Here is a 115343-nt window from a genome sequence, read left to right as displayed (position 1 = left end):
GATATGACCGTGGCTGCGGTGCGCAATCGTGCCCACACCCTTGGTCAGCGATGCAAACGCCAAGTCGGTGCCCACGGCCGTGGCCGGCGAGAAGCCGAACATCAGCGTCAGCAGCGGCGTCATCAGCGAACCGCCGCCAACGCCCGTCAGGCCGACCAACAGGCCGACCAGCAAACCGGAAACCGTATAGGCGAGCGTCATGGGGGACAGTGAGGGCGTGTTATCACGGAGTTCGAGCATCGTAATGACGCCGCCTCATATCCCAAACCAATAAAAAATTGTTTGTTTATATGGCCTCGGTTATAAGTAGCGATCTGATCGCTCACCTTTGTCCATAAGCCCGCGCAGTCATGAACCTTCATCAATTCCGCTTCGTGCGCGAAGCCGTGCGGCAGAAATTCAACCTGACCGAGGCAGCAAAAGCGCTCTATACGTCACAACCAGGTGTCTCCAAGGCCATCATCGAGCTGGAAGAAGAACTGGGTGTCGATATCTTCACGCGCCACGGCAAGCGCATCCGGGGTCTCACGGAGCCGGGCCGGCGCATTCTGGCCTCGGTCGAACGCGTGCTGGAAGAGGTCGAAACCCTCAAGCGCGTCGGCAAGGACTACGCCGCGCAGGACCAGGGCAACTTCACCATCGCCACCACGCACACGCAGGCGCGCTATGCCCTGCCGAAGGCGATTGCCGAGTTCACCCGCAAGTACCCCAAGGTGCGCCTTTCCATTCAGCAGGGCACGCCCGCGCAGATTGCCGAGATGGTGCTGCACGACCAGGCCGACATCGCCATCGCCACCGAGGGCATGTCACATGTGAAAGACCTGATCTCGATCCCGGGCTACCAGTGGCAGCACGTGGTGGTGACGCCCGCAGATCACCCGCTGCTCTCGCGCCAGCACCTGACGCTGGAAGACCTGAAAGCCTATCCGCTCATCACCTACGACCAGCACTTTGCCGGCCGCCCCAAGATCGACCACGCGTTCGAACTGCGCCAGATCAAGCCCGACATCGTGCTGGAGGCCATCGACGCCGACGTCATCAAGACCTACGTGGAAGTGGGCCTGGGCGTGGGCATCGTGGCCGGCGTCGCCTTTGACCCCGACCGCGACCGCAACCTGCGTGCGATTCCCGCCGGCCACCTGTTCGGCACCAACGTCACGCACCTGGGTATCAAACAGGGCGCGTACTTGCGCGGTTTCGTCTACACCTTCATCGAACTGTTTGCGCCAACGCTCACACGCAAGCTGGTCGAACAACTCATGTCTGGCGATCACGAAGCGTACGAGCTCTGATTCGCCCGCAATTTGGCCTGAACTTCCCGGAGATTTCATGACGACCCGACGTCGCCGCTTTTTCGATGGTGTATGCGGCTTGGCGCTCTTCGCCTGCGCCGCCGCCCTCGCCCTGCCCGCCCAAGCCGACATTCGCGTGGGCGTGGTGCTGTCGACCACCGGCCCCGCCGCCGCCATCGGCATCCCCAGCAAGAACACGGTGCAGATGTGGCCCACCACGATTGGTGGCCAGCGCGCGCAGGTCATCATCCTCGATGACGCATCCGACCCGTCGGTGGCCGTGCGTAACGTGCGCAAGCTGATCGCCGAAGACAAGGTGGACGTGATCGTCGGCCCGACGATTGTGCCGACGGCGCTGGCCTCGCTCGATGCCGTGGCTGAGGGGCAAACGCCGATGATTACGCTGGCGGCTTCGGCCTCCATCGTCGAGCCGCAGGACGCCAAGCGCCGCTGGGCCTTCAAGATGCCGCAGAACGATTCGCAGATGGCCACGCTCGTCACGCAGCACATGGCGGACAACGGCGTGCACACCGTCGGCTTTATCGGCTTTACCGATGCGTATGGCGAGAGCTGGTGGCGTGAATTCTCGAAGCTGGCCGACGTGCGCAAGCTGCGGGTGGTGGCCAACGAGCGCTTTGCGCGCACCGATACCAGCGTGACCGGCCAGATCCTCAAGCTGATGGCCGCCAAACCCGACGCCATCCTGATTGCCGGGGCCGGCACGCCTGCCGCATTGCCCCAACGCACGCTGGTCGAGCGCGGCTACAAGGGCCGCATCTATCAGACACACGGCATCGCCAGCACCGAATTCCTGAAGGTGGGCGGCAAGGATGTGGAAGGCACGCTCTTCCCGACCGGCCCGGTGGTGGTGGCGCGCGAATTGCCGGCCACCCACCCCGTGCGCAAGGTCGCGGTGGAATTTGCCGACCGCTACGAAGCCAAGTACGGCCCGAACACCGTCACGCAATTCGCCGGCGACGCCTGGGGCGCGTGGCAGTTGCTCGACAACGCCACGGCCCGTGCTCTGAAGACCAAGGCACAGCCCGGCACCCCCGCCTTCCGCGCCGCACTGCGCGACGCACTCGAAACCACACAAAACCTGACCGTGCCCAACGGCGTGCTGAATCTGAATGCCCAGGATCACCAAGGCTTCGACCAGCGCTCGCGCGTGATGGGCATCATCAAGAACGGCCGCTTCGCTTACGCCGGCCCAAAATAACCAGAGACACGCTATGACACGTATCGCCTTCATCGGCCTCGGCAACATGGGCGCGCCGATGGTCCAGCACCTGATTGCCGCCGGCCACACCGTGCGCGCCTACGTGCGCCGCCCGGAAGCCGCTGACAACGCCCGCGCCATCGGCGCCGAGCCGTGCAACACCCCCGCCGAAGCCGCACGTGACGCCGAGGTCATCTTCACCAACGTCACCTCCACCGCTGATGTGGAAGGCGTGTTGCTGGGGCCGGATGGCGTCATCCACGGGGCACCGCGCGGTGCGATCTGTATCGACCACAGCACGATCTCTGCTGTGGCGACGCGCCGTATCGCGGCCGAGTTGGAAGCGGCCGGCCTGGAGTTTCTGGATGCGCCGGTTTCGGGCGGCACGGCGGGTGCGCAGAAGGCCACGCTGTCGATCATGGTGGGCGGCAAGGCGGAGGTGCTCGAACGCGTGCGCCCGCTGCTGCAACTGCTGGGCACGACCATCACCCACATCGGCGGCCATGGCGCGGGCCAGGTGGCCAAGGCGTGCAACCAGATCGTGCAGGTCATCAACATCCAGGGCATTGCTGAAGCCATGTTGTTTGCGCGCGCCCAGGGCACCGACCCGTCGCGCGTGCTGGCCGCCATCGGCCCGGGCTTTGCGGGCAGCAAGATGCTCGACCTGGAAGGGCCGAAGATGGCCGAGCGCAACTTTGCGGCCGGCATTGAGGCACGTCTGCACGACAAGGATTTCGGCCTGGTGCGCGAGATCGCCCAGGAACTCGGCCTGCAGATGCCGGCGATGAAACTGGTGGCCTCGCAGCTCAATACGCTGGTCGCCAACGGCTGGGGGTATGACGATACGGCGTCGCTGCTGCGCGTGCTGGAGCTGCAGAACGAGGCCAAAGCCGGTTGATTACGCCCTTTGCGGCCAGCCTTGTTTGGCTGGCCGGACTTCTGGCATAATGATTGGCTCAGTTGTACCTGCCCGAGTGGTGAAATTGGTAGACGCAGGGGACTCAAAATCCCCCGCCGCAAGGCGTGCCGGTTCGATTCCGGCCTCGGGCACCATCTTTTGACTCATCCCACCGAGTCCGTCGAACCCCGCTAGAGCTTGAGCCAGCGGGGTTTGTTGTTTCTGGGCGTCCGTCCCCGTCAATCTCAAATGCCACCCGTGGGCGCGCATGAGGGCGCCCCAACACTCCAAGCCTCCCTACTCCCGGACCGCAACGCAGTCGATCTCAAGCATGAAGTCGGGGTTCGGCAACGGCGTGATGGCAGTGGTCCGGGCCGGAAACTTCCCGTCGGGGAAGTAGCTGGCGTAGATGCGGTTCATCTCTTTGAAGTCTTCGCGGCGCGTGATGTAGACGTTGACCTTGACGACGCGATTCCAGCCGACGCCTGCCGCCTTGAGAATGCCCGTGATGCTCTCCATCACCTGCTTCATCTGGGTCGGAAAGTCATTGACGGCCAGCTTGCCATTCTTGTCGTAGGCCGGAATGCCCGACACGAAGATCAGGTTGCCGGCTCGCACAGCGGGAGAGAGCGGCACGGGAATCGCAAACTGGCCTTCCGCGTGGATGAATTCGAGCGAGGTGGCTGCGGGCCTCGCACCCTGTGCCGGGCTCGAAGCCGGGGCGATCAGGCCCAGGCAAACAAGCGCTCCGAGTATCCAACGTCCGAGCATGATTGTCTCCTTTCATGATGTGGCTGCCTACCGTCTGGCGCCACCACGGCTGAGCCGCCGAGCGACGCGTGCAGGCGTTCATCAAAATGCTAGGAAGCCATGCTGGGCAAAGCCATCGGCGAAAGGAACGATACGGTTGTGGATGCCAAATATCAGCCGTCCAAGGCGCCGCTCGGGTTCAACTCCAGCACCCAATTCCAAGCCGTTTCTGCTCCGGCAGAGGCGACATCTTCCAATACTCGGCAACCAACGCAACGACACCGGACAACGTGCACCGCGCGGCGTGGGATAATGCGCGTTTTGCCCCGGGCGTGGCTCAAGAGGTTGTTCGCACGGGCGCGCGAGGGCCTTTATCCGCGTGGCCCGCTCCCACAATCGACCTTCTTCAGTACCCACAATGCCCGCATACCGTTCCAAAACCTCCACCGCCGGCCGCAACATGGCAGGTGCGCGCTCGCTGTGGCGCGCCACCGGCATGAAAGATGAAGACTTCCAGAAGCCGATCATCGCGGTGGTCAACTCGTTCACCCAGTTCGTGCCCGGCCACGTGCACCTGAAGGATCTCGGCCAACTCGTTGCGCGCGAGATCGAAGCCGCGGGCGGTGTGGCCAAGGAATTCAACACCATCGCCGTAGATGACGGCATCGCGATGGGCCACGACGGCATGCTGTATTCGCTGCCGAGCCGCGAGATCATTGCCGACTCCGTCGAATACATGGTCAACGCACACTGTGCGGATGCGATGGTCTGCATCTCGAACTGCGACAAGATCACCCCGGGCATGCTGATGGCCGCGATGCGCCTGAACATCCCGGTGGTCTTCGTGTCGGGCGGCCCGATGGAAGCGGGCAAGACACGCCTGGCCAACCCGGTCACCAAGACCATCGAAGTCAAGAAGCTCGATCTGATCGACGCAATGGTGATCGCCGCGGACACCAAGTATTCCGACGAAGAAGTGGCGGAAGTCGAACGCTCGGCCTGCCCGACGTGTGGTTCGTGCTCGGGAATGTTCACGGCCAACTCGATGAACTGCCTGACCGAGGCACTGGGCCTCTCGCTGCCGGGCAACGGCACCGTGGTGGCCACGCACGCAGACCGCGAACAGCTCTTCAAGCGCGCCGGCCACCGCATCGTTGAACTGGCCCGCCAGTACTACGAGCAGGAAGATGAGCGCGTGCTGCCGCGTTCGGTCGGCTTCAAGGCGTTCGAGAACGCGATGACGCTGGACATCGCCATGGGCGGCTCGACCAACACGATCCTGCACCTGCTGGCCATCGCACAGGAAGCCGAGATCGACTTCACGATGGCCGACATCGACCGCCTGTCGCGCGTCGTGCCGCAGCTGTGCAAGGTCGCGCCGAACACGAACAAGTACCACATCGAAGACGTGCACCGCGCGGGCGGCATCATGGCCATCCTGGGCGAGCTGGACCGCGCCGGCAAGCTGCACACCGACACGCCCACAGTGCACGCCCCCACGATGAAGGACGCGCTGGACCAGTGGGACATCGTCCGCACGTCGGACGAAGCCGTGCAGACGTTCTACCGCGCTGGCCCCGCAGGCATTCCGACGCAAGTGGCATTCAGCCAAAGCACGCGCTGGCCGAGCCTGGACCTGGACCGCGCTGAGGGCTGCATCCGCTCAAACGAGCACGCGTTCTCGAAGGAAGGCGGCCTGGCCGTGCTGACGGGCAACATCGCGCTCGACGGCTGCGTGGTGAAGACCGCCGGCGTGGACGACAGCATCCTCGTGTTCGAAGGCACGGCGCACGTGACCGAGTCGCAGGATGAAGCGGTCGAGAACATCCTCGCCGACAAGGTCAAGGCCGGCGACGTGGTGATCGTGCGCTATGAAGGCCCCAAGGGCGGCCCCGGCATGCAGGAGATGCTGTATCCGACGAGCTACATCAAATCCAAGGGTCTGGGCAAAGCCTGTGCGCTGCTGACGGACGGCCGCTTCTCGGGCGGCACCTCGGGCCTGTCGATCGGTCACTGCTCGCCGGAAGCGGCTGCGGGCGGCGCGATTGGCCTCGTGCGCGATGGCGACAAGATCCGTATCGACATCCCCAACCGCACGATCAACGTGCTGGTCTCGGATGAAGAACTCGCGCGTCGCCGCGAAGAGCAGAACGCCAAGGGTTGGAAGCCGGCAAAGGCGCGTCCGCGCAAGGTGTCGGCTGCGCTCAAGGCGTATGCCAAGCTGGTCATGTCGGCCGACAAGGGCGCCGTGCGCGACCTATCGCTGCTGGACGACTGATGTTGCGGCGGGCCGCGTGCCCATCGCTGCCGAAGCCGCTCTCCGGAGCGGCTTTTTCTTTCTGGGCGCCTCCCGCCGAACTCCCCGTAGCGGTGGCTGTCTAGCGTCTCGTTCCTACCTTGACTGCAGGTTCCCCATGATGAGTGTTGGCCCAATCTCGGTACGCGTGATTGTCGTGGCGCTGGCAGCCCTGATCGCGTGGCTCGTTGCGCGATCGATGCAGCGCACCAAGCCAGACGCGTCACCCAAGACGGCAGCCAACCTGTTGCTGGACGCACTGTTTGTCGGCCTGATTGCTGCGCGCATCGGCTATGTCGCGCGCTGGTGGCCGGAGTATCTTGCTGCGCCCAGGTCCATCATCGCGATCGGTGACGGCGGTTTCGACTGGTGGATCGGGCTGCCGGCCGCCGTTGCGTTCGTGCTCTGGAAATCGCGCCAGGCGCGCGCACTACGCCGGCCGGTCTTGATGGGCGTTGCCGCTGGCATGCTGGCGTGGGCGGCAGCACAGGGCACCTTGGCGACGCTACAACGTGCTACGCCGTCGCTGTCCGCATTGCAACTCGAAGGCATGGACGGCGCCGCCGTATCGTTTGACAAACCCATCGGCAAACCCGTGGTCCTGAACCTGTGGGCCACTTGGTGCCCGCCCTGCCGGCGCGAGATGCCGATCCTCGCCCAGGCGCAATCCGACTACCCCAGCGTTGTCTTCCTGATGGTCAATCAGGGCGAGCAGGCACCCACAGTGCAACAGTTCCTCGCACAGCAAGGGCTGACGTTCAACCACGTGCTGCTGGACCCGCTCTCGGAAGCCATGCAGACCTTCGGCTCGCGCGGGCTACCGACCACGCTGTTCTTCGATGCGCAGGGCAAGCTGGTCGACTCGCACATGGGTGAGATCACCGCCGCGCGCCTCAAGGACATGGTGCAAGGTCACTTCAACCCGTGATGTGGGCGCAGTCCGATGCGCGCGTGCACCCGAATCGGACAGGTCCCATAGGATTCGATAACCGCGCCTCCTAGACTCGGGCGCATGAAGACATCGATCCGAAAACTCGTGAGCATCGTGCGCCACGCCGCCAGCGATGCCGTCAGCCCGGCGCGGTTCCAGCGCAACCTCGATATCGTGGTGCTGGGGCTGATCGTGGCGAGCGTGCTCGTCGTCATGGCCGACAGCGTGAAGGAGCTGCATGCGCAGTACGGCGAGGCGCTGTACATCACCGAATGGGCATTCACGCTGCTGTTTACGGCCGAATATCTGTTCCGCCTGCTCACGGCGCCCAAGCCCATCGCCTATGCGCGCAGCTTCTTCGGCATCGTGGATCTCGTCTCCGTACTGCCGACCTATCTCGCGTTCTTCTTCCCCAGCCTGCACGCGCTGATTGACGTGCGCCTGCTGCGGCTGCTGCGCGTGTTCCGCATTCTCGGGTTGTCGATCTATCAGGAAGAAGGGCAGGCGCTGATGCGCGCCCTCACCCGTGCACGCCGCAAGATCTTCGTCTTCATCGGCGGCATGTTCGTGCTCACCGTCATCCTGGGCACGGTGATCTACCTGGTGGAAGGGCCGGAGAACGGCATCACGAGCATTCCCGTGGGCGTGTACTGGGCGGCGGTCACGATGAGCACCACCGGCTACGGCGACCTCACGCCGCAAACGCCGCTGGGCCGGCTGATCACGTCGTGCGCGATCCTGCTCGGCTACGGCATCATCGCGTTCCCGACCGGCATCATGGGTGCCGAACTCGTGGCGACAGCGCTGGAACGCTACCGCCCCCAACAACCGGCCGAACCTTTGACCGACCCTGATGCGCCGCAATGTCCGTGCTGCGGCCGTGCGTTGCCCGTTGCGGACGCGCCCACCACAAGCGAAGCAGCAGACTCCCCTACCCGGAAGTCTGGCCAGTTACCCTAGGAACATCTCTAGGGGTCCTGGACAAAAGAAAAGGCCAAGCTATTGCTCGGCCTTTTTTTGCTACCTCAGCGCGGCGAGGTTCAGTCCCACTGCCCCGCCAGACCATCCGGCGAGACTTCTCGACCGTTGCGCTCAAGCGCGGCAATCTGCGCCATGTCGTCGGCCGTCAGACGCAGCGTTTGTGCACGCAGGTTGCTGGCGAGGTTCTCGCGCTTGGTCGACGACGGGATCACCGAGTAGCCGAGCTGCATCGCCCACGCGAGCACAACCTGCGCCGGTGTCGCGTGATGCCGCTGCGCAATCGCGCCGATCACCGGATCGCCCAGCACCTTGCCGTAGGCCAGCGTCATGTACGACGTGACGTGAATGCCTTCGCGCTGCATGAAATCCACCAGCTTGCGGTTCTGCAGATACGGGCTCAGCTCGATCTGGTTGGTGGCAATGGCGTCTTTGCCGACAGCGGCAATCGCCTGCTGCGTCAGGTCGATGTTGAAGTTCGAGACGCCGATCTGCCGGGTCAGCCCCTTGGCCTTGGCGTCGGCCAGCGCGGTCATGAATTCGTCGAGCGACACACCGTTGCCGGGGGCTGGCCAGTGGATCAGCGTCAGGTCGACGTAGTCCGTGTGCAGCTTGGCGAGGCTGTCTTCGAGGCTCGGCACGAGCTTGCCCTTTGCGTAGTTGTCGACCCAGATCTTGGTGGTCAGGAACAGGTCTTCACGGCGGACGCCCGAGCCGGCAATCGCCGTGCCCACGTCGGCTTCATTGCCGTAGATCTGCGCGGTGTCGACCGCACGGTAACCAAGTTCGAGGCCATTGCGGACCGAGTCGATGACAACCTCGCCCTGCAGGCGGAAGGTGCCGAGGCCGAAAGCGGGAATCTTGCTCATCATGTTCTCCAATGGAGGGGGATCGAGGATGGAAAGGGTTGAATCAAATTACGGGTTCAGGGCCACGCGCGTCCGGCGCTGTGCGACCTGCAAGCCGACAAGCGCCAGGCCTGCCGCTGCAATCACCGCACCGACAATCGGCACAGCCGCGTAACCGAAACCTGCGGAGATGGCCGCACCGCCGGCTGCCGCGCCCAGCGCATTGCCGAGGTTAAACGCGCCAACGTTGACCGATGAGGCCAGCCCAGGCGCCTCGGCTGCGGCGCGCATCACGCGCATCTGCAGCGGCGGCACGACGGCGAAGGTGGCAATGCCCCACACCAGCAGCGCTATCGCTGCACCCGCATGCGTCTTGGCAAGCATGGGGAAGGCGAGCATCGTCACGATCAGCAGCAGCAGGAAACCGATCAGGCTGCCGTCCAGCGAGCGGTCCGCCAGGCGGCCACCGGCGATGTTGCCGATCGAGAAGCCGATGCCGATCAGCACCAGCATCGCCGTCACGAACGCGGGTGAGGCACCGGTCAGTTGTGCAAGCGTCGGGGCGACGTACGTATAGAGCGTGAACATGGCACCGGCACCGAGCACCGTGGTAGCGAGCGCACCGAGCACGACAGGTCGTGTCAGCACGGCGAGTTCGGCCCGCAGGTTGGGCATCTTGCCGGCCTCGCCCTTGGGCAACGCGGCAAACAAGCCCGCGATGGCGATCAGGCCCAGGCTGGCCGTGGCGGCAAACGACATGCGCCAGCCGATCATCTGGCCGAGCCAGGTGGCGGCCGGTACGCCGCCCACGTTGGCGATCGTCAGCCCCATGAACATGGTCGCCACTGCACTCGCCTGCTTCTCGCGCGGCACGAGGCTTGCCGCCACCACCGAACCCAGCCCGAAGAACGCACCGTGGTTGAGGCTGGTGACGAGCCGCGCAAGCAGCAGCGTCGTGTAGTCAGGGGCAACCGCCGACAGCAGGTTGCCGATCGTGAAGATGCTCATGAGCGCGATCAGCGCCTTGCGGCGGGGCCAGCGCGCGAGCAGCAGCGTCATGATCGGCGCACCGACCATCACACCGATGGCATAGGCGCTGATCAGCATGCCGGCCTGGGGAATCGACACATGCACGCCGTCGGCAATCACCGGCAACAGGCCCATCGGCGAGAACTCGGTGGTGCCGATGCCAAAGGCACCAGCGGCAAGCGCGAGCAGCGGCAGCGTTGCGCCGCTGCGTGTCTGCTCGGTGGAAGGGGTGGTGGGGTTCATGCTGCGTGCTCCAGTACAGGGGGATGGAAGATCGGCAGAACTTCTGCTGCGATTTCCGCAAACGTTTCAGCAAGCGGGCGACGATTACGGCGGAAATGCAGCCCGATATGCTGCACACCCGCTTCGCGCATCGCCGCCAGTTCTTCAGCCAGGGCGATGCGGCCAGCGCGCGCGCCAAAGCGATGGCGCTCCAGCGGCGCGTGCGGATCGTCGGCAAGGTCGAGGTGGATGAAGCTCACGTACGGCTTGTCACCAGCCACGGCACGCCACGCGGCGGTGCGCTGCGCGTGGTCTGCCGGCGTGCCCGGATAGGCAAGGCAGCCATCCATGTGCGAGCCGATCCAGGTCGGTGTCTGCTGCGCAAGGCCCGCGACCAGCAACGGCAGCGGCGTGCGCAGGGCCGGCAGGACTTCCACGCCGGCCGGCAGGTTGCCTCGGGCGCCATCGCGCAGCATCGCGATCTGGTCGCGGAAGCGTGCGCCGCGCGATTCGAAGTCGCGGTTGAACAGCGGATATTCCACCGGCCGATCACCGCTTGCCACGCCCAGCAACAGACGGCCTTGGCTGAGTGCTTGCACCGTCGCAGCGGACTTCAGCGTCAGCAGTGGCTCACGCAGCGGCAGCACGACAGCCGCCGTACCGAGCAGGATGTCGCGGGTGATACCGGCGAGGTAGCCGAGATACGAGAACGCCTCGAACACCTGCGCAGCATCGCCAAACGTGGGGTCGTACACCGGCACGTCCCGCACCCACAGGGCACGGAAGCCGAGTGTATCCGCCAGTTGCACGAGGGTTGCGTGGTGTTCCATGTCGGGCACGCCGGGGCGGCGTCCATCCTGCTGGCGTTTGGCTTCGCCCGCGGGGGACCAATCGTTGTCGAGCGGCAGCTCGATACCGATGCTGAAGCCGCCGTGTGCCAGTTTGTCGAGTGAAGTGGACATGATCGTGACCGGTTCAGCGCGCGCGCAGGCTGCCTTCCAGGCGGTGCAGCTCCAGTGACGCTGTCGTAAAGAACGAGCGCGAGGTGCCCGCGCCAAAATCGTCGATGTGGACCACCGTCGAGCGATCGGCCTCCTGCCATGAGATCGCGTAGATGCCGTCGGCCACCGGCTGCCACGTATAGGCGACCTCGCCGCGGGCGCCGGCAAACGGCCCTTCGGTGATCTCGTAACGCATGTGGATGCCGTCCTCGGCATACGCGTTGGTGGCGGTGAGGCCGTCGTAACGGACTTCGAACGTCTTGCCGGCAAATGGTGGCAAAAGCGGTGGGCGGGTCGATGCGTGCATGTTGGTGATCTCCTGATGCCACCGCGCTAACGGCATGACCGTTCAGCGCAGCGGGAATGGAGCGCAGTGTGCTTGCTTTACCTTTGCGCATAAACCCGGTTTGACAAGAAAGACTCTTGATTCCTAATCAACAATCCAGGGCCGCCGGCAGCCACGGCAAGTGGCATCGCCTTGATCAGCGCGTTGCAATTCGGCCATCGATCACTTCTTTCATATATGTCACGTTGTGATATATTTCGCCCGAAACGTACCGCCATACCATGTCGTCCTCCGCCCCACGCCCACTGTCCAAACAGGATTTCGAGACGCTGTCCGATTTCCGCTATCACCTGCGCCGCTTCCTGCGTGCGTCCGAAGACCTGATCCAGTCCGAAGGGATCACGCCGCTGCAATACCAGTTGTTGCTGCACATCAAGGGCTATGCCGGGCGCGAATGGGCGACCGTGGGCGAGCTGGCTGAACGCCTGCAGGCTTCGCCGCACGGCACGGTGGCGCTGGTCACCCGCTGTGAAGAAGCGGGCCTGGTCGAACGCCGCCCGAGCGAAGCCGACGCCCGTCAGGTGGAAGTTCACCTCAGCAAGAAGGGCGACCACCTGGTCGCGCTGCTGGCGGCGCTGCACCAGAGCGAGCTGTCCACCTTCAGCCGCGCCTTCAAGATTCCCCACACTGAACAACCCGCCGAGCAGTAACGTCATGCACACCATCGACCATCGGCGCGATTTCGCGACCGACACGACGCTCTTTCGCACCACCACGCTGGCAGTCGTCATTGCCGCCTTCGCTACGCTGGCGGCGGTGGCGTTGCTCAACCTGATCCGCTTCTTCACCAACCTGTTCTTCTTCCAGACGCTGTCGCTGGCGGATCATTCACCGGCGGCCAACACGCTGGGGCTATGGGTGATCGTGGTGCCGGTCATCGGCGGACTGATCGTTGGGCTGATGGCGCGCTTCGGCTCAGAAAAGATCCGTGGCCACGGCATTCCCGAGGCCATCGAGGCCATCCTGTTCGGCAAGAGCAAGATGTCGCCCAAGGTGGCGGTGCTCAAGCCGCTGTCGTCGGGCATCGTGATCGGTAGCGGCGGGCCGTTCGGTGCGGAAGGCCCGATCATCATGACCGGCGGCGCGCTGGGCTCGCTGTTCGCGCAATTCTTCAAGCTAACCGCTGCCGAGCGCAAGACGCTGCTGGTGGCCGGTGCCACTGCGGGCATGACGGCCGTGTTCGGCACGCCGGTGGCCGCGTTGCTGCTGGCGGTGGAACTGCTACTGTTCGAATGGCGCCCGCGCAGCATGCTGCCGGTGGCGGTGGCATGCGCAGTGGCGGGTTTCCTACGCGTGCTGGTGCTGGAGCCGGGCCCCCTCTTCCCGCTGGAGACAGCTCCGGCGACCTTGCCGGCACTGGGCTCGTGCGTGGTCGCGGGCGTGCTGTGCGGTGCGCTGGCCCGTTCGCTGTCGATGGCGCTGTACAAAACGGAAGACCTGTTCGGCCGCTTGCCGATCCACTGGATGTGGTGGCCGGCCATCGGCGGGCTGGCCGTCGGCATTGGCGGGTACTTCGAGCCGCGCGCGCTGGGTGTCGGCTACGACGTCATTGGTGACCTGCTGCACAACCATCTGGCCATTCGCGTGGCGCTGGCGCTGCTGGTGGTCAAGGCCATCATCTGGGTGATCGCGCTGGGCTCGGGCACCTCGGGCGGTGTGCTCGCCCCGCTGCTGATGATGGGTGCGGGACTGGGTGTGCTGATCGGCCCCGTGCTGCCGGGCGGTGATCCGGGCCTGTGGCCACTGGTGTGCATGGCCGCCATGCTGGCTGGTGTGCTGGGCGCCCCGCTTACGGCCATCGTGTTCGCTTTCGGGCTCACGCACGACGTCAACGCCTTGCTACCGATCCTGCTGGCGGTGGCGGTGTCCTACGGCTTTGTCGTGCTGACCATGCCGCGCTCGATCATGACCGAGAAGATCGCGCGCCGCGGCTTCCATATCTACCGGGAGTACGCCGTCGACCCGCTCGAGCGCCACGCCGTGGGCGAGGTGATGACACAGTCGGTGCAAACCATTGAGGCAACGGCGTCCATCACGGACGTGCTGACCGCGCGCTTTGGCGCAACGCAGGCACATCGCGCATTTCCTGTCGTGCACGACGGCGCGCTGGTCGGCACGCTCGACCGAGATGCCCTGCTGGCCGGCCAGAAACGCGGCGCCACCACGATTGCCGAACTGTTCGGCGCCAACGCCCCCGTGATGGCACTGCCCGATGAAACCTGCCGCATCGTCGCCACGCGCTTGGCCGTGCATGGCCTGGAGCGGTTGCCCGTGGTGACCGACTCGCAATCGCGCAAGCTGGTGGGCATCGTGTCGCGCAGCGACCTGGTCAAACCATCGCTGGCGTTCTTTGACGAGGAACAGCGCCGTGAGCGCTTCCGCCGTGTGCCGCTGTCGGGCACGCGCGCGCATCTGGAGCTGCGGCGCCGGCGCGCTGGCCGGGCGCCGCGCTAACACGCTTACTGCAGAACGAGTTCGACGCGGCGGTTCTTGGCGCGTCCGGGCTCGGCATCGTTGCTGGCGATAGGCGCCAGCGACGCCACACCCTTGCCCGACAGCCGCCCCGCCGCAATCCCATACTGCGACGACAGCGCCTTCGCCACTGCATCCGCACGCTGCTGCGACAGCTCCTGGTTGCGCGCAAACTGCCCCTGGTTGTCGGTGTGCCCGACGATGAACACCTTGAGCGCGGGCGCCGTCTTCAGCAACTGCGCCATCTGGTCGAGCTGCGCTTTCGACTCCGGCTTGAGCGTTGCCTTGTCGGTGTCGAAGTAGACGCCGTACAACGCAACCTTGCCGTCGCTCTGCAGAGCCTTCTGCAAGGCTGGTGCATCCAGCAATTGCACCTGCCCCGTCTGCATAGCCTGCCCGTCAACCACCTGTTCGTAGACATACGCACCGCCGTTGCCCGAGGTGCTGGCTTCCATCACATGCAGGAACACCGTGGTCGTGCCCTGCGCGTTGGTACGCTGCGCCAGAATCGCCCGGTGCGGCGGGCCGAACGATGCATCGCCAAACCCGGTTGGGGCGACCTTGTTCATGTTGTGCACGTAGCCGGCAAAGCGGTTGCCGCAAGCGTCATTCGCGCACTGGAACAGCACCTTGAACTCCGATTTGGCCAATGCCTGCTCGTAGTTGCGCGTAATCTCCAGCGCGCTCTTGTCGCCAGGAATGCGGTAGCTGATGTAGGTGATCTTGCCCTCGGTCTTGAGCACCTTCGGGTTGTGGTCATCCTCGATGGGGGCGTTGGGCAAGATGGCCTCGTCGAAACTCGTCACCTTGTAGGCGGCGATCGTCGCGCCGGCAAAGCGCCCCAGCGCCGGGTGGTCCTTGGACCCTTTGATATCGGCGGCATGCGCCAGCGCGGTGGCACCCAACAGCGGCAGCACCGCCAGTACGGACAGACGATTCGACAAGATTTTCTCCCAGGCACGATCGACAAGCGCCATCTGGCGCGTCGGCCGAGTATAGGAAGCTGCCCGCCGCGTTGTGTTACGCCGTCTTAACCTGCAACGTGCCGGTTGCGACCGCTTTCCTTGGCGCGGTACAGCGCCAAATCGGCACGCTTGAGCATCTCCGATGCGGTGTCGCTGGCACGGTGGCTCGTCATGCCCATGCTGACGGTCATGGTCAGGCCGGTAGGGAAGTTCTCGTCGGGCTCGGCCACGGCAGTACGCAGGCGTTCGGCCACCTCGGTGGCCTCCTCCAGCGTGGTACGGCCCATCACGATGGCGAACTCTTCGCCCCCGAGACGGCCGACAAGATCGCTGCTGCGCAGGACACCCGTCGCCAGTGAGGCAAAGCGCTGCAGCGCCATGTCACCCACCGCGTGGCCCCACGTGTCGTTGATGCGTTTGAAATGGTCCAGATCGGCCAACACCAGCACGAGCGGCTCGCCTCGGTTGTGGGCCCGCGTCAGCACCGTATCGAACAGCGCAAGGAAGCGGCGCCGCGTCAGCACACCGGTCAGGTGATCAAAATGCGCCTCATTGGCGAGCGCGCTGTTGGTGCGCTGCAGCCGCTGGTTCAAGTGACGCGTCAGGCGGTGGTGCTGCCGCTCGCGCACCAATGACCACGCCACCAGCACGAAGCTCAGCAACACGCTCACGAACAGCACGAAACCGATCACGCGGTTGCGGTCATGGTTGGCCATCTGCTGAGACCACGCCAGCAGCGGCTCGGCCACCATGATCGTAAGGTCGGCGCTGGCGTTGCGCGAGACGGTCAGCGACGGCGTGGCAACGCCATCGCGCCAGGTCAGCGCATTGCGTACCTCCGCCGGCACCCAGTTGGGCACGTCACGATGCGCCTGCGCCATCGATCGATAAGGCCACGCGTCGAAATCGACACGCTGATACGCGTTGTAGCGCTCGCTGGCGCTCATGTGCTGCAGGCGCGAGTCCGGCAGGATCTTGCCCACCAGCGATGCATCGGTCGACAAAATGATGAGCCCGTTCGGATCGGTCAGCAGCGAGGTCGGATGCGACACCCAGTGCTGCAGGCGCGTGAGGCTCACCTTGGTGGCCATCGCCGCCACGAGATAACCCGCGTCGTCATACACCGGTGCCGCGAAGAACAGGCCCGGCACGGCAGTCACCATGCCCACGGTGAACTGCTCGCCCAGTCCGCCCAGCATCGCCTCTTTCATGTACGGCTGCATGGCCGACTGCACGCCGAGGAACGTTTCAGCATGGCTCGCATTGCTGGCCAGCACTACGTAGCCGCGCTGGTTGACGACCCACACGTAGTCCAGCCCGAGGTCGCCGGCGGCGGTGTTCAGAAACGCGCTGGTGTCTGCAACCTCGGGATGGGTCAGCGCCTCCTTCGCACGCGAGCCCTGGTCCATCAGGTTCCAGCGCCGCGTGTCGACGCGGTCCACGGCGCGCGGGATGGCTTCGATCTGCGCGAGTGTCTGCGGAACGGCGCGCAGCAGCGCCACGTCGGCGGTGATCTGGTTCGACATGCCCTCGGCCACCTGCGCAGCCAACTGGCGGCGCACATCCACCATCTGCTGCACGTCACGCGCGCCCATTGCATCGGCCACCATGTTGGCGGCAAACCAGCACAACACCACGCCCACAGCCAAGCCCGCCAGCACGAGTGCAACGCGCACCATGCGCTTGCGCTCGGTGGGCGAAACCGGTGCGGGCGTTGGTGCAGGCGCGGGCTCAGCCATGTCAGGCCTCAGCTTGCAGGAAGTCGGCCACGGTCGGATAGCGCAGTGCCACACGCAGTTCGTGCGTCAAGCGTGCATTGCGCAGCCGCCGCGATTCGCTCATGAATGACAGCAGCGACGGCTCGATCTGCCGGACGGCATCCGCGCGTGTAATGCGCGGCGGACGCGGCAGGCCACGCGCATCGGCCACGGCATCGAAGTAATCACCCATGCGCAACTCGGAGGCATCGCTGGCGTGCACGACACGCTGCGCACGGCCGCGCACTAACGCCGCGATCAGTGCGCGCGCCAGATCGTCAGCATGGATGTGATTGGTGTAGACATCGTCTTCTGCGCGCAAGGCAGGGGTCCCACGTTGCAGACGCGCCACCGGCAGGCGGTCGGCGGCATAAATGCCGGGAATGCGCAGAATCGACGTGCGCCAGCCGCCGCCCACGCCAAACCAGCGCACCCGGCGCTCCGCCGCCACACGGCGCTGGGCGCGTGCGGTGGTCGGGTTGACCGGGCGGGATTCGTCGACCCACGCGCCGGCCGCATCACCATAGACACCGCTGGTGCTGGCGTACACGAACGACCGCGCTTGGAGGCGGGTTTTCAAGCGGCCCGTCAAGCCACCAAACCGGCGCGCCCGGTCGGGTAAAATGCGTTGTTTTGTGCCTTGGGGCAGTTGGCCCGGACGGGCCAGTGCATGCAGCAGCGCGGCGGTACGCGGGTCGTCGTCACCAGTGGACGGTGGTGGCGCCAGGTGCAGCACGCGGGGGCTCAAGCCGCGCAAGCGGCGCAGCGATGCGGCATCGTCCAGGTTGGCTAGGACCGGCACGGCGCCGGCTTCGCGCAACGGTGCGCAGCCATCCTGGCGTGAGGTGACGGCAAAGACGCGAAAACGCGTGCGCAGCATCGTCAGGCAACGCTGGCCAACATCGCCGCAGCCGACAATGAGCACGCGTGGAAGCCCCAGGCGGGACATGGATTTCGGTGGCCGGGCTCTTGCCGGGGTCATGATTGGATGTGCCGCGTTTGTGCGACCGGACGGGCGACCAGACACTCTTTTCAACATATTCGGATTGTAGTATGGCTTACCAGATCAACGTGCTGCCCAGCGGCCGCCAGTTCCAGGCCGAAGACGGCGAGACCATCCTTGCAGCAGCGCTGCGCCAGGGCATCGGCCTGCCGTATGGCTGCAAGAACGGTGCATGTGGCTCGTGCAAGGGCCACGTGCGTGAAGGCTCCATCGTCCAGGGCAACCACTCGGCCAACGCGCTCTCCGCCCAGGAAGCCACGGAAGGCCGCGCACTGTTCTGCTGCGCCACGCCCGCGACTGACGTCACCATTGAAGTGCGCGAAGTGCAAGGCGCGGGCGATGTGCCCATCAAGAAGATCCCGTGCCGCGTGGCCTCGCTGGAGAAAGCCGCGCCGGACGTCTCCATCGTCAAGCTGCAACTGCCTGCCACCGAGCGTATGCAATTTCTCGCCGGGCAGTACGTGGAATTCATCCTCCGCGACGGCAAGCGCCGCAGCTACTCGATCGCCAACCCGCCGCACGAAGAGGGGCCGATCGAGCTGCACATCCGCCACATGCCGGGCGGTGCCTTTACCGATTACGTCTTCGGCGCCAAGGAAGGCGCGCCGGCCATGAAGGAGCGCGACATCCTGCGCTTTGAAGGGCCGCTCGGCAGCTTCTTCCTGCGTGAAGAATCCGACAAGCCGATCATCCTGCTGGCCTCGGGCACCGGTTTCGCGCCCATCAAGGCCATCGTCGAGCATGCGCAGTTCATCGGCAGCAAGCGCCCGATGACGCTGTACTGGGGCGGCCGCCGCCCGCAAGACCTGTACATGCACGCCAAGGCGGAAGAATGGGCGCGCACGATTCCAGGCTTCACCTACGTGCCGGTCGTCTCCAACGCCCTGCCCGAAGACGCCTGGGCCGGCCGCACCGGCTTCGTCCATCAAGCCGTGATGGCCGACCACCCCGATCTGTCGAACCATGAGGTCTACGCTTGTGGCGCGCCGGTAGTGATCAACTCAGCCCGCGCGGACTTTGCCGCCCAGTGCCAGATGCACCCGGACGCGTTCTTCGCCGACTCGTTCACCTCGGAGGCGGACCTGCACCCAGCTGCGGGTTGACCCTCGGGCCAACCGTTGCACAAATCCAAACCGGGTCGAAATTTCGTTTTGACTTGACTTGGCATCCGTCTTATTCTTGCGCCTTATGAACCAAGCCCTGCACCTCCGACGCCGCCGTACGTTGCTCCCTCCGGGAAGCCGCGCGGCTGTCTGCTGATTGCATATCGGGTTCACAGGATTCGACGATCACAAGGCCACGGGGCAACCCCCGTGGCCTTTGTCTTTTTCCAACTCGCATTTGTTCGCTTTTTCATCTTCCTGCCGCCTTTTTCTGGAGCTTTGCCATGGCGTTTGCTGACTACCCCGTCCAGTCCCTGATGTACATCACCAACCGGCCCGAAATCGTCTTCACCGAAGGCAAGGGCTCCTGGCTGACGGATCACAACGGCAAGCGATACCTGGACTTCGTGCAAGGCTGGGCCGTCAACTGCCTTGGCCACTCCAACGACGGCATGATCGAAGCGCTCAACGCGCAAGCGAAGAAGCTGATCAACCCGAGCCCGGCCTTCTACAACGAGCCGATGGCGAAACTGGCCGGCCTGCTGACCGCGCACAGCTGCTTCGACAAGGTGTTCTTCGCCAACAGCGGCGCCGAGGCCAACGAAGGCGCCATCAAGCTCGCCCGCAAGTGGGGCAAGAAGCACAAGAACGGCGCGTTCCAGATCATCACCTTCGACCACAGCTTCCACGGCCGCACGCTCGCCACCATGAGCGCATCGGGCAAAGCCGGCTGGGACACCATCTTCGCGCCGCAGGTGCCGGGCTTCCCGAAGGCGATCCTGAACGACATCGCCTCGGTGGAAGCGCTGATCACCGATGAGACCGTCGGCGTGATGCTCGAGCCGGTGCAAGGCGAAGGCGGCGTGCTGCCGGCCACGCCGGAGTTCATGCAGCAACTGCGCGCGCTGACCAAGAAGCACAAGATCCTGCTGATCGTCGATGAAGTGCAAGCCGGTTGCGGCCGCTGCGGCACCCTCTTCGCCTACCAGCTCTCGAACATCGAGCCGGACATCATGACGCTGGGCAAGGGCATCGGCGGCGGCGTGCCGCTGTCGGCCCTCCTGTGCACGGATGAAGTCGCCAGCTTCGAAGCCGGCGACCAGGGCGGCACCTATAACGGCAACCCGCTGATGACGGCGGTCGGCTGCTCGGTGATCGAGCAATTGCTGGCCCCGGGCTTCCTGGCCGGCGTGCAGGAACGCGGCGCCTACCTGCGCAAGCAATTGCTGCAACTGTCGGAAGAGTTCGGTCTGGCCGGCGAGCGTGGTGATGGCCTGCTGCGCGCCCTGCTGCTCGGCAAGGACATCGGCGGCCAACTGGTCGAAGCCGCACGCGAGATGAACCCAACGGGCCTGCTGCTGAACGCCCCGCGCCCGAGCATCCTGCGCTTCATGCCCGCACTGAACGTGACGACCGAAGAGATCGACACGATGATCGACATGCTCCGCACGCTGCTCAAGGCACACGCCTAAGCTTCAACGCTTCACCCAGGGCGGCGCGCGCAGCGCCGCCCTTCAACGCTACTCCCACCCCGAGGTTTGCCATGGCCCTAACGCGTGTCCTGCACGTTGTTCCGGCCACGGGGATCGTTTTATCTGACGATCCTGCGTGGCTTCCGCTGGACCAGATCTACAACTTCCTCTCGCGAGAAACGCATTGGGCTCGCGGCCTGCCGCGTGAGGTGTTCGACCGATCGATCGCCAACTCGCTGTGCTTCGCGGCCTATCGCCAGAACGACGACGGCGTGCGCGAAGACCTCGTGGGCTTCGCGCGCTTCATCACCGATCGCGCGACGTTTGGCTATCTGTGCGACGTGTTCGTGTTGCCCGAATGGCGCGGCAAAGGCGTCTCGCATGCGCTGATGGATTTCCTGCGCGAGCATCCGGAGCTGCAAAGCCTGCGCCGCACGGTGCTGGTCACCACGGGCGCGGACTGGCTCTATCGCAAGCACGGCTTTACCGATGTGCCTGAGGGGATCGGCTTCATGCAACTGCACCGGCCGAACATCTACAAGGCAACCTCGGCCTGAAACGTTCGCCATGCGCAAAGAAAAAAGCCTCGCAACTGCGAGGCTTTTTCCATGGTACTGCGGGGTGCTTATTCGCCCAGGTAGGCGGCGCGCACCTTCGGGTCGTCCAGCATCTGCTTGGCCTCGCCGCTCATGGTGATGAGACCGGAGTCCATCACGTAGCCGCGGTGCGCTGCTTGCAGCGCCAGGCGCGCGTTCTGCTCAACGAGCAGCACAGTCACGCCTTGCGCCGAGATGTCGCGCACGACCTCGAAGATCTTCTCCACCATGATCGGCGAGAGACCCATCGACGGCTCGTCCAGCAGCAGCAGCTTCGGTTGGCTCATCAGCGCGCGCGCCATGGCCAGCATCTGCTGCTCACCGCCCGACATCGTGCCGGCCAGCTGGTTTGCACGCTCCTTCAAGCGCGGGAAGATGCCGAACATGCGGTCGATGTCCGCCTTGATCTGGGCATCGTCGTTGCGCGTGAAGGCGCCCATCTGCAGGTTCTCGACGATGGTCATGCGCGCGAACACGCCGCGGCCTTCCGGCACCATCGCCAGGCCCTGCTTGAGCAGGTTGTAGCTCGGCACGCCCTTGATGGACTTGCCCAGATACTGCACGTCACCAGCGGCCCAACCCTGCAGGCCAGTGATGGCCTTCATGGTGGTCGTCTTGCCGGCACCATTGGCACCGATCAGCGTGACCAGCTCACCTTCGCGAATCTCCAGATCCACGCCCTTGACCGCCTGGATGCCGCCGTAGGCAACCTTCAGGCCGTCGATCTTCAACATAACTGGTTTCATCCGTAATCCTTTTGCCAACAGGCCCAATCAATGCGCCGCGGCGCCCAGGTAGGCCTCGATCACGGCCGGGTTGCTCTGCACTTCGTGCGGCAGACCCTGCGCGATCACCTTGCCGTAGTCCAGCACGGTCAGGCGGTTGCACAGGCCCATCACCAGCTTCACGTCGTGTTCGATCAGCAGAATGGTCTTGCCGTCGGACCGGATCTTGTCGAGCAGACCCCGGAGTTCCACCTTTTCAGTAGCGTTCATGCCGGCGGCCGGTTCGTCCAGGGCCAGCAGCTTGGGCTGCGTGGCCAGGGCGCGCGCAATCTCCAGACGACGCTGGTGACCGTACGACAGGTTGCGCGCCGTGTAGTTGGCGTACTTGCCAATGCCGACGTACTCCAGCAGGTCGTGCGCCCAATCTTCGATGGACTGCTCTTCCTCACGCGCGAACTTGGTGCGGAACACCGCGCCGATCAGACCGGACTTGGTGCGCACGTGGCGGCCGACCATGACGTTTTCCGCCGCGGTCATGTCACCGAACAGGCGGATGTTCTGGAACGTACGCGCAATGCCGGCCTTGGCCACTTCGTGCACGGCCGTCGGCTGATAAGGCGTACCGCCCAGCACGAACTCACCGGCGTCCGGCGTGTACAGGCCGGTGATGACGTTGAAGAACGTGGTCTTGCCGGCGCCGTTCGGGCCGATCAGACCGTAGATCTCGCCTTCGCGGATTTCCAGGTTCACATCGGACAGCGCTTGCAGGCCGCCGAAACGCTTCTGCACTCCTCGGATCGAGAGGAGGACGTTGTTGTTGCTCATGTGCGTGCCTCCATCAGATACGGGACAGTCCACCGACCCGCGCCTTCTGCGGACGGTCTTCCTTGCGCGGCGAGGGCCACAGGCCCGCGGGGCGATACAGCATCACCACCACCATCGCCAGGCCGAACAGCAACTGACGCAGCACTTCCGCTTCCACGATCACATGGCCGAACAGCTTGTTCTGGATCGGCTCGGCGAGGGCACGCAGCAGCTCCTGGAAGCCCACCAGCAGGATGCCGCCCAGGATCACGCCCGGGATGTGGCCCATGCCGCCCAGCACAACGATGGCCAGCACGTAGATCGACTCCCACAGCACGAACGATTCCGGCGACACGAAGCCCTGGAACGATGCGAACATCGCACCCGACACACCACCGAACGACGCGCCCATGGCAAATGCCAGCAGCTTGACGTTGCGGGTGTTGATACCCATCGCCTTGGCAGCGATTTCGTCTTCACGGATGGCAACCCAGGCACGGCCGATACGCGAGTTCTGCAGTCGCAGGCACACGATGATGATGATCGCGGCCAGCGCTACGAACAGGTAGTAGTACATGTGTACCGACTCGAAGCGGATGCCAAAGAATTCATGGCGCTTCGAGAAGTCGAACCCGAAGATCTTGACCGACTCGATCAGGTTGATGCCCTTCGGACCGTTGGTGATGTTCACCGGGCGGTCGAGGTTGTTCATGAAGATCCGGATGATTTCACCAAAGCCCAGCGTCACGATGGCGAGGTAGTCACCACGCAGCTTCAGCGTCGGCGCGCCCAGCAGGATGCCGAACAACGCCGCCAGCCCCGCGCCCAGCGGAATCACCCACCAGACGATGAGATGTAGCCCGTTGGGGAACAGCTGGTGAATCCACTCGAACTGGTTGGACAGATGCGGCGAGCCCAGCAGCCCCATCATGTACGCCCCCACCGCGTAGAACGCGATGTATCCCAGATCGAGCAGGCCGGCAAAGCCCACCACGATGTTCAGGCCCAGGGCCAGCATGATGTAGAGCAGCGCGAAGTCCAGCACGCGCACCCAGTAGTTACCACCTGCAGCACCGACAATGAACGGTGCGAACAGGGCCAGGATCAGGAAGCCGTAGAGCGCGGCGCGCGTCTTCTTCGGTGCCTTGAAATCGGTTGCAGTTTCAGTCATGGCGCTCCCCTTCTTATGCACGGTCCGCAACGCGTTCGCCCATGATGCCGGACGGGCGGAACAGCAGTACGCCAATCAGCACGATGAACGCGAAGACATCCTGGTAGTTCGAACCGAACACACCGCCAGTCAGATCGCCGATATAGCCGGCACCCAATGCCTCAATCAGGCCCAGCAGCATGCCGCCCACCATGGCGCCTGCCAGGTTGCCGATGCCACCAAGCACTGCGGCGGTGAACGCCTTCAGGCCAGGGATGAAGCCCATGTAGAAGTGGGCATTGCCGTAGTTGGTCGCCATCATCACACCTGCGATCGCTGCCATGGCAGCACCGATCATGAAGGTGGCAGAGATCACGAAGTTCGGGTTGACGCCCATCAGGCCTGCCACACGCTGGTTCTCGGCGGTGGCGCGCATAGCGCGGCCGAGCTTGGTGCGGTTGACCAGCAGGATCAGCCCGACCATGGTCAGGATCGACACTAGGATGATGACGATTTCCTTGCCGGTGATGGTTGCGCCCGTGGAGCCGATATCAATCGGGCTCGAAGGCAGCAGTTGCGGGAAGGTCAGCGGGTTACGCGACCAGATCATCATCGCCAGGGTCTGCAGCACGATCGACACGCCGATGGCGGTGATCAGCGGCGCCAGACGCGGCGCATTGCGCAGCGGCCGGTAGGCAACCCGTTCGATGGTGTACGCCACGATGGCGCAAACCGGCATCGCAAACAGCAACGCGAACACCAGCGTGAGCCAGTCAGGCAGATTGGGGAAGTACTTCTGGAGGAAGTTGATGGCAGTCAGTGCTGACATTGCACCGACCATCAGGACATCGCCGTGGGCGAAGTTGATGATGCCGAGAATACCGTAGACCATGGTGTAGCCAAGTGCGATCAGCGCGTAAATGCTGCCGAGCACCAGACCGTTCACGATCTGCTGGATAAAGATATCCATGAGAACAGCTCCTGCTATGCCTTGCTTTGTTGTAGGCGACGGGATGGCGCGCCCGCAAGGTATGCGATCAATCGGATGGGTAAGGTGAGGTTGCTGGTAAGCGGCCTGCCGAACGCGCCCATGGTGAGGGCCTTGTATGACTGGCTAGGCTATAAAAAACGGCACCGCAAGGGTATGCGCGGTGCCGTTTTTAAGGGCAAATCGTAATAAGAATCGCCCTTCGATTACATCTTCACAACGTCAAGGACGGTCTTCTTCTTGTCCTTGTAGTTGTACAGGGTGATGGAGCCTTGCTTCAGGTCACCCTTCTCGTCGAACGAGATGTTGCCGATCACGCCGTTGTAGTTGGTTGCCGGCATGGCAGCCAGGATCTTGGCCGGATCGGTCGAGTTGGCACGCTTCATCGCATCGATGATCACGTTGACAGCGTCATACGTGAACGGTGCGTAGATCTGTACCGGCGTGTGGAAACGGTCTTGGTACTTCTTGTCGAAGTCCGCGCCCTTCTCCATCTTCGACAGCGCCAGGCCTGCTTCCGAGCAGATGATGTTGTCGATTGCGTCGCCGGCCAGTTCGGCCACCTTGTCGGTACACACGCCGTCGCCGCCAACGATCTTGGCCGAGATGCCCAGTTCCTTGGCTTGCTTGGCGAACGGACCGCCGGTGGCGTCCATGCCGCCGTACATGATCACGTCCGGCTTCTTGCCCTTGATCTTGGTCAGAATGGCCTTGAAGTCGGTGGCCTTGTCGTTGGTGGCTTCACGTGCCACAACGTTCATGCCGTCAGCCTTCGCGGTCTTCTCGAACTCGTCAGCCAGGCCCTTGCCGTAGGCGGTGGCATCGTCAACGATTGCCACGCTCTTGGCGTTCAGGCTCTTGGCAGCGTAGTTCGCCAGTGCCGGACCTTGCTGCGCGTCGGTTGCAACCACGCGGTAGGTCGTCTTGAAGCCTTGCTTGGTGTAGTCGGGGTTGGTCGACGACGGCGAGATCTGCGTGATGCCAGCATCGCTGTAGATCTTCGAGGCCGGGATCGAAACGCCCGAGTTCAGGTGGCCGACAACGGCAACAACCTTCTCGTCAACCAGCTTCTGCGCGACGGCGGTGCCGGTCTTCGGGTCAGCCGCATCGTCTTCACCGACCAGTTCCAGCTTGATCTTCTTGCCGTCGATGGTCAGGCCTTCCTTGTTGGCTTCTTCAACGGCCAGACGTGCGCCGTTTTCGTTGTCTTTGCCAAGGTGAGCAATACCGCCCGTGAGCGGAGCTGCGTGACCGATCTTGACGACGGTCTCGCCGCCGCCAGCAGCAGCGGCCGGAGCCGACGTTGCTGCAGGTGCAGCAGCTTGGTCTGCGGGCTTTTCCTCGTTCTTACCGCAAGCTGCTACGAGTGCCACGGCAGCCGCAAGCGGCAGAACTTTGGCAAACTTGATTTGCATGAGTGATCTCCTAGATCTCGCAAGAGCAAGAAGAGCGTCCTGCCTCCCGGCCGCTCCCCCTGCGCCGATTGTTTCAATTTGAAACGCGCGAATTGTATCCCCTTTTTTTGCGGATGCAATACGCGTCGCAACAACGATTTTTACAGTAACTACGCCGCTTTACGGGCTTTCCCCAATGCCCAAACAGGCGTCATTTCGCGCAGGCATTCGCGAATGGCAGACAGGCTTATCAAGAAGCATGCCAGAGTAGGGGAAACCCTGTGTTTACGCGGCTTGGCGGGCGATCCGCACAGTAAATCAAGGCTTTGCGGGCATTGAAGCGATTTTTGCGACGCACAAAACAAAACGGCCACTCCAGTTAGAAGTGGCCGTCGGCATGTCGAAAGCGCTTTATGCACCGCATTAGGGCGCACTATTTTCGTGCGCTTTTAAGTGGGCATTTACATAATCGACTTCAATTGATTTGAAGCCCCCTCGGAAGGGGGAAGGACATGTTTTCTTGAATACCGTCGAGCGGACGCACGGTACGCGCACCCAGCACCTTGAGCCGATCGACGATCGACTGCGCCAGCTCTTCCGGTGCCGAAGCGCCCGCCGTCAGACCCACGCGGCGCTTGCCGGCCACCCACTCGGGCTTCACCTGCTCGGGCGTATCCACCATATAGGCAGGCACACCCAGCTTCTCAGCCAGTTCGCGCAGGCGGTTGGAGTTGGAGCTGTTGGGGCTACCCACCACGATCACCACCTCCACCTGCGGCGCCATGAACTTCACGGCGTCCTGGCGGTTCTGCGTGGCGTAGCAGATGTCCTGCTTCTTCGGCTCGTTCACAGCGGGGAAGCGCGCCTTGATGGCGGCTACGATCTCCTGCGTCTCGTCCACCGACAGCGTGGTCTGCGTGACATACGCCAGGCGCGTCGGGTCCTTCACCACCAGATGCGCCACGTCTTCCACCGACTCGACGAGCAGCATGCCGTCATCAGCCTGGCCCATCGTGCCTTCCACCTCGGGGTGACCCTTGTGGCCGATCATGATGATCTCGAAGCTCTGCGAGCGCATCTTCGAGACTTCGACATGGACCTTGGTCACCAGCGGACATGTCGCATCGAACACGCGCAGACCACGCGCCTCGGCCGCCTCGCGCACCGCGCGTGACACGCCATGCGCGCTGAAGATGACGGTGCCGCCCACCGGCACATCGTCCAGCTCCTGCACGAACACCGCCCCCTTGTTACGCAGATCGCTCACCACGTAGGCGTTGTGCACGATCTCGTGGCGCACATAGATGGGCGCGCCAAACAGTTGCAGCGCACGCTCAACGATCTCGATGGCGCGGTCCACACCGGCACAGAAACCGCGCGGCTGCGCCAGCAGAACCTCAGCATCGGCCTGGGTGACCGGATCGACGGGGGTGTTTACGGTGGTGCTCATTACAGAATGCCAATCAGCTGGACTTCGAACAGGATGGTCTGCCCAGCCAGCGGGTGGTTGAAATCGAACAGTGCGGAGGTATCGCCAATTTCTTTCAGCACACCGGCGTACTTGCCACCGCTTGGCGCATTGAACTCGACGAGATCGCCCGGCTGGTAGTCCTCTTCAAACGAGGAGTTCTCGCGCAGCGTCGCCAGCGACACGCGCTGCAGCAGCTCAGGATTGCGCGGACCGAATGCGTGCTCGGGCGCCAGGCGGAACGTCGTGCGCTCGCCCTCGCGCATGCCGAACAGCGCCTGCTCCAGCGTCGGCGCCAACTGGCCCTGGCCAAGCAGCAGCGTCGCGGGCTTGTCACCAAAAGTGGTGACGACGTCCGTGTCGTTTTCCAGGGCGACGCGGTAGTGCAGCGTCAAATAGGAATCCGCCCCAACTACCTTGCCTGCGCCGCTTGCCGACGCCTGATTCGTCAAATCTTGCACGCTCAACCTGCTTGACCAAAAAGTAACCCGTTATTGTACGTCAGCCCTCCCCCAGATCGCTGGCGCGGCGCCTGCTCCACACAGGCCGCACGCGGGCGATCAACGCCCTCTCACTATTATCTATATGGCAATTGTCGACTGGCCCATCCACGAGCGGCCGCGCGAAAAACTGCTCGCCCACGGCCCGGGCGTCCTGTCTGATGCGGAACTGCTGGCCATCTTCCTGCGCGTTGGCATGCCAGGCAAGAGTGCGGTCGACCTGGCGCGCGAGCTGCTCGCACATTTCGGCTCGCTCAGCCGACTCTGCCACGCGTCGCAACAGGAATTTTCGTCGATCAACGGAATGGGGCCGGCCAAGTACGCACAGCTACATGCGCTGCTGGAAGTTGCCCGGCGCGCACTCAAGGAAGACATCAGCCACGGCCAGACCTTTGAATCTCCGCAGAGCGTGAAGGATTTCCTGCGCCTGACGCTGGGCCACCGCCCGCACGAGGTGTTCGCTTGCCTATTTCTAGATGTACGGCACCGGCTGATTGCATGGGAAGAACTGTTCCGTGGCACCCTGACCGAGGCCCGTGTCTACCCTCGCGAGATCGCCAAGCGCGCTTTGCATCACAATGCGGCAGCCATCATCCTCGCCCACAATCACCCGACCGGCCACGCCGAGCCCAGCGAATCCGATATCGTCCTGACCCGCGAGCTGTGCCGCGCGCTGGCCCTGCTGGACGTGATCGTTCTGGATCACATGATCGTCGGCCGCACCACGGTCTACGGTTTTCTGGAACACGGCAAGATGTAGCGCTGACGCCGCATCATGTGTTGCTCAACGGCAATCCACTGATCTCGTTGATTTGCCAGCAGTTTTGTGTGTATAATCCGCGTTTCGCTGAAGTCCCACCTCTACAGTGGCGCTGCGCTTGGTTTTGGTCCCGGCGCCCGGTCGCAAACTGTAGCCAACGAATTTAGTTAGGAGTGCTCCATGGCACGCGTCTGTCAAGTGACCGGGAAAGCGCCGATGGTCGGCAATAACGTTTCCCACGCAAACAACAAGACCAAGCGCCGTTTTCTGCCGAACCTGCAGAATCGCCGCTTCTGGGTCGAATCCGAAAACCGCTGGGTCAGCCTGCGCGTCTCGAACGCCGGTCTGCGCCTGATCGATAAAAAAGGCATCGACGAAGTGCTCGTGGACCTGCGCGCACGCGGCGAAGTCTAATTAGGAGTTAAATCATGGCCAGCAAAGGCGGACGCGACAAGATCAAGCTGGAATCGACCGCAGGTACGGGTCATTTCTACACGACCACCAAGAACAAGCGCACCAAGCCGGAAAAGATGGAGATCATGAAGTTCGATCCCGTCGCCCGCAAGCACGTCGCTTACAAGGAAACCAAGATCAAGTAATCCTCGCGATTGCATGTCTTGCTTCCGTCGGCACGACCGACAGCAAAAACCCGCTTCAAGGCGGGTTTTTTGTTGCCTGCCGTTTGGCGCACGCTGGGGTGTACACTGCTCCCCTTTCCGATTGACACGCGACTGTGTTACCGCCAGCCGCGTCTGCCCAGCGTCTCGCGTCTTCCATGAATTTCGATGTTGCCGTCGTCGGCAGCGGCCTGGCGGGCCTGACCGTCGCCCTGCACCTCGCCGATCACCGCCGTGTGGTCGTCATCAGCAAACGCAGCCTGCCGGAAGGCGCCAGCGATTGGGCACAGGGTGGCATTGCCGCCGTGCTCGACTCGGGCGACAGCCATGACGAGCACGTCGACGATACGCTCATCGCCGGCGCCGGCCTCTGCGACGAGGCCGCCACGCGCTACATCGTCGAGAACGGGCGTTCGGCCATCGAATGGCTGATCGGCCACGGTGTGCCATTCACGCGCGACGAGCAGGCTGAGCTCGGCTTCCACCTCACGCGCGAAGGCGGCCACCGACATCGACGCATCATCCACGCAGCAGATGCCACCGGCCATGCCGTGGTGACGACGCTGGTGCAGAAGGTGCGCAACCACCCGAACATCACGCTGCTGGAAGACCACTTCGCAATCGACCTGATTACCGATGCGAAGCTGGGCCAGCCGGGCATGCGCTGCCACGGGCTGTACGTGCTCGACTGCAAGAGCGGCCGCGTCAAAACGCTCACCGCCAGCCAAACCGTGATGGCCACGGGCGGCGCGGGCAAGGTCTATCTCTATACGACGAATCCGGACACGGCCAGCGGCGACGGCATTGCCATGGCGTGGCGCGCAGGCTGCCGCGTGGCGAACATGGAGTTCATCCAGTTCCACCCGACCTGCCTGTACCACCCGTTCGCCAAGTCGTTCCTGATTACCGAAGCGGTGCGCGGCGAAGGTGGCAAGCTGATCCTGCCCGACGGCACACGCTTCATGCCCGCGCACGACGAACGTGCCGAGCTGGCGCCGCGCGACATCGTCGCCCGCGCCATCGACTTCGAGATGAAGAAGCGCGGCCTGGACTGCGTCTATTTGGACATCAGCCACCAGAGCCCCGCATTCCTCCAGGAACATTTCCCGACCATCCTGGCGCGCTGCCTGGAACTGGGCATCGACATCACGCGCGAGCCGATTCCGGTGGTGCCGGCGGCCCACTACACGTGCGGCGGCGTAGTGACGGACCACATTGGCCGCACCGACATTGCCGGCCTGTATGCGGTGGGCGAGACGGCCTACACCGGTCTGCACGGCGCCAACCGGCTGGCGAGCAATTCGCTGCTGGAATGCATGGTGATTGGGCGCGGTGCGGCGGAGGACATCCTCGCCCAACCGCAATCGAAGCCGACGACGATTCAGATGCCGGCGTGGGATGAAAGCCGCGTGACCGATGCCGACGAAGAAGTCGTCGTCTCGCACAACTGGGATGAACTGCGCCGCATGATGTGGAACTACGTCGGCATCGTGCGCACGAACAAGCGGCTCGAACGCGCGCAGCACCGCATTGCCCTGCTGCGTGAAGAGATTGCCGAGTACTACAAGAATTTCCGCGTGAGCCACGACCTGCTGGAGCTGCGCAACCTCGTTGAAGTTGCCTCGCTGATCGTCGATGGCGCACTGTCACGGCATGAAAGCCGCGGCCTGCACTTCTCGCGTGACTACCCTGAGACGCTGCCCAAGGCACTGCCGACAGTCATGCAACCGACCCATCGGCAAATCGCCCGCAAGAACTGAGCGGGCTGATTCGACCGATTATTCGACCGCCTATTCCACAATTCGCAGGGAGTAGTCGGTCGCACGCACGTCCTTCGTGAGCGCACCGACGGAGATGCGGTCCACGCCCGTCTCGGCAAACGCGCGGATCGTGTCGATGTTCACGCCACCGGACACCTCCAGCAACGCCCTGCCCGCGGTCACGCGCACAGCCTCGCGCATCGCAGACGGCCCGAAGTTGTCGAGCAGCACGGAGGTGGCGCCAGCCGCCAGCGCTTCATCGAGCTGCGCGAGCGTTTCCACCTCAACCTGGATCGGCACGCCGGCATTCAACGCCTGCGCCGCCCGCAGGGCCGCCGTCACACCGCCCGCTGCGGCGATGTGGTTTTCTTTGATGAGAATGCCGTCGTACAGCGCCAGACGTTGGTTCTCGCCGCCACCGATGCGCACAGCGTACTTCTGCGCCAGCCGCAGGCCGGGCATCGTTTTGCGCGTATCGAGCACGCGAGCACGGGTGCCCACGATGACATCGGCATAGCGCGCGGTTGCGGTCGCCACACCAGAGAGCAACTGCAGGAAGTTCAGCGACGGGCGCTCAGCCGTGAGCAGCGAACGCGCCGGGCCTTCGATCTCGCACACCACCGAATCGGGTGCCATGCGATCGCCCTCTTGCTGGCGCCAGGTCACGCGCAGCGCTGGGTCCACTGCGCGCATGCATGCGTCGAACCATGGCGTACCGCACAGCACCGCATCCTCGCGCACAATCACGCGCGCACGCGCATGGCGATCGGCAGGAACCAGCAAGCCAGTACGGTCGCCCGTGCCGACATCCTCGGCAATGGCGGCGGTCACGTTGGCGGCCAGCGCCTCACGCAGCGCCGGGCCGAAGCTGTCGAAGATTGCCTGCGCCGCCGTCACGCTCGTTGCGTTCATCTGGGTTGCCGTCATGCCGGACCGATTCCTTGGAAGAGTTGCGCATTGGCCGCCAGATCACCCTGCGGCCGAACCGCCGCTTTCTCGCGCGCGGAGAAGTCCAGCATGCGATCAATGCAGACCACAGCCTGCTTGCCGATCGCCGGATCGACATGGATTTCGTTGGCGCCGGTTTCCAGCACCTCGGCCAGATTCGTGAGCGCGTTCATCGCCATCCACGGGCAGTGTGCGCAGCTCTTGCAGGTTGCGCTGTTGCCGGCGGTCGGCGCTTCGATGAAGCGCTTGCCCGGTGCAGCCATGCGCATCTTGTGCAGGATGCCGTTGTCGGTCGCGACGATGAATTCCTGCGCCGACAGCGACTGCGCCGCCGCAATCAGCTGCGAGGTCGAGCCCACCACGTCCGCCTGCGCCACCACGGATGCTGGCGATTCCGGGTGCACGAGGATCTTCGCGTTCGGGTGCTCGGCGCGCAGCAGGTCCAGCTCGACGCTCTTGAACTCGTCATGTACGAGGCACGAGCCCTGCCACATCAGCATGTCGGCGCCGGTCTGTTGCTGAATGTAGTTGCCGAGATGGCGGTCCGGCGCCCAGAGGATCTTCTTACCCTGCGCATGCAGGTGCTGCACGATCTTCAGGCCAATGGAAGACGTCACCATCCAGTCCGCACGCGCCTTCACAGCGGCACTGGTGTTGGCATAGACAACCACGGTGCGATCCGGATGCGCATCACAGAAAGCAGCGAACTCATCCGGCGGGCAACCCAGATCGAGCGAGCAGGTCGCATCCAGGTCCGGCATCAGCACGGTCTTCTCGGGGCTCAGGATTTTTGCGGTCTCGCCCATGAAGCGCACACCTGCCACCACCAGCGTCTTGGCCGAATGGTCGCGGCCAAAGCGCGCCATCTCCAGCGAATCCGATACACAGCCGCCAGTCTCCTCGGCCAGGTCTTGCAGATCGGCATCCACGTAGTAATGGGTGACCAGCACGGCCTCGCGCTCCTTGAGCAGGCGTTTGATGCGGGCCTTCAGCTCGTCGCGCTCCTCGCGCGACAACACGGGCGGTACCTTGGCCCAGGCGTGGGCGACACAGCTGGCACCGGACTGCGCCTCGGTAAGCATGTCCGGGCGATCGAATTCAACCGTCTTGATGTGGGCTTCCATGATGGTCTCCCCGTCCGGCAGGAGGCCGAGAAGCTGGCTCGGCAATGAAACGGACGGCGTGTGAGGAGGACACGTACCGCGATGCGCTCTCGTAGGCGATTCGTGCGGCTTGTTAAAAGTGTGACTTGGGGCAGTTTACCCAAAAGAAAAGCCCCGCTGCGGAGCGGGGCTTCACCTATGAAACAGGAAACTCAGGCGTAGCGACGCAGGCGTACGGCAAATTCCTGCAATGCGTGGATGCCACTTTCCTCGGCGCGCTTGCACCAATCCTGCAGTTGGCTCAGCAGTTGCTCGCGCGTGGCATTCGAGCGGCCCCACAGGGCGCCCAGTTCACGGCGCATCTCAACGAAGGTGTGCAACGACGAGTGATCCGACACGATCTGCGAAAGTTGCTCGCGTTGCGGCGCGCCCAGCTTGGTCTCGTCGCGGTGGAACCACTTGCGGGCCGGCTTCAGCGCGCGGTATTCCACGTCGCGCGAGTCCTTCAGTTTGGCCAGCTCCTGACGGTAGGCAGCCTTGACGGTCTTGGCATAGCGGGCCATCACGTCGTAGCGGTTGGCAATGATGGCTTCCAGCGTGTTCTGGTCAACCGGCTTCACATCACCAAAGCGTGCCTTGGGCGCCACTTTTTTGACCTTGGCCAGGCCGACGATCTCCAGCGCGCGGATGTAGCCCCAGCCGATGTCGAACTCGTACCACTTGACCGAAAACTTGGCCGACGTGGCGTACGTGTGGTGGTTGTTGTGCAGCTCTTCGCCGCCGATGATGATGCCCCAGGGCGACACGTTGGTCGAAGCGTCTTCGCAGTCGAAGTTGCGATAGCCCCAGAAATGGCCCAGACCGTTGATGATGCCGGCAGCGTGAATCGGAATCCACAGCATCTGCACAGCCCAAACGGTCAGGCCGATCGCGCCGAACATCAGCACGTCGAGGATCAGCATGAGGCCCACGCCTTGCCACGTGAACTTGGAATACAGGTTGTGCTCGATCCAGTCATCCGGCGTGCCGTGGCTGAACTTCTCGATCGTTTCCTTGTTCTTGGCCTCGGCGCGGTACAGCTCAGCACCTTCGAGCAGCACCTTGCGGATGCCGCGCGTCTGCGGGCTGTGCGGGTCGTCTTCGGTTTCGCACTTGGCGTGGTGCTTGCGGTGGATGGCAGTCCATTCACGGGTGACCATACCGGTGGTCAGCCACAGCCAGAAACGGAAGAAATGCGCGGGAATCGGATGCAGATCCAGCGCACGGTGCGCCTGGCAGCGGTGCAGGAAAATCGTGACGGCGGCGATGGTGATATGCGTCACCACCAGCGTGAAAATCAAAATCTGCCACCAGGCCCAGTTCAAGGTGCCGTTAGCGACGAAATTCAGGATGGAGTCGATCAAAGTGATCTCCGTGGTCAACTCGGGTAATCGAGGCAGCCTAGGTCGGGGTTGACGGTGCTGTCTCTTCAGGCCATCCGCTGTCGCAGTGTTACGACAGTGGGGTCGTGTTGGCGGGGGTTCGGGTGTGCCCACCCGGCTTGCGCGTCACATCGGCGGGCTATCAGCCGCGCCAGTCATGTGACCTCCGCCCCTGCGCAATGCAAGAGATTCGCGGCGCTTTGCCGCAACTGAAAGCCATTGCGACGGTGCCGTCTGATCCTTTGTGGGAGCATCCAGCATTTTAACCGAATACCCCCTCTATTCCATGAGGGAAAACCGTCAGTTTGACCCAAAACAAAGGGGCTTCGTTCCTAACGGCCGTGTGCTAGACCGTCACGCCGGCGCAGAAGGATCGGCGGATGGGGCGCCTGCATCACCTAAAGCACCCTGCTGCAGCGCCAGCGGCCCCAGCACACGCACTTCGCGCTGCGGATACGGAATCTCGATCCCCGCTTCCTTGAAGCGGCGATAAATGGCGCGGTTCAAGCCGGACTGCACGCCCAGCTTACCGTTGTGGGGGTCACTGATCCACACGCCCAATTCGTACTCGATACCGCTATCGGCAAACAGCGCCATGAAGGCAGCCGGTGCCGGATCGGCCAGCACGCGTGGGACACCCTCGGCGCATTGGACGAGCAGCGCGAGCACCGCTTCCGGGTCTGCCGCATACGATGCCTGCACACGCACCGCCACCCGCACCATGCCGCGCTCGTTGTGGTTCTGCACGGCCTGCGCGACCATCAGTTCGTTCGGCACCAGCGTGTCGCCGTCGCCGTTGCGCACGACGGTGTAGCGCGTGCGGATCTGCGTGACGATGCCGGTGAAGTTGCTGACCGTGATCTGATCGCCCAGCTTGAGCGAGCGCTCCAGCAGGATGATGAAGCCCGACACATAGTTGCTGGCGATCTTCTGCAAGCCGAAACCCAGGCCCACACCCAGCGCACCGCCAAACACCGACAGCACCGTCAGGTCGATCCCCACCAGCGACAGGCTCAGCAGCAGCGACACCAGCAGCAGCACCGCCTTGGCCACACGCGAGAGCACTACCTTCAGGTTCGCATCGATGGCCGAAGCACGCGTGATACGGCTGTCCAGCCACGAGCCGAACCACATCGCCACCAGCACGGTGAGCAGAATCCACACCGCCGCCATCAGGATGGCCGCCAGGTTCACCTTCTGCTTGCCGCCGATCGCAAACTGGATGCTCTCCAGATAGTCGACCACGTCGCCGAGCACGCCCACCACGTAAAGCACCGTCACGACCCACATCAGCGTGGTCAGCACGCGCTCGGTCAACACCAGCATGCCATGCAGATTGCCGCTGGCCGACAACACGCGGCGCAGCACGTAGAACGCGAGGTTCAGCATCGCCAGGCCGAACAGCGGTACCGCAGCCAGCCGGAACACGCTGATCGGCATCGTGCCAACCAAGGCATAGCGCGCCCCCAGCACCAGCAGCCAGCCGAGCAGCGGGAACATCGCCCGCTCCAGGCTCGCCCACGCAAAGCGCAGCGCGAAGTTGTCGTTCTCGTGGCGCGCATGCAGGTGCCGCGAGATCGGCCGCGCGATCAACCAGGCTACGCCCAGCAGCAACACCAGCACCACGAGTTGCCAGATGAAGCGCGGGCCGCCCAGATCGGAGACGATGTCGCCGATCATGTGGCCCAGTGCGATGTGATTCAGCGGGATTCCATTCATTGACGACTGCGGTTATTGCGCACGCTCATTGCGTGCGATACGGCAACGCATCACCCACGTGCTTCTGCCAGTTGGCGGCGTAACGCTGCGCGAGGTCAGCATCGCCGCGCACGATCAGTACGTTTTCGGCATTGCCGCGCTGCGCGGTCTGCGTGAAGTTGAAGCTGCCGGTCACCAGTACCGGATGCGCCCCACGCGGGTCAACCACGATGACCTTGTTGTGCGCGTTCTTGTAGCGCACCTCCAGCCACACCGGAATGCCCGCGTTGGCGATCTCGGGCACGCGGCTGCCGCCCGAGCGCGTCATCTGCTCGCGATCGGCCAGCACGCGCACGTCCACGCCACGCTGATGCGCGGCCAGCAACGCCCGCGTGATCGCCTTGTTCGACAGCAGATAGGCCTGCACCAGCACCTGCTCGCGGGCCTGGTCGATGGCATCGGCCAGCAGCCCTTCAATGTCGTCGTCCGGCGTGAACGCGGCCTGCACCGTGCCCTTGGCAGGCTGCACCGGCGGCGTGTTGCGTGCCTGGGCGATGCCGCCGGCGCTGAAGACCAACGCAGCGGCCAACAGCAAACCCAGCTGGCGCAACATCATGCGCGGCGCTCCAGCACGGCGGCAAAGAAGCCATCGGTCTGATGCACTTGCGGATACAGCTCCAGGTACGGGCCCATTTCAAGCGCGATCTTCTGCGCGGCCAGCACCTCGCCGGCGGGCACGAGCACAAAGTCTTCGTGCGCAGCCAGGAACTGCTCGACCACTTGCTGGTTCTCGCGCGCCAGCACACTGCATGTCGCGTAAACAAGACGGCCGCCCGGCTTCAACAGCCGCGCCGCAGAGGCGAGGATCGACTGCTGCTTGGCCGACATCTCTTCCACGGCCTGCGCGGATTGGCGCCACTTCAGGTCCGGATTGCGACGCAGCGTGCCCAGCCCGCTGCACGGTGCGTCGACCAGCACGCGGTCGATCTTGCCAGCCAGGCGCTTGATCTTGGCATCGTGCTCGCTGTCGATGCGGCTCGGATGCACGTTCGACAGACCGCTGCGCGCCAGGCGAGGGCCAAGATTGCTCAGGCGCTTCTCCGACACATCAAAGGCGTACAGACGCCCAGTCGAGCGCATCGCCGCGCCAATCGCCAGCGTCTTGCCGCCGGCGCCTGCACAGAAATCCACCACCATCTCGCCGCGCTTGGGCGCCAAGAGTTGGCACAGCAGTTGGCTGCCCTCGTCCTGCACCTCGACCGTGCCGTTGGTGAAGATCTCGAGCTTGTTCAGCGCCGGCTTGCCTGCCAGGCGAATACCCACCGGCGACAACGGCGCCACCGCGCCTTCGATGCCGGCTTCGACCAGCGTCGCGAGCACAGCGTCGCGCTCGCCCTTGAGCGTGTTGACGCGCAAATCCAGCGGCGCAGGCGTCAGCCAGGCTTGGGCCAAGGCCTCGGTAAATTCGGCGCCGTGCTGCGCGACCAGCGCGTCGAACAGCCAATCCGGCAGGTTGGCGCGCACGCGCGGCGCCAAAGCTGCACGATCGCGGAGTTCCCAGCGGTCCAGCCATTCAGCCTCGACCGGCGTCAGGAACGGGGCGATGGCCGTGCGGCCGGCCGTCTGCAGCAGGCCCAGCACCACCAGGCGACGACGTGCCGGGCCGGAACCGCTCTCGGCAAACTGGCCGAATTCGACCTTGCGGCGCAGCACGGCAAACGCCGCCTCGGCGATGATGCCGCGCTCGCGGTGGCCCAGTTCGTGGTGCTCGCGGAAGTACTGGCTGACGACCATGTCGGCCGGTGCCGCGAAGTGCAGCAGGCGGGCGAGCACCTTGTCCAGGTGCTCGAAATGGCTGCCGTGCACGCCGGTGCGCGGGCGCGGGGCGCTGCGTTGCTGGGGCTTGCCCTGCGGCGCGCGATACCACCCGCCGCCGCCCGCGCCGTGACCAGAACTCTGGCGCTTGTTGCCACCACCGCTGTTACCGCCGCCATTGCGCGAACGCTGACGATCCTGACTCATGCTGCCTCCTGGGCGTCAACGCCAATGACAAGTTGCGACGCATCCGGCGACACCCGGACCACGCCTTGTTCGACGCGCAAGCGTCCTTCCACAAACCAGCGCACGGCACGCGGATAGATCACATGCTCCTGCGTCAGCAACCGCCCGGCAAGCGACTCCGGCGTATCACCCTGTCGCACTTCGATGGCTGCCTGCAGCACGATCGGGCCGTGGTCCAGCTCGGCGGTCACGAAATGGACCGTCGCGCCGTGCACCTTCACGCCCATGGCCAGCGCCTGTTCGTGGGTATGCAGACCGGGGAAGCACGGCAGCAGCGACGGATGAATGTTCAGCATGCGCCCGGCGTAATGATTGACGAAGCCCGGCGTCAGGATGCGCATGAAGCCCGCCAGCACCACCAGATCGGGCGAGAACCCGTCGATGGACTGTGCCAGGGCGGTATCAAAGCTGTCGCGGTCAGGGAAGCCCTTGTGGTCGACCACCGCGGTGGCAATGCCGTGCGAGGCGGCAAATTTGAGGCCGGCGGCGTCGGGACGGTTGGAAATCACGGCGGCAATGCGCCCCGGCCAACCCTCGGTCTGACAGGCGCGAACGATGGCTTCCATATTCGAGCCACGTCCGGAAATGAGAATGACGATGTTTTTCATCGCGGCATTTTATCAAGTGCGCCGCACTCCCCCGAGAAAATCCGCTGTGACGGCCTGGGGTGGCGCCTGCACGGCCGTGCCAGGCCCGCTTTTGCCGGTAGCGTGGTATTTAGCCGACGGGCTTCAGCAAAATCCCTTCCGTGCCGATAAAAACGGGCGGAGCGGGCGTCAAGGCGTTGGCGCGCCGCGCTGCGGTCTGATAATCTCGACCCCATAATTGTCCGCGCACCCGGGGGTCGGGGTGCTGCCAGTGGTGATCCGTCGCATATCTCGCTTCCGGTCACCCTGCGCTGCAACATCGTGCGGTCGATAACCGTGACGGCCGATCGGCATCAAGCTTGACGGCCAACCGCCCGCGCCGGGTCGGCACGCGTACAACAACAAGAGGGCACTGCCCTCACCGGGGAATAAGAATGACGAGCTCGCTGCGTAGCCTGCTGGTGGTCGACGACCACCCTCTCGCCTTGTCTGGCACGACCACGTTTCTTGCACAAGCCTTGCCTGAAGTCCAGGTGCACGCTGCCATTGGCCGCCGCCAGGCGCTGGCACTCGTCGATGACGGCGTCCGCCCGGACGTCGTGCTGCTCGATGTATGGCTGTCCGACTGCACCGGCTTCGATGCCATGCGCGAGCTGCGCGGCAAGCTGCCCGAGGCACGCTTTGCTTTCATGTCGGCCGAGAACACACCCGAGATCGTCGCCAAGGCACAGGCCCTGGGCGCCATCGGCTTCATCGGCAAGCACGCCGATGCGCATGCCTTCTCCAAGGCGGTGGCCGGCATCTTCGGTGGGGATTCGTCGTTCCCATCGGAAGACGACCTGGGTGGCGTCAATGGCAAAGGCAGCGCCTCGCATGGCATCCCCATCACGCCGGCAGAACTGGGCCTGACGCCGCGTCAGGGTTCGGTGCTGGCGCTGCTGCTCGAGGGCCTGCCGAACAAGTCGATCGCACGCCAACTGGGGCTGACGGAGAACACCGTCAAGGAACACGTCTCGGCGATCCTGCAGCGGCTGGGCGTGCGTACGCGCATCCAGATCATCTCGCGCATGGAGCGCTTCCGCCTGACCGGCGCGGCCTGATCGCCTGACCTGACCACGGCGCCGCACTCAACGGCGCCGCTTCAACCCTGTCTCAGTACGCGACCTGCGGTTCGACTGCACGCCCGCGCAGCCAGCGCTTGAGCAGCACACGCAGCATGTTCGGGTCCATCGGCTTGGCCAGCAGCAGATAGCCGGCTTCTTCGGCACGCGCCAGCGCCGCGGAGTTGCGGTCCCCCGTGAGCAGCACAGCGTGTGCGTCCGGATGGCTGACCTGCCAGCGCTCGAGCAATTGCAGGCCGTCTTCCTTACCCGGCAGACGCAGGTCGCAGAAGATGATCTGCGGGCGCAGGCCCTTCGTGAGCAGTTGATCGGCGGCGGTGCCATCGGCGGCGCTGTGCACCTCGACGCCCCAGGCTTCGAGCAGCGCGTGCCAGGCCTTGCGGATCTGCGGATCGTCGTCCACCACCAGCACCACACCCGAGAAGCGCGGCTGATCCAGTACCGCACGCTTCTGCTCGGCACGCGGCTGAGCAGCCAGCGGCGCCTTGATCTCGGCCGGCACCGGCCGCAGCGCCATCCAGAACATCGAGCCCCGCCCAGGCACCGAGCGCACACCAAACGTGCCGCGCAACAGACGCACACATTCCTTGTAGATCGACAGGCCCAGACCCAGGCCCTGGCTCGGATCACGCTCCGGGTTCTCGACCTGGTAGTACGTCGAGAAAATGTCCTTCTGGTGCTCGGGCGCGATACCGATGCCGGTATCCCACACCTCGATGCGTAGATACTTCTGACGCACACGCAGCGCCACCATCACGCCACCACGCTCGGTATAGCGCAGCGCGTTCTGCAGCAGGTTGAACAGCGCCCGGCGCAGCAGCACCGGCTCGGCCATGCCGAATACCGGCAACGGCGGAATGCGCGACGTCAGCGTCAACCCTTTGGCGCGCGCATCGGGCATGAACTGCTGGACCACCTCGGTGATGACTTCGCCCAGATCCACCGGCTCCAGCGTCGGCGAGGTCTTGCGGCTTTCCAGCTTCGACAGATCCAGCAGCGAGCGGAACAGCAGGTCGATGGTGGCCGCGCCCGAAGCCAACTGCTCCACCAGCGGCGCCAGCGACTCCGACTGGTTGCGCGCCCGCAGCGCCTCCACCAGCAGCACGATCGCGTGCACCGGCTGGCGCAGATCGTGGCTGGCAGCGGCCAGGAAGCGCGACTTCTCTTCCGACGCCGACAGCGCGCGTTGTTTTTCGTCCTGATAGCGCCGTGCGAGCTGGCGGCTTTCGTTCTCAAGCTGGATTTCGCGCACCAGCGTGTTGTGGATGTTCACGGCATGCCGCGTCAGCAGCGCCGCGAAGAACAGCAGCACGCCGCGCAGGTACAGCCCGTGGCCGGGAAACGCCTGCTCGGCCAGCAAGAAGTGCGGCGCCAGGATGCCAGTCCCCAGGATCAGCAGGCTGGACGGCACCGGCGCCTGCGAAAGCACCGCCGCTGCCGCCACCCCGATGATGACGATCATCAGCAGGCTGCTGAACTCCAGCGACGGCGACATCAGGTACAACCCCGCCGAGCAACCCCAAGCCACCCCGCCCACGGCCGACATGACATGCATGCCCGTCCACCACTTGCGGGTGTGCGCGGCCAGCGTCATGCGGGTCAGGTCGTAGCGATAACCGAAATAGAAGCGCAGGCCCGAGGCGGTCAGGCACAGCATGATCAGGCACCAGCCCAGCAGCGCCGGACGAATCGAGGCATCCCCCCAGAAGGCCGCCATCGTCAAGGCGGGCAGCACGACGGAAGCCGCGATCCCCATGGGGGTGCCGCGATGCACGGCAGCAAGCAGCTTGGCTCGGGCGTCCAGTTCAAGCGGCGCGCGGCTGGCGAGCCCGAACTTGGTGAAGAAGATGCGCAACGGGGCGTTCAAAGGTAGGCGGGGAAGAAACCGGATATCGGATTGTGCCGCAAGGTTACGGCGGACGGGCACACCGTTCGGACGATTGTGCAACACCGCTGCCCGTTCGCCCTCGCGCCCGCCGGCGCTGGGGCAATCCCTTATATAATGTGCGTTTTGCTGGATTTTTGCGGATTGTCACGTCAATCCGGCACGAAAACAGTTTCTTTTTTCCTCGATCACCGACGCCTCTCGTGAAAGTCTTTCGCGGCCTGCCCAACGCTGAAAGTCGTGCGCCCTGCGCGCTGACCATCGGCAACTTCGACGGCGTGCACCGTGGCCACCAGTCGCTGCTGGCCCGCGCGCGTGCGGCGGCCGACGCACGCGGGTTGCCGCTCACGGTCATGACCTTCGAGCCGCATCCGCGCGAGTTCTTCATGCCGGACCGCGCGCCCACGCGCATCGCGCTGCTGCGCGACAAGCTGGAAAGCCTGCGCCGCCAGGGCGTGGACCGGGTGGTCGTGGAGCACTTCAACGCGCATTTCGCTGGCCAGACGCCGGATGAGTTCGTGCGCAACGTACTGGTCGACGGCCTGCACACGCGCTGGCTGCTGGTGGGCGACGACTTCCGTTTCGGCGCCAAGCGCGCGGGCGATTTCACTTACCTGCAGGCTGCCGGCGCCCAGTTCGGTTTCGAGGTCGAGCAGATGGGCTCGGTGTCGGAGTCCGGCATCCGCATCTCCAGCTCGGCCGTGCGCGAGGCACTGGCCGCCGGTGACCTGGAACACGCGCGCCGCCTGCTCGGCCACGGTTACGCCATCAGCGGGCACGTGGTGCATGGGCAGAAGCTCGGCCGCTCGCTGGGTTTCCCGACGCTGAACCTGCGCATCTCCCATAAAAAGCCGGCGGTGGCAGGCATCTTTGTCGTGCAGGTGCATGGGCTGGCTGACAAGCCATTGCCCGCCGTCGCCAGCATCGGCGTGCGCCCGACGGTGGATGATTCCGGCCGCGTGCTGCTGGAAGTGCACATCTTCGATTACAACGCCAGCGTCTACGGCAAGCTGGTCCGCGTGGAATTCATGAAGAAGCTGCGCGATGAGGCCCGCTTCGATTCGCTCGATGCGCTGAAAGATGCCATCGCGCAGGACTGCATCGACGCCCGCAACTTCTTCGGTCTGCCGATTCCGCCGGCCGGTGAATCACCCGCGCTGCGGCGAGACTTCGCCACCTCCGCCACCGACCGAATTCAGTAGGCGGTTGCCACACGCACCGCCCGAAAGCCACACCGCGCACGCGCTCTGCACTGATCCGGCGCGCTGCATCGATCCGAATTGCCCGAATCTGCCCCACATCACACCATGTCCGATTCCAAGAAGCCCACGCCGGAGAAAAGCAAGTACCCGGTCAACCTGCTGGACACCCCGTTCCCCATGCGCGGCGACCTGCCCAAACGCGAGCCGCAATGGGTCAAGCAGTGGCAGGACAAGCAGCTCTACAAGAAGATTCGCGCCGCTCGCAAGGGCGCCAAGAAGTTCATCCTGCACGACGGCCCGCCGTACGCCAACGGTGATCTGCACATCGGCCACGCGGTCAACAAGATCCTCAAGGACATGGTGATCAAGGCGCGCGGCCTGACCGGCCTGGACGCCGTCTACGTGCCGGGCTGGGATTGCCACGGCATGCCGATCGAGATCCAGATCGAAAAGCAGTTCGGCAAGGGCCTGCCCGTCAAGGAAGTGCAAGAGAAGGCGCGTGCCTACGCCACCGGCCAGATCGCCCGCCAGAAGGTCGACTTCGAGCGCCTGGGCGTGCTGGGCGACTGGGCCGATCCGTACCTGACGATGAACTTCCGCAACGAAGCGGATGAAGTCCGTGCGCTGGGCAAGATCCTGGAAAAGGGCTATGTGTTCCGCGGCCTGAAGCCGGTCAACTGGTGCTTCGACTGCGGCTCGGCGCTGGCGGAAGCGGAAGTCGAATACGCCGACCGTACCGACCTGTCGATCGACGTCGGCTTCCCGTTTGCCGATATCGACGCACTGTCGAGCGCCTTCCATGTGGGCGCGGATGTGCTCAAGGCCAAGCCGGGCTGGATCGTGATCTGGACCACCACGCCGTGGACGATCCCCTCCAACCAGGCGCTGAACCTGCACCCGGAAATCGAATACGCGCTGGTCGATTCGACGCGCGGCCTGCTGATCGTCGCCAAGGAGCGCGTCGAAGCCTGCCTGCAGAACTGGAAGCTTGAAGGCACTGTGCTGGCCACGTGCGAGGGTGCTGCGCTGTCGCTCGTGCGCTTCCACCACCCGCTCGCCAAGATGGATGCGGGCTATGACCGCCTGTCGCCTGTCTACCTGGGCGACTACGTGACTACCGATACCGGTACCGGCATCGTGCACTCCGCGCCTGCCTATGGCGTGGAAGATTTCCAGTCGTGCAAGGCGCACGGCATGGTCGACGCCGACATCATCAACCCGGTGATGGGCAACGGCGTGTACGCATCCACCCTGCCGCTGTTCGGCGGCCAGCTGATCTGGGATGCCAACCCGAAGATCGTCGACGTGCTGCGCGACTCCGGCAACCTGTTCGACGCACACAAGCACCCGCACAGCTACATGCACTGCTGGCGCCACAAGACGCCGATCATCTACCGTGCCACGTCGCAGTGGTTCGCGGGGATGGACGTGCAGCCCAACGACGGCAACGGCACGCTGCGCGAAACCGCGCTGGCCGGCATCGACGCCACCGCGTTCTACCCGTCGTGGGGCAAGCAGCGCCTGCACAACATGATCGCCAATCGCCCGGACTGGACGCTCTCGCGCCAGCGCCAATGGGGCGTACCGATGGCCTTCTTCGTGCACAAGGAAACCGGCGCGCTGCATCCGCGCACGCCCGAGCTGCTGGAGCAGGTTGCCCAGCGCATCGAAAAGAGCGGCATCGAAGCGTGGCAAACGCTCAACCCGCGCGAACTGCTCGGCGATGACGCCGACATGTACGAGAAGAACCGCGACACGCTCGACGTGTGGTTCGACTCGGGCACGACGCACTGGCACGTCATCCGCGGCTCGCATGCGGCTGACCTGTACGACGCGTCGGCTGATCTGCCGGATGGTCGCCTGGCTGACCTGTACCTGGAAGGCTCCGACCAGCATCGCGGCTGGTTCCACTCGTCGCTGCTGACCGCCTCGATGCTGTACGGCAAGCCGCCGTACAAGGGCCTGCTCACGCACGGCTTCACGGTCGATGGCGAAGGCCGCAAGATGTCCAAGTCGATCGGCAACACGATCGCGCCGCAGGAAATCGCCAACAAGATGGGCGCCGAGATCATCCGCCTGTGGGTGGCCTCGACCGACTACTCGGGCGAACTCGCCATCTCGGACGAGATCCTGAAGCGCGTGGTGGAAGGCTACCGCCGCATCCGCAACACGCTGCGCTTCCTGCTCGCCAACCTGACAGACTACGACCACGCCAAGCACGCGCTGCCGACCGAGCAATGGCTCGAGATCGACCGCTACGCCGTGGCGATGACCGACGCGCTGCAGAAGGAAGTGCTGTCGCACTACGACGTGTACGAGTTCCACCCGGTGGTGTCCAAGCTGCAGACGTTCTGCTCGGAAGACCTGGGCGGCTTCTACCTCGACGTGCTGAAGGATCGCCTGTACACCACGGCGCCGGATTCGGTGGCGCGCCGCTCGGCACAGAACGCGCTGTACCACATCACCCAGGCGATGCTGCACTGGATGGCACCGTTCCTGTCGTTCACGGCGGAAGAAGCGTGGCAGGTGTTCGCACACGGCACGGAGCACACCGACACCATCTTCACCAGTACCTACTACGACGCCCCGGTGCCGCAAGGCGCCAGCGCCCTGCTGGAGAAGTGGGCCGCCATCCGCAACGTGCGCGGCGAGGTGACCAAGCAGCTGGAAGCCCTGCGCATCGACGGCAAGATCGGCTCGTCGCTGCAGGCGGAAGTGACCGTCGCAGCAGGCGACACGGTGTACGACGCATTGGCCAGCCTCAACGACGACCTGCGCTTCGTGCTGATCACGTCGGCCGCCAAGCTGGAGCGTGCGCCGGAAGGCGGCGACCTGCTGATCAGCGTGGTGCCGTCTTCGCACGCCAAGTGCGAGCGCTGCTGGCACTACCGCGCTGACGTCGGCCACGACGCGGCCCACCCGACCCTTTGCAAGCGCTGCACTGACAACCTGTTCGGCGCCGGTGAACAACGGAGCGCGGCGTAATGGCGACAACTCGGGCGGCGCGTAACAGCGGCAACAACGGCAAGAGCAAAGCGGTCTCGCGCAGTGGCGGCGGCGGTCATGGCGTGGGCCCGTGGCTGGGCCTGGCCGTCATCTGGATCCTGCTGGACCAGTTGACCAAGGTTGCCATCAGCAAGACCTTCACCTGGGGTGAGTCGCGCCCCATCACCGGGTTCTTCAACTTGGTGCTGGCCTACAACAAGGGCGCGGCGTTCTCGTTTCTGGCGGCGGCTGGTGGCTGGCAGCGCTGGTTCTTCACGGCCCTGGGGGTGGCGGCAGCGGTGTTCATCGTCTGGCTGCTCAAGCGGCACAGCGGGCAGAAGATGTTCTGCTTCGCGCTGGCGCTGATCCTGGGTGGCGCGCTGGGCAACGTGATTGACCGCGTCATCTACGGTCACGTGGTGGACTTTCTCGACTTCCACCTGAATGGTTACCACTGGCCTGCCTTCAACGTGGCGGACTGCGGCATCTGCATCGGCGCGGTGCTGCTCATCATCGACGAACTGCGGCGCGTGCGTCGCTGACATCCCCCTGGGGCCGCCAATGCGCGGCCCTTGTCGGCTCAGCCCTCCTCAACCATCAATAGCGCACGGAGTACCACGCCCGCTTGATGTACTCCGCCAGGATGGTCCCGCTCTCGTAGACCGGGAACGTCTTGGAGAGCGTGTCGCCGGCAAACACGCCGCGCACGCCCCACGTCACCTCGGGCCAGACCGCGCGGAACACCTTCAGTGCGCGGCCAGTGTGGTACCAGCTCGTGACCAGCACGGCACTCTGTATCTGCTGCCCCTCCAGCGCCTGGCGCGTCATCTCGGCGTTCTCCATGGTGCTGCCGGATTGGCACTCGCGGCCAATGCGGTCTGCCGGCACGCCAGTCATCACCAGACGCCGCACGATCACCCGGCAATCGCCCTCGCCGCTCACAAACACGCGCGGCGCCACGCCCGCGTGGTACAGCTCGGCCGCACCGATCACACGCTGGCTCGACTCACCACCCAGCACGACAATCACGTCGGCGTGCGCCGGCACCGATTCCTCCCGCAGCCATTGCTTGGCTCCATACACCAGCACCGCCCCGGCGATGAAGGCAACAATGGACAGCGCACCAATCACCGCCAATACATTGCGGAAGAAACGGAAAACCATATTGGGAATCAGTATTTGAGGGAATATCGGGCCTCCGGCGAGGCAAGCCCCGAGCCGGTATCATCGCCAGTGTTCGACAGGTGACCCGGCCAAGGGTTGTACCTGCCCATGCACATTGCGTCAATCGCATTCCCAAGCGGGTATTTATGGAACTGCAAGGCAAACATTTCGTGCTCGGCCTGACCGGCGGCATCGCGTGCTACAAGTCGGCCGAGCTGGTGCGGCTGCTGGCCAAGGCCGGCGCCACTGTGCAGGTGGTGATGACCGACGCCGCCACGCACTTCATCACGCCGGTGACGATGCAGGCGCTCTCGGGCCGCCCGGTCTTCACCTCGCAGTGGGACGGCCGGATCGGCAACAACATGGCGCACATCGACCTCTCGCGCGAGGCGGATGCCATCGTCATCGCTCCAGCCTCGACAGATTTCCTGGCCAAGCTCGCGCACGGCATGGCCGACGATCTGCTCTCCACGCTGTGCATCGCGCGCGACTGCCCGCTGCTCGTCGCCCCCGCCATGAACCGGCAGATGTGGGCCGCGGCCGCCACGCAGCGCAACGCCGCCCAACTGCACGCCGATGACGTCACCCTGCTCGGCCCCGACGCCGGTAACCAGGCCTGCGGCGAAGTTGGCGATGGCCGCATGCTCGAGCCGGAAGACATCGTCGAGCAGCTCATCGGCTTTTTCCAACCGAAGCTACTGCGCGGCCACCGCGTACTGCTGACCGCCGGCCCGACGTTCGAGCCAATCGACCCCGTGCGTGGCATCACGAATCTTTCCAGCGGCAAGATGGGCTTTGCGCTCGCGCGTGCCGCGTCGCAGGCCGGGGCGGAAGTCACGCTCGTGGCTGGGCCTTGTCATCAAGACACGCCCGCCGGCGTGCTGCGCATCGACGTGCAGACCGCGCAGCAGATGCACGACGCCGTCATGCGCGAGCTGGACGCCACCAAGAACGACATCTTTATCGCCGTGGCCGCCGTGGCCGACTGGCGCGTCGCACAGGCCGCCGATCAGAAGCTCAAGAAGCAGAACGACATCGACGTGCCAACGCTCACGTTCACGCAGAACCCTGACATCCTCGCTGGCGTTGCTCGTCGCCCGAACGCGCCGTTCTGCGTCGGTTTTGCAGCCGAGACCGAACGCCTGGAAGAGTTCGGCGAGGCCAAGCGCCAGAAGAAAGGGATTCCGCTGCTGGTCGGCAACCTCGGCCACCAGACCTTCGGCCGTGACGACAACGAAGTCGCACTGTTCGACGCGAGCGGCATCACCCGCCTGCCGCGCGCCGACAAGCTGACGCTGGCGCGCCAGATCGTCGCCGCCATCGCCGACCGGGTGCACGGGGTGCGACCATGAGCGCACCGATCCGCCTGTCCGTCCTCGACCAGAGCCCCGTCATCTACGGCCACAGCGCGCGCGATGCCATCGCCGCAACGGTCGACCTTGCACAGCTCGCCGATTCACTCGGCTACACGCGCTACTGGTGCGCCGAGCACCACGGCCTGCGTGGCGTGAGCAACCCCGCGCCAGAAGTGATGATCGCCCGCGTGGCGAGTGCCACGAAACACCTGCGCGTCGGCTCCGGTGGCGTGATGCTGCCCTACTACAGCCCGTTCAAGCTGGCCGAGCAGTTCCGCCTGCTGGAGGCGCTGTTCCCGAACCGTATCGACCTCGGCGTCGGCCGCGCACCCGGCGGCGACATGCGTACCGCAGCAGCCGTGGCCATGGGGGACTACAACCGCGGCGACATCTTCCCGCAGCAGGTGCAGGAACTGATCTGGCACCTGACGGGCACGCTGCCGTCCGATCACCCCGCTTACGGTGTGCTCCTGCAACCCGAGATCGATACCAAGCCCGAACTGTGGATGCTGGGCTCCAGCGATTTCGGCGGTGCGCTGGCGGCTCGCCTGGGCATTCGCTTCGCGTTTGCGCACTTCATCAACCCGCACGTCGGCCACATCGTCGCGCAGCAGTACCGCACCGATTTCGAACCCGGCTACGATGCGCGCCCCTACAGCGCCGCCGCCGTCTTCGTGATCGCAGCCGATACGGAAGCCGAAGCGCGCCGCTATGAAGCGGCAGTGGACCTGCGTCGCCTGCAAATGGCACTCGGCGCCAACGGCCCGATCCCGACTGTCGAGCAAGGCGAAGCCCACGTCTACACTGAGCGCGACCAGGCGATCGTCATGCGCGAACGGCCGCGCAGCATCATCGGCACACCCGAGTCCATCACTGACCAGATGCTCGCGCTCAAAGACCGCTTCGTCGCCGATGAACTGATCGTGCTGACCGTCGCCCCGAGCTACAAGGCCCGCTTGCGTTCCTACGAGCTGCTGGCCGAGGCGTTTGCGCTACCATCTCCGGTTTCTGCAACCTCTTCCGCCTGCCCCGCATGAAACTCGACGTCAAGATCCTCGACGCCCGCCTGCACGAACAACTCCCGCAGTACGCCACCACCGGCAGCGCCGGGCTGGACCTGCGCGCCTGCATCGACGCCCCGCTCACCATCGAACCGGGTACCACGCACCTGATCCCGACCGGCATGGCCATCCACCTGGCCGACCCGGGCTATGCGGCGCTGATCCTGCCGCGCTCGGGCATGGGTCACAAGCACGGTATCGTGCTGGGCAACCTCGTCGGCCTGATCGACTCGGACTACCAAGGCCAGTTGATGGTCAGCACATGGAACCGTGGCAGCACGGCGTTCGTGCTCAACCCGATGGAGCGCCTGGCGCAACTCGTGATCGTGCCGGTAGTCCAGGCTGAGCTGAACATCGTCGACGACTTTGCCGAGAGCGATCGCGGCGCGGGTGGCTTCGGCAGCACCGGTCGCCACTGAACAGCGTCCACGCAACAAAAAACGGCCCGGAAATTCCGGGCCGTTTTGTTTGGAGCGACTGAACGTCAGGCTTCCGCTTCTTCCTGCGCGGGTGCCGGCGGTGCCTCGTTCTCGGAGAACTCCAGCTTCACCGCATCGGCGTCGTCCAGATCCACGACCACCTTGCCGCCGTTGGTCAGCTTGCCGAACAGCAATTCGTCTGCCAGCGCCTTGCGGATCATGTCCTGGATCAGGCGTTGCATCGGGCGCGCGCCCATCAGCGGGTCGAAGCCCTTCTTCGCCAGGAAGCGACGCAGCTTCTCGGTGAAGATGGCGTCCACCTTCTTCTCGTGCAGTTGCTCTTCCAGCTGCATGAGGAACTTGTCGACCACGCGCATGATGATTTCCTCATCGAGCGAGCGGAAGCTGATGGTGGCATCCAGACGGTTGCGGAACTCCGGCGTGAACATGCGCTTGATGTCGGCCATCTCGTCGCCCTGCTCGCGCGTCGTGGTGAAGCCGATGGTCGCCTTGTTCATCGTCTCGGCGCCCGCATTGGTCGTCATGACGATGATCACGTTGCGGAAATCCGCCTTGCGACCGTTGTTGTCGGTCAGCGCGCCGTGGTCCATCACCTGCAGCAGGATGTTGAAGATGTCCGGATGCGCCTTCTCGATTTCGTCCAGCAGCAGCACGCAGTGCGGCTTCTTGGTCACGGCTTCCGTCAGCAGGCCGCCCTGGTCGAAGCCCACGTAGCCCGGAGGCGCGCCGATCAGCCGGCTCACCGCATGGCGCTCCATGTACTCCGACATATCGAAGCGAATCAACTCGATGCCCAGGATGAACGCGAGCTGCTTGGCAACCTCCGTCTTGCCGACACCGGTCGGGCCGCTGAACAGGAACGAGCCGATCGGCTTGTCCGTCTTGCCCAGCCCGGCGCGCGACATCTTGATGGCCGAAGCCAGCGCATCGATGGCGGGATCCTGACCGAACACAACCGACTTCAGGTCGCGCTCCAGCGTCTGCAGCTTGCTGCGATCGTCCTGCGACACGCTTTGCGGCGGGACACGGGCGATGCGCGAAACGATGTCTTCAATCTCGGCCTTGCCGATCGTCTTCTTCTGCTTCGACTTCGGCAGGATGCGTTGCGCCGCACCGGCTTCATCAATCACGTCGATGGCCTTGTCCGGCAGGTGGCGGTCGGTGATGAAGCGTGCCGACAACTCGGCTGCGGCGGTCAGCGCCGACGATGCGTACTTCACACCGTGGTGCTCTTCAAAGCGCGACTTCAGACCGCGCAGAATCTGCACGGTCTGGTCGACGGTCGGCTCCACCACGTCGATCTTCTGGAAGCGGCGGGACAGCGCTGCGTCCTTCTCGAAGATGCCGCGATACTCCGTGAACGTGGTCGCGCCGATGCACTTGAGCGCACCCGACGACAGCGCAGGCTTGAGCAGGTTGCTCGCGTCCAGCGTGCCGCCCGAAGCGGCGCCCGCGCCGATCAGCGTGTGAATCTCGTCGATGAACAGGATCGCGTTCGGATTGTCCTTGAGCGACTTCAGCACACCCTTCAGGCGTTGTTCAAAGTCGCCGCGGTACTTGGTACCGGCCAGCAGCGCGCCCATGTCGAGCGAGTAGACGACGGACTTCGACAGGATGTCCGGCACTTCGCCCTTGGTGATGCGCCACGCCAGACCTTCGGCAATGGCCGTCTTACCGACACCAGCCTCGCCTACCAGCAGCGGGTTGTTCTTGCGGCGGCGGCACAGCACCTGCACCACACGCTCGACTTCCTGCTCGCGGCCGATCAGCGGATCGATCTTGCCGGCCTTAGCCAGACCATTCAGGTTCTGCGTGAACTGCTCGAGCGGGCTTTCCTTGCCGTCACCAGCTTCGCCTTCCGGGTTACCGTCGCCGTGCTTGGCCGGTTCGGCCTGGTCCTTGCGGATACCGTGGCTGATGAAGTTGACGACGTCCAGGCGGGTCACGCCCTGCTGTTGCAGGTAGTAGACCGCGTGGGAGTCCTTCTCGCCGAAGATGGCGACCAGCACATTCGCGCCCGTCACTTCCTTCTTACCGTTGGAAGTCGACTGCACGTGCATGATGGCGCGCTGGATCACGCGCTGGAAGCCCAGTGTGGGCTGCGTGTCCACCTCGTCCGTGCCGGGCACCACCGGGGTGTTGTCGGCGATGAAGTTCTTCAGATGCGTTCGGAGGTCTTCGATATTGGCGGCGCAGGCGCGCAGCACCTCCGCGGCCGTCGGATTGTCCAGCAGCGCAAGCAGCAGATGCTCCACCGTAATGAATTCGTGGCGAGCCTGGCGGGCTTCGACAAACGCCATGTGCAGGCTGACTTCCAGTTCTTGCGCGATCATGCTTCCTCCATCACACACTGCAGCGGGTGACCCGCCTGCCGTGCATGGGTTGACACTAATTCCACCTTCGTCGCGGCGATATCCCGGGTGTAGAGACCGCACACGCCCTTACCTTCCCGATGCACCGTCAGCATGATCTGCGTGGCGGTCTCCCGATCTTTGCTGAAATATTGCTGAAGGATCATCACGACGAATTCCATCGGGGTGTAGTCGTCGTTGAGCAGCAGCACCTTGTACATCGCGGGCGGTTTGAGCGCTTGCTCTTTCCGCTCGAGGACGGTGCCTGCATCGTGTTGTGGAGTGGTCGCTTGCCGGATTGCCATGGTCTTATTCTAACCACTCCTTTCGACTTCGCAATTTAGGGAAATAACGCCGATTTCAAGCCCTGCAAATGGTTTGGCCTGAATTGCGTTCGCCTGTCGGCACTCCGGGCGAGGGGCATTCCGCCGGCCAGCCGAGGGCTGGAAACGGGGCGCGCGCCGGACCTGGATGCCGAACGTTTTCGGCAGGTGGGGACGATTTACGGAATTTCGAGCAAAACCTCTTCTGAAACTGACCGATTTTCGCCACAAACCCACCTTTGGTAGCCTTGACAGTCTGTTGCTTTCCTCGAACAATCGAATTCAACATGTGCGCCTTACTGCCCCAAAAACACTTGGCAGCAAGCCTCATGAATGGTGAGCCCGGGAGGCCTCACACCAGTCGACGACAGATCGACAACCGCATCAGGCTGTGGTGTTTTGCCACAAGAAGACCGATCGCTTGCGGCGCGGCTCCACCCGCGCCATTCGTCGTGCCCCAGGGCCGACAATCGGGCGATGACTGCGCGGTACCGCTCTGCACCGCCCCGACAGGCATACCCCTCCCGGCTCGAATTTGTGTTTCCACGGAGGGGTTTTTATGGCACTCGGTACGGTCAAATGGTTTAACGACGCTAAGGGTTTCGGTTTCATCTCGCCTGACGAAGGCGGCGAAGAGCTGTTTGCGCATTTTTCGGCCATCAACATGGCTGGTTTCAAGACGCTCAAGGAAAATCAGCGCGTCTCGTTCGAAGTGACGCAGGGCCCGAAGGGCAAGCAGGCCACCAACATCCAGGCTGCCTGATTAGCGTCATCCAGTACCCGACCTCTGGCAAGGGTACTGAAATGCAAAAAACCCGGCGACCTGCCGGGTTTTTTGTTGCTCGGGCGGTGGAAAATGGCGGCAGCACCGCATGTTGCGCAACACGTCATTTCGTCTGACCGTGCGCTACGGTAGTGGTGTCCCCTTGTTTGTCCGCCTCACCCCCTCAAGGAGCCCCGTATGACTCGCCACCTGATCCGTACCACTGCCGCCCTCGCCCTGGTTGCCGCGTTACTGCCGCCCGCCGCTCAAGCCCAGATCGGCGATCTCATCAAGGGCGCAACGCAAGGCAACAGCCAGGGCGCATCCGGTGGCCTGGGCAGCCTTGGCAATCTCGGTGGATCGGGCGGTCTGCCCTCGCTGGGCTCGCTCACCTCCGGCAGCACCGGCAACGTGGCTGGTGTGCTGGAGTTCTGCCTCAAGAACAACTATCTGGGTGGCGCGTCGGATGCGGCTTCGGTCAAAGACAAGCTGCTCGGCAAGCTGGGCGGTGCCCCAGCCTCTGACGCTGGATACAGCAACGGCACGAAGGGCATGCTTACTGGCTCAAACGGCAGCACGTTCGACCTGAGCGGCGTGAAGGAGCAGATCACGAAGCAGGCGTGCGACAAGATCCTGTCGCAGGGCAAATCGTTGCTGTAAGCCAACCGGGCAGGCGCGCGGGCACTACACTGCCAGTATCGGCAAGCGCCCCGTCTGCCTGCCTGAACGCGCAAGGAGCCCCATGCTGGAAACCGCCGCGCTGGCCGCAGGCTTGTCCTGGACCAGCGGATTCCGCCTCTACCTGGCCGTGTTTGCCGCCGGTGTGCTGGGCCGCACGGGCTGGCTGCACCTGCCGCCGGGGCTGCAGATGCTCGAATCGTGGTGGGTGATCGGGCTGGCCGGTGTGCTGGCCGTGGCGGAATTCCTGGCCGACAAGATTCCGGGGTTCGATTCCGTCTGGGACAGCATCCAGACCTTCATCCGCATTCCTGCCGGGGCGATCCTGGCGGCAGCGGCATTTGGGCAGCTCGATCCGCAATGGATGGTGGCAGCAGGGCTGATCGGCGGCACCCTGGCTGGAACGGCGCACGCAACCAAGGCTGGCACGCGTGCGCTGATCAACGCTTCGCCGGAGCCGTTTTCGAATTGGGCAGCGTCCTTTAGCGAAGACATCACGGCGACCGGTGGGCTGTTGATGTCATTCTTCCTGCCGGTCGCGTTTCTGGTGGTGCTGGCGATCCTGCTGTTGGTGGCCGTCTGGCTGCTGCCGAAGCTGTGGCGTGGTGTGCGACGCCTGCGCAATGTGCTGCGCGGCCGCACATCGGAGCCGCCAGCCGCTGGTCCGACCCACCTGCCGCGCTAACGCCTCATCCGAGAAAACGCAGCAGGCCGAACAGCACCAGGGCCAGCGCGCACGACCACCCGGAAAACAGCACCCGCCACACCTTGTGGCGCGGAATAAACCCCACCCCGCGCACCAGTCCTGCACTCATCGCCCAGAACAGTAGAGTGGCGAGGCCATGATCGACATGGCCAGCGCCGTTGGTCACGATGTACGGATAGACCGTACCGACAACCATGACGATCAACCCGGCTGCCAGGCTGGGCACGTGCATGCGCGGCTTGTCAGGGGCGTTCACGCTGGCTGAGCTCACTCGCGTTCCTCGCCAGCGGCACGGGCGTCGCTCACCTCACCCCACATCGCGTTGAGCACGGCCAGCAGCACGGCAAAGCCGACACCCAGGATCCAACTGAAGTACCACATGGTCTTGTTCTCCTGTGCTGTGCTTAGTAGGCCGAGTGCTCGTTGGCCCGGATGTGTTCGACCGTCACCTTGCCGCGCATCACGCGGTAGCACCAGCTCGTGTAGAGAATGATGATGGGCGTGAAGATGATCGCGGCCCAGAACATCAGGCCTAGCGTGAAGTGGCTGGAGACGCTATCCCACACCGTCAGGCTGGCGGCGGGCATGCTGGACGACGGCAGCACGAACGGGAACATCGAAGCCCCCGCTGTCGTGATGATGCCCGCCAACCCCAGCGACGACAGCACGAACGCGAGTAGCGTCCGCCCTGCCCGCGACAGCACCACTGCCAGCAGCGGCCCGACCACCCCCAGCAGCGGCAGCACCCACAGCAACGGCTGCGCCTGATAGTTGCGCCACCACCCATCGGCAGCACGTGCGACGGTCTTGGCCATCGGATTGGACAAGCCAGCCGGGTCGATAGCCGAGGTGATGACGTAGCCTTCGATGCTGCCTGCGTGCAGCCATGCGCCAGCCGCGACAAACGCCACCACGGCGACGACGGCTGCCCCCGTGGCAGCCTTCGTGGCACGTTGCTGGATCACGCCCTCGGTCCGGTGCGCGAGATAGACACCGCCGTGCATGGTGATCATCGCGCTCGACACCACGCCGGTCAGGATGGCAAACGGGTTCAGCAGTTGCCAGAACGTGCCGGTGTACGTCACCACCATGAAGTTGTCGAAGTGGAACGGCACGCCCTGCAGCAGGTTGCCGAACGCCACGCCAAAGATCAGCGGCGGCACTGCGCCCCCGATGAAGAGGCCCACGTCCCACGCTTTGCGCCACGTGGTGTTGTGGATCTTGCTGCGGTAATCAAACCCGACCGGCCGGAAGAACAGCGCCCACAGCACCGCCAGCATCGCCCAGTAGAACCCGCTGAACGCGGTGGCATACACCAGCGGCCACGCGGCAAAGATCGCCCCGCCGCCGGTGATGAACCAGACTTGGTTGCCGTCCCAGTGCGGGCCGATGGTGTTGATCATCACGCGGCGCTCGTCGTCGGTCTTGCCGACAAACGGCAGCAGCGTGCCGACGCCCATGTCGTGCCCGTCCATGATGGCGAAGCCGATCAGCAACACGCCGATCAGCAGCCACCAGATGACCTTGAGGGTGGGATAGTCGAACATGGCGTTCTCCTCAAGCGTGGGCGGCTTCGAAATCGTAGCGACCGGTGCCGAGGCTGCCCGGGCCCTGCCGCGCGAACTTGATCATCAAGTACATCTCAACGATCAGCAGCAGCGTGTAGAAGCCGATGAAGCCGGCCAGCGAGCCGTACAGACTAGCCTCACTCAAGGTCGACACGCTCAGGTGCGTGGGCAGCACGCCGTAGATGGTCCACGGCTGGCGGCCGTACTCGGCCACTACCCAGCCCAGCTCGATGGCGATCCACGGCGCGGGCAGCATCCACAGCGCCCAGCGCAGCAGCCATGCCGGCGCCTTGCGCTGCGGCCGCAGCGTGCTCCAGAACGAGAGCGCGAACAACGCCAGCATCAGGAAGCCCAAGCCGACCATCACGCGGAAGCCCCAGAACATCGGCCACACGCGCGGCACGGTATCGTCAACGGCGCGGTCGATGATCTCGGGCGTGGCTTGCCGCACGTCGGTCACGTACTTCTTGAGCAGCAGGCCGAAGCCCAGGTCTTGCTGATGGATCTGCAGGGTCTGGAGCGCCGCAGCATCGCTCGGATTCTTGCGCAGCGTCTCCAGCGCGGCGACGGCCTCGATGCCGCTCATGATGCGGCCGCGGTTGCGCACCTTGATCTCATGGATGCCCGGAATCTGCTTGGACACCGAGCGCGTGCCGATTAAGCCCATCACCCACGGAATCTCGATCGCCCAGTCGTTCTTCTGCTCCGCCTGGTTGATCGACGCGATCATGTTGAAGCTGGCCGGTGCAGGCTCGGTCTCCCACATGGCCTCGATGGCGGCCATCTTGGTTTGCTGTGCTTCGCCCACGGTGTAGCCGGATTCATCGCCCAGCACGATCACCGAGCACACGCTGGCCAGCCCAAAGGCCGCTGCCACGCGGAAGCTGCGCTTGGCGAACTCCACATCGCGGCCGCGCAGCAGATACCAGCTCGAGATCGACAACACGAACATCGCGCCCGTCACATAGCCTGCCGACACCGTATGCACGAACTTGGCCTGCGCCACGGGGTTGAAGACCACGGCCCAGAAGTCGTTCATCTCCATGCGCATGGTCTGCCAGTTGAAGTCGGCGCCCACCGGGTTCTGCATCCAGCCGTTGGCGATCAGGATCCACAGCGCGGAGAGGTTGGTGCCGATCGCCATGAGCGTCGTCACCAGCAGATGCTGCGTTTTTGTGAGGCGATCCCACCCGAAGAAGAACAGGCCGATGAAGGTGGATTCCAGGAAGAACGCCATCAGCCCTTCAATGGCCAGCGGCGCCCCGAAGACGTCGCCCACGTAGTGCGAGTAGTACGCCCAGTTGGTGCCGAACTGGAATTCGAGCGTGATGCCGGTGGTCACACCCAGCGCGAAGTTGATGCCGAACAGCTTGCCCCAGAAGCGCGTCATGTCTTTCCAGATGACCTTGTTGGTCATCACGTAGACGCTCTCCATGATGACCAGCAGCCAGACCATGCCCAGCGTGAGCGGCACGAACAGGAAGTGGTACATCGCCGTGGCTGCGAACTGCAGCCGGGAAAGATCGACGAGGTGCTCGGATATCACGGATGCCCTCCCTGCGCTGGTGGTGTCACGCCAAGACGATCGGCGGCGCGCTCAGCATCGACTGGCACCTGGTGGTCCCGCACGAAGGTCCACCACAACGCACCCAGCACCGCCACCTTGATGGTGACGACGATAAGCAGATGGCGGACAAGTCGGCGGTCGTTGGGGCTCACGGGTCGAGGCGATCGAGAGTGCGGCCGGTGCCATCGGCGAAGCTTCCTGCCGGTGGCACAGAAAGTCACATGAGGAGCAGTCTAATCATCACGTGGGTGACTGGCAAACGATTCTTCAGGGAGTTTGTGATGCGTTTGCCATGCACACGCCCGTCATCTTGTTGTTGCCTTCGTGTTTCTGGCTAGCGATCAGTCCCGCTGTATAACCCGCAGGTGCAGCCCCGTCCGTTGCCTAGCTGCAAAGCCGTTGCAGCGCTGCCAGATCCCCACGGGTGGCCAGTTGGCGGACCTGCATGGCGAATGCCTCGCACTGCGGATACTCGGAGCGCAGGGCGTCGGCCCAGTCGATCAGATCCGAGATGGCACCCAAGTCGATCAACGCCAGCGCAACGGCACGTGCCTTCGGCGGTGGGCCAACCAATGGCTCTGCCTCTGAAGCATCCGCCACCGGTGGGAGCCGTTGCAGTCCGAGCAGGCGCATCAGGGTCTCTTGCAGCTCGGCCAGACTGATCGGCTTGAGCAAGGCGGCATCAAACGCAGGCGTTGCAGGGCTGTCGCTGGCCGACGCGGTTTGGGGAATCGCCGACAGGACCACCACGGGAACCCCAGGCAGGTATTGCCGAGCTGCCTGCAACACCGCACGACCATCGGCGCCGGGCATCAGATAGTCGGTCAATACGAGGTCGGGGCGCGCATCGCCCGCCTGCGTCATCCGCTCGATGATCGAGACGCCGTCGGACGCGGTCTCAACAGCAAAGCCCAGACTCGACAGCTCGTCGGCAAGCAAGCGGCGGATGTCGGCCGTGTCTTCCGCGATCCAGATGACGAGGCCACTGCCGTCGATGCCCGGCGCGACGGCGCCAATGTCGGCAACGTGGTGGCGTGAGACGGCATCTTCGGCCGCGACGGTTGCAGGCACCTCCAGACGCATTGACGTGCCGGCACCCAGCGCGCTGTCGATCTTCAGCGAACCGCCCATCCGTTCGATCCACTGCCGGACGATCGCCAGCCCAAGCCCCGTGCCGGGCTGGGTGCGCGCCGTGTCCAGCCGCTGGAACGGCTCGAAAATACGTTGCTGATCTTCGGGGGCAATGCCGGGCCCAGTGTCTTTCACGATCAATGTCAGCCGTACGGCTTGCCCGATCTGCACCCCACCTTCGCAATCGATCAGGAGTTCAACACGGCCACCCGTGGTGTACTTGGTCGCGTTGTCCAGCAGATTGCCGAGCAAGCGCCGCAAGCCCTTGGCATCCAGCTCCAGTACGGGCGGCAACGAACGCACAATCTGAAAGGCGAACTGGTTGCCGCGCCGCCGGGCCAGCTCGGCGCCTTCCTGCACAACCGCATCGAGCAGCGCATGCACGTAGACCGGCGCGCTGTGCAATGCGTCCGGTTCGCCGCCGCGTGCGTAGTCGATCAGGTCGTTCACCATGGCGAGCATGTGCCGTGCACTGCGGCTGATGATCCGGCCCCGCTCGGCGTTCTCCTGGCCCGCCGTCTGCACCAGCTCGGCAAAGCCGATGATCGACGTCAACGGCGTGCGCAGGTCATGGCTGATACGCGCGAGAAAATCGGTCTTGGCGCGATTCGCTTCGTCAGCGTCAATAAGCGCCGTGCGCAACTCCTGCGTGCGCTCGACGACGGCATGTTCCAGTTTGCGTTGCTCCTGGCTCTTGGCGTCCAGCAGCACCTGCTGGATCGCGGCGTGCGCGGCGGACATCTCGCGCGAGCGCTGAATGACAAGCGCGCCCATCATCAGCAGCGTCGCCAGCTCCACCAGCCAGGACAACCCCAGGCCAGCATGCCAGCCGCGGTTCAGGATACCGTGAAACTCCAGCAGCCCCACCAGTTGCACGGCCCACACGACACCAAACGTCAACATGAACAGCCGGGCGTTGGGCAGGCCTCGCCGCCAGGCATCCACCATCGAGATCGCCCACAGCACGTTGAACGCGGCAACCACACTGTTGGAATAGACGGCGCCGGCGCGGTAGTCCCCCAGTAGGGTCCAGAGGCACCCCGCCAGCAGGAACATCACGACCGTGCGATACCCCCACTTCCAGACGGCGATCCGCCCCAGACCCACAAAGGTCATCGTGGCGGCGGCGTAGAACACTGTGGTGAGCACGCCCAGCGTGGATGGCGCACGCAGGACCCACTCCCCACCGGCCTGCAGAACATAGCGGTACAGGTACCCCTGGATGGCCATGCTGTAGAGAACAGCCAGGCAGATCCACCCGAACAGCAGCAGGAAACCACGATCCCGCCCGGACCACCCCTGAATGAGGGCGTACAACGCCAGCATCAGCGCGGGGCCGACCAGGAATGCCTGCAGCATCAGGTCGTGACCCTCGCGCTGCCGAAATGCGGCGGGCTCCCAGAGCTGCGGATCAATATTCACCGCAGAGCGGCTGTGGACCCGCAGGGCAAATGTCATCTGCTCGCCTGGGGCCAGCGTGACCGGAAACACTGGAACCATCGCCGTCATGGGCCGGGTGTCCAGCGGCAGACGATTGCCGCTCAGTGTGGTTTCGAGTGCGGTGTGCCCGTCAGGTGCCAGGCGGTAGTAGTCGACCGATTCCAGCCGCGCAGGGTCAACGGCCAGCCAGCGCGTCACCGGCTGCGCGCCGCTGTTGCGCAGCGTTCCTCTGAGCCAGAATCGGGAAGCGGTGTAGCCTGGGTTCAAACTCTCCCCAGGGATTGCCATCCAGTCGGTGCTGGTCATGGCAGCCCCAAGATCCAGCCGACCCGTCTTGTCTTCCAGCACGGACAAATCGGGCAGCAGCGTCAGGGGCTTGGCATCGGTGCCCCCGCCCTGCCCTATGTCAATCGGCTTGGCCCACGTTGGCTGGCCGATCAGCCCGACAAGCACCCCCAGCACGAGTGCCAAACACAGCGCCCAGCACACACGCCGGCGCGACGATACGACGGCGAATGCGCAAGCACTCACGCGTGGCCCCCGGAATCCTGCCGGAACTGGCTGGGTGTCAGCCCAAAGCGATCACGAAACGCGGTGGAGAAATTGGCCGCACTGTTGTAACCCAGCTCCCGGGAAATCAGCTGCACGTCGAGCGCGGTCTCGGACAGCATGCGCCGCGCCTCTTTCATGCGCTCCTCGCGCAGAAAATCGAACACCGTCACGCCAACGCATTGCTTGAAAGCCGCGTTGAGCCGGCGCGCGTTGGTTCCCACTGCGGCGGCAAGCTCCACCAGGCTGGGCGTCTGCGCGAGTTGCTCAAGCAGCAGCTTGCGTGTCGCCCGATACAGCGTGACATCCAGCGTACTGGAGGCCGCATTCACATCCCCTTCCGCAGGCGCGCCACTGGGCGCGGCCAGAGGCTTGAGATGAATGCACAGACGCAGGCGGACCTCTTCAAAATCGAAGGGCTTGGTCACATAGTCCACCGCGCCGGCCGCAAGTCCAGCCACGCGCTCCTGGGGCAACGCCGCAGAGGTCAGAAAGATCAGCGGGATGCTCTGCGTAGCCGGATTGGCCTTGAGCAGCCTGCACGCGGTGATGCCATCACACACCGGCATGCGGATGTCCATCAGGATCAAATCCGGCACCACGCTCTGGGCCTTCTGAACACCATCCTGCCCATCCCGCGCGATATAGACACGACAACCCCGCCGCTGCAGAAAATCCACAAGCAGCATGCGGGTCTCGTCGACGTCGTCAACGACCAGAATGCGCTGCCCGCGCAACGGATCGGAAGAAAAAGAGACGGTAGTGTCTTCAGCCATGGGCGCGATTAAAGCACGCTCCGACCGGGACTTGGCGGCACTCCCCTGACGCACTCGCTCTAAAGTTTCTGCACGGATTGCCGCCCGACCAAGATTTTTCCGGCTGGCAAAACAATCGTGCAGGCGCGCAAAACATGCGGCCTCCCCATCCCCCATGGCACGCGATAAGTTGAATCCATGTGCTGCCTTGCAGCTTGAATGGCCTCGCGGCTGTACGCACGCCGCTTCTGCTTCTCGCTCGATTTCAACATCTCCATGCTTAGATACCAGACCACGCTCTGTGGCGTACTGATTTGCGCCTCCATCATGCTGCTGCCCGGCTGCAGCGGCGGACCCTCCTCCACCGATTCGGGAACAACCTCGTCGTCGGCCCCGCTGTCTGTTGATCATCCTGCCGGCCTCGATACGTATGGCAGCGGCAGCAAGCTGACCTTCACTGCCAGCAGCAACACAACCAGTTGGTCATTGACCGGCCCGGGCGCGTTGAGCACGACCCAGGGTGCCAGCGTGACCTACACGCCGCCCACCACCGTGCAGGCCGATGTGCAGGTCACGATCACTGCCGCGCTGGGGAACACCACCGTCTCGAAAACCATCACCCTGCACGCGCCCATCCTGCGCCCAGTGGCCGGTCAGGTGAGCTGGTACGTCGGCGATGCACCGATCGCGATGTCGGTCTCGCCGCAGTTCACCACCGGCACGCCCACCTGGTCGTCCGGCGCTGGCACATTCAGCGCCACGCAAGGCAACAGCGTCACCTTCACGCCAGTAACGGTCAGCAACGACACGCAGGCTGTCGTCTCTGTCACCGCGGGTGGCCACACGGAGTCGGTCAGCATCGCGCTCAAGCCCGCGAGCGAGAAAACGCTGACGCTGAGCAGCCCATCGGTGCAAGCCGGCAATGGCTCGGTCACGCTGACAGTGCCGTCGACCATCAGCCATGGCGCCTTAAAGTGGGCAGCCTCGATCGGCACGATCACTGTCAACGCGGATGGCAGCGCCACCTACACGCCACCGGCCACGCTATCCACGGCAGCAGTCGCCACGGTCAGCGCCACGGATGGCAGTAGCGCGCCATTCACCGGCACGATCTCCGTCACACCCAGTGCCACGCTCGCGCTCTCGCCTTCGAATGCCTCTACCTCGGCCAGCGGCGCCCCCGTGTCTCTGACGGCAACCATAGCCAATCCCAACACGACCTTGTCTGCCGCCAACGTGCAATGGACCGTTCGCGGCCATGGCAGCCTGAGCGCCACCAGCGGTGCCACGGTGAGCTATATCCCCGACCCGGCCTACACGACCGCAAACGATGCGGCCACCGTCACGGCCACGTTGGGCGCGTTGCAGCAATCGGTCAACATCACGCTCAATTTCCAATCCACGGCGCGATTCAGCGGGCCGTATGGCATCGCAGTGGATGGCAGCGGCAACCTGTTCGTGGCCGACACGTTCAACAGCAGGATCCGCAAAATCACGGTGTCCGGCGTGGTGTCGACGTTTGCCGGCTCCGGCAGTGCCATAGAGGCGGATGGAACCGGGACCACCGCCGGTTTCAACGTCCCAATCAGTATCGCAACCGACAACAGCGGCAACGTCTATGTGCTGGATAACGGCTCCAAGACCATCCGCAAGATCACACCTGCCGGTGTGGTGACCACGCTGGCCACCGCTGGCGGCGCCTCCAGCGTGCTCAATAGCATTGCCGTCGACTCGGCAGGCAACGTCTATGTGGCGGATTCCGGCACCAACACCCTCAGCAAGGTCACGCCTGCCGGTGCCGTGAGCACCCTGACCGGCAGTGTCAATGACCCACTAGGCGTAGCCGTTGACGGCAATGGCACGGTGTACGTCGCGGAAAGAACCAGCTGCACTATCCGCAAGGTTTCGCCAGTTGGCGTGGTAAGCACGCTGGCCGGTTCCGGGGGGTGTGCCCACACCGATGGCACTGGGAGCGCTGCCGCCTTCAATGTCCCTGGATTCATCGCCGTCGACGGAAACGGCAACCTCTATGTGGCGGAATCCCAAGGCAACACCATCCGCAAAGTCACGCCCGCCGGCGTGGTGACCACACTGGCAGGCTCGGGCGCCGCCGGTAGCGCGGATGGCCTCGGCACGAACGCCCAGTTCACGATTCCCGTCGGCATCACCGTTGACAGCAACGGCGTCGTGTACGTGACCGATTTGTATAACAGCCTGATCCGGATGATCAGCCCGACGGGCAACGTGTCGACGCTGGCGGGCGCAGCGGGTGTCTACAGCTATGCCGACGGTACCGCCCTGCCCCGGCAGTAGGCAGTGCCACACGTAATCGAAACAACCCCGTACCGGGGGAGATGACCCTCTCGTCCCCTTGGTACATCTTCGAGGAGGGCGCCCTCCTCGCTTTTTCTTCGTGGCGGCTGGACCCAGCAGCACCGGCCGCCAAACCTAACGCGATGGCTGACCGTGCGGAGGCTTCACCAATATGAACGCGCCAGCAAACCATCAAGTCATCGATCGCCCGAGGCACCCGCTCACCATCGACGTCTTCTTCGACCTCGTCTGCCCATGGAGTTGGATCGGCATACGCCATCTGGAAGCCGCTCTACGCGAGTTCCAGCGGCTGCAACCAACCGCCAAGGTCAAGGTACAGTGGCGCTCGTATCCGCTGTTGCCGGAAACACCGCTTGCGGGCACGTCCTACCAGTCGTTCTACCTGACCCAGTTCGGCGGCCCCACAGCCGTGGCGTTGCGACGCGAGCAGGTGCAGCAAGCGGGCCAAACCGCCGGCATCGCATTCGACTTCAAACGCATCAACATCTTGCCGAACACCACTGCGGCGCACAGCATGGTTGGCTGCGTAGCGACACAGTGCACCACCTTCGAGAGCTTCGGGCTGGTCGACCGATTGTTCAGAGCCTTCTTTGTTGATGGGGAAGACATCGGCAACCTGCAGGTGCTGGAGCGGTTGGGCATGGAGCACGGTGCAAAACCGCAAGCCTTGCTCGCCTGTCTGCATGACATCCGCAACTGCGTTGCCCAGCCTGAGCGCGAACGGCCAAAGCGCGGGCGCCCGGCCAAGGGGAAGATATTGAGCACGCCACATTTCGTCTTCAACGGCGCCGCCTCGGTGTCAGGGGCGCGCTCAGCAGCGTTGCTGTTGAACGGCATGCTGCGATCAATCGGCGAAGAACCTCAATGAAAACCCCGGCCAGCCGAAGCTCCCCCCGGGCTAGGCACTTGACCTTCCCACATGGGAAGCCCAAGACTCACGCGCATCACCCACCTCTGCTAGCATCGCGCCACCACCGAGACCCCACGTGCGCCGCTCCCCTCGCCGGTTTTGGCTTGCCGGCTTCCTCGTCCTGACGTTCCTGACCGTGCAACTGGCAACGGCGGCCTACGCCTGCGCGGGCGGCCGGTTTGCGGTGCAGTCAGCGATGGACACGGGCGCGATGGAAGGCATGGCAGACATGGCCGAGTCGTGCCCCGAAATGGCGGAGAAGGCGCCGCAGGACAACGGCCAGCATGACGGGCTATGCCTGGAGCATTGTCAGGCCGGCACCAAAACGGCGGACCACGTCTCGCCACAGATTCCGGCCTTCCTCCCTGTCCTGCTTGGGCAAATCGAGCCAACGCCGATTGCCGCGACGGTGCCGCTGATCCTGGCGCAAGCCGATCCGATCGCGCGGGCACCCCCGCCACCGCTGTCCATCCTTCACTGCTGTTTCCGAAATTAGCCTCCGAAGCAACGCGTTCTTCATGCCCTGCCGCCTGCGCGGCGGGGTGATCGTTGCTTTCCGGAGGTTCTATGCTTTCGCGTTGTTCCCCATGCGGTGGGCGCTGGCTTGCGCTCGCCGCTGTTCTGCTCGTCAGCAGTCGATTGGCGTACAGCCAGCCCGCTGACACGCTTTCCATACAAGAGGCGATCGGCCTCGCGTCGGCCCGCTCTGCCGACGCGGAAACGTCCCGCGCACCCATTCAGGCCGCCAATGAAATGGCCATCGCCGCCGGCCAGTTGCCGGACCCGGTGGTCAAGCTCGGGCTCGATAGCGTTCCGCTCAACAAATCCGACCAGTTCTCGCTCAGCCGGGACTCCATGACCCAGCGCTCCATCAGCGTGATGCAGGAGTTCACGCGTGCGGATAAGCGCCGTGCCAAGGCTGACCGCTACACCGCCGAAGCCGCCGCAGCCGAAGCGCGCCGCAATGCCGGCCTTGCCGAGGTGCAGCGCAACGCCGTCGCCGCGTGGCTGGACCGCTGGTATGCCGAGCAGACCGGCGTGCTGCTCGGCCACCACGGACACCCGCTCGAACTGGCGCGCCAGGCCGCACTGGCCGCGTACCGAAGCGGTCGCGGCACACGCGCTGACGTGCTGGCCGCTGATCTGGAGGTCCAGAAGCTGCACGACCGCCAGGATGAAAATCGCTCCACCGTCGAGATGGCGACGGTGGCCCTGGAACGCTGGATTGGTCCCGCTGCGCATCGTCCGCTGGGCGACCGCCCGCCACTGGAGGTCCCCGCATCCACGCAGCGCCTTGCGGCAGACGCATTCGACGCCGTGCCGGAAGTGGCCGCTGCTCAACGTGACGTGGCGCTGGCGGAATCGGAAATTCGCGCGGCGGCTGAGGCCAAGAAGCCGGACGTGACGGTCGAGCTGATGTATAGCCAGCGCGGCGCGGCGTACTCCAACATGGGCTCGCTCAACGTCAGCTTCCCGGTGCCGTGGGACCAGGGCAATCGGCAAGACCGAGAGGTGGCCGCCAAACTGGCACAGGCACAGGAGGCGCGCGCCAAATCGGAAGTCCTCCGACGCAACACGCAAGCCATGGTCGCGACCCGATTGACCGAGCTGCAACGCAATCTCGACCGCCTCAAGCGCTACGAAGAGACAACGCTGCCACTGGCCAACGCGCAGGCGGACGCGGCCCTAACGGCTTATCGCGCCAACACCGGCACGCTCTCGGCCGTGGCCGAAGCCAACCACCGCGCCATCGATACCGCGCAGGAACGCCTGACGCTGGAAGCCAAGACGGCCAAGCTGTGGGCCGATCTCGCCTTCCTCGTGCCACTGCCCACCGCCCAGACCGAACCCGCAACGGGGAGCCTTCAATGAACAAAACGCTAATCGCCACGGTGGCGGGTGCATTGCTGGTTGGCGCGGTGGCCTATGGCGGCTACCGCATCGGCCTGTCACGCGGCCAGCAATCGTCCCTGGTCACAACATCAGCATCGAACTCGACCGGCCTCAAGGCAGGCGACATCGATCCGCAAACCGGCAAGAAAGTGCTGTACTGGCACGACCCGATGGTGCCCGGCCAGCGCTTTGACAAGCCGGGCAAGTCGCCTTTCATGGACATGCAGCTCACGCCCGTCTACGCAGATGGCGATGCAGGCGGCAGTGGCGTCACCGTCGACAGCCGCGTCGTGCAGAACCTGGGCATCCGCACTGCTGAGGCCCAGCTTGGCCACCTGGGCAGCGTGCTGGAAGCGCCGGGCAATGTGACCGTGGACGAGCGCAGCGCGCAAGTCATCCAGGCACGCACGAGCGCGTTCGTACAGCAGGTGTCGGTGCGCGCAATGTTTGATCCGGTGCGGCGTGGGCAGACGCTGGTCTCGCTGTACTCGCCGGATTGGGTGGCGGCGCAGGAGGAATACCTAGCGGTATCGCGCCAAGCCGCGCACGGTCAGTCCGATCTCGCAGGTGCTGCCAAGGCGCGCATGCTGCAGGCCGGCATGACGGCGGGCCAGATCAGCGCCGTCAGCACTTCGGGCAAGCTGCAGCCGGCGTTGGCGATCACCAGCCCGATCGACGGCTTCGTCACAGAAGTTGCCGTGCGTGACGGCATGACGGTCTCGCCGGGGATGACGCTGTTCCGGCTGGCTGATCTCAGCCGCGTCTGGGTCATTGCAGAAGTGCCGGAAGCGCAAATGCGAACGGTGGCGCCAGGCGCACCGGTCAAGGTATCGGCTGCTGGCCTGACGGAACCGGTCGCAGGCAAGGTCGACGCAATCCTGCCTGACGTGAATACGGCCACGCGCACGATCAAGGTCCGCATCGTGCTGCCCAACCCCAATAGGCGACTCGTGCCGGGCATGTTTGCCACCGTGCGGTTCGATGGCGGTCTGGACCAGGAAGCGCTGCTGATCCCGTCCGAAGCTGTGATCCGCACCGGCGAGCGCAGCGTCGTGATGGTGGATGGTGGCAAGACCGGCTTCGTGCCCACGGAAATCCGCACCGGGCGCGAGGCTGAGGGCAAGGTCGAGGTACTGCAGGGCTTGCAGGCCGGGCAGAAGGTCGTCACCTCCGGCCAATTCCTGGTGGATTCCGAGGCCAGCCTGCGCGGCACCACGGAACGGATGACGCCGCCGTCAGCAGCATCCGCACCCGCCGCTGCCACCACCGAGCACGAAGGCATCGGCCGCATCGAAGCCGTGAACAGAGACGGGCTCACGCTCTCCCATGGTCCGATCCCCTCGCTGAAATGGGGCGCGATGACGATGGACTTTGCCTCGCCCCCCAATGGCTTGCCCAGGGGCCTGAAGCCGGGTGACCGCGTGCACTTCCGCTTCCATCTGGATAAGGACGGTATGGCGGTCCTCTCTTCGGTGCAACTGACCGGTGATGCGGGAGGCAAACCATGATCGCGCGCCTCATCTTCGCTTCCATCCGCAACCGCTTCCTGGTGCTGCTCGCCACCGTCTTGCTAACGGCGTGGGGACTGTGGGCGGCACGCAGCACGCCGCTCGATGCGCTGCCCGATCTGTCGGACGTGCAAGTCATCATCCGTACCCCGCTGCCCGGCCAAGCGCCGCAGATCGTCGAGAACCAGGTCACCTACCCGCTCACCACCACGATGTTGTCGGTACCGGGCGCCAAGACGGTCCGCGGCTATTCGTTCTTTGGGGACTCGTTTGTCTATGTGCTGTTCGAGGACGGCACCGACCTGTACTGGGCGCGCTCGCGCGTGCTGGAGTATCTGAACCAGGTGCAGTCACGCTTGCCGGCGGCGGCCAAGCCGGCGTTGGGGCCGGATGCGACGGGCGTGGGCTGGGTCTACGAATACGCGCTGGTCGACAAGACTGGCCACCACGATCTCGCGCAACTGCGGGCGCTGCAAGACTGGTTCCTGCGCTTCGAGCTGAAGGCGTTGCCGAACGTGGCAGAAGTCGCGTCGGTGGGCGGCATGGTCAAGCAGTTCCAGGTGGTGCTGCAGCCAGACAAGCTGCGCGCGTACAACCTGTCGCAAGCCAAGGTATTGGCGGCGCTCAAGGGCGCCAACCAGGAAACCGGCGGCTCCGTGCTGGAGCTGGGCGAGGCCGAGTACATGGTGCGCGCCAGCGGCTACCTGAAGACGCTCGACGACTTCCGGCAGATTCCACTGGCAACGAGCGACACCGGCATCGCCGTGCGGCTGGGCGACGTCGCCACCATCCAGCTCGGGCCCGAGATGCGGCGCGGCATTGCCGAGCTGAATGGTCAGGGCGAAGTCGCTGGTGGCGTGATCGTGATGCGCTCCGGCAAGAACGCGCTGGAGACCATCGATGCCGTCAAGGCCAAGCTCGCCACGCTGCAGAAGAGCCTGCCGGCGGGCGTGGAGATCGTGCCCGTCTACGACCGCTCCGCACTCATCCACCGCGCGGTGGACAACCTCACGCACAAGCTGATCGAGGAATTCATCGTCGTGGCGCTGGTGTGCGTGGTGTTCCTGTTCCATCTGCGCTCTGCGTTGGTGGCCATCGTCTCGCTGCCGCTGGGCGTGCTGGCTGCGTTCCTGGTGATGCGCTATCAGGGTGTGAACGCCAACATCATGTCGCTGGGCGGTATCGCCATTGCGGTGGGTGCGATGGTGGACGCAGCCGTGGTGATGATCGAGAACGCGCACAAGCACCTGGAGCGCTGGCACGAGGCGCATCTGCAGCGTGACCTTGGCGGGCAGGAGCGCTGGCGCATCATCGGCGAATCTGCTGCGGAGGTCGGGCCGGCGCTGTTCTTCTCGCTATTGATCATCACGCTGTCATTCATCCCGGTGTTCACGCTGGAGGCGCAGGAGGGGCGGCTGTTCTCGCCGCTGGCCTTTACCAAGACGTATTCGATGGCGGCAGCCGCCGGGCTGTCGGTCACGCTGGTGCCGGTGCTGATGGGTTACCTGATTCGTGGACACATCCCGAGCGAGCAGTCGAACCCGCTCAACCGCTGGCTCATCCGCATGTACCAGCCGGTGCTGGCTCGCGTGCTGGCGTATCCCAAGACGACGGTGGCGATTGCCCTCGTGCTGCTGGCGGCAACGGCCTGGCCAATCCTGCGCACGGGCGGCGAGTTCATGCCGCCATTGGATGAAGGCGACTTGCTCTACATGCCGTCGGCACTGCCCGGGTTGTCGGCCGGCAAGGCGGCGCAGTTGCTGCAACAGACCGACCGGCTCATCAAGACCGTGCCCGAAGTTGCCAGCGTGTTCGGCAAGGCCGGCCGCGCGGACAGCGCCACCGACCCAGCGCCAATGGAGATGTTCGAGACCACCATCCAGTTCAAACCGCGCGACCAATGGCGGCCCGGCATGACGCCCGACAAGCTGGTCGACGAGCTGGACCGTGTGGTCAAGGTGCCGGGCCTGTCCAACATCTGGGTGCCGCCCATCCGCAACCGTATCGACATGCTGGCCACCGGCATCAAGAGCCCGGTCGGCATCAAGGTGGCGGGCACGGACCTGCAGCAGATCGACCGCCTCACCACGCAGATCGAGGCAGCGGTCAAGACGGTGCCCGGCGTCACCTCGGCGCTGGCCGAGCGGCTCTCGGGCGGGCGCTACATCGACGTCGACATCAACCGCGTGGCCGCCGGACGCTACGGTCTGAACATTGAGGACGTGCAGAACATCGTGTCGTCTGCCATCGGCGGCGACAACGTGGGCGAAGTCGTCGATGGGCTGGCGCGCTTCCCGATCAACCTGCGTTACCCACGCGACTACCGGGATTCCGTGGAGCAACTGCGCCGCCTGCCGATCGTGACCGACCGGGGCCAGCAGATCGTGCTATCGGATGTAGCCGACATCCGTGTCGTGCAAGGTCCGCCGATGTTGCGCAGTGAGAACGCACGGCTCTCCGGCTGGGTGTACGTCGACATTCGCGGGCGCGATCTGCGCTCGGCGGTACGCGACATGCAAGCGGCCGTCGCCAAGGCGGTACCGATGCCCGCAGGCTACGCACTCAGCTGGTCGGGCCAGTTCGAGTACCTGGAACGCGCCACCGCCAAGCTCAAGGTGGTGGTGCCGTTCACGCTGCTCATCATCTTCGTGCTGCTGTATCTGGTGTTCGGCCGCATCGACGAGGCGCTGCTCATCATGGGCACCCTGCCGCTGGCGTTGATTGGCGGGTTCTGGCTGCTGTACGGGCTGGGCTACAACCTGTCGGTGGCGGGCGTGGTGGGCTTCATCGCGCTCGCGGGCGTGGCAGCGGAGTTTGGCGTCATCATGCTGCTCTATCTCAAGCAGGCGTGGGACCAGCGTCAGGAACGCGGCCAGACCAGCACCGAAGCGCTGCTCGACGCCATCCAGGAAGGTGCCGTGCTGCGCGTGCGCCCGAAGGCCATGACGGTGGCCGTGATCCTGGCCGGCCTGATTCCGATCATGTGGTCACACGGCACCGGCTCCGAAGTCATGCAGCGCATTGCCGCCCCCATGGTCGGCGGCATGGTCACGGCGCCCCTGCTCTCGCTGTTTGTTGTTCCCGCTGTCTATCTGCTGTTGCGCAGGCGCGGCGCATCCTCCCCTTCCCAACCCCACGCTCAACCCGATTCGCACGAGGTCTCACGATGACATACGCATCCGCTCTGGCTTTCACCCTGCTGCTGGCCACATCGCCCGTAACGTTTGCCGCCACGCCAATGGAAGGCATGGACATGAAGCCCGCCGCCCAGGCCAATCCGTCCAAGCAAGCACCCAAGCCCGTCGCGGCGGAGGTCCGCAAGGTCTACCCCGACACGGGCAAGGTCACGCTCAAGCACGGCGACATCGACAACCTGAACATGGGCGCCATGACGATGACGTTTGCCGTCAAGGACAAGGCCGCGCTCAAGAACTTCAAGGAAGGCGATCACGTGATGGCGACGTTCGATACGGTGGACGGGCGGCCGACTGTGGTTGAGATGCACAAGCAGTAATCGCCGTCCCAACAAGAAACCCCGGCCAGCCGAAGCTGCCGGGGTTTTCTTTGCCTCACGGCCATTTAGCTCGGCGGGAGATCTGCCGCGTTGGCGAGCAACCCTAGCGACTGCGCCGCCGAAGACCAGAGCATCCATTCGGCCAGAGCCTGGGCCGGCGTCATACCGGTCCGTGCCATTGCATCCAGCGCCGCAGCGAGGGGGCGTCCGTCGCGCAGCGCGCACAGCGTCGCGTATTGCCAGCCATTCAGGGCATACATCGAGACTCGGTAGCGCACGCGGCTGACCGCCACGTAGCTGGGCGCGATCCCGGGGCAGGCCGGCACCGCATCGTCGACTTCCATGGCCTGCCAGAACGGGATCAGGTCGAGCCTGAGCGCGAGCAGCCTCACGCAGTGTGGAACAGCCCAGGTCATTGCAGGGTCCGGCGCGAGCCCCAGCAGATGAGCGGCGGGTTTCGCCGCGCTCGCCTGCTCCATCCCGCGTGCACGCAAGACCTCGGTACGCGCCCGCTCCAGGCGCGCAAGCTCGATCGGCAGCAGCGCGACGCTGTCATCAGGATCGGTGCCCGCAGGCAGATGTCGCGCCAGGAAATCGGGAAAGCCGATGCCCAGATCGTAGAGGGTGGTCGATCCGGATGGATTTTCCCAGAGGTAGGCACGGGCGAAAAAGCCAAACACGTCGCGCCCCATGACGCGTTCGAGCATGGGGTAGTCGGCGGACAGGCAGTCGTACAGACGCTGCAGGTAGCCGTCGGCATAGACGCCCAGCCGCCGCAGCGGGCTCGCCACACCGCCCGCGCGAATCAGGTCGTCGGCCGTGAAGCCGAAACGATGCAGCGCCAGCGTCAGACCGTGGTCCGCACCGCCGGGCGCGGTCATCACGGTCATCAGCCAGCGTTGAACATCATGGAGCGGGTGTGATGGCATCGCATTCCCTCACCTGGAAATCCAGCGGCGTCGAATACACGGTCGTCCCGCCTGCCGTGGCGCCAGCCTGCCCGCTCACCACGTCATGCATCGGTGCATCGGCCGGCGACGGCATCTCGCCGCGGAGCACGGTGCGGGCCTTGTCCAACTCGGCCAGCAAGACCGGATAGTCGGGAATGTCGGCATCCCATTCGAGCAAGGTGGAAACCGCGCCTCGCGGCATCGGCGCATCGTCGGGCACCGTCGCTCCACACAGCTGCTGCGCCAGCGCGTAGAGCTGCCAGACACGCAGCGGCACCGCGCGGTCGTGCGTATCGACCAGCAGGTCGCCGCAGTCGGTCGGGCCAGCCAGATGAAGCTGCACGATGTGCTCGGGCGGCAACGTGCGCAGATACGCCTCCGGATCAAAGCCATGGTTGTGGCCAGACACGTAGACGTTGTTGACGTCGAGCAGCAGGCCGCAGCCGGTTTCGCGCGCCAGCCGCGCCAGGAAATCGCACTCGGCCATGGTGGCGCCAGCAAACTCGAGATAGCTGCTGGGGTTCTCAAGCACCAGTGGCCGCCGCAGGAATTCCTGGACGGCTTCCACGCGCTGCCGCACGTGCCGATAGCTGGCTTCGGTCAAGGGCAGCGGCAGCAGATCGTGCGAGTTCACGCCGGCCGCGCCCGTCCAGCACAGGTGATCGGAAACCCAGGCTGGTTGGATGTCATCGGCCAGTTGCTTGAGCTTGGCGAGGTAGTCGCGGTTCAGCGGATCGGTGCTGCCAATCGACAGCGACACGCCGTGCATCACGATCGGCACCTCGGCGCGGATGCGCTCCAGTGCGTGGCGCGCGTAGCCGTAGTGGTCGATAAAGTTCTCGCTGATGATCTCGAACCAGTCCACGCCGGGGCCGTGGCGCAGAATGTGCGGAAGGTGCGTGGTCCGCAGGCCAACGCCAAAGCCGAGATTGGGCAAACCCAGTCGTTGGACACGCATAGAAAGATGAAGACGGCTTGTCGGGTGAAGTCGAGTCGAGCCAACACAGCGCCCCGCCAACCAAGGCAGGGCGCATGCGCGGCAACGCGGCGCCGCTCAGGTCGACGGCGGCAGAGCGATGCGCAGGTCAGTCGGCTTCGGCGGATCGCCAACTGGCTTGCCGCGGTGGGCCATGACTTCCTTGTAGGCCTGCCATGCCTTGTCGTAGACGGAATCACCCAGCGCGAAGGTCATTTCACCGATCTTCTCCTTGGTATGCTGCGGCCCGACAAAGTCATACACCAGCATGGTGCCGCCCTCCGGATAGAGCTGCGACGCGGAGATCGGTACCGCGCAGCCTCCCAAGCTGCCGCAGCGGTTGTCACTGGGCGCGCTGTACGGCCCCGGTGCCGGGGTCAGGCCGCCGCACAGATTCTGGTCCACGACATTGCTGCGGCTCTTGCGGCCGTGCACCCTGAAAGGCGCCGGCCCGGTGGTCTGCCCGGCCGTGGCTGTGGTGGCAGCGCTGCTGCTATGCCCACAGGAACCACCTCCGGTGTCGAGCTGGGCGAAGCCACAGCCGCCTTGCGCCTTGCAGCCATTGGAGCCGCGGCAGCTGTGGTAGATCTCGATAGCGGCACAACTGGCCTGGTCGTCACCGTTCAGGTCAAGCGCCTGGCAGGCGTGGTAGAGCTGCCGGTCATCCGGCGTGCCAATGCCCAAGCCGAGGTCCGGTGCCTGCCCGAAGACAGCCCAGCACAACGAGACACGATCGCCCGAACCAACCATCGACGGATACGGGAAGGTGGTCGAGGCGACTTTCCAGTACGCGTCGAGTACGGTCGTGATGCCCGCAATGGCACCGACCGCCACCTTGCTGAGGGTTGCGTATTCCGTCGCACCCTGCTGCTTCAGCCGGTTCAGCGCATCGGCAATCGCCTGCGGTGCCGGAATCGATTGCGAATCCTTGGCCGGGTCGTAGTCCGGGCTGGTGAGCATCTCTGCCGTCCACGTGTTCTGGGGATCGGCGTGCCACTTCTCCCAGGTCATGATGTGCGGCAACTCGTGGCGCAACGCCTCGAAGCGCTCCAAGTGGGTCTCGGCCGCATAGTGGTACCTGGCCTCGGCGTCGGCTGACGGCGCATCCTGGCCACTCGCGGTGTACGAGGGATAGTCGACCTCGAGGGACTGCCGGTCCTCGCGGTACTTGTCCTTGACGGCTGTCAGCGACAGCGGAGCAGGCTGCGTCGGGCCAAGCTGATAGCGCAGCAGCGAACGGCCCAGCGGGACCTGGCTGCCTTCGCCCTGATCGGTGATGGCCGACATGAAGGTGATGACCTTGTTGAACGCCTTCACCGGATCAGCCAGGTCTTCCTTGTTCAGGACGGTCTCAAAGCGTGGGTACTCGCGCCGCGGATGCCCCTTGACCGTGGTGTTGAACATGTCCTGCTGGACGCAGTTCGGGTCGAACAGCTTCTGCCAAAGCGTCTGGCCATCGGTGTATTCGATCCGCAGGTACTGCGCATAGCACTCGTACATGTGGCCGATGGAGCCAAACATCGGCAGGTCCGTCTCGCCCTTGCCCGGGTTCCAACCGTTGAACGGCACGGTCGGGAAGTAGTCCCGGCGCTTGTCCGGCAGCAGAACGTCCATCGCATCTTTCTCGGTCTGCTCGATGGCACAGAAGAGGTCAAGCGTGTTCTTGTTGAGCGCACCCAGATTGACCTTGGTGTCGTGATAGCGCGTCGTGTCCAGCAGATTGAGCACGTGCGGAATCTTCGTTTGTTCCGAGCCGTAGCAAGACCAGCCGTGGTCGGGCTGCTGAAGCGCGGGACTGGTGAACGACGGCGTACCGCCAATCGCCGTGCAGATGTTGGCCGCCATCTGCAGATGCAGCATCTCCTGGATGAACACGCTGAACACCAGATTGAACGCCTTGTCTTCGCGCGTAGCCGGCTGGGCCGTCGGGGCCATGCCCGGCCAGCGACGCCCCTGGTAGTAGCTGATGTCCTGCGCGTTGATTTCGTGGGTGCCGAACACCGAATACAGGCCAGTCATGTACAGCGGGATGGTGAACAGTTCCACGTTGATCGCCGCTTGCGCAAGGGCCCGCACCGCAGAGGTATCGGTTGCCAGGTCGTCCAGGCTCCGTTCGCGGTAAAGCAGCAGATTGCTGCTCGACTCTCTGATGTTCATCCGTCTGTCTCCGTTGGTAAGTCATGCCGGGAATGGGCCGGACACGCCACCACGCAGCCACATGAGATGGCGAGGTCCGGACACCGAGCGACTGCACGGCACACCACGCGCGCTTGCCCTTCATCGCGATAGCGCGCGCTTCGGAGAGAGGGGATCGTTTTTATGTTCCGCGTGACATCGGGAGTACCGGCGGCCTGGAAGTACAGCCTAGGAGGCCGCCAACCCGGTCGCAATGCGACGGCGGAGGGGGATAGGATGAACAGAAGGATGTATCCATACGGCCGCCCCGCCCCTTCCTATCAGGCCCGACACGCCTCTGACTTCTGCTCGAACTCGCATCGGTTGGCGCCGTTGATCTGGATGCCGTTTAATACTGCTTGAAACAAAAAACCCCGGTCAGCCGAAGCTCCCGGGGTTTTTCCTTGCGCAACAACCAAAGCCACCAAGCCTGCCTTGATCACTCCGCGCAGCGCATTGGGTTGGCGCTAGATCTGCTCAACAATCACTTCAATCTCCACCGCAAAACCGCGCGGCAACGACCCCACCCCGACGGCCGAGCGCGCGTGTATCCCCTTGTCCCCCAACACAGCGACAAACAGATCGGAGGCACCGTTGATGACCTCGGTATGCTCGGTAAAGTCCGGCGTCGCATTCACCATCCCGAACACCTTGACGAGCTGGCCCAGGCGATCGAATCCGCCGAGTGCCTCTTTCATGACGGCGAGCAGATAGATGGCCACCTCCCGTGCGTACTGCTGAGCCTCGGCGACGGAAACCTCCGCACCAACTTTTGGGACGGGATACCCCGGTTCGCGGAGAGGCGCCCCCTTGCCCGACAGATGGATCGTCTTGCCATTGCGGACATACAGCGCGAAGTTACCGCGAGGCGGCGTCAGTGCGGGAAGCGTGATACCCAGTTCGGCCAAGCGTTGTTCAACGTCATGCATCGTGGTTGCTCCAGAAGAAGGCACGCCGCATTGGGGCATGCCGGGTGCCGGCTGATAGCAAAAAACCCCGGAAGCTGACGCCACCGGGGTTTTCTGACTCGGGGTAAAACACCCTGAGGCGTGCTTACATATTGTCGATCATGACTTGGCCAAAGCCCGAGCACGACACTTGCGTCGCGCCTTCGAGCAGGCGGGCGAAGTCATACGTGACCTTCTTCGACAGGATCGACTTCTCGATCGACGAGATGATCAGGTCAGCGGCTTCCGTCCAGCCCATGTGGCGCAGCATCATTTCGGCCGACAGGATTTCGGAACCCGGGTTCACGTAGTCCTTGCCTGCGTACTTCGGTGCCGTACCGTGGGTGGCTTCGAACATGGCGACGGAGTCGCTCAGGTTCGCGCCCGGGGCGATACCGATACCGCCGACTTGTGCAGCCAGAGCGTCGGAGATGTAGTCGCCGTTCAGGTTCAGCGTGGCCACGACCGAGTACTCGGCCGGACGCAGCAGGATCTGCTGCAGGAAGGCGTCGGCAATCGCGTCCTTGACGACGATTTCCTTGCCCGTCTTCGGGTTCTTGAACTTGCACCACGGGCCGCCGTCGATCAGCTCAGCGCCGAATTCCTTCTGTGCCAGCGCGTAGGCCCAGTCACGGAAACCACCTTCCGTGAACTTCATGATGTTGCCCTTGTGCACGATCGTGACCGACGGCTTGTCGTTGTCGATCGCGTACTGGATGGCCTTGCGCACCAGGCGCTCGGTGCCTTCGCGCGAAACCGGCTTCACGCCAATGCCCGAGGTTTCCGGGAAGCGGATCTTCTTGACGCCGAATTCGTCTTGCAGAATCTTGATCAGCTTCTTGGCCTTCTCGCTCTGGGCTTCGAATTCGATGCCGGCGTAGATGTCTTCCGAGTTCTCGCGGAAGATGACCATGTCGGTCTTCTCCGGCTCTTTGACCGGCGAGGGCACGCCCTTGAAGTAGCGCACCGGGCGCAGGCAGACGTACAGGTCCAGCTCTTGGCGCAGCGCCACGTTCAGCGAACGGATGCCGCCGCCCACCGGCGTCGTCAGCGGGCCCTTGATCGAGACCACGTAGTCCTTCAGGACTTGCAGGGTTTCTTCCGGCAGCCACACGTCCGGGCCGTACACCTTGGTCGACTTCTCGCCGGCGTAGATTTCCATCCAGGAGATCTTGCGCTCGCCCTTGTAAGCCTTCTCAACGGCTGCGTCCACGACCTTGATCATCACCGGGGTGATATCGAAGCCCGTGCCGTCACCCTCGATGTAAGGAATGATGGGGTTGTTGGGAACGTTCAGGGAGAAGTCTTGGTTGACGGTGATCTTCTCGCCGGCCGGGACCTTGATGTGTTGATACATGGACGACTCCAGTGCGACCGCAGGTGAGCGGGTGGACGGTGGGGGTTGACAGCACAGCGCGTCGCCCCGGGTTGGCCGGTACGACACACTGCAATGAACTGGTGATTCTAGCGGGCTGCGATGACGCTCTCACGATGCACCGCACAAAACCTTAACTCTTATATAAGACACAAGAGTTAATTTCGCATTATGCCGGAAAATTTCACCATCCGCCACAGTCCCGCACATGGCGAAATGGCGGGTCAGCTGCTGGGCTGGGCCGTGCCGGACGGGTGCTCGATCAGGCTGCGGGCGTCGGCCAGTGCAGGCGTGGTGCCGGTCTGGGCGGTCCAGGCGTCGACCAGGCGGCCGAGAGTCGCTCGCAGTTCCACGTGGTGGTCAGCATCGAGCAGGCCGACGAGGCCCGCGCCGCTCAACCCGGGGTGACGGCGCACCAGCCAGGCCAGGGTCTGGACGCGGTCAACAAAGCGGGCGTCAGTCCGGTACAGATGGCTGAAGCAGTCCAGGCCTGCACGCCGGTCCAGCGGCTGGCCGGAAAGCGTCTGCGACACGAGCATGAAATCGTCCAGGCTGGAGGCATCCTGATCCGGCACCCGATGCAACCCGGTCGTGATGGCAAGCACAACCAGCGCCCCACTACCGAGCAGGAGGTCGCGGCGGGTGAATCGGGCTGGCTTGAGGGAGTGGGAAGACAGAAAAGGGAGCGGCACGGCGGATCTTGGGCAGAATCCAAGCGATTCTCAAGGCCGGGCCGCATCCGTCCAATCAGACGCGTCCGAAACCCGATCAGCCCGACTCGAATGCCAGGCATCTTTCTTGCGCAGCGCAACAACCGCCACATCCCGTCCGACGCGCTGCCCACCTCCGCTGCAAGATCTCAAAAAAAATCAACGCGACGTGTCAACGCGCCTGTAACGGCCTGCGTTATTGCAGATGACTCATTTAGCGGGTCGTTGGTTAACTCACTGATCTATAAAAGGATTCACCATGAAGAAGCTGATCGCTGCCCTGATCGCCGGCCTGTTCGCTACCGGCGTGTTCGCTCAAGCCTCCGCTCCGGCTGCTGACGCAGCTGCTGCTCCGGCTGCTGCCGAAAAGGCTGCTCCGAAGGCCAAGAAGGCCCACAAGAAGCACAAGAAGGCCGCCAAGAAGGCCGACGCTGCTGCTCCGGCTGCTGACGCTGCCAAGCAATAAGCTTGTGTTTCTGCCGGGCCCTCGCGGCTCGGCTGACACAGAAAAGCAGATGCATATGCATCTGCTTTTTTTTCGCCCGTGTTCTCTGTAATCCCGGACACGCACGCGGGGCTGTCAAAATAGCGCCATCTGTCTTGGGTACCTTGCGCCTTCCTCACAACAAGAATCAGGGAAGGCGCGATGGAAATTCGATCGATGTTCGCTCCGGTGCGGCGCAAACGCACCGTGTTCACGATGGTCACACTTGCCGCACTGACCGCCGCTGCCGTGATTGCAGGCTGCGGCGGCTCGTCGTCCGATCCGGCACCGGTCACCTCATCGCCGGCCGCCCCGGCGGATGCCGCCACCAGCGATAGCAATATCCAGGCCGCATGGGTCGAGATTGGCGACAGCAACCAAGCGGTCATCCGCGCCGTCACCACGTATACGAATAGCGCCTCCCCGGCGGACAACTCGGTCTGCCCGCTGCTGACGGTGGACGGCACCTCCACGCGCATGAGCCTGCGCGTGGCGGCCGGCACCGTTGCCCAACGCACCACGGCCAGCGCCGCCAGCGATTCGAAAGCATCGGCCTTCCCGGTGAATGCCTGCGAGGCAACCGTGGCGTCTACCGCCAAAGCCGCGTCGATCGGTTCGCGCGTGCTGCCGCTGCCCAAGGCCAACCCACAGCGCGTGGTGATCCTGGCGGACACCGGCTGCCGCATGAAAAAGTCGAGCAACACGTTCCAGTCGTGTAACGACCCGCTGTCGTGGCCGTTCGCCACCGCTGCTGCCACAGCGGCAACGATGAACCCCGACCTCGTGCTGCACGTGGGCGACTACCACTACCGTGAAAACGTCTGCCCGCCCGACGTGGCCGGCTGCCAAGGCAGCCCGTGGGGCTACGGCTGGGATACGTGGCAATCCGACCTGTTCCAGCCCGCCGCGCCGCTGATGGCCGCTGCCCCGTGGGTGCTCGTGCGCGGCAACCATGAGGAGTGCGCGCGCGCCGGCCAGGGCTGGTACCGCTTCCTGGACCCGCGCCCCTACTCCGCTGCCCGTTCGTGCGACAACCCGGCCAACGACACCGGTGCCAACGCATCGGACCCGTACGCCGTGGCCATCGGCACCGACACGCAGGTCATCGTGTTCGACTCGGCCAAGGTGGGCACGACGGCATTGGCGACCACCGACCCGTGGTTCCAGACCTACCAGAAACAGTTCAGCACGGTGGGCACGCTGGCCGCCAAGCCGGGCGTGATGTCGATCTTCACCAACCACCACCCGATCCTGGGCTTCGTGCCGATCGCGGGCGCCACGCCGCTGGGCGGCAACGCCGCGCTGCTGTCGGTCATGAACAGCCTGAACGCCACGGCGTACTACCCGCCCGGCGTGCAGGTCGCGCTGCATGGTCACGTGCATGACTTCCAGGCCATCAACTTCACCAGCAACCACCCGGCGACCATCGTGGCCGGCAACGCTGGCGATTCGCTGGACGTGGCCCTGCCGGATCCGTTCCCGGCCATCAGCCCGGCCTCGGGCGTGACGGTTGGCAGCATCTCGCACAACAACTCGTTCGGCTTCATGGTGATGGACCGCCAGCCGGCACCCGCCAAGGGCTGGCTGTTCAAGGCCTACACCGTCAACGGCAAGCTGCTGACGACCTGCACGCAGAACGGTTCGAGCCTGGTGTGCGACAAGACGGGCTTCGTTGCACCTTGATGCGCCTACGCTCCGCGCTGCTGGTTGCTGCCGCACTCTTCTCGGGTGCGGCGGCAGCCGAATCGATCGGCATGACGCCCAAGCTGGACGCCGTGCCGCCGCCAGCCGAATCGACGTCGTTCAAGTCGGACCCGAACCTCGTCGCACTCGGCAAGCGGGTGTTCTTTGACCCACGCCTGTCGGAACCGCAAGGCACGTCGTGCGCGGCATGCCATGACCCTGGCCGCGCCTTCGCGCCCACGCTGAAGGGTGAGGCGCTGCGCGTCGGTGTGCCGGCCGGCAGCCGTCCAGGGCACGTGGCGGCGCGCAATGCGCCATCGCTGCTATACCTGCGCTATCTCCCTCATCGCTATTTCTTCCAGGACGACGACGCCAGCTTCCCGTCGCCGTTCGGCGGCTTCTTCGTCGATGGCCGTGCCGATACGCTGGCCGAGCAGATCCGCGGGCCGCTGTTCAGCCCCGATGAGATGGGCAACCCATCGCCGCGCACGCTGCAGCGCAAAGTGGCCGGCACCGACCTCGGCCAGGCACTGACGAAGCAATTCGGTGCCGATGCGGTACGTGATCCGGAACGCCTTGTCGGCGTGCTGGGCAAGGCGCTGGAGGCCTATTTCCAGAGCGACGAGATGGCGCCGTTCACTTCGCGCTTTGATGATTTTTTGCGCAAGCGCACGCCGCTGTCCGCCGCCGAAATGCGTGGCCTCGCGCTGTTCCGCAACCCGGACAAGGGCAACTGCGCGTCATGCCACCTGATGGTGGAATCGTCGTCGCGGCCCGAGCGCTCGCTGTTCACCGATTTCGGTTACGACGCCATTGCCGTGCCGCGCAACCCGCTGCTGCCCGCCAACAAGGACGCCAAGCACTTCGACGTCGGCCTGTGCCAGACCGCCCGCAAGCTCAAATGGCCCGAACCCGACCAGTGGTGCAGCTACTTCCGCACGGCGGGCCTGCGCAACGTGGCGGTACGGCAGACCTTCATGCACAACGGCGTGTTCCGCACGCTGCGCGACACGGTGGCCTTCTATGCCACGCGCTCGACAGACCCCGCGCAGTGGTACCCCGGTGGCAAGCGGTTTGACGACGTGCCCGCCAAGTACCAGAGCAACATCAACGTGAACGCCGTGCCGATGAACCGCCGCCCTGGCACCACGCCCGCCCTGACGGAAGACGAGATCGACGACATCGTCGCCTTCCTGCGCACGCTCACCGATGCACGTTACGTGGGGCTCATGCCAGACCCGGCGGCTGACAAGGCACGCTCGGCGCACACCGGCAAGACCACCACCAAGACGGCCGCCGCCGAGCGCCAGGTCATAAACACGCGGTAACAACTTCGGCCCGGCCTTAGGCGCAGTCTCATTGACGGCGGCTGGCCGAGTGCCGATCATGGTGCGTTACATTTTTTGTCCACACGCGCCATGACCACCCTGTCCCGCCTCTTTGCCGCCCTGTCGCTGGCCGTTGCCGCCACCGGGGCGCTCGCCCAAACCCCCACGGCTCCGAACGCTGGCCTGCCCGTCGCCAATTTGACCATCGGCATGTACAAGGTCAAAGCCGAAGTGGCCGCTACCCAGCAAACGCGCGAAACCGGCCTGATGTTCCGCAAATCGATGCCCGACACCGCTGGCATGCTGTTCGTGTTTGATGAATCCGCCGGCCACTGCTTCTGGATGAAGAACACCGACCTGCCGCTGTCGATCGCCTTCATTACCGACGACGGCACCATCTCCGACATTGCCGAGATGAAACCGCAGACGGAAGACAACCACTGCCCGACCCAGGCCGGCAGCTATGCACTGGAAATGAACAAGGGCTGGTTTGCACGCAAGGGGATCAAGCCCGGCATGAAGGTGGGCGGACTGCCCCGCTGAAACGCGAACACACACAACAACAGAGAGGAGACCGCCGCATGCACGCTTTCGACAACAACCGTCGCCGCTGGATGCGGCAAGCCGGTGCGCTGGCTGTGGGCGCTGGCGCTGCCTCCGCAGGCTGGCCGCTCGCGGCCTCGGCCGCTGATACGCCGAAGGGCACTCGGCTGATCCTGCTGGGCACGGGTGGTGGGCCAACGCCCAAGAAGAACCGCTCGGCGCCGGCACAGGTGATCGTCATCAACGGCGTGTCGTACGTGGTCGATTGCGGCAACGGCGTCGGGCGCCAGTACGTGAGCGCCGGGCTCAAGCTCAAGGCCATCCGCAACGTCTTCATCACGCACCAGCACTCGGATCACAACGCCGACTACGGCACGCTGTTACTGCTCGCGTGGGCCACCGACCTGACCGGCCCGGTGGACGCCTGGGGCCCGCCCCCGCTGGCCGCGATGACGACCAAGTTCCTCGAGCTGTACGACTACGACATCCGCACCCGCATCGCCGATGAAGGCCGCCCGCCGCTGGCACCGATGATCCATCCGCATGAGCTGACCGAAGGCGGGCTGGTGATGCAGGACGCCAACGTGAAGGTGACCAGCGCGCTGGTCAAGCACCCGCCCGTGTCACCCGCATTTGCGTTCCGCTTTGATTCGGCAGACCGCTCCATCGTCATCTCCGGCGATACGGCACCGAGCGAAAACCTCGTGCGCATGGCCTATGGCGCCGATGTGCTGGTGCATGAGGTGATGCATCTGCCGTCGCTCGACAAGCTGCTCTCCACCGAGCCCAACGCCAAGACGCTGCGCGAGCACCTGCTGGCAAGCCACACCTCCGCCGAAGACGTCGGCCGCATCGCCACCGAGGCCAAGGTGAAGACGCTGGTGCTGTCGCACTTCGTGCCGGGCGGCTATCCGTTCCTGGAAGATTCGGTGTGGCTGGATGCGGTACGCCCGCACTTCAAGGGCGAGATCATTGTCGGGCGCGATCTGCTCGAAATCTAAGGACGCCCGCTGGTAGCCTCGTTGCAATCTCGGTAGAGCTGATTGCGATTACCAGGCAGGGTCTCGTCGGCGAGAAAGCCGGTGGGGCCCTTCGTCCACCACACATACGGGCCCGACGCATAGCGCGCGCCCGAGGCCGCAATCACATTGGCGAAGACGAGCGTCTTGCCATCAAGAACGATGGATGCCAGCGGCGTATCTCCCACCGTCATGTATTTCACCGCGAGCGTCTTGCCGCCCTCGCAGGTGTAGCGCACATCGCGCGGATCCTTGATCGGCAGCGCGGTATAGGCGCGCGCCTGATCGATGGCTTTGTTGAGTCCGGCCTTGGCAAAGTCGAGCGCGGTGTTCAGATCATCAGACGACATGCCGGGCACCGGCGATTGCTGCGCCACGGCCACGCCGCTGAACACGCCGGCAGACAGTGCCACGCCAAAGATCAGGGCAGTTGCAGAACGTCGCATCGATCAGTCTCCTTGGAAGGTCAACAGAAACCGTTAGACGTGCGCGCGACGAAAAAGTTAGTCAGCCGCGGCCGCGTCTACGTTGGCGCCGGTTTTGAGGACGAACGGCGTCGGCTCCAGGCGTTGCGGCAACTCGTCGGACAACGCGCGGGCAGCCTCGGCAAAACATTGCACAAGGCTATCCGCCAGCGATGACGGTGCGTGATGCTCGGCACGCATGGCGCGCACGTCAAACGTCTGCGCGGGCTCCAGCGCGAACAGCGCGATGCGGTCCATGCTGCCGGTGGCTGCTGTGAACTGATCGAGCATCGTCACACCCAGCGACTCCTCCACCAGCGAGCGCGCCAGCGAGTATGTCTGCACCTCCAGCGTCGACTGCGGTGCCAACCCACCGCGCGCCAGTGTCTGCCCGACCAGTGAGCCCAGCGAAATCTGATCTTCCAGCCCGATGAACGGTTTCTCGGCGACGAGCTTGTGCAGCGCGCGCCCATCGGTCTTGCCGCTCACCCAGGCGCGCGGCGCGGCCAGCAAGATGCGTCCCTGCGCGACGGGCGTGGTGCTGATGGCCGGATGCACGGGCGGCGCAAAGGCAAAGCCCACGTCGATGTCTTGCGAGAGCAGGCCCTGCACGATCTCGGCCGTGTGATGCGTGAACACGCGCACCAGCGTATCGGGATGCCGTTGCGAGAAACGTCGCACGGCGGGCGCGAGAATGCTCGGCGCCAGGCTCGGCGTGGCCGCTACGCGCAGGCGCCCTGCCCCCTTGTGCCGCAGGTTGGCCGACACGCGCCGGACGCGCTCGACCTCCTGATACAGGCGCTCGACTTCGCTGAACAGCTCGAACGCCTCAGCGGTGGGCTGCAGGCGACCCTTGGTGCGATCGAACAGGCGAAAGCCGAGCTGCAGCTCGGTATGCTGCAGCACCCGCGTCACCACGGGCTGCGACACGTTCAGCATGCGCGCTGCCTCGCTGACCGTACCGACCAGCATCACCGCGCGGAAGACTTCGATCTGGCGCAAACGCATGGCCGCCGGTCCTCACAATCCGAATTGGGAAGCGCCGATTGTGACATCCGGCGCCGGTCTTCGGCTAGGCGGGCGCAGATGCAGCCACCGTGGCGGCCGCGCCCTCGGCTTCCAGCGCATCCAGAAACACGCGCACCTTGCGCGGCACCAGCTTGCGCGCCGGCATCAGCGCGTAAACGCGCAGCGCGGTCAGCTCGAAATCAGGCAGCACGCGCACCAGGCGGCCGGCGGCGACTTCCGTATCGCCCACGGAGCGCGCCATGCGGGCCACGCCCAGGCCGCGCACGGCGGCGCGGGCGCGCATCTCCGCATTCAAGGTCTGCAGGCGCGGCTGGATGGGAATTTCAATCGGCTCGGCCGTGGGCTCGCCAACGGGGCGGAAGGCCCAGCTTGCATCGTCGGGGCCGGAAAGACACGGCCAGCCGGCCAGATCGGCGGGCGTCTTGAGCGGCGGGCGTTCCGCCAACAAGGTCGGCGATGCGTACAAACCGCGCGGGATCAACACCACGCGCCGCGCCACCAATGACGAATCCGGCAGCACCTGATCAACCATCACGAAGACGATGTCGTAGCCGCTGGCCAGCAGGTCCGGCTGCTCCCACGAGATGTGCACCTGGATCTGCAGGTGGGGGTATTTCTCCAGCGTGCGGCACACCGGCTCGGTCAGATGCTGCGCGCCCACCTCGTACGGTGCGGCGATGCGCAGCGTACCGGCGACCGTCTCGCTGGCGGCGGTGGTGTCGGCGTGCACTTCGCGCAGGCGCTCGAACAATGGCGCGATGTCGTCATAGAAGTGCGAGCCCGCTTCGGTCAGCCGCAACTGGCGCGTGGTGCGGGTCATGAGCCGCACGCCCAGGGCAGCTTCCAACCGCGATACGGCGGCACTGGCGGTCGATTTGGGGATACCCAGCGCCTCGGCAGCGGCGGTAAAGCTGCCGGCCTCCACCACGCGGCAGAAGGTCTCCCAGTCGTTCCACTCCATTGTTCGCATGACTGGACAGTGTTCCTAGAGTTGGCCGTTTATCCGGCTGGCGGGCAAGTTTATGCTCGGGCACATGTCGCTGCAAATCCTACCGCCCGCCTCGCTGCGGGCGTTTCCCCACTTTTCTTCCGCTCGCATCCACGCTTTTGGCTTGGCGGTGGGCCTGGCCACGGGCCTCGATTTCGTCTCTTCTCAGATGATGGCCGTGGCGGGCCAGCATATCCAGGGCGGCGTGCATGCCAGCCCAGACGCATATCTGTACGCCGTCACCGCCTATGCCGTGGCCGCCGTGGTGGCCAACCTGGCCATTGGCCGCATTGCCGCGCACGTGGGCTACCGGCTGTTCGCGCTGGCAGGCATCGTGCTGTTCGGCATCGGTTGCGTGGTCTGCGCAACGTCCAACAACATTGGTGAACTCATTATCGGCCGGACCATCCAGGGCCTGGGCGCCGGTGGGCTGTTCTCGGCCTCGCGCATTCTGGTGCAGCTCACCACCGAGCCCGACGAGCGCATCCCGCCCATGCTGATGTTCAGCGTCGGCCTGTTCGGGCTGACGACCATCGCGCCATGGATCTGCGCCGAGGTGCTGGAATACAGCGAATGGCGCGTGATCTTCTGGCTGGAGCTGGGGCTTGCGGTGGTCGCATGGATTGCCATGTTCTTCCTGCCGCCCGAACGCCATCAGCCGCGTACACGTGCCGCCCGCCGCCCGCATGAAGCGCCGCCGGAAGAGAGCCAGTGGGACTGGATTGGCGTGGGTGCCATCGCCATTGGCGCACTGTCGTTCCTGATGGGCTTGTCGGAGTTGCGCTACAACCGGCTGACCGCATCGCCCGTGATTCCGCTGTTGCTGCTGGGTGGCGCGGCCGCGCTGCTGCTGGCCATCCACCGCCTGCGCACGCACCCGGATCCGTGGCTCGACCTCTCGCGCCTGAGCGGCCGCCGCTATCTGTGGGGCATCGGCTTCTACGGCGTCTACTACCTGATGAGCGGCTACTGGTCGTATCTGTTTCCGGCGGTGTCACAAGGCGGGCTGGGTTTCACGTTCCGCACGACCACGCTGTTCCTGATGATCAGCGGCGCGGTGTCGACCGCGGTGGCCGTCGTCATGACCGTCTGGCTGCCGTTCTTCTTCCGCAAGCGCCGCTTCATCGCCATCGGCTTTGCCATCTATGCAGCGGCTGCGCTGCTACTGGCAACGAGCCTGATGCCCGGTGCACCGGACTACGCGTTCTTCCCCGTGTCGATCCTGGAAGGCATGACGCCGGGCGCCGTGATGATCCAGGTCGCGATGATGACCTACCTCGATCTCGACCGCGAAGACTTCGCGCACGGCTACCAGATGAAGAACATCGCACGCCAGTTCGCCACGGCGGTGGGCACGGGGCTGGCCGTGGTGTCGCTGCAGTCGCAGCAGGCCGAGTCGCGCTCGCTGATCGTGGCGCACGTCACGCGCTTCACGTCGGACCTGCAGGCGGCCAACCCGCTCACGCCTGAACGGCTGGCCAGCCTGTCGGCCGAGATCGACCGGCAGGCGACGCTGCTGGCCGGCACGCAACTGTTCAGCTGGTTTGCGATTGCCTGCGGCGTGTTTGCGGTGCTGGTGCTGGTGCAGCGGTCGCTGCGCTAACTGGCCACGCCTACGACTTCTGCAGCGCATACTTCCCCGGCCCCGTCACGGCCAGCATGAGCAGCCCGCCCATGATGCTGAGGTTCTTGTAGAACTGCACCATGTTGGCGGTCTGCATGGCGCCTTCCACGTTCCAGAAGCTATGGGCGATCAGCGCGGTGCCCAGCACAAACAGCGCCATCAGCAATGCCAGCGGCCGTGTCCAGAAGCCGATCAGCAGCGCGATTCCCACGCCAAATTCCATGATGACGGCGACGGCGGCGGCGGCCATCGGCATCGGCGCCCCGACCGAGCCCATGTAGCCCACGGTGCCGGAGAAGCCTGTGAGTTTTCCCCAGCCGGAAATCAGGAACAGCAACATCATCAGCACGCGACCGAGCAGAATCAGCTCGTCGCGCCAACGTTCGATGAATGCGTTCATGGCAGCCCCCAGGGCCCGTTGATGACGCTTCAAGTTTAGGTGCTGGACTTGCCAAGTGTGGTTTCGAGCGCATCGAGTACTGCCTGAATCACACCGTGCCGCACGTGCTCGCGCCGCTCGATCATGCCGACGGTGCGCACGGGCGTCTGCGGTGGCATGGGCAGCACGCGCAAGGCCGGATCGCTCTCCCAACTGGCGCGGCGCAGACGCGGCACCAGCGTCACCCCCACCTGCTGGCGCACCAGCTCGACAATCGCCTCGATCGAGTTGACCTCGATGAACTCGTTGACCGCCATGTGCGTCTTGCGCAGTGCACGATCGATGAGCGCGCCGGTGCGCACGGCACGGTCAAAGCGCAGGAACGGATGCGTGCGCAGGACTTCTTCCGCACGGCCGCGCGTGTGGCGGCCGGCCACCACCACCAGCGGCTCGGTGTAGAGCGGATGCCATGCAAGGTTGGCCGGCAAACGCTCCAGATGCTCGACCACCAGCGCACCGTCCAGCTCACCCGCCTCCACCTGCTCGGCCAGCTCGCCAGACTTGCCCGTGATCAGCTTCACGTCGAGCCCCTTGTGCGCCTGCTTGAGCCCCGCCACCGCGTGTGCCAGCGAACCCATCACCGACACCACTGCACCGATCGCCACGGCACCGGCCAGCTCGGTCTGCGGCTCATCGCCGATGCGCATGGCGTCGTACAGGCTCAGCAGGTGCTCGGCTTGCGGCAGCAGTGCGCGGCCATGGGCATTGAGCGTAACAGTGCGCCCGGAGCGGTCGAACAAGTCGCGGCGCAACTCGGCTTCCAGCGCACGCATCTGCAGGCTCACGGCGGCCTGCGTGAGCGCCACGCGCTCGGCGGCGGCGGCAAACGAGCCATGGCGCGCTACGGCGACAAAGGTGCGGAGGAAGCGGACAGTGCTCACAGACTGATACTCAAGTTTTTCTTAAGCTGAATCCAATGAATTTTAGCTTTATTAAATTCAAGGCACCGCAAATAATCATCTGATCCACTGAATCCATCCTCCTTTCCTGAGCCATGTCCCACCGCTTCGATTGGCAGAACCCTTACCCCACCGTGCGCATTCCGCTGTTTGCGCGCAATGTTGTTTCCACCTCGCATCCGCTGGCCGCACAGGCCGGGCTGCGCATGCTGCTCGCGGGCGGCAGTGCGGTGGATGCAGCCATTGCGGCGGCGGCCATGCTCACCGTGGTGGAGCCCGTTTCGTGCGGCCTCGGCAGCGATGCGTTCGCCATCCTGTGGGACGGCAAGGAGCTGCACGGCCTGAACGCCTCCGGCACGGCGCCGCAAGCGTGGAACCTGGATTACTTCCGCAGCAAGTACGGCGAAGACGCGAACGGCACGCCCAAGCGCCCGACACGCGGCTGGGATGCGGTGACGGTGCCCGGCGCCATCTCCGCGTGGGCTGCCTTGCATGCGCGCTTCGGCAAGCTCCCGTTTGCCGACGTGCTGGAACCTGCCGCGGAAATTGCCGAGCGCGGCTACACCGTCTCGCCCATCGTCGCGCACAAGTGGGCCGCAGCGATTCCCGATCTGCAGAATCAGCCCGGCTACGCACAGGCCTTCATGCCGCACGGCCGCGCGCCGGAAGTGGGCGAGAAATTCCAGCTGACCGATGCCGCTGCCACGCTGCGCCGCATCGGCCAGACCAACGGCCGCGATTTCTACGAAGGCGAACTCGCCGAGCGCATCGCCGCGTATTCGCGCGAATGCGGCGGCGGCATGCGTGCGCAAGACCTGCGCGACTACCGACCCGAGTGGGTCAAGCCCATCACCAAGCGCTACCGCGGCTATGACCTGCACGAGATCCCGCCGAATGGCCAAGGCATTGCCGCGCTCATCGCGCTGGGCATTCTTGATCGCTTTGACCTGGGCGCCCTGCCCGTCGATTCCGCCGATTCGCAGCACCTTCAGATCGAAGCGATGAAGCTGGCGTTTGCCGATCTCTACAAGTACGTGGCTGACCCGCGCAGCATGGAAGTCACGCCCGAGCAGATGCTCGACGATGCGTACCTCGATGCACGCGCCAAGCTCATCGACATGGGCCGCGCACAGATGCCAACCTTCGGTATGCCGCGCGCCGGCGGCACGGTGTACCTGACCGCCGCGGATGAGAACGGCATGATGGTCTCGTTCATCCAGTCCAACTACATGGGCTTCGGCTCTGGCGTGGTGGTGCCGGGCACGGGCATCAGTCTGCAGAACCGCGGCTTCGGTTTCTCGATGGATGCACGCTCGGCCAACGTGGTGGAAGGCGGCAAGCGGCCGTTCCACACCATCATCCCGGGCTTCCTCACCAAGGACGGCCAGCCGCAGATGAGCTTTGGCGTGATGGGCGGCGACATGCAACCGCAAGGCCACCTGCAGACGCTGGTGCGCATGCTCGACTACAAGCAGCAGCCGCAGGCCGCATGCGACGCGCCGCGCTGGAAGGTCAACCGCGATTTCACCCTCGACGTGGAAGCCACCATGAACGCCGGCACCGTCGCCGCACTGGAGGCACGCGGGCACAAGCTCAAATCGGTGGCCGATCCGTACATGGACTTTGGCTCGGGCCAGTTCATCTGGCGCCTGTCGGATGACGCCGACCACGGCTACGTGGCCGCCAGCGACAGCCGCCGCGACGGCCACGCTGTGGGCTTCTAAACCGCAGTACACAAGCGCGTTGACCCGTGGATCGGGCGGGCAACGCGCTGCAGTTCCATAACAACGAGCCCGGCCAGCACCAAAGGAACCCTCATCATGATCGCCCCCTCTACGGCAGGCGCTGCTGCACCCGCTCGCCCTGAAAAAACCGATGCCGCCCATGCGCGCCGCATCGTCATCTCGTCGTCGATCGGCAATGCGCTGGAGTGGTACGACTTTCTCGTCTACGGGTTCTTCGCGTCCATCATCGGCAAGCTGTTCTTTCCGGCAGATGACGAGTGGGTGTCGCTGCTGTTTGCGGTGGGCAGCTTTGGCGTGTCGTTCATCACGCGGCCGGTGGGCGCGATCGTGCTCGGCATGTATGCCGACAGGAAGGGGCGCAAGGCCGCGCTCACGCTGTCGATCCTGTTGATGATTGTCGGCACGCTGGCGATTGCCGTGATGCCGAGCTATCAGCAGATCGGCATCATCGCGCCGGTCACCATCCTGCTGGCGCGCCTGGTGCAAGGCTTTGCAGTGGGCGGTGAGTTCGGCAGCGCGACGGCATTCATGGTGGAGCACAGCACACGCGGTCGCGGCTACTACGCGAGCTGGCAGTTTGCGAGTCAGGGCATTGCGACCATCCTCGCGGCGGGGCTGGGGGCGCTGCTGACGGCATCGCTCACGCCGGCGGACCTAGAGGGCTGGGGCTGGCGCTTGCCGTTCATCTTCGGCCTGCTGGTCGGCCCCGTTGGCTTCTACATCCGCCGCCATCTGGACGAGACGCCCGAGTTTGTTGCCGAGCAGAAGAAGACCACCGTCGACCCGCAGGCGTCATTCAAGGCGCAGTGGGGCAACCTGCTGCTGGCGGTGGGCGTGGTGGCGCAGTCCACCGTGTCGGTGTACGTGCTGCAGCTCTACATGCCAACGTATGCCGTCAAGCAACTGCATCTGCCGGCCGCGCAGTCGTTCGCGGTGGTGGTGCTCAACGGTGGGCTGCAGTTTCTGTTGTCGCCGGTGATGGGCGCGCTGTCGGATCGCATTGGCCGCATCCGCATCATGCTCACCACGTCGGTGCTGATGATCCTGTTCATCTATCCGATGTTTGCGTTGCTGCGTGCGTATCCGACCATTGGCGCGCTGCTGGCGCTGCAAGCCGTGTCGGGCATCTTCAAGGCGGCATATTCCGGGCCGATGCCGGCGCTGATGTCGGAGATCTTCCCCACGCGCGTGCGCTCGACGGGGCTGTCGCTCGGCTACAGCCTGGGGGTGACGCTGTTCGGCGGGTTCGCACCGTTCATCGTCACATGGTTGATCCACACGACGGGCGATACGCTGGCACCCAGCTACTACGTGCTGACAGCGGCCGTGGTGAGCGGCATCGCGCTGACGATCATCGCGCTGCGCCATCGCAAAGCCGTGCGCCCTGCCTGAAGGAAGCCCCTCCACGCCGGGCGCTGCATTATGAATATTTAATAAACGGGGCCCGTCTCCGCCATTAGGATCGCTGGCACCCGGAACGCCTCTCTGGCGTTCCCAGTTGCATTGATCTCAAGGAGACCTCGTGAAACCGCAACTCCAGGCCCCGTCGTTCGCGTTCGTCGCTGTTTCTTGGGCAGCGCTTCTGATCGGCTTCCTCTCGTTCCTGATCGGCCTGTACAACGCCAACATGCAGCTCAACGAGCGCGGCTACTACTTCACCGTGCTGGTTTATGGCCTGTTCTCCGCAGTCTCGATCCAGAAGAGCGTGCGCGACCGTGCCGAGGGCATTCCGGTCACCGGCCTGTACTACGGGCTGTGCTGGCTCTCCACGCTGCTGGCCGTGCTGCTGCTGTGTGTGGGCCTGTTCAACGCCACGCTGGCGCTGAGCGAGAAGGGCTTCTACGGCATGTCATTCGCACTGGCGCTGTTCGGTGCGATTGCCGTGCAGAAGAACACGCGCGATACGCAGGCCGCCAAGCCTTACACCGTTGAATCGGAATTCGTGCAGTTGCGTGAGGGCGGAGACGCTACGAACTGAGTCTGCGATATCCAACGCTGCATACAGCTGCACCCAATGCCCCGACAGATTCGGGGCATTTTTTTCGCCCGCAGAACGCCCGACTCTTTACTCTTTCTTTACACACCGCCCGCTGCCTTTTTCACGCTTTTTATGAGCAAACCGATACGGTGTCGCCATGTTCAACGATACGGCGACACAAGCCGTCGCCGACCCATCATGGCGCGATCGATGCTCCTGTCTTCGCTGGTTCCGCACCTGCTGCCGCCTTCGCCGGCGGCCGCTGCTCGCGTGGATGCCCGTGCGGTTGCCACGCCGGCCCGTCAGTACGTGTGCCTGCGCGTAGCGGTGCCGAGCGATGAACCCCATGCGGTTCGCCGTCAGTTGCATGCGTTGCTGGGCGATGCGCTCGGCCTGTACATCGTCCAGCATGACGCGCGCCGTCACACCATCAGCGTCGATCTGGAGCTCGTGCACGCCGATGTGGATGCCGTCATCGGCGCCCTGCTGCGCGGCCTGCCGCGCGCAACGCTCGGCCGCATCACCCCGCTCAAGCGCGGGCATGCACACCTGCTGCACTGAGGCGCGCCATGTTCTCGGGCATCTGGATTCCGCTGATCACCCCCTTCCATGACGATAGAGTCGACACGGCTGCGCTGCGCCGACTGGTGCGCCACTACCAGGGCGCAGGCGTAGCAGGCTTCGTCGCGCTGGGCACCACGGGCGAAGCCGCGCTGCTCTCACAGATCGAGCGCTACACCGTACTGGAGACCATCGCCGAGGCATGCGACGGCCGTACGCCCTACCTGATCGGCGTGGGCGCGGCTGACACGCGCGAGGTCTGCGCGCAGATCCGTCACTACGAACGCTGGAACAGTGCGGGCTATCTCGTCCCGCCGCCGTATTACGTCTGCCCGTCGCAGGCAGGCTTGCGCTGGCACTACACGCAGGTGGCGGCCAGCACGTCGCGCGCGGTGGTGCTCTACAACGTGCCCAAGCGCACGGGCGTGGCCATCGCACCGCATACCGCACTGGTGCTGGCCGAGCAGGCCAACATCGTCGCCATCAAGGAATGCGTGGCTGACAACTTTGGCGCGCTGCAAGGCGGGCCGCTGGATGTGCTGAGCGGCGATGACAGCGCGCTGCTCGACTGCCTTGTGCACGGTGGTGCGGGTGGCATCCTGGCCGGTGCGCATATCCGCCCAGAGTTGTTCGTGGCCCTGGTGGAACACCATCGCGCGGGCCGCGTCGACCAGGCCCGGCGCCTGGCTCACGCACTCGCGCCGCTGGCAGCGCTGCTGTTTGCCGAGCCCAACCCGGCGCCGGTCAAGGCGTTGCTGGCCGAAGCCGGGCACATCGGCGAGCAGACGCGCGCGCCCATCCTGCCGGTGACGGAATCGTTGCGTCGCCGCCTGGTGGCAGCCGTGCAGGCACTGGAAAGCGTCGAAGCCGACCGCGCACTGCGGCTGGCTTAAGCGACGTCTTACGCGCCCTTGTACCAGTGCGCATTCCACGCACTGGCTGCCCTGCGGTAGGTGACATGTCGCGCGCCACGATGGCGGTGACGCGGCGAACTCGCGACGGGGCCGTCGTCAACGTCGTTGGCGTTCTCCGTTGCGGCCACAGTCTGCGCGCTGGCGGGCGCCATCTGCGAGTAGACGCGCTGCTCCATGCGATCCCGTGCGACGGCAACCGGATCCGGCTGCGTGCCCTGCTGTGAGGCCTGCGGTGTTGCAGCACTCGCGGGGGGCGCCGCCATCGCCACGCTCATCGCATCACTGGCCTGCACGGCGGTGGGCGTATGCCCTGCCAGACTGCGCACCCACGGCGCATGCACCATCCCCACGTAGATTGCCCCCGTCACTGCAATGAACGCAGCCGCCACGTTGGTGAATGCACCATGGACGATGGCACTCGAAGCGCGGGCCCACCACGGCTTGTGCTCGACCTGTGCCGGCGGCACGTCGGACACCCCGGTCGGGTCGACATAGGTGGCAGCCAATTGCGGAGCGTCTATGGGTTCGGGTGGCTGAGTGGTAGTCGAAGCGGGCAAGCGCATGTTGAGGACTCGAGATCGTGGGTCGGCAACATCGCGCGTTGCCGATCGTTATTCGGGAATGGCCGCATGACACGCACGTGACAGCACGAAGCTGCCGAGCGGCCCGGTTGCGGCGATCAGCCATGCGTAGCAAGTTCCTTGCCGGGTATTGTGCGCTGCGACAAACACCCACAAACCCTTGTCAATGCTCGCCTTGATCGTGAGAACAGACGATTTGGCCATCCGACGGAGTGCCCGTGCGCATGCAAGGCAGGTAGACTTTGCAAAGTTTACCGGGTGTGACGCCCGAGTCTGCACATCAAGGCAATCCAGGGAGAAAGACGTGCGTTGGGATGACATGCGCGAAAGCAACAACGTTGAGGATGAACGCGCATCCTCGGGCGGCGGATTTGGCGGTGGCGGCATGCGGCTGGGGATCGGCGGCATCGCCATCGTGGCGGTGGTCGGCCTGCTGATGGGCAAGAACCCGCTGGAGATTCTCGGCATGGTGATGCAGGTGTCGCAGAACGCGCCCACCACGCAGAGTACGCAGCATGCACCGGCCCGCCCCACGGGGGAGACCGACAATGACCGCAGCAAGCAGTTGGTCTCGCACGTGTTGGGCGACACCGAAGACACGTGGACGCAACTGTTCAAGCAGGCCGGCCGCGCGTATCAGCCGCCCAAGCTTGTGCTGTTCCGCCAGGGCATCCGCTCGGGTTGTGGCGACGCCACCTCGGCCGTCGGCCCGTTCTACTGCCCGGCCGACACCAAGGTCTACCTGGATCTCGGCTTCTTCGATGAGTTGCGCCGCAAATTTGGCGCACCGGGCGACTTTGCCGCTGCGTACGTCGTTGCTCACGAGGTTGGCCACCACGTACAGAACCTGCTGGGCGTGTCGGAGAAGGTCAGCCGCGCACAAGCCGGCAAATCGCAGGCTGTGGCGAATGCGCTGTCGGTCAAGCTGGAACTGCAGGCCGATTGCCTGGCCGGCGTGTGGGGCCACTTTGCACAGAAGCGCGGCCTGCTGGAGCGCGGTGACCTGGAGCAGGCGCTCACCGCCGCGCACGCCATCGGCGACGACACCCTGCAGCGCAACGCCGGCCGCAGCGTCACGCCCGATGCCTTCACGCACGGCTCGTCTGAGCAGCGCATGCATTGGTTCCGCCAGGGCTTTGATGGCGGCGACATCCGCCAGTGCGACACCTTCCGCGCCGGCGCCGACGCCTGAGCGCAAACAAAAATGGGCATGCACTGACGCATGCCCAACCGCTTTTTCCGATCCGTTCCCCACGTAGTCTTGATGCCGCGTGGGGTTTGCCGGATCAGCTCCCCCGCCCTTTGAATCAGTTGTAGATGTAGATCGTGCTCTTGGCGCTGTTGTCCAGCATGCGATAGCTGAAGTTCAGTGCGCGCGAGGTGCTGGTCGTGAGCGCCGGGACTTGCTGCCCGCTTGGCAGGTTGATGACCGCCGAAGTCGCACCCTTGGGCACCGCAGTCTGCGCGCTGTACGTGCCGGCAGAATCAATGGTGACGGCCACACCACCGATCTGCTGTGCAGCAACGTTCTGCACCCAATCCACCGTCAACGACGTCTGCGCAGCACTCAAGCTGCTGTTGGTCGGATCCAGCGCCGCCAGCGACTGGCTCCCCGGTGTGTTCCACGGCAGATTGACGCCCTGCGTCGCCGCGACAAGGTCCGTCAGAAGCGTCTTCTTGATGCTCAGGTCCGGGCTCGCCACACTCGTATTCGCGCCGTAGAACAACGCGATCGTGTACTTCACGCCCTTGGTGACGGCCGTTGTGTCGAGGTTGTCTCCCGATTGTGCCCAGGTCAGGCCGCTGGGGTTGGGGCTCACCAGTTGCGCGGCCGCTGCACCACTGATCCCCGTGGTCTTGGATATCCAGAAGTTCGGGCAGTTGTAGGTCGGCGTTTTGGTGGTGGCCGTATTCCCGCACTGATACGTGGCAGGAAGCGTCCCCGTCTTGTTCGCGAGATCCATGTACACCTGGCCGCTCACCACCGGCGGAACGAAGACCAGCCCCGCCTGCGGCAGCCCCGGCCCTGTCACGATCGCATAGCTCAGACTGCCTTTGCCGTTGATGACGGAGCCCGGCCCGGCAGCGTTGATCAGGAACTGGACCCCGTTGCGGAAGTGGCTGAAATTTCCAGAGCTTGGGTTGAACTGCTCGACGCGTCGGATCACCGTCTTGGCCGTGATGTCCACCGGCTGCTGGTTACCCACGAGCCACCAGTTGGACGCGTGCGCGCTCGAGGCGCCCGCAGCAACGAAGCGCGCCACGGTGATGAGGTTGCCCGGATTGCCGTTGGCATCGAGGTACTTGATATTCACGACCGCTTCATCCTGCCCAGATGCACTCTGCGCCGCTGGGTAGAACGCCATGATCTCCGGCACGCTGAACTGCGCGCCGGTCATGCTGCTGCTGGTCAGCAAGCTGTAAAGCCACTGCCCGCCGTTATAACCGTTGTGCAGGAACGCAATGCCGCCTGCGTTGCTGGTGTCAGACAGGATGTTCTGGCAGGCCGCGCCCGCCGTGATGACAGTCGCGCCGCCTTGCGTGGCGGGCACGGTGGTGTCAGTGGCCACGACACGTTGCGCGACGGGCTGCGCAAAGCAGGCGGTCAATGCGGTCGCCATGGCCTGCACGCCCTGCGTGAGCGTCGACACGTTGGCCGCCGGCGCAGGCAGCGTCGAGCCGCTGCTGGTGGCCGTGGCCAAGGGCACGGGCGTGGGGTTGTCCACCGTGGCCAACTGCAACTGGCCGGTGCTCGGGTCTTTCGACACCTTGACGATGTCGAGCACCTGGTCAGCGGTGTTGCCGCCGGAAGATGCCGTCGCCGCCGAGATGCTGGTAGCGAACGGGTCATAGTTGGCCGGCGCGCCGATGGCACTGAGCACGGACGCCAATTGCGCGACCACGTTGGCGGTCACAGTCTTGAGCGCCGTGGCATCCACGGTCTTGGCGCTAACCACCGACAGCGGATTGCCGTCTGGTGAGAGCTGCGCAACGATGGCCGTGGTCAGCGGCGTGGCGTTGAGCGTGAGCGGCGAGCCCGCGGGCGGCGTGACGGTGGTCACGCTCACCAGCGGCGCGGTGTTGCCCGTCGGGTCGGTCACCACCACGAAGAACGGTGCAGCCTCGCCCGCCTTCAACGTGCAGGTGTATGCGCCCAGCGCACTGGTGGTGATGCTGGTTTCCACGCACGGCGAACTGCCGGTGCTATCGGTGACGGCCACATTGGCATTGGGCAGTGCGCTGCCCGTTGCGGCGGTGCCCGTGAGTGAAGCCGAGGCAGGTGTAATGATGCCGCCGCCGCTGCTACTCGAACCGCTGTCCGATCCGCCGCAACCTGCCACCAGAAAGGCTGCCGCCAAGGCCATTGCCGTGATAGCGACGGCGCCCGTATGCCGGCCACGGCCGGTGTTGTTCGTCTGCATGAGACCCCCGTAACGTTGGTTCTACATATTTCCCGTCAACTCGGCCGGGTGCGCTCTGGTGGCGCATGCCGGATGCCGTGGCGGCTGTCCTGGCCGCGACGACACGCCGGTCATCGTAGGAACGCGGGCCGGTCGACGCATCCCCAAATTTGGGGATGGTGCCAACCGTCGAACGGAATCAGAGGGGATCAGAGGAGGAAACGCGGGCCGGTCAACGGCCGCCGGCGCAATCCAGCAGCGCGCCGGTCACGTACGACGCCGCGTCGGAGAGCAGCCAGACGATGGTCTCGGCCACTTCTTCCGGTTTGCCCGGGCGGCCGATGGGTGTAGTGGAGCCCAACCGCTGTGCGCGGTCCGGCTGTCCGCCCGAGGCGTGGATCTCGGTTTCGATCAAGCCGGGGCGCACCGCGTTCACGCGCACGCCGTCGCGCGCCAGCTCACGCGCCAGGCCCAGCGTCATAGTGTCGACCGCGCCCTTGGACGCCGCATAGTCCACATATTCATGCGGCGAACCCAACCGCGACGCCGCCGACGACACATTCACCAGCGAGCCGCCCACCCCGCCGCGCCCGGTGCTCATCCGCCGCGCCGCCTCGCGCGCCACCAAGAACGCGCCCAGCACATTGGTCTCGAACATCGTGCGCAGGCGGTGCGTAGTCATGTCGGCCACATCCTGCGCCTCGGCCACGATGCCGGCGTTGTTGACCACGCCGTGCAGCGGCCCGAAGCGCCCTGCGGCAGCCTCGAACAGGGCGATCACATCTTCGTCGCTCGACACATCGCCCTGCACCGCCAGCGCGTGGCCGCCGGCCTGCTCGATCATGCCGACCGTCTCTTCGGCTGCGGCGCGGTTACCGCGATATTGCAACGCAACAGACCAGCCGCGTTGTGCACACAGCACCGCCGTGGCGCGGCCGATACCCCGGCCCCCGCCGGTGATAACGATGGTCTTGGACATGCCGATCTCCCGATGTGTTGTTGTGCTCGCATTGTGCCGACATGCCGACTTTTCGGCACCGAGGGAGTTGTCCGAATCCGGCGAACGCATGCGACCCGACAGGGCTAGACTAGCTCCCGAACTCCCCGATCACCACCATGCACCTCGACCACGACGCCTGCTACCACGCTGTGCAATCGCGTGACCGGCGCTTTGACGGCTGGTTCTTCGTCGGCGTGACTTCCACCGGCGTATATTGCCGGCCAATCTGCGCCGTCCGCACGCCGCAGCAGAAAAACTGCCGCTTCTTCATCACGGCTGCCGCTGCCGAGCGCGCGGGCTTTCGCCCGTGCCTGCGCTGCCGGCCCGAGTTGGCGCCGGGGCACAGCCTGGCCGAGATGTCGTCGAACCTCGCACGCGCGGCTGCCCGCATGATCGACGAGGGCTTCCTGCAGGAGCACGACCTGGCCGCGCTGGCCGCCGCCGTGGGCGTGACGGATCGCCACCTGCGCCGCATCTTCCGCGCGGAGTTCGACGTCTCGCCCATTGAATATGCGCAAACGCAGCGCCTGCTGCTCGCCAAGCGGCTGCTGACGGATACGGCCCTGCCCGTTGGCGATGTGGCCTTTGCCGCGGGCTTTGGCAGCGTGCGGCGCCTGAACAGCGGGTTTGCCGAACACTACGGTTTTGCGCCCACCCGCCTGCGCACCCGCACCGCCACAGCAACCAACCCAGACGACGGCCCCACGCTCATGCTGGGCTACCGCCCGCCGTTCGCCTGGCACGCATTGCTCGACTTCCTGCGTGCCCGTGCGGTCGATGGCGTGGAAGTGGTCGATGCCGACAGCTACGCGCGCACGATCACCGTCGACTATGCCGGCGCACGGCATACCGGCTGGCTGCACGCGCGCAACGTGCCGCAGCGCCATGCCATTGCGCTCACGCTGTCAGCCAGCCTGCTGCACGCCATACCGCCTGTGCTGGCCCGCGCACGACGGCTGTTCGATCTGGATTGCCGGCCGGACGTGGTGGACGCGCATCTTGGTGCGCTGGCGGACGACACGCCGGGCCTGCGCGTGCCGGGTGCGGTGGATGGCTTCGAGATTGCGGTGCGCGCCATCGCCGGGCAGGTGATTTCGCTGGTGCAGGCACGGCGCATCCTGGCACGCATGACCGCCGCGCATGGCATCGCGTTGGCGCAACCGCATGACGGGCGCCCCGGTCTCTCGATAACGTTTCCTTCGGCTGCCACCCTGGCGCGCGTTGACCCGCGCACACTGTCTGCCGAAACCGGCCTGCAAGCCAGCCGCGCCGCTGCCGTGATCGAACTTGCCCGCGCCATGGATGCCGGCCATCTGCGGCTGGAGCCGCTGGTGCCGCTCGCCCCCACGTTGGCCGCGCTGCAGGCACTGCCCGGCGTCGGCGAATGGACCGCGCAATACGTCGCCATGCGCGCACTCGGCTGGCCAAACGCGTTTCCGCTGGGCGACTACGTCTTGCGCCGCCGCCTGGCCAACGGCGACGGTGCCCTGCCCACACGCCGCGCCATGATCGAGCGCGCCGAACCGTGGGCCCCGTGGCGCGCCTACGCCGCCATGCATCTCTGGCACCGCGACGATGCGTTCCATCAGGCGCCAGCCGACACGCCCGTTGCCCTTGCGAACTGACCGCCATGTACCGCCACACCTTCCCCTGCCCCCTCGGCGATCTACTGTTGACCACCACCGACACACACCTGACCGGCGCGTTCTTCACCGGCCAGAAGACGATTCCCGTCAACGCCGCGCGCATGCCATCGGGCGCAGACCTGCCGATCATCCGCGAAGCCCAGGCACAGTTCGAGGCGTACTTTGCCGGCAAGCTGCAGCTCTTCGATCTGCCGATGGCGCCCGCAGGCACAGCGTTCCAGCAGGATGTCTGGCGCCTGCTGTGCGACATCGCCTTCGGCCAGCGCAGCACCTACGGCCAGATCACCGCACATCTGGGTCTCACGCGCGAGCACGCTCGCGCCGTGGGCACGGCGGTGGGGCGCAACCCGATCTCGATCGCCATCCCCTGCCACCGCGTGGTGGGGGCCGACGGCGCACTCACCGGTTATGCCGGCGGCCTGCCGCGCAAGGCCGCGCTGCTGCAGCTCGAAGGCCATCCCGCGCAGGTGGGTGAACGCCTGCCGATGTCCGACGACCACCGCCAGGGCACGCTGGACCTGGCGTCAGCATGAAACGATAGAAGCGCGGACAATGGCGTCCGCAACGCGCCCCCCTCCCGGTTCCATTCGCCCTACAACGATAACGAGACAACCCCATGCGCCGCTCCGATGTGCTGGAACTCCTGACGCTTGCTGCCCTCTGGGGCGGCTCCTTCCTGTTCATGCGCGTGGCTGCGCCGCAGTTCGGGCCGGTTGCGCTGATCGCGCTGCGCGTGGCCATCGCCTCGTGCTTCCTAGTGCCGGTGCTGACCTGGCGCGGGGGCATGGGGGCACTGCGTGCGCACTGGCCGCATCTGCTGGCCGTGGGCGTGCTGAATTCGGCCATTCCGTTCTGCCTGTTCGCCTATGCGGAGCTGACCCTCACAGCCGGCTTTACGTCGGTGCTGAACGCGACGGCACCGCTGTTTGCGGCCATCGTCGCGTTTGCGTGGCTGGGTGAGCGCATGTCGTCGCTGCGCGTGCTGGGGCTGGCCATCGGCTTCGTCGGCGTGATCGTGCTGGTGGGCGGGTCGTCGGCCCTCGGTGCCACGCAGGGCGGTTTGGCGGTGGCAGCAGCACTGTCGGCAACTGTGTTCTACGGCCTTGCCAGCAGCTACACCAAGCGCTTCCTGACCGGCGTGCCACCGCTGGCCGTCGCCACCGGCAGCCAGTTGGCGGCCACCATCGTGCTGGCACCGCTGGCGCTCTGGCTGTGGCCCGCACAAACGCCCACCGGCAACGTGTGGCTGCACGTGATCGGCCTGGGCATCGCCTGCACGGGCGTCGCCTACATCCTGTTCTTCCGCCTGGTGGCCCACGTGGGGCCGACACGCGCGGTGTCGGTCACCTTCCTGATCCCGGTGTTCGGCGTGCTGTGGGGCATCCTGTTCCTCGGTGAGCAGCTCACGCTCAACATGGTGCTGGGCTGTGCGGTCATCCTGCTCGGCACGTCGCTGTCGACCGGTGTGCTGGCGCTGGGTAAGAAGACGAACGCCAACGAGAAGGATTCGCTTTTGCGTTCGGGCCGCTAGCTACCGAATTTGCCAGATTTCGCCCGTCTTTTCGGGCGAGATCAAACCGCGTAGTCGACACCTGGGTTAGTGTGCAGACCTCCCCCGCTCACAGGAAGAGGTCCCCGTGTCCCAGTCTCCCGAGCGCTACGCTCGCCCCTCCGTCGTTCTGCACTGGCTGATGTTCCTGCTGTTCGCCTGCGCGCTGGCCGCCATCGAATACAAGGGCACGCTGCCCAAGGGCTCAGCCGGTCGCGCGCTGTTCACTTCCATTCACATGATGCTGGGACAGGTCATCCTGCTCTTCGCGTGCGTGCGCGTCTGGGCGCGATGGCGCTACGCCGCACCGGCGGACGTCGGCCCGGCCTGGCAAGTCGCCGGTGCCAAGCTGGTGCATTGGGTGCTCTACGCCATCATGTTTGCCATGCCCATCAGCGGCATCCTGTTTGTGCAGGCCGGCGGCAAGGACGTGACCTTCCTCACTTGGACGCTGCCCCGGCTCGTGGCCGAAAACCCCGATTTGAAGTCAGCACTTAAATCAGCACATGAATTTGTCGGCAATGCCGTGTATTTCATCGTGGGTCTTCACATTGTGGCGGTGCTTTGGCACGAATTCGTGCAACGCGACAAATTGCTGACACGAATGCGATAAAACCTCGCTTTGCAATAAATACCTTGCCATGCAGACGTCATTGAAACTTCTTCTATGGCGCCAGCAAACGATTTACGGACTGATTTAAATAACTCTCAAAACTGAGATAGACGTTATAAACATCGCCTTTCGCGCACTCGATCTTAACGACTCGATAATCCGATTTCAGAAACCTGCATCACCGAAATCAGGTTTTTCCGAGTGCCGTTTATAATTTCTTTGCTATGCTCGGGCCTCGGTCGATGAGGGGCGTGCAAAGGAATCGCGCAATTGCATTTGCATATTGGCGATTCCCAATGGCTGGCGGATCCTCCGCTACACGGCCGACCTCGCACGCTCCAGTCAAATACGTTGGATACGCGCATGCTGGACGTCTACCTGAACAAGCATCTGATCGGTCAACTGTCGTGCGACCGCAGCGGTTGGGCGTTCGAATACGACCCGCGGTGGCGGACCTCACCGCAGGGCTTTGACCTGAGCCCACATCTGGCACGCGCCGCAGGCAACATTGCCGATACGGCGAAAACCCAGCCGGTGCGCCACTTCTTCGAATACCTGCTGCCCGAGTCGGCGCGCGAAGCCCCCAAGGCTGCAGCGGCCGCGCTGGAGCATCTTGCACAAACCGCGCCGCATCTGGATGGCCCGCTGGCGCTGGTGCCTACTGGTTTCAAGCCGTGCAGCGGCCGCGCGGATGGCCTCTCCGAGCGTGACCTCGTCCTGCAGTTCCAGCAAAGCATTGGACGCCCGCGCCAACCCACGCCACTGCGAGTGGCCGAGCCGCGCGCGCACTACGGCGTGACGGCCACGCCGGAATCCAGCGAGATCAGCCTGCCTTTCCTGGCCTCCAATGGTCTGCCGGTGTCGATGTGGTTGGGCCGCTTTGCAGCGCCGGCCAACGCCGCGCAGTCGAGCCACTTCGTGCGGCTGGACCTGGGCGAAGGCAGCAACCTGCCATATGCCACCATCAACCACTGCTGGGCCACGCTGCTCGGCCGCAGCATCGGGCTGGAAACGCCCTTCCTCGGCCTGCGCCAGTTTCCGGAAACCGCCGCCGTGGTGCAGCGCCTGGATCGCACCCTGCGCTGCAAGAGCGACGACACCGCGCTCGTGCAAGCGCGTTACGTCGTCTCGGCTGTGCAATTGCTCGGGCTCTCACCCGAGCATCGCTTCCTGCCGATCACCGTCGAGCAGGTCGCGCAATGCGCACGCATGTGCGCTGACCCGACGGCCGCCACGGCTTCGCTGTTCCGCTGGATGGTGTTCTGCCTGCTGATCGGTGGGCGCAACGCCTCCGCCGGCACGCTGCATTTCCACATCGGCCCGGATGGCGTCCGCCTGGCCGCGCACGACCACCTGTTCTGCGCCGCCGTCTACGCCAACGAGTGGGATGCCGACGCGCTGTCGCTCGATGACGAACGCACGCCCGACGCGCAAGCCCGCTACGACGCCATCGATCAGGATGCCCTGCTGGCACTGGCCGATCACCTCGGCTACGACGCCGCGCAAGCCCGTCGCGAACTGCTGCGCCTGATCAGCATGCTGGCGCCGCAATCGTCGTTCGTGGCGACGCATCTGTCGCAAGCACTGGGCCATTCGCCGACGCGCGCAGCGGAAATCGACTTCCTCGCACGCATCCATCGTCACGTGTCGGAAACGGCGCGGCGGCTCGGTGGGAAAGCGGCTGAAATCTGAATCGGAATTGGCCCAATCGGCCAGTCGGCTATAGAACAGCGAGGCTGATCGTGCCGTAACGGGCGTACCCGTGTGCGGCCAGCGTGTCCATCGCCTCGGCTTCAGCACGGGCGAAGGTCAACGCCAGTACATCGGGGCCACCTGCCCCGGCAGCAAATGCCTGGTAGGCCTCGTACGCATCGCGCGGCGACACGCCGCTGCGCTCAAGCACCCGCTGCGCGGCTTCCAACGCCGCATGAATCGCCGTCTCCCCAGGCGGGGGATCAGGAAACGCAAGCTGTAAACAGGACGTCGGATTCATCCGCGTTTCAATCTCTGGAACGGCACACCCAACCCAGTCTAGGAAAACGCCTATCGAGTGCCAAGCGTGACAGGCCTCGCGGGCATACTGGCGTCGACTTGGGGATACCCCGGGTGTGCACAACCGTATCCCCCTGCATAATCAGATCGATTGACGAAGCAACGACTTTGCCCACAACGCCACGAGCCTATAAGGAGAAGCCCATGACCCACCGCCAGACGCGCCTGAAGCGGACTGCCCTCGCCTGGTTGATGGCCGGTACCGTACTGCCGGCCTTTGCGCAGATTCCATTCAGCCCCGGCGGCAGTTCATCTGCACCGGCACCGGCGGCGGTTGCCGCGGGCGGTGGGATTGACGTGGCGCAGATCAAGCCGGCGGTGGATGCTGCGGTCAATGCCGAATACGGCCAGCTCGACTCGCTCTATAAAGACATCCACGCCCATCCGGAACTGGCCTTCCAGGAAACGCGCACGGCCGCCAAGCTGGCCGAGGAGATGCGCAAGATCGGCTTTGACGTGACGGAGCACGTGGGCAAGACCGGCGTGGTGGCGGTCTACCGCAACGGCGCCGGCCCGACGATCCTGGTGCGCACCGAACTCGACGCGCTGCCGATGGAAGAGAAGACCGGCCTGCCCTACGCCAGCCACGTGCACACCAAATGGCGCGGCGAAGACGTCGGCGTGGCGCACAGCTGCGGGCACGACGTGCACATGGCTTCGTGGGTGGGCACCGCCAAGACGCTGGTGTCGCTCAAGGACCGCTGGCACGGCACGCTGGTGTTCGTGGCGCAACCGGCCGAGGAAGTGGTGGGCGGTGCGCAAGCCATGATCGACGACGGCTTCTTCAAGCGCTTCCCCAAGCCCGACTATGCGTTTGCGCTGCATACCGGCCCGGGGCCGTATGGTTCGATCGTCTTCAACAGCGGGCCGATCACCTCCAACTCCGACGGGCTGGAAATCACCTTCAAGGGCCGCGGCGGCCACGGCTCGGCACCTGACAAGACCATCGACCCGGTGATGATGGCCGCGCGCTTCGTGGTCGATCTGCAAAGCGTGATCAGCCGAGAGAAAGACCCGCAGGAATTTGGCGTGGTCAGCATCGGCGCCATCCAGGGCGGCAGCGCCGAGAACATCATCCCCGACAGCGTGCTGCTGCGTGGCACGATCCGCTCGTACAAGCCGGCGGTGCGCCAGAAGATGCTCGACGGCATCCGCCGCACGGCCAAGGCCGTGACGGAGATGTCGGGCGCGCCGGACGCCGAGATCAAGATCACCGAGGGCGGCAAGGCCGTCAACAACGACCCAGCCGTGGTGGCACGCACCGAGGCGATGTTCAAGACCGCCTTCGGCAACGACCGCGTGCTGCGCGTGCCCCCGATCACGGCCAGCGAAGATTTCTCGGCGTTTGTTGACGCGGGTATCCCGTCGATGTTCTTCTTCATCGGCGTGAATGATCCGCAGACGTTCTTCGCCTCGCTCAAGCCGGGTGCGAAGCCGCTGCCGACCAATCACTCGCCACTGTTCGCACCGGTGCCGGAGCCGTCTATCAAGACGGGCGTGACGGCGATGTCGCTGGCGGTGCTCAACGCGCTGCAGTGGAACAAGACCGCCGGACAGTAAGCCGCTGACCCCACAAGGCGCGGCGCCACAGCGGCCGCGCCTTTTTCATTGCTCAGATGGGAGACTCCATGCTCAACCGCTTCATCCGCACCGGCACGCTGCTGCTGTGCGCCTGCCTCGCTGCGCCAGTCGTGGCGCAAACCACCAACCGTCTCGACGAGATCATCGCCCGCGGCACGCTGCGCGTCGGCACCACCGGCGACTACAAACCCTTCAGCTACAAGAACCCCGCCGATGGCCACTTCATCGGCCTGGACGTGGAGATGGGCGAGCAACTGGCCCGCGCGCTGGGCGTGAAGCTGGAAGTGGTGCCGACCACGTGGTCGACGCTGATGCAGGACTTTGCGGCCGACCGCTACGACATCGCCATGAGCGGCGTGTCTGTCACGCTGGATCGGCAGAAGAAGGCGTTCTACTCCATCCCGTATCAGCGCGACGGCAAGACGCCGATCACGCGCTGCGAGAACCAGGCCAAGTTCCAGACACTGGCGCAGATCGACCAACCGAACGTGCGCGCCATCGTCAACCCGGGCGGCACCAACGAGAAATTTGCCCGCGCGCAGTTGAAGCAGGCGCAGATCCGCGTGTATCCGGACAACGTGACGATCTTCAACGAGATCGTCGCCGGGCGTGCCGACCTGATGATGACCGACGCGGTGGAAACCAAGCTGCAGCAGAAGCTGCACCCGGAACTGTGCGCCGTGCACCCGGAGGCGCCGTTCGATTTTTCGGAGAAGGCCTACCTGCTGCCGCGCGACGTGGTGTTCAAGAACTTCGTCGACCAGTGGCTGCGGCAGACCATGGAGAGCGGTGAGTTCGCCAAGCGCTTCGATGTGTGGCTGGCGTATCCGTGGAACGTGCCGGCCGCCAAGTAAACGCAAACCCCGGCCAGCCCTGGCGCGCTATGCCTCAACGGCGCGCCGGGCCGCACGCTGCATCAGCACGATGAGGCAGAAGCCGTTGAGCACGGCGCCCAGCAGCCAGACTGAGCCGGACCAGACCTGCGCGGTGGCCGCATAGACTGCGGTGGCCGCCAGCGGCCCGATCATGGCGGCAACACTGGCCATGCTGGCCAAAGCGCCCTGCAACTCGCCCTGCTCGTGTTCACTCACCTGGCGCGACAACATTGCCTGCAGCGCGGGCATGCCGATCTCGGCCATGCACAGCAGCACCATGGTCGGATAGACCATCCAGCCGGCGCTGATCCACGCCATCGCCGCAAAGCCGGCAATGTCCATCATCACGCTCAACACCACGGCGCGGCGCTCGCCCACAGCGCGCGCAATCGGCCCGGTCAGGAACGCCTGCGACAGCGCATGCATCAGTCCATAGGCCGCCAGCGATAGGCCGGCCGCACGCGTATCCCAGCCGAAACGCGCTTCACCGTGGATCACCCACAGCGTCTGCGGAATCTGCCCGACGATCTCGATGATGGCCAGCACGATCAGAAACGGCAGCAGCGTGGGCACACGCGCCACGCGCAACAGCGACTGCACGGGCAGCAGCGTGCGCCAGGCAAACGGCGCGCGCTCGGCACGGCGTGACTCCGGCAACGCCACACACGCGATCAGGAAGTTGACGCCGTTGAGTACCGCCGCCAGCAGAAACGGCGCGCGCAGCCACCAATCCCCCAGCAGGCCGCCCAGTGCTGGCCCGGCAATGAAGCCCAGGCCAAAGCACGCATTCATCAGCCCATAGCGGCGCGCGCGGTCAGCCGGTGCGGTGATGTCGGCAATATAGGCCGTCCCCACGGCGTAGTTGGCCCCTGTAATGCCTGCCACCACGCGCCCCAGGTAGAGCACCCACGCATGCGGCGACAGCGCCATCACGAGATAGTCGATCGCCGCGCCGGCCAGTGACACCAGCAGCACGGGCCGGCGCCCGAAGCGGTCCGCCAGCGCCCCCAGGATCGGCGCGAACAGGAACTGCATGGCCGCATACGCGGCGATCAGTAAACCGAATTCAAAGGCGATGTCGCCGGTGTGATCGAGCTCGCGCAGCAGGCTCGGCAGGATGGGCATGATGAGCCCGACGCCCATGGCATCGAGCGCCAACGTGGAAAGAATGACGGCAAAGGCAGGCATGCGAACGCGCCGCAGGCCCAGGCAGGCGGCGGCGCATGAGGAAAGAAAGTCGCGATGATGCGCCCAAGTGCGGGCGCTGTGCCGCAGACCCGGCAGGCGCGCAAGGCAAGCGCAAGCTTGCTGGCGGGGTCAGCGCCGATCAGTGCAGATTGGCAGGTACGCCGTGCTGCAGGGCGAGCGCGTCGCGCAGCAGCGCATCGGTCATGTCGCGGCCCAGCAGTGCAGGATCGAAGCGTGCCGAGAAACGCGTCGAACACGACTCCACCTGCAGCACGACCTGGCCCGGCGGCAGCAGCTCGATATCGACGTGGATGTCCTCGTCGTCTTCGGTAAAGGAATGCAGCAGCGTCAGCGCGCGATAGCCGTCGGCGCGCTCCACCGCGGCTTCCGTCCAGGACGGCGCCAGCAGCGCGCAATCGACCAGGGTCTCGGGCTCTTCAGGGCGATACAGGTGCAGGCCCATCATGGTCGACGCGGCATCGGCCACGCCCGACCATTCAGCAGCAGGAATCAGATCGCCCAGCAGGCGGACGTCGTCGACGGCGGCATCGGTCTGCACGAAGGCGGCGCCCAGAAAGAACGCCGTCTCGTCACGAAAGCCGCCCGCCACGGTATTGCGCCACAGGCGGTGGCTGTTCTTGCTGCCCAGTGCCACCTGCGACAGCACCTTGGCCGCGCGCGCGCCGTCGGCACCCGACCATTGCTCCACCGCGCCGTGCGAGAACAGGCGATCCGCCATCACCAGGCCCACGCCTTCGGGCAGCACACGCGCCTCCAGCCATCGGGCGAGCACATGCACGCCACCGAACGGCATCTCCGGGCGCCCGACCGCATGCGCACGCACACGGCCGTTTTCCGGCACGTGAAACGGCATGGCAAACAGCCTCGCCTGATAAGCGGCGCCGTCGATCTCGAAACGGGCGATGGAAGCAGTGGTGATGGTCATGATGGTCTTCCTTGCAGCAGGGGCGGAAAGCGTCGCCCACACCTGCTTCAACGACCGTTCGCGTGGAATGTTTAGTGGCAGACCGCCCTACTGGGGGGAGGGGGAATCCCCAGGTTTGTAATGCGACGCAACAATCTGTCGCACCCACGGCCGGAATTTTTTTCCAGGTGGCACCGTCTGATGTTCGCATTAGGGTTATCCCGCATCGCATATTCATGTGTCATATCAATGACTTATGTGCGGATTGTGGTGCTTGAGGCAGCACAATTGTTCGTGTTTTTTGAACAAAGAGTTTAATAGAACCTCTTTTTTACCGCCCAAGCAACGACTAAGCTTATGCCATCGCGTTACTGCACTGCAGCGAATCTGCCCTGTAGCAATGCTCACCCCCCTGTTGTGGAGTCCATCATGAAGACCAAGAACCTGCTTCTCGCCTCGCTGATCGCTATTGCCGCCGTGCCCGCCTTCGCTGCCGGCGTGCAGGGCAAAGACCCGTACACCAATGGCCAGGCCGTCACCAAGGGCGACCCGTACACCGATGGCGCTCGCAAGGCTGACCCGTACACCGACGGTGCCCTGCGCAAGGCCGATCCGTACACCGATGGCCAACTGCGCAAGGCTGATCCGTACACGGACGGCGCCCTGGTCGGCAAGGCTGACCCGTTCACCGACGGCCAGTAAGCCCGTCTGCATCACCCCTGATTCATCTCCCTCCCCGATGCCAGGCGCCCACGCGGCGCCGGTGCCGGTTTGATGAGGCGGCCTTTTCTGGCCGCCTTATTTTTTGGCCGCCGTCTTTCCGCGACCAAATCATGCGTGCGGCGTCATCTTTGCCACGTCACGCATACATACCAAGGCGTGTTTGCTGCACAGCCTTGTTTCGCGCGGTCGCACCCGGTATCACCGGGCTTTCCCCCTCAAGCCGCGCCCGCTGCGTCCGATATGATGAATGGCAACCATTGGCACAGCAGCGTCCCCTTGCGCCCGCTGCATAGGACGTGCCCTGCCAAGGCATCCGATTGTCTGGACACCAACATGCGCAAGCGCATCGCCATCGAACACCTGCGGGTGGGAATGTATCTGGAGGAATTTGTCGGCTCGTGGCTGGACCACCCGTTCTGGCGGGCCCGCTTTCGCGTTGAAGATTCCGCCCAGTTGCAACGCCTGCGGACCAGCGGCATCCGAGAAGTCTGGATCGACACCGCATGCGGCACCGATGTGGCCGCAGCCAACGCTGCACCACCCGCACCACCCAGCCCGCCGTCCGCGCAACCGGACGCCGGCATTACGCCGCGCCCGGTCACGTACGCGGAAGAAATGCGCCGCGCCGGGCGCCTGATCAGCAAGGCAGAAGTTGCCGTCAAAGCCATGTTTGCGGACGCCCGCATGGGCCGCACCATTGAAGCACGCGACGCGCTGCCGCTGGTCGAGGCGATCTCCGGTTCGGTCGACCGCCACCCGAGCGCGCTGATCAGCCTCGCGCGCCTGAAGACGAAAGACCGCTACACCTTCCTGCATTCCGTGGCGGTATGCGCGTTGATGGTGTCGCTCGGCCGCCAGCTCGGTCTGTCCGATGATGAGGTGCGCGACGCGGGCCTGGCCGGCCTGCTGCACGACATCGGCAAGATCGCCATCCCGCCCGAGGTGCTGAACAAGCCGGGGGCGCTCACCGCCGATGAATTCCGCACCGTGGTCGTCCACCCGCAGGCCGGGCACGACATCCTGGTGGGCGATGCCGACATGCGCGACATCGCGCTCGACGTCTGCCTGCACCATCACGAGCGCATGGACGGCACGGGCTATCCACACAAGCTAGCCGGCGAGAGCATCTCGCTGTTTGCACGTATGGGCGCCATCTGCGATGTGTATGACGCGGTCACCTCCGACCGTCCCTACAAGAAAGCGTGGGAAGCCGCCTACGCGATCCAGCGCATGGTCGAATGGCGCGGCAACCATTTCGACCCGATGGTGTTCAACGCCTTCGTCAAGAGCGTGGGCATCTATCCGGTGGGCTCACTGGTGCGGTTGCGCTCGGGGCGGCTGGCCGTGGTCATGCAACACATGCCGGGCGCGTTGCTCACGCCCACGGTCAAGGTATTCTTCTCCATATCGTCGGGCACGCGGATTGCGCCCGAACTCATCGATCTGGCGCACACCGGCGACCAGATCGTTTCACGAGAAGAACCCAGTGACTGGGGCCTGACCGACCTCAACGAACTTTGGATACACGGCGACTGACCTGTAGTCCCCTCCTCCGGCGTTGCCTTGTGTGGCTTGCGCTGGGCTGGCTGGCGTACAGCGCATCGGCAATTGCAGAGCAGCCGCTGCGCATCGGCTCCAAACGCTTCACCGAGTCGTACGTTCTGGGCGAAATCCTCACGCAGACTGCCACCCCGCACGGCCCCACCGAACACGTGCCGGGCCTGGGCAATACCGCCATCGTCTTTGCGGCGCTCAAGAACGGCAGCATCGACGCCTACCCCGATTACCTCGGCACCATCGCCGCCGAGATCCTCCACCTGCCGCAAGCGCAAGCCGCCAACCCGGACCAAGCCGCGCTGCTGGCCGATGTGAACCGCGCGCTTGCGCCGATAGGCTTGGCCGCGGGTGTTCCACTCGGCTTTGAAGACACCTACGCGCTCGCCATGCGCGAGGCCGATGCCGAGCGCGAGCACATCCGCACACTCGCCGATCTGGCCGCCCACCCCGCGCTGCGCCTCGGCCTGTCGCACGAATTTCTCGGTCGCGCCGACGGCTGGCCGGCGATTGCCGCGCGCTACGCGCTGCCGCAACATCCAACCGGCCTTGATCACGGTGTTGCCTACGACGCGCTGCGCGCAGGCCAAGTCGACGTGATCGACATCTACTCGACGGACGCCAAGATCCGCCGCGAACACCTGCGTGTGCTCGACGACACCGCACACGTCTTCCCGCGCTACGACGCCGTACTGCTCTATCGCAGCGACGCCGCACAGAAGCACGCCGCGCAATGGCAAGCCATCACGGCACTCACCGGCCGTATCCAGCGCGACGACATGGTGGCGATGAATGCGGCGGTCGAACTGGAGGGCCAATCGTTCTCGCAGGTCGCGCGTCAGTTCCTCGCCGGCCAGCACACTGCGCCCGCCGCCAAGCCGGCCCGGGCGTTCTTTGCGCAACTGACCGATGGCCTGGGGCGATTGACGCAACGGCACCTCACGCTGGTCGGCATCTCAACGGGCGTTGCGATTGTGCTCGGCGTACCGCTGGGTCTGGCCGCCGCGCGACGGCGGATCAAGCAACCGATCCTTGCCTTGGTGGGCGTGCTGCAGACGATTCCGTCACTGGCGCTGCTGGCCATGTTGATCCCGATCGTCGGGTCAATCGGCGTGGTGCCGGCGCTGATCGCGCTGGCGTTGTACGCGCTGCTGCCCATCGTACGCAACACCATCGTCGGCCTGGAACAGGTGCCCGATGGCCTGCGCGATGCAGCGCTGGCGCTCGGCTTCACACCCGCGCAGCGCACGCGCGTGGTGGACTTGCCCTTGGCGCTGCCCGTCATCCTGGCCGGCATCAAGACGGCGGCCGTCATCAGCGTGGGCACGGCGACGATTGCCGCGTTCATCGGCGCGGGCGGCTATGGCGAGCGCATTGCCACCGGGCTCGCGCTCAACGACAGCGCAACACTGCTGGCAGGCGCCATCCCCGCCGCCGTCCTGGCGCTGCTTGTGCAAGGCGTGTTCGAGGTCATCGAATGGGGGCTGCGCCGGCACGGGGGCGGCACCCCACTCCGGTAGCCAGCGCGAGCGCGGGCGTTCCATTACCATGCGCGGTAATTTCGGCTGCCCACCTCCTCTCTCATGACCACGCTTTCGCTCTCCACCGCCCTGCTCGTTGCAGCGGCCGGCGTCTATGCCGGTGCGCAAAATGCCCTCGCGGGCGGTGGATCGTTCATCACGTTTCCGGCGCTGCTGCTGGCGGGGCTCAACCCGCTGGGCGCCAACATGACCTCGACGATCGCGCTGTTTCCCAGCCAGATCACCTCGTCGATAGCCGGGCGCAAGCTGGCCGGCGGCGTCGATGCCGGCGAGCATCATCTCTCGCTCAAGCAGCTCATCGTCATCAGTCTGATCGGTGGTGTGCTTGGCGCGTTGCTTCTGCTGGCGACGCCGCCCTCGTTCTTCGCCAAGCTCGTGCCGTATCTCGTGCTGTTTGCCACCAGCGTGTTCGCATGGGGCAGCTTCCGGCGCAAGCCGCTGCACGCGGCGTCCGGCATGTCGACCACGGCGTTGGCGACCGCGCAGTTTGCGATTGCCATCTACGGGGGCTACTTCGGCGGTGGGATCGGGTTTCTGATGCTGGCGGCACTCACCGTGGCTGGGCAACAGGTGCGCATGGCGGGTGCGACCAAGAACGTGCTCGCCATGACGATGAATGCATCAGCGGTGGCCGTGTTTGCGTTCTCGCCACAGGTGAACTGGGCGGCGGTGCTGGCCCTGGGCATCGGCGGCATCGCGGGCGGGTTTGCCGGTGCGTGGCTGCTGCACCGGCTGCCGGAAAAGGTGCTGCGCGGGTTCGTGGTGGTGGTTGGCATCATCCTCACGGTCTGGCTGTTCATGCGTGCCTGAAATGTTTCTTGTGGTGCGCCCCCCTTGTTTCATCCCCTGCCGGGGCTGACTCACTTTCTTTGTCTTGCCAAAGAAAGTCAGCAAAGAAAGGCGCGCCCGATGCGGCGA

General features: G+C 64.6%; 106 protein-coding genes and 1 tRNA gene (1 of these 107 running past the window's edge). 56 read left to right on the top strand and 51 right to left on the bottom strand.

All coding sequences use genetic code 11. The features are described 5' to 3' along the window. Positions 1 to 201 carry the beginning of a sulfite exporter TauE/SafE family protein gene (locus tag PI87_RS07075; protein ID WP_039597005.1) on the bottom strand. 573 nt of this gene lie to the left of the window's left edge, so 201 of the gene's 774 nt are visible here — the first part of the coding sequence; the start codon lies at positions 199 to 201; its stop codon lies off the left edge, out of view. Positions 202 to 350: 149 nt separating this feature from the next. Here PI87_RS07075 and PI87_RS07070 point away from each other — a divergent pair, with 149 nt between their 5' ends. From PI87_RS07070 to PI87_RS07055, 4 genes are all read left to right on the top strand, one after another. Next, the gene (locus tag PI87_RS07070; RefSeq protein WP_039597004.1) at positions 351 to 1292 is read left to right on the top strand and encodes a CysB family HTH-type transcriptional regulator; all 942 of its coding nucleotides are present in this window, start codon (positions 351 to 353) and stop codon (positions 1290 to 1292) included. 37 nt (positions 1293 to 1329) lie between these two features. Then, a complete protein-coding gene (locus PI87_RS07065; protein WP_039597003.1) occupies positions 1330 to 2511 on the top strand; it encodes an ABC transporter substrate-binding protein in 1182 nt (393 codons plus the stop codon). Positions 2512 to 2524: 13 nt separating this feature from the next. Further along, on the top strand, positions 2525 to 3409 hold the full coding sequence (locus PI87_RS07060) for an NAD(P)-dependent oxidoreductase (protein ID WP_039597002.1): 885 nt from the start codon (positions 2525 to 2527) through the stop codon (positions 3407 to 3409). 70 nt (positions 3410 to 3479) lie between these two features. Continuing rightward, positions 3480 to 3564, top strand: a tRNA-Leu gene (locus PI87_RS07055). Between the two features lie 142 nt (positions 3565 to 3706). Here PI87_RS07055 and PI87_RS07050 read toward each other — a convergent pair. Beyond that, positions 3707 to 4180 carry a RidA family protein gene (locus tag PI87_RS07050; protein ID WP_052321441.1) on the bottom strand — a complete coding sequence of 158 codons (474 nt, stop codon included), beginning with the start codon at positions 4178 to 4180 and terminating at the stop codon, positions 3707 to 3709. A gap of 397 nt (positions 4181 to 4577) precedes the next feature. On the opposite strand from PI87_RS07050, the gene ilvD reads away from it, so the two are divergent. The 3 genes from ilvD (at position 4578) to PI87_RS07035 (ending at position 8346) form a co-directional block, all read left to right on the top strand. Next, on the top strand, positions 4578 to 6437 hold the full coding sequence (gene ilvD / locus PI87_RS07045; RefSeq protein ID WP_039597001.1) for a dihydroxy-acid dehydratase: 1860 nt from the start codon (positions 4578 to 4580) through the stop codon (positions 6435 to 6437). A gap of 136 nt (positions 6438 to 6573) precedes the next feature. Continuing rightward, entirely contained in the window at positions 6574 to 7383 is an 810-nt protein-coding gene (locus tag PI87_RS07040) for a TlpA disulfide reductase family protein (protein WP_039597000.1), read from the top strand. An 84-nt stretch (positions 7384 to 7467) separates the two neighbouring features. Continuing rightward, positions 7468 to 8346, top strand: a complete 879-nt coding sequence (locus PI87_RS07035; protein ID WP_052321440.1) for an ion transporter — start codon at positions 7468 to 7470, stop codon at positions 8344 to 8346. An 80-nt stretch (positions 8347 to 8426) separates the two neighbouring features. Here PI87_RS07035 and dkgB read toward each other — a convergent pair whose 3' ends face one another. The 4 genes from dkgB to PI87_RS07015 are packed head-to-tail and all read right to left on the bottom strand — an operon-like array spanning position 8427 to position 11771. Further along, positions 8427 to 9233: a 2,5-didehydrogluconate reductase DkgB gene (gene dkgB, locus PI87_RS07030; RefSeq protein ID WP_039596998.1), complete on the bottom strand. Its 807-nt coding sequence runs from the start codon at positions 9231 to 9233 to the stop codon at positions 8427 to 8429. 48 nt (positions 9234 to 9281) lie between these two features. Beyond that, the gene (locus tag PI87_RS07025; protein ID WP_039596997.1) at positions 9282 to 10484 is read right to left on the bottom strand and encodes an MFS transporter; all 1203 of its coding nucleotides are present in this window, start codon (positions 10482 to 10484) and stop codon (positions 9282 to 9284) included. After that, positions 10481 to 11425 carry a TIGR03571 family LLM class oxidoreductase gene (locus PI87_RS07020; RefSeq protein WP_039596996.1) on the bottom strand — a complete coding sequence of 315 codons (945 nt, stop codon included), beginning with the start codon at positions 11423 to 11425 and terminating at the stop codon, positions 10481 to 10483. Before PI87_RS07020 ends, PI87_RS07025 begins: the two co-directional genes overlap by 4 nt. A gap of 13 nt (positions 11426 to 11438) precedes the next feature. Continuing rightward, entirely contained in the window at positions 11439 to 11771 is a 333-nt protein-coding gene (locus PI87_RS07015) for a MoaF-related domain-containing protein (RefSeq protein ID WP_039596995.1), read from the bottom strand. 260 nt (positions 11772 to 12031) lie between these two features. Between PI87_RS07015 and PI87_RS07010 the strand changes: the two genes are divergently transcribed. Then, positions 12032 to 12460, top strand: coding sequence for a MarR family winged helix-turn-helix transcriptional regulator (locus PI87_RS07010; protein ID WP_039596994.1), 429 nt, complete (start codon positions 12032 to 12034; stop codon positions 12458 to 12460). A 4-nt stretch (positions 12461 to 12464) separates the two neighbouring features. Beyond that, entirely contained in the window at positions 12465 to 14264 is a 1800-nt protein-coding gene (locus PI87_RS07005; RefSeq protein WP_039596993.1) for a chloride channel protein, read from the top strand. A 5-nt stretch (positions 14265 to 14269) separates the two neighbouring features. On the opposite strand, the gene PI87_RS07000 is transcribed toward PI87_RS07005, so the two are convergent. The 3 genes from PI87_RS07000 to PI87_RS06990 all read right to left on the bottom strand — a co-directional run bounded on the left by PI87_RS07000 (position 14270) and on the right by PI87_RS06990 (position 17986). Continuing rightward, on the bottom strand, positions 14270 to 15226 hold the full coding sequence (locus tag PI87_RS07000) for an OmpA family protein (RefSeq protein WP_232313953.1): 957 nt from the start codon (positions 15224 to 15226) through the stop codon (positions 14270 to 14272). An 86-nt stretch (positions 15227 to 15312) separates the two neighbouring features. After that, entirely contained in the window at positions 15313 to 16986 is a 1674-nt protein-coding gene (locus PI87_RS06995) for a sensor domain-containing diguanylate cyclase (RefSeq protein WP_039596992.1), read from the bottom strand. A gap of 1 nt (position 16987) precedes the next feature. After that, the gene (locus PI87_RS06990) at positions 16988 to 17986 is read right to left on the bottom strand and encodes an NAD-dependent epimerase/dehydratase family protein (protein ID WP_039596991.1); all 999 of its coding nucleotides are present in this window, start codon (positions 17984 to 17986) and stop codon (positions 16988 to 16990) included. Positions 17987 to 18057: 71 nt separating this feature from the next. Here PI87_RS06990 and PI87_RS06985 point away from each other — a divergent pair, with 71 nt between their 5' ends. From PI87_RS06985 to PI87_RS06975, 3 genes are all read left to right on the top strand, one after another. Next, on the top strand, positions 18058 to 19110 hold the full coding sequence (locus PI87_RS06985; RefSeq protein ID WP_039596990.1) for a CDP-6-deoxy-delta-3,4-glucoseen reductase: 1053 nt from the start codon (positions 18058 to 18060) through the stop codon (positions 19108 to 19110). 284 nt (positions 19111 to 19394) lie between these two features. Continuing rightward, on the top strand, positions 19395 to 20582 hold the full coding sequence (locus PI87_RS06980; RefSeq protein ID WP_039596989.1) for an acetylornithine transaminase: 1188 nt from the start codon (positions 19395 to 19397) through the stop codon (positions 20580 to 20582). Positions 20583 to 20653: 71 nt separating this feature from the next. Continuing rightward, on the top strand, positions 20654 to 21139 hold the full coding sequence (locus PI87_RS06975) for a GNAT family N-acetyltransferase (protein ID WP_039596988.1): 486 nt from the start codon (positions 20654 to 20656) through the stop codon (positions 21137 to 21139). Positions 21140 to 21207: 68 nt separating this feature from the next. Here PI87_RS06975 and PI87_RS06970 read toward each other — a convergent pair whose 3' ends face one another. The 7 genes from PI87_RS06970 to PI87_RS06940 form a co-directional block, all read right to left on the bottom strand. Further along, the gene (locus PI87_RS06970; RefSeq protein WP_039596987.1) at positions 21208 to 21924 is read right to left on the bottom strand and encodes an ABC transporter ATP-binding protein; all 717 of its coding nucleotides are present in this window, start codon (positions 21922 to 21924) and stop codon (positions 21208 to 21210) included. 27 nt (positions 21925 to 21951) lie between these two features. Next, on the bottom strand, positions 21952 to 22728 hold the full coding sequence (locus PI87_RS06965; RefSeq protein WP_039596986.1) for an ABC transporter ATP-binding protein: 777 nt from the start codon (positions 22726 to 22728) through the stop codon (positions 21952 to 21954). Positions 22729 to 22741: 13 nt separating this feature from the next. Next, positions 22742 to 23878, bottom strand: coding sequence for an ABC transporter permease subunit (locus PI87_RS06960; RefSeq protein WP_039596985.1), 1137 nt, complete (start codon positions 23876 to 23878; stop codon positions 22742 to 22744). 13 nt (positions 23879 to 23891) lie between these two features. Continuing rightward, a complete protein-coding gene (locus PI87_RS06955) occupies positions 23892 to 24827 on the bottom strand; it encodes a branched-chain amino acid ABC transporter permease (RefSeq protein WP_039596984.1) in 936 nt (311 codons plus the stop codon). 224 nt (positions 24828 to 25051) lie between these two features. Beyond that, positions 25052 to 26260 (bottom strand): branched-chain amino acid ABC transporter substrate-binding protein, encoded by a 1209-nt coding sequence (locus tag PI87_RS06950; RefSeq protein WP_039596983.1) that lies wholly within the window; start codon positions 26258 to 26260, stop codon positions 25052 to 25054. A gap of 454 nt (positions 26261 to 26714) precedes the next feature. After that, entirely contained in the window at positions 26715 to 27689 is a 975-nt protein-coding gene (ispH, locus tag PI87_RS06945) for a 4-hydroxy-3-methylbut-2-enyl diphosphate reductase (protein WP_039596982.1), read from the bottom strand. Next, the gene (locus PI87_RS06940) at positions 27689 to 28168 is read right to left on the bottom strand and encodes an FKBP-type peptidyl-prolyl cis-trans isomerase (RefSeq protein WP_039596981.1); all 480 of its coding nucleotides are present in this window, start codon (positions 28166 to 28168) and stop codon (positions 27689 to 27691) included. The genes ispH and PI87_RS06940 overlap by 1 nt, the downstream gene beginning before the upstream one ends. 124 nt (positions 28169 to 28292) lie before the next feature. On the opposite strand from PI87_RS06940, the gene radC reads away from it, so the two are divergent. The 4 genes from radC to nadB all read left to right on the top strand — a co-directional run bounded on the left by radC (position 28293) and on the right by nadB (position 31344). After that, complete coding sequence (radC, locus tag PI87_RS06935; RefSeq protein ID WP_039596980.1) at positions 28293 to 28967, top strand: RadC family protein; 675 nt, start codon at positions 28293 to 28295, stop codon at positions 28965 to 28967. Positions 28968 to 29147: 180 nt separating this feature from the next. Continuing rightward, positions 29148 to 29381: a 50S ribosomal protein L28 gene (rpmB, locus tag PI87_RS06930; protein WP_004631999.1), complete on the top strand. Its 234-nt coding sequence runs from the start codon at positions 29148 to 29150 to the stop codon at positions 29379 to 29381. 14 nt (positions 29382 to 29395) lie between these two features. After that, complete coding sequence (gene rpmG, locus PI87_RS06925) at positions 29396 to 29566, top strand: 50S ribosomal protein L33 (RefSeq protein WP_003262397.1); 171 nt, start codon at positions 29396 to 29398, stop codon at positions 29564 to 29566. 176 nt (positions 29567 to 29742) lie between these two features. Continuing rightward, positions 29743 to 31344, top strand: coding sequence for an L-aspartate oxidase (gene nadB / locus PI87_RS06920; protein WP_039596979.1), 1602 nt, complete (start codon positions 29743 to 29745; stop codon positions 31342 to 31344). Between the two features lie 30 nt (positions 31345 to 31374). Here the strand turns inward: nadB and nadC are convergent, their stop codons facing one another. From nadC to purN, 7 genes are all read right to left on the bottom strand, one after another. Further along, the gene (nadC, locus tag PI87_RS06915) at positions 31375 to 32271 is read right to left on the bottom strand and encodes a carboxylating nicotinate-nucleotide diphosphorylase (RefSeq protein WP_039596978.1); all 897 of its coding nucleotides are present in this window, start codon (positions 32269 to 32271) and stop codon (positions 31375 to 31377) included. After that, positions 32268 to 33416 (bottom strand): quinolinate synthase NadA, encoded by a 1149-nt coding sequence (gene nadA, locus PI87_RS06910; protein WP_039596977.1) that lies wholly within the window; start codon positions 33414 to 33416, stop codon positions 32268 to 32270. The genes nadC and nadA overlap by 4 nt, the downstream gene beginning before the upstream one ends. A gap of 191 nt (positions 33417 to 33607) precedes the next feature. Continuing rightward, complete coding sequence (locus tag PI87_RS06905; RefSeq protein ID WP_039596976.1) at positions 33608 to 34798, bottom strand: DesA family fatty acid desaturase; 1191 nt, start codon at positions 34796 to 34798, stop codon at positions 33608 to 33610. Positions 34799 to 35170: 372 nt separating this feature from the next. Next, a complete protein-coding gene (locus PI87_RS06900) occupies positions 35171 to 36535 on the bottom strand; it encodes a mechanosensitive ion channel family protein (protein ID WP_039596975.1) in 1365 nt (454 codons plus the stop codon). A 25-nt stretch (positions 36536 to 36560) separates the two neighbouring features. After that, a complete protein-coding gene (locus PI87_RS06895) occupies positions 36561 to 37130 on the bottom strand; it encodes a phospholipase D family nuclease (protein WP_039596974.1) in 570 nt (189 codons plus the stop codon). Then, positions 37127 to 38536 (bottom strand): RsmB/NOP family class I SAM-dependent RNA methyltransferase, encoded by a 1410-nt coding sequence (locus PI87_RS06890; RefSeq protein WP_039596973.1) that lies wholly within the window; start codon positions 38534 to 38536, stop codon positions 37127 to 37129. The genes PI87_RS06895 and PI87_RS06890 overlap by 4 nt, the downstream gene beginning before the upstream one ends. After that, a complete protein-coding gene (gene purN, locus PI87_RS06885) occupies positions 38533 to 39183 on the bottom strand; it encodes a phosphoribosylglycinamide formyltransferase (protein WP_039596972.1) in 651 nt (216 codons plus the stop codon). The genes PI87_RS06890 and purN overlap by 4 nt, the downstream gene beginning before the upstream one ends. A gap of 413 nt (positions 39184 to 39596) precedes the next feature. On the opposite strand from purN, the gene PI87_RS06880 reads away from it, so the two are divergent. Beyond that, positions 39597 to 40262, top strand: a complete 666-nt coding sequence (locus PI87_RS06880; protein ID WP_039596971.1) for a response regulator transcription factor — start codon at positions 39597 to 39599, stop codon at positions 40260 to 40262. Positions 40263 to 40314: 52 nt separating this feature from the next. On the opposite strand, the gene PI87_RS06875 is transcribed toward PI87_RS06880, so the two are convergent. Continuing rightward, entirely contained in the window at positions 40315 to 42150 is a 1836-nt protein-coding gene (locus PI87_RS06875; protein WP_039596970.1) for an ATP-binding response regulator, read from the bottom strand. Positions 42151 to 42371: 221 nt separating this feature from the next. On the opposite strand from PI87_RS06875, the gene PI87_RS06870 reads away from it, so the two are divergent. The 3 genes from PI87_RS06870 to lspA all read left to right on the top strand — a co-directional run bounded on the left by PI87_RS06870 (position 42372) and on the right by lspA (position 46897). Then, positions 42372 to 43370, top strand: a complete 999-nt coding sequence (locus PI87_RS06870; RefSeq protein WP_039596969.1) for a bifunctional riboflavin kinase/FAD synthetase — start codon at positions 42372 to 42374, stop codon at positions 43368 to 43370. Between the two features lie 105 nt (positions 43371 to 43475). Further along, complete coding sequence (gene ileS, locus PI87_RS06865; protein WP_039596968.1) at positions 43476 to 46355, top strand: isoleucine--tRNA ligase; 2880 nt, start codon at positions 43476 to 43478, stop codon at positions 46353 to 46355. After that, on the top strand, positions 46355 to 46897 hold the full coding sequence (gene lspA, locus PI87_RS06860; RefSeq protein ID WP_039596967.1) for a signal peptidase II: 543 nt from the start codon (positions 46355 to 46357) through the stop codon (positions 46895 to 46897). The genes ileS and lspA overlap by 1 nt, the downstream gene beginning before the upstream one ends. A 55-nt stretch (positions 46898 to 46952) precedes the next feature. On the opposite strand, the gene PI87_RS06855 is transcribed toward lspA, so the two are convergent. After that, positions 46953 to 47519, bottom strand: coding sequence for a YdcF family protein (locus PI87_RS06855; protein WP_039596966.1), 567 nt, complete (start codon positions 47517 to 47519; stop codon positions 46953 to 46955). A 146-nt stretch (positions 47520 to 47665) separates the two neighbouring features. On the opposite strand from PI87_RS06855, the gene coaBC reads away from it, so the two are divergent. Genes coaBC through dut form a run of 3 tightly spaced genes read left to right on the top strand, consistent with a single transcriptional unit; the run spans position 47666 to position 50354 of the window. Beyond that, complete coding sequence (coaBC, locus tag PI87_RS06850; RefSeq protein WP_039596965.1) at positions 47666 to 48871, top strand: bifunctional phosphopantothenoylcysteine decarboxylase/phosphopantothenate--cysteine ligase CoaBC; 1206 nt, start codon at positions 47666 to 47668, stop codon at positions 48869 to 48871. After that, positions 48868 to 49911, top strand: coding sequence for an LLM class flavin-dependent oxidoreductase (locus PI87_RS06845; protein WP_039596964.1), 1044 nt, complete (start codon positions 48868 to 48870; stop codon positions 49909 to 49911). Before coaBC ends, PI87_RS06845 begins: the two co-directional genes overlap by 4 nt. Further along, positions 49908 to 50354 (top strand): dUTP diphosphatase, encoded by a 447-nt coding sequence (dut, locus tag PI87_RS06840; protein WP_021195758.1) that lies wholly within the window; start codon positions 49908 to 49910, stop codon positions 50352 to 50354. Before PI87_RS06845 ends, dut begins: the two co-directional genes overlap by 4 nt. 65 nt (positions 50355 to 50419) lie before the next feature. Here dut and clpA read toward each other — a convergent pair whose 3' ends face one another. Together clpA and clpS are read right to left on the bottom strand one after the other, a co-directional pair. Then, on the bottom strand, positions 50420 to 52708 hold the full coding sequence (clpA, locus tag PI87_RS06835; protein WP_039596963.1) for an ATP-dependent Clp protease ATP-binding subunit ClpA: 2289 nt from the start codon (positions 52706 to 52708) through the stop codon (positions 50420 to 50422). Then, positions 52705 to 53031, bottom strand: a complete 327-nt coding sequence (clpS, locus tag PI87_RS06830; RefSeq protein WP_004631954.1) for an ATP-dependent Clp protease adapter ClpS — start codon at positions 53029 to 53031, stop codon at positions 52705 to 52707. Before clpS ends, clpA begins: the two co-directional genes overlap by 4 nt. 577 nt (positions 53032 to 53608) lie before the next feature. On the opposite strand from clpS, the gene PI87_RS06825 reads away from it, so the two are divergent. From PI87_RS06825 to PI87_RS06815, 3 genes are all read left to right on the top strand, one after another. Next, positions 53609 to 53812, top strand: coding sequence for a cold-shock protein (locus PI87_RS06825; RefSeq protein WP_039596962.1), 204 nt, complete (start codon positions 53609 to 53611; stop codon positions 53810 to 53812). Positions 53813 to 54010: 198 nt separating this feature from the next. Next, positions 54011 to 54472, top strand: coding sequence for a DUF2501 domain-containing protein (locus tag PI87_RS06820; RefSeq protein ID WP_039596961.1), 462 nt, complete (start codon positions 54011 to 54013; stop codon positions 54470 to 54472). A gap of 82 nt (positions 54473 to 54554) precedes the next feature. Beyond that, complete coding sequence (locus PI87_RS06815) at positions 54555 to 55175, top strand: DUF4126 domain-containing protein (RefSeq protein WP_039596960.1); 621 nt, start codon at positions 54555 to 54557, stop codon at positions 55173 to 55175. A 4-nt stretch (positions 55176 to 55179) separates the two neighbouring features. Here the strand turns inward: PI87_RS06815 and PI87_RS06810 are convergent, their stop codons facing one another. The 7 genes from PI87_RS06810 to PI87_RS06785 form a co-directional block, all read right to left on the bottom strand. Continuing rightward, complete coding sequence (locus PI87_RS06810; RefSeq protein WP_232313952.1) at positions 55180 to 55467, bottom strand: cyd operon YbgE family protein; 288 nt, start codon at positions 55465 to 55467, stop codon at positions 55180 to 55182. Then, complete coding sequence (gene cydX / locus PI87_RS28440) at positions 55464 to 55577, bottom strand: cytochrome bd-I oxidase subunit CydX (protein WP_039596959.1); 114 nt, start codon at positions 55575 to 55577, stop codon at positions 55464 to 55466. Before cydX ends, PI87_RS06810 begins: the two co-directional genes overlap by 4 nt. Positions 55578 to 55600: 23 nt before the next feature. Further along, complete coding sequence (gene cydB / locus PI87_RS06800) at positions 55601 to 56743, bottom strand: cytochrome d ubiquinol oxidase subunit II (RefSeq protein ID WP_039596958.1); 1143 nt, start codon at positions 56741 to 56743, stop codon at positions 55601 to 55603. A 10-nt stretch (positions 56744 to 56753) separates the two neighbouring features. Further along, the gene (locus PI87_RS06795; protein ID WP_039596957.1) at positions 56754 to 58310 is read right to left on the bottom strand and encodes a cytochrome ubiquinol oxidase subunit I; all 1557 of its coding nucleotides are present in this window, start codon (positions 58308 to 58310) and stop codon (positions 56754 to 56756) included. Continuing rightward, positions 58307 to 58483 (bottom strand): cytochrome oxidase putative small subunit CydP, encoded by a 177-nt coding sequence (cydP, locus tag PI87_RS29410; RefSeq protein WP_198139526.1) that lies wholly within the window; start codon positions 58481 to 58483, stop codon positions 58307 to 58309. The genes PI87_RS06795 and cydP overlap by 4 nt, the downstream gene beginning before the upstream one ends. 232 nt (positions 58484 to 58715) lie before the next feature. After that, positions 58716 to 61364, bottom strand: a complete 2649-nt coding sequence (locus PI87_RS06790; protein ID WP_232313957.1) for a hybrid sensor histidine kinase/response regulator — start codon at positions 61362 to 61364, stop codon at positions 58716 to 58718. A 65-nt stretch (positions 61365 to 61429) separates the two neighbouring features. Beyond that, positions 61430 to 62227: a response regulator transcription factor gene (locus PI87_RS06785; protein ID WP_039596956.1), complete on the bottom strand. Its 798-nt coding sequence runs from the start codon at positions 62225 to 62227 to the stop codon at positions 61430 to 61432. 198 nt (positions 62228 to 62425) lie between these two features. Between PI87_RS06785 and PI87_RS28040 the strand changes: the two genes are divergently transcribed. The 7 genes from PI87_RS28040 to PI87_RS06750 all read left to right on the top strand — a co-directional run bounded on the left by PI87_RS28040 (position 62426) and on the right by PI87_RS06750 (position 72365). Beyond that, positions 62426 to 64519: a hypothetical protein gene (locus PI87_RS28040; RefSeq protein WP_052321438.1), complete on the top strand. Its 2094-nt coding sequence runs from the start codon at positions 62426 to 62428 to the stop codon at positions 64517 to 64519. A gap of 172 nt (positions 64520 to 64691) precedes the next feature. Further along, on the top strand, positions 64692 to 65408 hold the full coding sequence (locus PI87_RS06775) for a DsbA family oxidoreductase (RefSeq protein ID WP_052321437.1): 717 nt from the start codon (positions 64692 to 64694) through the stop codon (positions 65406 to 65408). A gap of 118 nt (positions 65409 to 65526) precedes the next feature. Beyond that, positions 65527 to 65946 carry a hypothetical protein gene (locus tag PI87_RS06770; protein ID WP_039596955.1) on the top strand — a complete coding sequence of 140 codons (420 nt, stop codon included), beginning with the start codon at positions 65527 to 65529 and terminating at the stop codon, positions 65944 to 65946. Positions 65947 to 66017: 71 nt separating this feature from the next. Beyond that, positions 66018 to 67322, top strand: a complete 1305-nt coding sequence (locus PI87_RS06765) for a TolC family protein (protein WP_039596954.1) — start codon at positions 66018 to 66020, stop codon at positions 67320 to 67322. Continuing rightward, entirely contained in the window at positions 67319 to 68851 is a 1533-nt protein-coding gene (locus PI87_RS06760; RefSeq protein WP_039596953.1) for an efflux RND transporter periplasmic adaptor subunit, read from the top strand. The genes PI87_RS06765 and PI87_RS06760 overlap by 4 nt, the downstream gene beginning before the upstream one ends. Further along, positions 68848 to 72021 carry an efflux RND transporter permease subunit gene (locus PI87_RS06755; RefSeq protein WP_039596952.1) on the top strand — a complete coding sequence of 1058 codons (3174 nt, stop codon included), beginning with the start codon at positions 68848 to 68850 and terminating at the stop codon, positions 72019 to 72021. The genes PI87_RS06760 and PI87_RS06755 overlap by 4 nt, the downstream gene beginning before the upstream one ends. Then, entirely contained in the window at positions 72018 to 72365 is a 348-nt protein-coding gene (locus PI87_RS06750) for a copper-binding protein (protein ID WP_039596951.1), read from the top strand. Before PI87_RS06755 ends, PI87_RS06750 begins: the two co-directional genes overlap by 4 nt. A 65-nt stretch (positions 72366 to 72430) precedes the next feature. Here PI87_RS06750 and PI87_RS06745 read toward each other — a convergent pair whose 3' ends face one another. The 6 genes from PI87_RS06745 to PI87_RS06720 all read right to left on the bottom strand — a co-directional run bounded on the left by PI87_RS06745 (position 72431) and on the right by PI87_RS06720 (position 79480). Continuing rightward, positions 72431 to 73255: an HvfC/BufC N-terminal domain-containing protein gene (locus PI87_RS06745; RefSeq protein WP_232313951.1), complete on the bottom strand. Its 825-nt coding sequence runs from the start codon at positions 73253 to 73255 to the stop codon at positions 72431 to 72433. A 16-nt stretch (positions 73256 to 73271) separates the two neighbouring features. Further along, positions 73272 to 74273 (bottom strand): MNIO family bufferin maturase, encoded by a 1002-nt coding sequence (gene bufB, locus PI87_RS06740; protein ID WP_039596949.1) that lies wholly within the window; start codon positions 74271 to 74273, stop codon positions 73272 to 73274. Positions 74274 to 74369: 96 nt separating this feature from the next. Then, a complete protein-coding gene (locus PI87_RS06735) occupies positions 74370 to 76448 on the bottom strand; it encodes a ferritin-like domain-containing protein (RefSeq protein WP_039596948.1) in 2079 nt (692 codons plus the stop codon). A 485-nt stretch (positions 76449 to 76933) separates the two neighbouring features. Beyond that, complete coding sequence (locus PI87_RS06730; protein WP_039596947.1) at positions 76934 to 77395, bottom strand: RidA family protein; 462 nt, start codon at positions 77393 to 77395, stop codon at positions 76934 to 76936. Between the two features lie 124 nt (positions 77396 to 77519). Further along, a complete protein-coding gene (gene icd / locus PI87_RS06725) occupies positions 77520 to 78770 on the bottom strand; it encodes an NADP-dependent isocitrate dehydrogenase (RefSeq protein ID WP_039596946.1) in 1251 nt (416 codons plus the stop codon). A 242-nt stretch (positions 78771 to 79012) separates the two neighbouring features. Further along, positions 79013 to 79480 carry a sorbitol dehydrogenase family protein gene (locus PI87_RS06720; RefSeq protein ID WP_232313950.1) on the bottom strand — a complete coding sequence of 156 codons (468 nt, stop codon included), beginning with the start codon at positions 79478 to 79480 and terminating at the stop codon, positions 79013 to 79015. Between the two features lie 277 nt (positions 79481 to 79757). Between PI87_RS06720 and PI87_RS06715 the strand changes: the two genes are divergently transcribed. The 5 genes from PI87_RS06715 to PI87_RS06695 all read left to right on the top strand — a co-directional run bounded on the left by PI87_RS06715 (position 79758) and on the right by PI87_RS06695 (position 84537). After that, positions 79758 to 79964: a hypothetical protein gene (locus tag PI87_RS06715; protein WP_039596945.1), complete on the top strand. Its 207-nt coding sequence runs from the start codon at positions 79758 to 79760 to the stop codon at positions 79962 to 79964. Positions 79965 to 80144: 180 nt separating this feature from the next. Further along, positions 80145 to 81665, top strand: coding sequence for a metallophosphoesterase (locus tag PI87_RS06710; RefSeq protein ID WP_039596944.1), 1521 nt, complete (start codon positions 80145 to 80147; stop codon positions 81663 to 81665). Then, positions 81665 to 82993 carry a cytochrome-c peroxidase gene (locus PI87_RS06705; RefSeq protein ID WP_039596943.1) on the top strand — a complete coding sequence of 443 codons (1329 nt, stop codon included), beginning with the start codon at positions 81665 to 81667 and terminating at the stop codon, positions 82991 to 82993. The genes PI87_RS06710 and PI87_RS06705 overlap by 1 nt, the downstream gene beginning before the upstream one ends. A 90-nt stretch (positions 82994 to 83083) precedes the next feature. Then, on the top strand, positions 83084 to 83536 hold the full coding sequence (locus tag PI87_RS06700) for a DUF192 domain-containing protein (RefSeq protein WP_039596942.1): 453 nt from the start codon (positions 83084 to 83086) through the stop codon (positions 83534 to 83536). 38 nt (positions 83537 to 83574) lie between these two features. Further along, on the top strand, positions 83575 to 84537 hold the full coding sequence (locus PI87_RS06695) for an MBL fold metallo-hydrolase (RefSeq protein ID WP_039596941.1): 963 nt from the start codon (positions 83575 to 83577) through the stop codon (positions 84535 to 84537). Here PI87_RS06695 and PI87_RS06690 read toward each other — a convergent pair. From PI87_RS06690 to PI87_RS06680, 3 genes are all read right to left on the bottom strand, one after another. Continuing rightward, positions 84534 to 85001, bottom strand: coding sequence for an MliC family protein (locus PI87_RS06690; protein ID WP_039596940.1), 468 nt, complete (start codon positions 84999 to 85001; stop codon positions 84534 to 84536). The two genes, PI87_RS06695 and PI87_RS06690, sit on opposite strands and share 4 nt — an antisense overlap. 57 nt (positions 85002 to 85058) lie before the next feature. Continuing rightward, on the bottom strand, positions 85059 to 86027 hold the full coding sequence (locus PI87_RS06685; RefSeq protein WP_039596939.1) for a LysR family transcriptional regulator: 969 nt from the start codon (positions 86025 to 86027) through the stop codon (positions 85059 to 85061). A gap of 64 nt (positions 86028 to 86091) precedes the next feature. Further along, positions 86092 to 87009 (bottom strand): LysR family transcriptional regulator, encoded by a 918-nt coding sequence (locus tag PI87_RS06680; RefSeq protein WP_039596938.1) that lies wholly within the window; start codon positions 87007 to 87009, stop codon positions 86092 to 86094. 73 nt (positions 87010 to 87082) lie between these two features. Here PI87_RS06680 and PI87_RS06675 point away from each other — a divergent pair, with 73 nt between their 5' ends. Further along, on the top strand, positions 87083 to 88639 hold the full coding sequence (locus PI87_RS06675) for an MFS transporter (protein ID WP_039597114.1): 1557 nt from the start codon (positions 87083 to 87085) through the stop codon (positions 88637 to 88639). Between the two features lie 10 nt (positions 88640 to 88649). Here PI87_RS06675 and PI87_RS06670 read toward each other — a convergent pair whose 3' ends face one another. Further along, complete coding sequence (locus PI87_RS06670) at positions 88650 to 89060, bottom strand: DoxX family protein (RefSeq protein WP_039596937.1); 411 nt, start codon at positions 89058 to 89060, stop codon at positions 88650 to 88652. A gap of 35 nt (positions 89061 to 89095) precedes the next feature. Beyond that, positions 89096 to 89980, bottom strand: coding sequence for a LysR family transcriptional regulator (locus PI87_RS06665; RefSeq protein ID WP_039596936.1), 885 nt, complete (start codon positions 89978 to 89980; stop codon positions 89096 to 89098). A 113-nt stretch (positions 89981 to 90093) separates the two neighbouring features. Here PI87_RS06665 and PI87_RS06660 point away from each other — a divergent pair, with 113 nt between their 5' ends. From PI87_RS06660 to dapA, 5 genes are all read left to right on the top strand, one after another. Next, a complete protein-coding gene (locus PI87_RS06660; protein ID WP_039596935.1) occupies positions 90094 to 91722 on the top strand; it encodes a gamma-glutamyltransferase family protein in 1629 nt (542 codons plus the stop codon). Between the two features lie 96 nt (positions 91723 to 91818). Continuing rightward, positions 91819 to 93135 (top strand): MFS transporter, encoded by a 1317-nt coding sequence (locus tag PI87_RS06655; RefSeq protein WP_039596934.1) that lies wholly within the window; start codon positions 91819 to 91821, stop codon positions 93133 to 93135. A 130-nt stretch (positions 93136 to 93265) separates the two neighbouring features. Continuing rightward, positions 93266 to 93721, top strand: coding sequence for an inner membrane protein YiaA (gene yiaA / locus PI87_RS06650; RefSeq protein WP_039596933.1), 456 nt, complete (start codon positions 93266 to 93268; stop codon positions 93719 to 93721). A gap of 210 nt (positions 93722 to 93931) precedes the next feature. Next, positions 93932 to 94282, top strand: a complete 351-nt coding sequence (locus tag PI87_RS06645) for a hypothetical protein (protein WP_039596932.1) — start codon at positions 93932 to 93934, stop codon at positions 94280 to 94282. 8 nt (positions 94283 to 94290) lie between these two features. Beyond that, positions 94291 to 95175: a 4-hydroxy-tetrahydrodipicolinate synthase gene (gene dapA / locus PI87_RS06640; protein WP_039596931.1), complete on the top strand. Its 885-nt coding sequence runs from the start codon at positions 94291 to 94293 to the stop codon at positions 95173 to 95175. 8 nt (positions 95176 to 95183) lie between these two features. Here dapA and PI87_RS06635 read toward each other — a convergent pair whose 3' ends face one another. After that, a complete protein-coding gene (locus tag PI87_RS06635) occupies positions 95184 to 95759 on the bottom strand; it encodes a hypothetical protein (protein WP_039596930.1) in 576 nt (191 codons plus the stop codon). Positions 95760 to 96081: 322 nt separating this feature from the next. Between PI87_RS06635 and ypfJ the strand changes: the two genes are divergently transcribed. Further along, the gene (gene ypfJ / locus PI87_RS06630) at positions 96082 to 96969 is read left to right on the top strand and encodes a KPN_02809 family neutral zinc metallopeptidase (RefSeq protein ID WP_039596929.1); all 888 of its coding nucleotides are present in this window, start codon (positions 96082 to 96084) and stop codon (positions 96967 to 96969) included. Positions 96970 to 97084: 115 nt separating this feature from the next. On the opposite strand, the gene PI87_RS06625 is transcribed toward ypfJ, so the two are convergent. Further along, positions 97085 to 99199: a hypothetical protein gene (locus PI87_RS06625; protein WP_039596928.1), complete on the bottom strand. Its 2115-nt coding sequence runs from the start codon at positions 99197 to 99199 to the stop codon at positions 97085 to 97087. 211 nt (positions 99200 to 99410) lie between these two features. Further along, positions 99411 to 100157, bottom strand: a complete 747-nt coding sequence (locus PI87_RS06620; protein WP_039596927.1) for an SDR family oxidoreductase — start codon at positions 100155 to 100157, stop codon at positions 99411 to 99413. A gap of 137 nt (positions 100158 to 100294) precedes the next feature. Here PI87_RS06620 and PI87_RS06615 point away from each other — a divergent pair, with 137 nt between their 5' ends. The 5 genes from PI87_RS06615 (at position 100295) to PI87_RS06595 (ending at position 105678) form a co-directional block, all read left to right on the top strand. Further along, positions 100295 to 101803, top strand: coding sequence for a DNA-3-methyladenine glycosylase 2 family protein (locus PI87_RS06615; RefSeq protein ID WP_039596926.1), 1509 nt, complete (start codon positions 100295 to 100297; stop codon positions 101801 to 101803). Positions 101804 to 101808: 5 nt separating this feature from the next. Beyond that, positions 101809 to 102357 carry a methylated-DNA--[protein]-cysteine S-methyltransferase gene (locus tag PI87_RS06610; RefSeq protein ID WP_039596925.1) on the top strand — a complete coding sequence of 183 codons (549 nt, stop codon included), beginning with the start codon at positions 101809 to 101811 and terminating at the stop codon, positions 102355 to 102357. An 83-nt stretch (positions 102358 to 102440) separates the two neighbouring features. Further along, the gene (locus tag PI87_RS06605; RefSeq protein WP_039596924.1) at positions 102441 to 103355 is read left to right on the top strand and encodes a DMT family transporter; all 915 of its coding nucleotides are present in this window, start codon (positions 102441 to 102443) and stop codon (positions 103353 to 103355) included. Between the two features lie 106 nt (positions 103356 to 103461). Beyond that, a complete protein-coding gene (locus tag PI87_RS06600) occupies positions 103462 to 103986 on the top strand; it encodes a cytochrome b (protein WP_039596923.1) in 525 nt (174 codons plus the stop codon). A gap of 363 nt (positions 103987 to 104349) precedes the next feature. Next, positions 104350 to 105678, top strand: coding sequence for a HipA N-terminal domain-containing protein (locus PI87_RS06595; protein WP_039596922.1), 1329 nt, complete (start codon positions 104350 to 104352; stop codon positions 105676 to 105678). Between the two features lie 28 nt (positions 105679 to 105706). On the opposite strand, the gene PI87_RS06590 is transcribed toward PI87_RS06595, so the two are convergent. After that, a complete protein-coding gene (locus PI87_RS06590; RefSeq protein ID WP_039596921.1) occupies positions 105707 to 105979 on the bottom strand; it encodes a hypothetical protein in 273 nt (90 codons plus the stop codon). Positions 105980 to 106182: 203 nt separating this feature from the next. Here PI87_RS06590 and PI87_RS06585 point away from each other — a divergent pair, with 203 nt between their 5' ends. Both PI87_RS06585 and PI87_RS06580 read left to right on the top strand, forming a co-directional pair. Then, positions 106183 to 107598 (top strand): M20 family metallopeptidase, encoded by a 1416-nt coding sequence (locus tag PI87_RS06585; protein ID WP_039596920.1) that lies wholly within the window; start codon positions 106183 to 106185, stop codon positions 107596 to 107598. A 68-nt stretch (positions 107599 to 107666) separates the two neighbouring features. Next, complete coding sequence (locus PI87_RS06580) at positions 107667 to 108473, top strand: transporter substrate-binding domain-containing protein (RefSeq protein WP_039596919.1); 807 nt, start codon at positions 107667 to 107669, stop codon at positions 108471 to 108473. A gap of 27 nt (positions 108474 to 108500) precedes the next feature. Here PI87_RS06580 and tet read toward each other — a convergent pair whose 3' ends face one another. Then, a complete protein-coding gene (gene tet / locus PI87_RS06575; protein WP_039596918.1) occupies positions 108501 to 109682 on the bottom strand; it encodes a Tet(A)/Tet(B)/Tet(C) family tetracycline efflux MFS transporter in 1182 nt (393 codons plus the stop codon). 139 nt (positions 109683 to 109821) lie between these two features. Then, positions 109822 to 110628: a hypothetical protein gene (locus tag PI87_RS06570; protein WP_039596917.1), complete on the bottom strand. Its 807-nt coding sequence runs from the start codon at positions 110626 to 110628 to the stop codon at positions 109822 to 109824. Between the two features lie 408 nt (positions 110629 to 111036). Between PI87_RS06570 and PI87_RS06565 the strand changes: the two genes are divergently transcribed. The 4 genes from PI87_RS06565 to PI87_RS06550 all read left to right on the top strand — a co-directional run bounded on the left by PI87_RS06565 (position 111037) and on the right by PI87_RS06550 (position 115235). Further along, positions 111037 to 111309: a hypothetical protein gene (locus PI87_RS06565; RefSeq protein ID WP_039596916.1), complete on the top strand. Its 273-nt coding sequence runs from the start codon at positions 111037 to 111039 to the stop codon at positions 111307 to 111309. Positions 111310 to 111663: 354 nt separating this feature from the next. Then, positions 111664 to 112866: an HD-GYP domain-containing protein gene (locus PI87_RS06560; protein WP_039596915.1), complete on the top strand. Its 1203-nt coding sequence runs from the start codon at positions 111664 to 111666 to the stop codon at positions 112864 to 112866. Next, complete coding sequence (locus PI87_RS06555; protein ID WP_039596914.1) at positions 112848 to 114404, top strand: ABC transporter permease/substrate-binding protein; 1557 nt, start codon at positions 112848 to 112850, stop codon at positions 114402 to 114404. Before PI87_RS06560 ends, PI87_RS06555 begins: the two co-directional genes overlap by 19 nt. 63 nt (positions 114405 to 114467) lie before the next feature. After that, positions 114468 to 115235, top strand: a complete 768-nt coding sequence (locus tag PI87_RS06550) for a sulfite exporter TauE/SafE family protein (RefSeq protein ID WP_039596913.1) — start codon at positions 114468 to 114470, stop codon at positions 115233 to 115235. Positions 115236 to 115343 lie beyond the last annotated feature (108 nt).

Origin of the sequence: Ralstonia sp. A12 (genome assembly GCF_000801955.1) — a bacterium.
Taxonomy (GTDB): domain Bacteria; phylum Pseudomonadota; class Gammaproteobacteria; order Burkholderiales; family Burkholderiaceae; genus Ralstonia.
This window is presented reverse-complemented; position numbering and strand designations above follow the sequence as displayed.

Bases quoted from the DNA above. Each gene is read 5' to 3' on its own strand.
- PI87_RS07070 (WP_039597004.1), top strand. From the start codon at position 351: ATGAACCTTCATCAATTCCGCTTCGTGCGCGAAGCCGTGCGGCAGAAA.
- PI87_RS07065 (WP_039597003.1), top strand. From the start codon at position 1,330: ATGACGACCCGACGTCGCCGCTTTTTCGATGGTGTATGCGGCTTGGCG.
- PI87_RS07060 (WP_039597002.1), top strand. From the start codon at position 2,525: ATGACACGTATCGCCTTCATCGGCCTCGGCAACATGGGCGCGCCGATG.
- PI87_RS07050 (WP_052321441.1), bottom strand. From the start codon at position 4,180: ATGCTCGGACGTTGGATACTCGGAGCGCTTGTTTGCCTGGGCCTGATC.
- ilvD (WP_039597001.1), top strand. From the start codon at position 4,578: ATGCCCGCATACCGTTCCAAAACCTCCACCGCCGGCCGCAACATGGCA.
- PI87_RS07040 (WP_039597000.1), top strand. From the start codon at position 6,574: ATGATGAGTGTTGGCCCAATCTCGGTACGCGTGATTGTCGTGGCGCTG.
- PI87_RS07035 (WP_052321440.1), top strand. From the start codon at position 7,468: ATGAAGACATCGATCCGAAAACTCGTGAGCATCGTGCGCCACGCCGCC.
- dkgB (WP_039596998.1), bottom strand. From the start codon at position 9,233: ATGAGCAAGATTCCCGCTTTCGGCCTCGGCACCTTCCGCCTGCAGGGC.
- PI87_RS07025 (WP_039596997.1), bottom strand. From the start codon at position 10,484: ATGAACCCCACCACCCCTTCCACCGAGCAGACACGCAGCGGCGCAACG.
- PI87_RS07020 (WP_039596996.1), bottom strand. From the start codon at position 11,425: ATGTCCACTTCACTCGACAAACTGGCACACGGCGGCTTCAGCATCGGT.
- PI87_RS07015 (WP_039596995.1), bottom strand. From the start codon at position 11,771: ATGCACGCATCGACCCGCCCACCGCTTTTGCCACCATTTGCCGGCAAG.
- PI87_RS07010 (WP_039596994.1), top strand. From the start codon at position 12,032: ATGTCGTCCTCCGCCCCACGCCCACTGTCCAAACAGGATTTCGAGACG.
- PI87_RS07005 (WP_039596993.1), top strand. From the start codon at position 12,465: ATGCACACCATCGACCATCGGCGCGATTTCGCGACCGACACGACGCTC.
- PI87_RS06995 (WP_039596992.1), bottom strand. From the start codon at position 16,986: ATGGCTGAGCCCGCGCCTGCACCAACGCCCGCACCGGTTTCGCCCACC.
- PI87_RS06990 (WP_039596991.1), bottom strand. From the start codon at position 17,986: ATGACCCCGGCAAGAGCCCGGCCACCGAAATCCATGTCCCGCCTGGGG.
- PI87_RS06985 (WP_039596990.1), top strand. From the start codon at position 18,058: ATGGCTTACCAGATCAACGTGCTGCCCAGCGGCCGCCAGTTCCAGGCC.
- PI87_RS06980 (WP_039596989.1), top strand. From the start codon at position 19,395: ATGGCGTTTGCTGACTACCCCGTCCAGTCCCTGATGTACATCACCAAC.
- PI87_RS06975 (WP_039596988.1), top strand. From the start codon at position 20,654: ATGGCCCTAACGCGTGTCCTGCACGTTGTTCCGGCCACGGGGATCGTT.
- PI87_RS06970 (WP_039596987.1), bottom strand. From the start codon at position 21,924: ATGAAACCAGTTATGTTGAAGATCGACGGCCTGAAGGTTGCCTACGGC.
- PI87_RS06965 (WP_039596986.1), bottom strand. From the start codon at position 22,728: ATGAGCAACAACAACGTCCTCCTCTCGATCCGAGGAGTGCAGAAGCGT.
- PI87_RS06960 (WP_039596985.1), bottom strand. From the start codon at position 23,878: ATGACTGAAACTGCAACCGATTTCAAGGCACCGAAGAAGACGCGCGCC.
- PI87_RS06955 (WP_039596984.1), bottom strand. From the start codon at position 24,827: ATGGATATCTTTATCCAGCAGATCGTGAACGGTCTGGTGCTCGGCAGC.
- PI87_RS06950 (WP_039596983.1), bottom strand. From the start codon at position 26,260: ATGCAAATCAAGTTTGCCAAAGTTCTGCCGCTTGCGGCTGCCGTGGCA.
- ispH (WP_039596982.1), bottom strand. From the start codon at position 27,689: ATGAGCACCACCGTAAACACCCCCGTCGATCCGGTCACCCAGGCCGAT.
- radC (WP_039596980.1), top strand. From the start codon at position 28,293: ATGGCAATTGTCGACTGGCCCATCCACGAGCGGCCGCGCGAAAAACTG.
- rpmB (WP_004631999.1), top strand. From the start codon at position 29,148: ATGGCACGCGTCTGTCAAGTGACCGGGAAAGCGCCGATGGTCGGCAAT.
- rpmG (WP_003262397.1), top strand. From the start codon at position 29,396: ATGGCCAGCAAAGGCGGACGCGACAAGATCAAGCTGGAATCGACCGCA.
- nadB (WP_039596979.1), top strand. From the start codon at position 29,743: ATGAATTTCGATGTTGCCGTCGTCGGCAGCGGCCTGGCGGGCCTGACC.
- nadC (WP_039596978.1), bottom strand. From the start codon at position 32,271: ATGACGGCAACCCAGATGAACGCAACGAGCGTGACGGCGGCGCAGGCA.
- nadA (WP_039596977.1), bottom strand. From the start codon at position 33,416: ATGGAAGCCCACATCAAGACGGTTGAATTCGATCGCCCGGACATGCTT.
- PI87_RS06900 (WP_039596975.1), bottom strand. From the start codon at position 36,535: ATGAATGGAATCCCGCTGAATCACATCGCACTGGGCCACATGATCGGC.
- PI87_RS06895 (WP_039596974.1), bottom strand. From the start codon at position 37,130: ATGATGTTGCGCCAGCTGGGTTTGCTGTTGGCCGCTGCGTTGGTCTTC.
- PI87_RS06890 (WP_039596973.1), bottom strand. From the start codon at position 38,536: ATGAGTCAGGATCGTCAGCGTTCGCGCAATGGCGGCGGTAACAGCGGT.
- purN (WP_039596972.1), bottom strand. From the start codon at position 39,183: ATGAAAAACATCGTCATTCTCATTTCCGGACGTGGCTCGAATATGGAA.
- PI87_RS06880 (WP_039596971.1), top strand. From the start codon at position 39,597: ATGACGAGCTCGCTGCGTAGCCTGCTGGTGGTCGACGACCACCCTCTC.
- ileS (WP_039596968.1), top strand. From the start codon at position 43,476: ATGTCCGATTCCAAGAAGCCCACGCCGGAGAAAAGCAAGTACCCGGTC.
- lspA (WP_039596967.1), top strand. From the start codon at position 46,355: ATGGCGACAACTCGGGCGGCGCGTAACAGCGGCAACAACGGCAAGAGC.
- PI87_RS06855 (WP_039596966.1), bottom strand. From the start codon at position 47,519: ATGGTTTTCCGTTTCTTCCGCAATGTATTGGCGGTGATTGGTGCGCTG.
- coaBC (WP_039596965.1), top strand. From the start codon at position 47,666: ATGGAACTGCAAGGCAAACATTTCGTGCTCGGCCTGACCGGCGGCATC.
- PI87_RS06845 (WP_039596964.1), top strand. From the start codon at position 48,868: ATGAGCGCACCGATCCGCCTGTCCGTCCTCGACCAGAGCCCCGTCATC.
- dut (WP_021195758.1), top strand. From the start codon at position 49,908: ATGAAACTCGACGTCAAGATCCTCGACGCCCGCCTGCACGAACAACTC.
- clpA (WP_039596963.1), bottom strand. From the start codon at position 52,708: ATGATCGCGCAAGAACTGGAAGTCAGCCTGCACATGGCGTTTGTCGAA.
- clpS (WP_004631954.1), bottom strand. From the start codon at position 53,031: ATGGCAATCCGGCAAGCGACCACTCCACAACACGATGCAGGCACCGTC.
- PI87_RS06825 (WP_039596962.1), top strand. From the start codon at position 53,609: ATGGCACTCGGTACGGTCAAATGGTTTAACGACGCTAAGGGTTTCGGT.
- PI87_RS06820 (WP_039596961.1), top strand. From the start codon at position 54,011: ATGACTCGCCACCTGATCCGTACCACTGCCGCCCTCGCCCTGGTTGCC.
- PI87_RS06815 (WP_039596960.1), top strand. From the start codon at position 54,555: ATGCTGGAAACCGCCGCGCTGGCCGCAGGCTTGTCCTGGACCAGCGGA.
- cydX (WP_039596959.1), bottom strand. From the start codon at position 55,577: ATGTGGTACTTCAGTTGGATCCTGGGTGTCGGCTTTGCCGTGCTGCTG.
- cydB (WP_039596958.1), bottom strand. From the start codon at position 56,743: ATGTTCGACTATCCCACCCTCAAGGTCATCTGGTGGCTGCTGATCGGC.
- PI87_RS06785 (WP_039596956.1), bottom strand. From the start codon at position 62,227: ATGGCTGAAGACACTACCGTCTCTTTTTCTTCCGATCCGTTGCGCGGG.
- PI87_RS28040 (WP_052321438.1), top strand. From the start codon at position 62,426: ATGGCCTCGCGGCTGTACGCACGCCGCTTCTGCTTCTCGCTCGATTTC.
- PI87_RS06775 (WP_052321437.1), top strand. From the start codon at position 64,692: ATGAACGCGCCAGCAAACCATCAAGTCATCGATCGCCCGAGGCACCCG.
- PI87_RS06765 (WP_039596954.1), top strand. From the start codon at position 66,018: ATGCTTTCGCGTTGTTCCCCATGCGGTGGGCGCTGGCTTGCGCTCGCC.
- PI87_RS06760 (WP_039596953.1), top strand. From the start codon at position 67,319: ATGAACAAAACGCTAATCGCCACGGTGGCGGGTGCATTGCTGGTTGGC.
- PI87_RS06755 (WP_039596952.1), top strand. From the start codon at position 68,848: ATGATCGCGCGCCTCATCTTCGCTTCCATCCGCAACCGCTTCCTGGTG.
- PI87_RS06750 (WP_039596951.1), top strand. From the start codon at position 72,018: ATGACATACGCATCCGCTCTGGCTTTCACCCTGCTGCTGGCCACATCG.
- PI87_RS06745 (WP_232313951.1), bottom strand. From the start codon at position 73,255: ATGACCGTGATGACCGCGCCCGGCGGTGCGGACCACGGTCTGACGCTG.
- bufB (WP_039596949.1), bottom strand. From the start codon at position 74,273: ATGCGTGTCCAACGACTGGGTTTGCCCAATCTCGGCTTTGGCGTTGGC.
- PI87_RS06735 (WP_039596948.1), bottom strand. From the start codon at position 76,448: ATGAACATCAGAGAGTCGAGCAGCAATCTGCTGCTTTACCGCGAACGG.
- PI87_RS06730 (WP_039596947.1), bottom strand. From the start codon at position 77,395: ATGCATGACGTTGAACAACGCTTGGCCGAACTGGGTATCACGCTTCCC.
- icd (WP_039596946.1), bottom strand. From the start codon at position 78,770: ATGTATCAACACATCAAGGTCCCGGCCGGCGAGAAGATCACCGTCAAC.
- PI87_RS06715 (WP_039596945.1), top strand. From the start codon at position 79,758: ATGAAGAAGCTGATCGCTGCCCTGATCGCCGGCCTGTTCGCTACCGGC.
- PI87_RS06710 (WP_039596944.1), top strand. From the start codon at position 80,145: ATGGAAATTCGATCGATGTTCGCTCCGGTGCGGCGCAAACGCACCGTG.
- PI87_RS06705 (WP_039596943.1), top strand. From the start codon at position 81,665: ATGCGCCTACGCTCCGCGCTGCTGGTTGCTGCCGCACTCTTCTCGGGT.
- PI87_RS06700 (WP_039596942.1), top strand. From the start codon at position 83,084: ATGACCACCCTGTCCCGCCTCTTTGCCGCCCTGTCGCTGGCCGTTGCC.
- PI87_RS06695 (WP_039596941.1), top strand. From the start codon at position 83,575: ATGCACGCTTTCGACAACAACCGTCGCCGCTGGATGCGGCAAGCCGGT.
- PI87_RS06690 (WP_039596940.1), bottom strand. From the start codon at position 85,001: ATGCGACGTTCTGCAACTGCCCTGATCTTTGGCGTGGCACTGTCTGCC.
- PI87_RS06685 (WP_039596939.1), bottom strand. From the start codon at position 86,027: ATGCGTTTGCGCCAGATCGAAGTCTTCCGCGCGGTGATGCTGGTCGGT.
- PI87_RS06680 (WP_039596938.1), bottom strand. From the start codon at position 87,009: ATGGAGTGGAACGACTGGGAGACCTTCTGCCGCGTGGTGGAGGCCGGC.
- PI87_RS06675 (WP_039597114.1), top strand. From the start codon at position 87,083: ATGTCGCTGCAAATCCTACCGCCCGCCTCGCTGCGGGCGTTTCCCCAC.
- PI87_RS06670 (WP_039596937.1), bottom strand. From the start codon at position 89,060: ATGAACGCATTCATCGAACGTTGGCGCGACGAGCTGATTCTGCTCGGT.
- PI87_RS06660 (WP_039596935.1), top strand. From the start codon at position 90,094: ATGTCCCACCGCTTCGATTGGCAGAACCCTTACCCCACCGTGCGCATT.
- PI87_RS06655 (WP_039596934.1), top strand. From the start codon at position 91,819: ATGATCGCCCCCTCTACGGCAGGCGCTGCTGCACCCGCTCGCCCTGAA.
- PI87_RS06645 (WP_039596932.1), top strand. From the start codon at position 93,932: ATGCTCCTGTCTTCGCTGGTTCCGCACCTGCTGCCGCCTTCGCCGGCG.
- dapA (WP_039596931.1), top strand. From the start codon at position 94,291: ATGTTCTCGGGCATCTGGATTCCGCTGATCACCCCCTTCCATGACGAT.
- PI87_RS06635 (WP_039596930.1), bottom strand. From the start codon at position 95,759: ATGCGCTTGCCCGCTTCGACTACCACTCAGCCACCCGAACCCATAGAC.
- PI87_RS06625 (WP_039596928.1), bottom strand. From the start codon at position 99,199: ATGCAGACGAACAACACCGGCCGTGGCCGGCATACGGGCGCCGTCGCT.
- PI87_RS06620 (WP_039596927.1), bottom strand. From the start codon at position 100,157: ATGTCCAAGACCATCGTTATCACCGGCGGGGGCCGGGGTATCGGCCGC.
- PI87_RS06615 (WP_039596926.1), top strand. From the start codon at position 100,295: ATGCACCTCGACCACGACGCCTGCTACCACGCTGTGCAATCGCGTGAC.
- PI87_RS06610 (WP_039596925.1), top strand. From the start codon at position 101,809: ATGTACCGCCACACCTTCCCCTGCCCCCTCGGCGATCTACTGTTGACC.
- PI87_RS06605 (WP_039596924.1), top strand. From the start codon at position 102,441: ATGCGCCGCTCCGATGTGCTGGAACTCCTGACGCTTGCTGCCCTCTGG.
- PI87_RS06595 (WP_039596922.1), top strand. From the start codon at position 104,350: ATGCTGGACGTCTACCTGAACAAGCATCTGATCGGTCAACTGTCGTGC.
- PI87_RS06590 (WP_039596921.1), bottom strand. From the start codon at position 105,979: ATGAATCCGACGTCCTGTTTACAGCTTGCGTTTCCTGATCCCCCGCCT.
- PI87_RS06585 (WP_039596920.1), top strand. From the start codon at position 106,183: ATGACCCACCGCCAGACGCGCCTGAAGCGGACTGCCCTCGCCTGGTTG.
- PI87_RS06580 (WP_039596919.1), top strand. From the start codon at position 107,667: ATGCTCAACCGCTTCATCCGCACCGGCACGCTGCTGCTGTGCGCCTGC.
- tet (WP_039596918.1), bottom strand. From the start codon at position 109,682: ATGCCTGCCTTTGCCGTCATTCTTTCCACGTTGGCGCTCGATGCCATG.
- PI87_RS06570 (WP_039596917.1), bottom strand. From the start codon at position 110,628: ATGACCATCACCACTGCTTCCATCGCCCGTTTCGAGATCGACGGCGCC.
- PI87_RS06565 (WP_039596916.1), top strand. From the start codon at position 111,037: ATGAAGACCAAGAACCTGCTTCTCGCCTCGCTGATCGCTATTGCCGCC.
- PI87_RS06560 (WP_039596915.1), top strand. From the start codon at position 111,664: ATGCGCAAGCGCATCGCCATCGAACACCTGCGGGTGGGAATGTATCTG.
- PI87_RS06550 (WP_039596913.1), top strand. From the start codon at position 114,468: ATGACCACGCTTTCGCTCTCCACCGCCCTGCTCGTTGCAGCGGCCGGC.